The sequence below is a fragment of the Corallibacter sp. genome (genome assembly GCF_048381695.1).
Taxonomy (GTDB): Bacteria; Bacteroidota; Bacteroidia; order Flavobacteriales; family Flavobacteriaceae; genus Corallibacter; species Corallibacter vietnamensis.
Genome location: NZ_JBLXHI010000001.1, coordinates 115,344 through 230,686, shown reverse-complemented (window position 1 = coordinate 230,686; position 115,343 = coordinate 115,344). Strand labels below are relative to the sequence as shown.

110 protein-coding genes and 2 tRNA genes (2 of these 112 cut by a window edge) are annotated in these 115,343 nt (G+C 31.1%); 37 read left to right on the top strand and 75 right to left on the bottom strand.

Annotated elements, in window-relative coordinates; translation table 11 throughout:
• The 5 genes from ACN5J3_RS01095 to ACN5J3_RS01075 form a co-directional block, all read right to left on the bottom strand.
• A protein-coding gene (locus ACN5J3_RS01095; protein ID WP_418510471.1) for a tetratricopeptide repeat protein crosses the window boundary here: on the bottom strand, positions 1-738 show its 5' end (the start). It extends 1,824 nt beyond the left edge of the window; only the first 738 of its 2,562 coding nucleotides appear in the window; the start codon lies at positions 736-738; its stop codon lies off the left edge, out of view.
• Positions 739-844: 106 nt separating this feature from the next.
• A complete protein-coding gene (locus tag ACN5J3_RS01090; RefSeq protein ID WP_418510470.1) occupies positions 845-1,552 on the bottom strand; it encodes an ABC transporter ATP-binding protein in 708 nt (235 codons plus the stop codon).
• Positions 1,553-1,565: 13 nt separating this feature from the next.
• Positions 1,566-3,047, bottom strand: a complete 1,482-nt coding sequence (locus ACN5J3_RS01085; RefSeq protein WP_418510469.1) for a DUF5687 family protein — start codon at positions 3,045-3,047, stop codon at positions 1,566-1,568.
• 45 nt (positions 3,048-3,092) lie between these two features.
• Positions 3,093-3,782, bottom strand: coding sequence for a hypothetical protein (locus ACN5J3_RS01080; protein WP_418508851.1), 690 nt, complete (start codon positions 3,780-3,782; stop codon positions 3,093-3,095).
• A gap of 43 nt (positions 3,783-3,825) precedes the next feature.
• The gene (locus tag ACN5J3_RS01075) at positions 3,826-4,164 is read right to left on the bottom strand and encodes a PadR family transcriptional regulator (RefSeq protein ID WP_417290862.1); all 339 of its coding nucleotides are present in this window, start codon (positions 4,162-4,164) and stop codon (positions 3,826-3,828) included.
• Between the two features lie 112 nt (positions 4,165-4,276).
• On the opposite strand from ACN5J3_RS01075, the gene ACN5J3_RS01070 reads away from it, so the two are divergent.
• Complete coding sequence (locus ACN5J3_RS01070; protein WP_418510468.1) at positions 4,277-5,332, top strand: 2Fe-2S iron-sulfur cluster-binding protein; 1,056 nt, start codon at positions 4,277-4,279, stop codon at positions 5,330-5,332.
• A 106-nt stretch (positions 5,333-5,438) separates the two neighbouring features.
• Here ACN5J3_RS01070 and ACN5J3_RS01065 read toward each other — a convergent pair whose 3' ends face one another.
• Both ACN5J3_RS01065 and ACN5J3_RS01060 read right to left on the bottom strand, forming a co-directional pair.
• The gene (locus tag ACN5J3_RS01065; protein WP_418510467.1) at positions 5,439-6,464 is read right to left on the bottom strand and encodes a glycosyltransferase family 9 protein; all 1,026 of its coding nucleotides are present in this window, start codon (positions 6,462-6,464) and stop codon (positions 5,439-5,441) included.
• 25 nt (positions 6,465-6,489) lie between these two features.
• On the bottom strand, positions 6,490-7,098 hold the full coding sequence (locus ACN5J3_RS01060; protein WP_418510466.1) for a DUF4254 domain-containing protein: 609 nt from the start codon (positions 7,096-7,098) through the stop codon (positions 6,490-6,492).
• Between the two features lie 70 nt (positions 7,099-7,168).
• Here ACN5J3_RS01060 and upp point away from each other — a divergent pair, with 70 nt between their 5' ends.
• Positions 7,169-7,828, top strand: coding sequence for a uracil phosphoribosyltransferase (upp, locus tag ACN5J3_RS01055; RefSeq protein WP_417290837.1), 660 nt, complete (start codon positions 7,169-7,171; stop codon positions 7,826-7,828).
• Here the strand turns inward: upp and ACN5J3_RS01050 are convergent.
• Positions 7,817-8,743, bottom strand: coding sequence for a DUF6427 family protein (locus ACN5J3_RS01050; protein ID WP_418510465.1), 927 nt, complete (start codon positions 8,741-8,743; stop codon positions 7,817-7,819). The two genes, upp and ACN5J3_RS01050, sit on opposite strands and share 12 nt — an antisense overlap.
• A gap of 79 nt (positions 8,744-8,822) precedes the next feature.
• Here ACN5J3_RS01050 and ACN5J3_RS01045 point away from each other — a divergent pair, with 79 nt between their 5' ends.
• Entirely contained in the window at positions 8,823-9,050 is a 228-nt protein-coding gene (locus tag ACN5J3_RS01045) for a DUF6341 family protein (protein WP_417290839.1), read from the top strand.
• On the opposite strand, the gene purD is transcribed toward ACN5J3_RS01045, so the two are convergent.
• The gene (gene purD, locus ACN5J3_RS01040; protein ID WP_418510464.1) at positions 9,045-10,316 is read right to left on the bottom strand and encodes a phosphoribosylamine--glycine ligase; all 1,272 of its coding nucleotides are present in this window, start codon (positions 10,314-10,316) and stop codon (positions 9,045-9,047) included. The two genes, ACN5J3_RS01045 and purD, sit on opposite strands and share 6 nt — an antisense overlap.
• A 56-nt stretch (positions 10,317-10,372) precedes the next feature.
• Between purD and ACN5J3_RS01035 the strand changes: the two genes are divergently transcribed.
• Genes ACN5J3_RS01035 through ACN5J3_RS01025 form a run of 3 tightly spaced genes read left to right on the top strand, consistent with a single transcriptional unit; the run spans position 10,373 to position 13,968 of the window.
• The gene (locus tag ACN5J3_RS01035) at positions 10,373-11,710 is read left to right on the top strand and encodes a hypothetical protein (protein ID WP_418510463.1); all 1,338 of its coding nucleotides are present in this window, start codon (positions 10,373-10,375) and stop codon (positions 11,708-11,710) included.
• Positions 11,711-12,805: a non-hydrolyzing UDP-N-acetylglucosamine 2-epimerase gene (gene wecB / locus ACN5J3_RS01030; protein ID WP_418510462.1), complete on the top strand. Its 1,095-nt coding sequence runs from the start codon at positions 11,711-11,713 to the stop codon at positions 12,803-12,805.
• Complete coding sequence (locus ACN5J3_RS01025) at positions 12,805-13,968, top strand: glycosyltransferase family 4 protein (protein WP_418510461.1); 1,164 nt, start codon at positions 12,805-12,807, stop codon at positions 13,966-13,968. Before wecB ends, ACN5J3_RS01025 begins: the two co-directional genes overlap by 1 nt.
• Here the strand turns inward: ACN5J3_RS01025 and ACN5J3_RS01020 are convergent.
• From ACN5J3_RS01020 to ACN5J3_RS00890, 27 genes are all read right to left on the bottom strand, one after another.
• Positions 13,965-15,323: an undecaprenyl-phosphate glucose phosphotransferase gene (locus tag ACN5J3_RS01020; RefSeq protein ID WP_418510460.1), complete on the bottom strand. Its 1,359-nt coding sequence runs from the start codon at positions 15,321-15,323 to the stop codon at positions 13,965-13,967. The two genes, ACN5J3_RS01025 and ACN5J3_RS01020, sit on opposite strands and share 4 nt — an antisense overlap.
• Positions 15,324-16,310 carry a UDP-glucuronic acid decarboxylase family protein gene (locus tag ACN5J3_RS01015; protein WP_418510459.1) on the bottom strand — a complete coding sequence of 329 codons (987 nt, stop codon included), beginning with the start codon at positions 16,308-16,310 and terminating at the stop codon, positions 15,324-15,326.
• Positions 16,310-17,620, bottom strand: a complete 1,311-nt coding sequence (locus tag ACN5J3_RS01010) for a UDP-glucose dehydrogenase family protein (RefSeq protein ID WP_418510458.1) — start codon at positions 17,618-17,620, stop codon at positions 16,310-16,312. Before ACN5J3_RS01010 ends, ACN5J3_RS01015 begins: the two co-directional genes overlap by 1 nt.
• A gap of 63 nt (positions 17,621-17,683) precedes the next feature.
• Positions 17,684-18,790: a glycosyltransferase gene (locus tag ACN5J3_RS01005; protein WP_418510457.1), complete on the bottom strand. Its 1,107-nt coding sequence runs from the start codon at positions 18,788-18,790 to the stop codon at positions 17,684-17,686.
• Complete coding sequence (locus tag ACN5J3_RS01000; RefSeq protein WP_418510456.1) at positions 18,787-20,001, bottom strand: O-antigen ligase family protein; 1,215 nt, start codon at positions 19,999-20,001, stop codon at positions 18,787-18,789. Before ACN5J3_RS01000 ends, ACN5J3_RS01005 begins: the two co-directional genes overlap by 4 nt.
• A complete protein-coding gene (locus ACN5J3_RS00995) occupies positions 19,998-20,804 on the bottom strand; it encodes a glycosyltransferase (protein ID WP_418510455.1) in 807 nt (268 codons plus the stop codon). Before ACN5J3_RS00995 ends, ACN5J3_RS01000 begins: the two co-directional genes overlap by 4 nt.
• A complete protein-coding gene (locus ACN5J3_RS00990) occupies positions 20,761-21,540 on the bottom strand; it encodes an O-antigen ligase family protein (RefSeq protein ID WP_418510454.1) in 780 nt (259 codons plus the stop codon). Before ACN5J3_RS00990 ends, ACN5J3_RS00995 begins: the two co-directional genes overlap by 44 nt.
• A 645-nt stretch (positions 21,541-22,185) precedes the next feature.
• Positions 22,186-23,100 (bottom strand): sulfotransferase family protein, encoded by a 915-nt coding sequence (locus ACN5J3_RS00985; protein ID WP_418510453.1) that lies wholly within the window; start codon positions 23,098-23,100, stop codon positions 22,186-22,188.
• A complete protein-coding gene (locus ACN5J3_RS00980) occupies positions 23,093-23,530 on the bottom strand; it encodes a serine O-acetyltransferase (protein WP_418510452.1) in 438 nt (145 codons plus the stop codon). Before ACN5J3_RS00980 ends, ACN5J3_RS00985 begins: the two co-directional genes overlap by 8 nt.
• Positions 23,531-23,539: 9 nt before the next feature.
• Positions 23,540-24,787: an oligosaccharide flippase family protein gene (locus ACN5J3_RS00975; protein ID WP_418510451.1), complete on the bottom strand. Its 1,248-nt coding sequence runs from the start codon at positions 24,785-24,787 to the stop codon at positions 23,540-23,542.
• A 17-nt stretch (positions 24,788-24,804) separates the two neighbouring features.
• Entirely contained in the window at positions 24,805-25,818 is a 1,014-nt protein-coding gene (locus tag ACN5J3_RS00970; RefSeq protein ID WP_418510450.1) for an NAD-dependent epimerase/dehydratase family protein, read from the bottom strand.
• 20 nt (positions 25,819-25,838) lie between these two features.
• Positions 25,839-27,092 (bottom strand): sulfate adenylyltransferase subunit 1, encoded by a 1,254-nt coding sequence (locus ACN5J3_RS00965; protein ID WP_418510821.1) that lies wholly within the window; start codon positions 27,090-27,092, stop codon positions 25,839-25,841.
• A gap of 65 nt (positions 27,093-27,157) precedes the next feature.
• A complete protein-coding gene (gene cysD / locus ACN5J3_RS00960) occupies positions 27,158-28,063 on the bottom strand; it encodes a sulfate adenylyltransferase subunit CysD (RefSeq protein ID WP_418510449.1) in 906 nt (301 codons plus the stop codon).
• Positions 28,056-28,556 carry a hypothetical protein gene (locus ACN5J3_RS00955; protein WP_418510448.1) on the bottom strand — a complete coding sequence of 167 codons (501 nt, stop codon included), beginning with the start codon at positions 28,554-28,556 and terminating at the stop codon, positions 28,056-28,058. The genes cysD and ACN5J3_RS00955 overlap by 8 nt, the downstream gene beginning before the upstream one ends.
• 3 nt (positions 28,557-28,559) lie before the next feature.
• Complete coding sequence (cysC, locus tag ACN5J3_RS00950; RefSeq protein WP_418510447.1) at positions 28,560-29,153, bottom strand: adenylyl-sulfate kinase; 594 nt, start codon at positions 29,151-29,153, stop codon at positions 28,560-28,562.
• A 1-nt stretch (position 29,154) separates the two neighbouring features.
• The gene (locus ACN5J3_RS00945) at positions 29,155-29,583 is read right to left on the bottom strand and encodes a DUF2061 domain-containing protein (protein ID WP_418510446.1); all 429 of its coding nucleotides are present in this window, start codon (positions 29,581-29,583) and stop codon (positions 29,155-29,157) included.
• The gene (gene cysQ / locus ACN5J3_RS00940) at positions 29,584-30,384 is read right to left on the bottom strand and encodes a 3'(2'),5'-bisphosphate nucleotidase CysQ (RefSeq protein WP_418510445.1); all 801 of its coding nucleotides are present in this window, start codon (positions 30,382-30,384) and stop codon (positions 29,584-29,586) included.
• Complete coding sequence (locus tag ACN5J3_RS00935; RefSeq protein WP_418510444.1) at positions 30,371-31,417, bottom strand: GDP-L-fucose synthase family protein; 1,047 nt, start codon at positions 31,415-31,417, stop codon at positions 30,371-30,373. Before ACN5J3_RS00935 ends, cysQ begins: the two co-directional genes overlap by 14 nt.
• 9 nt (positions 31,418-31,426) lie before the next feature.
• Positions 31,427-32,545 carry a GDP-mannose 4,6-dehydratase gene (gmd, locus tag ACN5J3_RS00930; protein WP_418510443.1) on the bottom strand — a complete coding sequence of 373 codons (1,119 nt, stop codon included), beginning with the start codon at positions 32,543-32,545 and terminating at the stop codon, positions 31,427-31,429.
• A 94-nt stretch (positions 32,546-32,639) separates the two neighbouring features.
• A complete protein-coding gene (rfbD, locus tag ACN5J3_RS00925; RefSeq protein WP_418510442.1) occupies positions 32,640-33,497 on the bottom strand; it encodes a dTDP-4-dehydrorhamnose reductase in 858 nt (285 codons plus the stop codon).
• On the bottom strand, positions 33,498-34,040 hold the full coding sequence (gene rfbC / locus ACN5J3_RS00920; RefSeq protein WP_418510441.1) for a dTDP-4-dehydrorhamnose 3,5-epimerase: 543 nt from the start codon (positions 34,038-34,040) through the stop codon (positions 33,498-33,500).
• Positions 34,041-34,907 (bottom strand): glucose-1-phosphate thymidylyltransferase RfbA, encoded by an 867-nt coding sequence (rfbA, locus tag ACN5J3_RS00915; protein WP_344727017.1) that lies wholly within the window; start codon positions 34,905-34,907, stop codon positions 34,041-34,043. It lies immediately after the preceding gene.
• The gene (gene rfbB / locus ACN5J3_RS00910) at positions 34,908-35,957 is read right to left on the bottom strand and encodes a dTDP-glucose 4,6-dehydratase (protein WP_418510820.1); all 1,050 of its coding nucleotides are present in this window, start codon (positions 35,955-35,957) and stop codon (positions 34,908-34,910) included.
• Positions 35,950-37,020, bottom strand: coding sequence for a hypothetical protein (locus tag ACN5J3_RS00905; protein ID WP_418510440.1), 1,071 nt, complete (start codon positions 37,018-37,020; stop codon positions 35,950-35,952). Before ACN5J3_RS00905 ends, rfbB begins: the two co-directional genes overlap by 8 nt.
• Positions 37,021-37,033: 13 nt before the next feature.
• Entirely contained in the window at positions 37,034-38,725 is a 1,692-nt protein-coding gene (locus ACN5J3_RS00900; RefSeq protein ID WP_418510439.1) for a DUF6909 family protein, read from the bottom strand.
• 28 nt (positions 38,726-38,753) lie between these two features.
• On the bottom strand, positions 38,754-40,256 hold the full coding sequence (locus ACN5J3_RS00895; protein WP_418510438.1) for a GH3 family domain-containing protein: 1,503 nt from the start codon (positions 40,254-40,256) through the stop codon (positions 38,754-38,756).
• The gene (locus ACN5J3_RS00890) at positions 40,256-41,119 is read right to left on the bottom strand and encodes a M23 family metallopeptidase (RefSeq protein WP_418510437.1); all 864 of its coding nucleotides are present in this window, start codon (positions 41,117-41,119) and stop codon (positions 40,256-40,258) included. Before ACN5J3_RS00890 ends, ACN5J3_RS00895 begins: the two co-directional genes overlap by 1 nt.
• A 291-nt stretch (positions 41,120-41,410) precedes the next feature.
• Here ACN5J3_RS00890 and ACN5J3_RS00885 point away from each other — a divergent pair, with 291 nt between their 5' ends.
• The 4 genes from ACN5J3_RS00885 to ACN5J3_RS00870 are packed head-to-tail and all read left to right on the top strand — an operon-like array spanning position 41,411 to position 49,007.
• Positions 41,411-42,565: an HlyD family secretion protein gene (locus tag ACN5J3_RS00885; protein ID WP_418510436.1), complete on the top strand. Its 1,155-nt coding sequence runs from the start codon at positions 41,411-41,413 to the stop codon at positions 42,563-42,565.
• Positions 42,558-44,717, top strand: a complete 2,160-nt coding sequence (locus ACN5J3_RS00880) for a peptidase domain-containing ABC transporter (protein ID WP_418508817.1) — start codon at positions 42,558-42,560, stop codon at positions 44,715-44,717. Before ACN5J3_RS00885 ends, ACN5J3_RS00880 begins: the two co-directional genes overlap by 8 nt.
• 18 nt (positions 44,718-44,735) lie before the next feature.
• The gene (locus ACN5J3_RS00875) at positions 44,736-47,852 is read left to right on the top strand and encodes a lantibiotic dehydratase (RefSeq protein WP_418510435.1); all 3,117 of its coding nucleotides are present in this window, start codon (positions 44,736-44,738) and stop codon (positions 47,850-47,852) included.
• 60 nt (positions 47,853-47,912) lie between these two features.
• Entirely contained in the window at positions 47,913-49,007 is a 1,095-nt protein-coding gene (locus ACN5J3_RS00870; protein WP_418510434.1) for an alcohol dehydrogenase catalytic domain-containing protein, read from the top strand.
• 399 nt (positions 49,008-49,406) lie between these two features.
• Here the strand turns inward: ACN5J3_RS00870 and ACN5J3_RS00865 are convergent, their stop codons facing one another.
• The 8 genes from ACN5J3_RS00865 to ACN5J3_RS00830 form a co-directional block, all read right to left on the bottom strand.
• Positions 49,407-49,556, bottom strand: coding sequence for a class IIb bacteriocin, lactobin A/cerein 7B family (locus ACN5J3_RS00865; protein WP_417291546.1), 150 nt, complete (start codon positions 49,554-49,556; stop codon positions 49,407-49,409).
• Between the two features lie 45 nt (positions 49,557-49,601).
• Positions 49,602-49,760 carry a class I lanthipeptide gene (locus ACN5J3_RS00860; protein ID WP_417291545.1) on the bottom strand — a complete coding sequence of 53 codons (159 nt, stop codon included), beginning with the start codon at positions 49,758-49,760 and terminating at the stop codon, positions 49,602-49,604.
• A gap of 171 nt (positions 49,761-49,931) precedes the next feature.
• Positions 49,932-50,090, bottom strand: a complete 159-nt coding sequence (locus tag ACN5J3_RS00855; RefSeq protein WP_418510433.1) for a class I lanthipeptide — start codon at positions 50,088-50,090, stop codon at positions 49,932-49,934.
• A 6-nt stretch (positions 50,091-50,096) separates the two neighbouring features.
• Positions 50,097-50,279 carry a class I lanthipeptide gene (locus tag ACN5J3_RS00850; protein ID WP_417291543.1) on the bottom strand — a complete coding sequence of 61 codons (183 nt, stop codon included), beginning with the start codon at positions 50,277-50,279 and terminating at the stop codon, positions 50,097-50,099.
• Between the two features lie 20 nt (positions 50,280-50,299).
• Positions 50,300-50,476 (bottom strand): class I lanthipeptide, encoded by a 177-nt coding sequence (locus ACN5J3_RS00845; protein ID WP_417291542.1) that lies wholly within the window; start codon positions 50,474-50,476, stop codon positions 50,300-50,302.
• Between the two features lie 30 nt (positions 50,477-50,506).
• Positions 50,507-50,680: a hypothetical protein gene (locus ACN5J3_RS00840; RefSeq protein ID WP_417291541.1), complete on the bottom strand. Its 174-nt coding sequence runs from the start codon at positions 50,678-50,680 to the stop codon at positions 50,507-50,509.
• A gap of 29 nt (positions 50,681-50,709) precedes the next feature.
• Positions 50,710-50,883: a class I lanthipeptide gene (locus ACN5J3_RS00835; protein WP_417291540.1), complete on the bottom strand. Its 174-nt coding sequence runs from the start codon at positions 50,881-50,883 to the stop codon at positions 50,710-50,712.
• A 757-nt stretch (positions 50,884-51,640) separates the two neighbouring features.
• A complete protein-coding gene (locus tag ACN5J3_RS00830; RefSeq protein WP_418510432.1) occupies positions 51,641-53,329 on the bottom strand; it encodes a helix-turn-helix domain-containing protein in 1,689 nt (562 codons plus the stop codon).
• Between the two features lie 260 nt (positions 53,330-53,589).
• Here ACN5J3_RS00830 and ACN5J3_RS00825 point away from each other — a divergent pair, with 260 nt between their 5' ends.
• Both ACN5J3_RS00825 and tatA read left to right on the top strand, forming a co-directional pair.
• Positions 53,590-53,754, top strand: a complete 165-nt coding sequence (locus ACN5J3_RS00825) for a class I lanthipeptide (RefSeq protein ID WP_417291538.1) — start codon at positions 53,590-53,592, stop codon at positions 53,752-53,754.
• 52 nt (positions 53,755-53,806) lie between these two features.
• Entirely contained in the window at positions 53,807-53,986 is a 180-nt protein-coding gene (gene tatA, locus ACN5J3_RS00820; RefSeq protein WP_418508813.1) for a twin-arginine translocase TatA/TatE family subunit, read from the top strand.
• A 79-nt stretch (positions 53,987-54,065) separates the two neighbouring features.
• Here tatA and ACN5J3_RS00815 read toward each other — a convergent pair whose 3' ends face one another.
• The 3 genes from ACN5J3_RS00815 to ACN5J3_RS00805 all read right to left on the bottom strand — a co-directional run bounded on the left by ACN5J3_RS00815 (position 54,066) and on the right by ACN5J3_RS00805 (position 57,925).
• Positions 54,066-55,040: a DUF4837 family protein gene (locus ACN5J3_RS00815; protein WP_418510431.1), complete on the bottom strand. Its 975-nt coding sequence runs from the start codon at positions 55,038-55,040 to the stop codon at positions 54,066-54,068.
• A 24-nt stretch (positions 55,041-55,064) separates the two neighbouring features.
• Entirely contained in the window at positions 55,065-56,648 is a 1,584-nt protein-coding gene (locus ACN5J3_RS00810) for a LysM peptidoglycan-binding domain-containing protein (protein WP_418510430.1), read from the bottom strand.
• An 86-nt stretch (positions 56,649-56,734) separates the two neighbouring features.
• Entirely contained in the window at positions 56,735-57,925 is a 1,191-nt protein-coding gene (locus tag ACN5J3_RS00805) for a phosphoglycerate kinase (protein ID WP_418510429.1), read from the bottom strand.
• 167 nt (positions 57,926-58,092) lie between these two features.
• On the opposite strand from ACN5J3_RS00805, the gene ACN5J3_RS00800 reads away from it, so the two are divergent.
• Entirely contained in the window at positions 58,093-59,247 is a 1,155-nt protein-coding gene (locus ACN5J3_RS00800; protein WP_418510428.1) for an ATP-binding protein, read from the top strand.
• Between the two features lie 26 nt (positions 59,248-59,273).
• On the opposite strand, the gene ACN5J3_RS00795 is transcribed toward ACN5J3_RS00800, so the two are convergent.
• The 8 genes from ACN5J3_RS00795 to ACN5J3_RS00760 form a co-directional block, all read right to left on the bottom strand.
• On the bottom strand, positions 59,274-60,119 hold the full coding sequence (locus ACN5J3_RS00795; RefSeq protein WP_418510427.1) for a DUF4249 domain-containing protein: 846 nt from the start codon (positions 60,117-60,119) through the stop codon (positions 59,274-59,276).
• Positions 60,120-60,123: 4 nt separating this feature from the next.
• Positions 60,124-62,499: a TonB-dependent receptor gene (locus tag ACN5J3_RS00790; protein ID WP_418510426.1), complete on the bottom strand. Its 2,376-nt coding sequence runs from the start codon at positions 62,497-62,499 to the stop codon at positions 60,124-60,126.
• Between the two features lie 138 nt (positions 62,500-62,637).
• A complete protein-coding gene (locus ACN5J3_RS00785; protein ID WP_418510425.1) occupies positions 62,638-63,537 on the bottom strand; it encodes a LytTR family transcriptional regulator DNA-binding domain-containing protein in 900 nt (299 codons plus the stop codon).
• 113 nt (positions 63,538-63,650) lie between these two features.
• On the bottom strand, positions 63,651-64,166 hold the full coding sequence (locus ACN5J3_RS00780) for an OmpH family outer membrane protein (RefSeq protein ID WP_344726986.1): 516 nt from the start codon (positions 64,164-64,166) through the stop codon (positions 63,651-63,653).
• A gap of 235 nt (positions 64,167-64,401) precedes the next feature.
• The gene (locus ACN5J3_RS00775) at positions 64,402-65,253 is read right to left on the bottom strand and encodes a class I SAM-dependent methyltransferase (protein ID WP_418510424.1); all 852 of its coding nucleotides are present in this window, start codon (positions 65,251-65,253) and stop codon (positions 64,402-64,404) included.
• Between the two features lie 45 nt (positions 65,254-65,298).
• A complete protein-coding gene (gene mnmG, locus ACN5J3_RS00770; RefSeq protein WP_418510423.1) occupies positions 65,299-67,170 on the bottom strand; it encodes a tRNA uridine-5-carboxymethylaminomethyl(34) synthesis enzyme MnmG in 1,872 nt (623 codons plus the stop codon).
• An 85-nt stretch (positions 67,171-67,255) separates the two neighbouring features.
• Complete coding sequence (gene ybeY, locus ACN5J3_RS00765) at positions 67,256-67,675, bottom strand: rRNA maturation RNase YbeY (RefSeq protein ID WP_418510422.1); 420 nt, start codon at positions 67,673-67,675, stop codon at positions 67,256-67,258.
• A complete protein-coding gene (locus ACN5J3_RS00760) occupies positions 67,668-71,057 on the bottom strand; it encodes a DUF4175 family protein (protein WP_418510421.1) in 3,390 nt (1,129 codons plus the stop codon). Before ACN5J3_RS00760 ends, ybeY begins: the two co-directional genes overlap by 8 nt.
• A 119-nt stretch (positions 71,058-71,176) precedes the next feature.
• Here ACN5J3_RS00760 and ACN5J3_RS00755 point away from each other — a divergent pair, with 119 nt between their 5' ends.
• Positions 71,177-72,220, top strand: coding sequence for an alkane 1-monooxygenase (locus tag ACN5J3_RS00755; RefSeq protein ID WP_418510420.1), 1,044 nt, complete (start codon positions 71,177-71,179; stop codon positions 72,218-72,220).
• 51 nt (positions 72,221-72,271) lie between these two features.
• Complete coding sequence (gltX, locus tag ACN5J3_RS00750) at positions 72,272-73,783, top strand: glutamate--tRNA ligase (RefSeq protein WP_418510419.1); 1,512 nt, start codon at positions 72,272-72,274, stop codon at positions 73,781-73,783.
• A gap of 54 nt (positions 73,784-73,837) precedes the next feature.
• Here the strand turns inward: gltX and ACN5J3_RS00745 are convergent, their stop codons facing one another.
• The gene (locus ACN5J3_RS00745; RefSeq protein ID WP_418510418.1) at positions 73,838-74,521 is read right to left on the bottom strand and encodes a hypothetical protein; all 684 of its coding nucleotides are present in this window, start codon (positions 74,519-74,521) and stop codon (positions 73,838-73,840) included.
• Positions 74,522-74,595: 74 nt separating this feature from the next.
• On the opposite strand from ACN5J3_RS00745, the gene ACN5J3_RS00740 reads away from it, so the two are divergent.
• Together ACN5J3_RS00740 and ACN5J3_RS00735 are read left to right on the top strand one after the other, a co-directional pair.
• A complete protein-coding gene (locus tag ACN5J3_RS00740; RefSeq protein WP_417291522.1) occupies positions 74,596-75,528 on the top strand; it encodes an SPFH domain-containing protein in 933 nt (310 codons plus the stop codon).
• Positions 75,528-75,920, top strand: coding sequence for a hypothetical protein (locus tag ACN5J3_RS00735; RefSeq protein ID WP_418510417.1), 393 nt, complete (start codon positions 75,528-75,530; stop codon positions 75,918-75,920). Before ACN5J3_RS00740 ends, ACN5J3_RS00735 begins: the two co-directional genes overlap by 1 nt.
• A 3-nt stretch (positions 75,921-75,923) precedes the next feature.
• Here the strand turns inward: ACN5J3_RS00735 and ACN5J3_RS00730 are convergent, their stop codons facing one another.
• The 4 genes from ACN5J3_RS00730 to ACN5J3_RS00715 all read right to left on the bottom strand — a co-directional run bounded on the left by ACN5J3_RS00730 (position 75,924) and on the right by ACN5J3_RS00715 (position 79,977).
• Positions 75,924-76,127, bottom strand: a complete 204-nt coding sequence (locus ACN5J3_RS00730; RefSeq protein WP_344726966.1) for a hypothetical protein — start codon at positions 76,125-76,127, stop codon at positions 75,924-75,926.
• A gap of 78 nt (positions 76,128-76,205) precedes the next feature.
• Positions 76,206-77,360: a GNAT family N-acetyltransferase gene (locus tag ACN5J3_RS00725; RefSeq protein ID WP_418510416.1), complete on the bottom strand. Its 1,155-nt coding sequence runs from the start codon at positions 77,358-77,360 to the stop codon at positions 76,206-76,208.
• Between the two features lie 62 nt (positions 77,361-77,422).
• Complete coding sequence (locus tag ACN5J3_RS00720; protein ID WP_129759803.1) at positions 77,423-77,905, bottom strand: DUF1761 domain-containing protein; 483 nt, start codon at positions 77,903-77,905, stop codon at positions 77,423-77,425.
• 68 nt (positions 77,906-77,973) lie between these two features.
• Positions 77,974-79,977, bottom strand: coding sequence for a glutamine--tRNA ligase/YqeY domain fusion protein (locus tag ACN5J3_RS00715; protein WP_418510415.1), 2,004 nt, complete (start codon positions 79,975-79,977; stop codon positions 77,974-77,976).
• A 125-nt stretch (positions 79,978-80,102) separates the two neighbouring features.
• Between ACN5J3_RS00715 and ACN5J3_RS00710 the strand changes: the two genes are divergently transcribed.
• From ACN5J3_RS00710 to ACN5J3_RS00700, 3 genes are all read left to right on the top strand, one after another.
• Positions 80,103-80,312, top strand: coding sequence for a zinc ribbon domain-containing protein (locus ACN5J3_RS00710; RefSeq protein ID WP_344726958.1), 210 nt, complete (start codon positions 80,103-80,105; stop codon positions 80,310-80,312).
• Positions 80,313-80,360: 48 nt separating this feature from the next.
• Positions 80,361-80,747 (top strand): dihydroneopterin aldolase, encoded by a 387-nt coding sequence (gene folB / locus ACN5J3_RS00705; protein WP_417291518.1) that lies wholly within the window; start codon positions 80,361-80,363, stop codon positions 80,745-80,747.
• A gap of 27 nt (positions 80,748-80,774) precedes the next feature.
• Positions 80,775-80,845, top strand: a tRNA-Cys gene (locus ACN5J3_RS00700).
• Between the two features lie 44 nt (positions 80,846-80,889).
• Here ACN5J3_RS00700 and ACN5J3_RS00695 read toward each other — a convergent pair.
• From ACN5J3_RS00695 to rnr, 4 genes are all read right to left on the bottom strand, one after another.
• Entirely contained in the window at positions 80,890-81,570 is a 681-nt protein-coding gene (locus ACN5J3_RS00695) for a LysE family translocator (RefSeq protein WP_344726953.1), read from the bottom strand.
• A 41-nt stretch (positions 81,571-81,611) separates the two neighbouring features.
• Positions 81,612-82,289: a head GIN domain-containing protein gene (locus tag ACN5J3_RS00690; protein ID WP_417291517.1), complete on the bottom strand. Its 678-nt coding sequence runs from the start codon at positions 82,287-82,289 to the stop codon at positions 81,612-81,614.
• A 68-nt stretch (positions 82,290-82,357) separates the two neighbouring features.
• Positions 82,358-82,657: a heavy metal-binding domain-containing protein gene (locus ACN5J3_RS00685; protein WP_418508791.1), complete on the bottom strand. Its 300-nt coding sequence runs from the start codon at positions 82,655-82,657 to the stop codon at positions 82,358-82,360.
• A 1-nt stretch (position 82,658) separates the two neighbouring features.
• Positions 82,659-84,848 carry a ribonuclease R gene (rnr, locus tag ACN5J3_RS00680; RefSeq protein ID WP_134198326.1) on the bottom strand — a complete coding sequence of 730 codons (2,190 nt, stop codon included), beginning with the start codon at positions 84,846-84,848 and terminating at the stop codon, positions 82,659-82,661.
• Positions 84,849-85,735: 887 nt separating this feature from the next.
• On the opposite strand from rnr, the gene rpiB reads away from it, so the two are divergent.
• Genes rpiB through ACN5J3_RS00665 form a run of 3 tightly spaced genes read left to right on the top strand, consistent with a single transcriptional unit; the run spans position 85,736 to position 87,553 of the window.
• A complete protein-coding gene (gene rpiB, locus ACN5J3_RS00675; protein WP_129759810.1) occupies positions 85,736-86,170 on the top strand; it encodes a ribose 5-phosphate isomerase B in 435 nt (144 codons plus the stop codon).
• A gap of 25 nt (positions 86,171-86,195) precedes the next feature.
• On the top strand, positions 86,196-87,107 hold the full coding sequence (locus ACN5J3_RS00670) for a cation diffusion facilitator family transporter (protein WP_335972942.1): 912 nt from the start codon (positions 86,196-86,198) through the stop codon (positions 87,105-87,107).
• A complete protein-coding gene (locus tag ACN5J3_RS00665; protein ID WP_418510414.1) occupies positions 87,107-87,553 on the top strand; it encodes a GNAT family N-acetyltransferase in 447 nt (148 codons plus the stop codon). The genes ACN5J3_RS00670 and ACN5J3_RS00665 overlap by 1 nt, the downstream gene beginning before the upstream one ends.
• Here the strand turns inward: ACN5J3_RS00665 and ACN5J3_RS00660 are convergent, their stop codons facing one another.
• The 8 genes from ACN5J3_RS00660 to ACN5J3_RS00625 all read right to left on the bottom strand — a co-directional run bounded on the left by ACN5J3_RS00660 (position 87,554) and on the right by ACN5J3_RS00625 (position 96,320).
• Positions 87,554-88,399, bottom strand: a complete 846-nt coding sequence (locus ACN5J3_RS00660; RefSeq protein WP_418510413.1) for an OmpA family protein — start codon at positions 88,397-88,399, stop codon at positions 87,554-87,556. It lies immediately after the preceding gene.
• Positions 88,400-88,441: 42 nt separating this feature from the next.
• Positions 88,442-90,076 (bottom strand): S41 family peptidase, encoded by a 1,635-nt coding sequence (locus ACN5J3_RS00655; RefSeq protein ID WP_418510412.1) that lies wholly within the window; start codon positions 90,074-90,076, stop codon positions 88,442-88,444.
• Positions 90,077-90,099: 23 nt separating this feature from the next.
• On the bottom strand, positions 90,100-90,921 hold the full coding sequence (locus ACN5J3_RS00650) for a DUF4349 domain-containing protein (protein ID WP_418510411.1): 822 nt from the start codon (positions 90,919-90,921) through the stop codon (positions 90,100-90,102).
• A gap of 20 nt (positions 90,922-90,941) precedes the next feature.
• Positions 90,942-91,307 carry a ribonuclease P protein component gene (rnpA, locus tag ACN5J3_RS00645; RefSeq protein ID WP_418510410.1) on the bottom strand — a complete coding sequence of 122 codons (366 nt, stop codon included), beginning with the start codon at positions 91,305-91,307 and terminating at the stop codon, positions 90,942-90,944.
• 85 nt (positions 91,308-91,392) lie between these two features.
• Positions 91,393-91,968: a hypothetical protein gene (locus ACN5J3_RS00640; protein WP_418508786.1), complete on the bottom strand. Its 576-nt coding sequence runs from the start codon at positions 91,966-91,968 to the stop codon at positions 91,393-91,395.
• Complete coding sequence (locus ACN5J3_RS00635) at positions 91,968-93,770, bottom strand: M1 family metallopeptidase (protein ID WP_418510409.1); 1,803 nt, start codon at positions 93,768-93,770, stop codon at positions 91,968-91,970. Before ACN5J3_RS00635 ends, ACN5J3_RS00640 begins: the two co-directional genes overlap by 1 nt.
• Before the next feature lie 62 nt (positions 93,771-93,832).
• Positions 93,833-95,443 (bottom strand): S8 family peptidase, encoded by a 1,611-nt coding sequence (locus ACN5J3_RS00630; RefSeq protein ID WP_418510408.1) that lies wholly within the window; start codon positions 95,441-95,443, stop codon positions 93,833-93,835.
• A gap of 16 nt (positions 95,444-95,459) precedes the next feature.
• Complete coding sequence (locus ACN5J3_RS00625) at positions 95,460-96,320, bottom strand: MBL fold metallo-hydrolase (protein ID WP_418510407.1); 861 nt, start codon at positions 96,318-96,320, stop codon at positions 95,460-95,462.
• Positions 96,321-96,509: 189 nt separating this feature from the next.
• Here ACN5J3_RS00625 and ACN5J3_RS00620 point away from each other — a divergent pair, with 189 nt between their 5' ends.
• The 3 genes from ACN5J3_RS00620 (at position 96,510) to ACN5J3_RS00610 (ending at position 100,569) form a co-directional block, all read left to right on the top strand.
• The gene (locus tag ACN5J3_RS00620) at positions 96,510-96,830 is read left to right on the top strand and encodes a DUF202 domain-containing protein (RefSeq protein ID WP_417291507.1); all 321 of its coding nucleotides are present in this window, start codon (positions 96,510-96,512) and stop codon (positions 96,828-96,830) included.
• A 32-nt stretch (positions 96,831-96,862) separates the two neighbouring features.
• Positions 96,863-98,638: an SLC13 family permease gene (locus tag ACN5J3_RS00615; protein ID WP_418510406.1), complete on the top strand. Its 1,776-nt coding sequence runs from the start codon at positions 96,863-96,865 to the stop codon at positions 98,636-98,638.
• Positions 98,639-98,733: 95 nt separating this feature from the next.
• Positions 98,734-100,569 carry a cation:proton antiporter gene (locus tag ACN5J3_RS00610; RefSeq protein WP_417291505.1) on the top strand — a complete coding sequence of 612 codons (1,836 nt, stop codon included), beginning with the start codon at positions 98,734-98,736 and terminating at the stop codon, positions 100,567-100,569.
• 64 nt (positions 100,570-100,633) lie between these two features.
• Here the strand turns inward: ACN5J3_RS00610 and lepA are convergent, their stop codons facing one another.
• Complete coding sequence (gene lepA, locus ACN5J3_RS00605; protein WP_418510405.1) at positions 100,634-102,430, bottom strand: translation elongation factor 4; 1,797 nt, start codon at positions 102,428-102,430, stop codon at positions 100,634-100,636.
• A gap of 147 nt (positions 102,431-102,577) precedes the next feature.
• Here lepA and ACN5J3_RS00600 point away from each other — a divergent pair, with 147 nt between their 5' ends.
• Positions 102,578-105,004 (top strand): TonB-dependent receptor domain-containing protein, encoded by a 2,427-nt coding sequence (locus ACN5J3_RS00600; protein ID WP_418510404.1) that lies wholly within the window; start codon positions 102,578-102,580, stop codon positions 105,002-105,004.
• Between the two features lie 56 nt (positions 105,005-105,060).
• On the top strand, positions 105,061-106,053 hold the full coding sequence (dusB, locus tag ACN5J3_RS00595; RefSeq protein WP_344726914.1) for a tRNA dihydrouridine synthase DusB: 993 nt from the start codon (positions 105,061-105,063) through the stop codon (positions 106,051-106,053).
• Here the strand turns inward: dusB and ACN5J3_RS00590 are convergent.
• Both ACN5J3_RS00590 and rbfA read right to left on the bottom strand, forming a co-directional pair.
• Complete coding sequence (locus ACN5J3_RS00590; RefSeq protein WP_418510403.1) at positions 106,050-107,255, bottom strand: ABC transporter permease; 1,206 nt, start codon at positions 107,253-107,255, stop codon at positions 106,050-106,052. The genes dusB and ACN5J3_RS00590 overlap by 4 nt on opposite strands.
• Positions 107,256-107,651, bottom strand: a complete 396-nt coding sequence (gene rbfA, locus ACN5J3_RS00585; protein ID WP_344726910.1) for a 30S ribosome-binding factor RbfA — start codon at positions 107,649-107,651, stop codon at positions 107,256-107,258.
• Positions 107,652-107,776: 125 nt separating this feature from the next.
• Here rbfA and mce point away from each other — a divergent pair, with 125 nt between their 5' ends.
• The 9 genes from mce to ACN5J3_RS00540 form a co-directional block, all read left to right on the top strand.
• Positions 107,777-108,181 (top strand): methylmalonyl-CoA epimerase, encoded by a 405-nt coding sequence (mce, locus tag ACN5J3_RS00580; protein WP_418510402.1) that lies wholly within the window; start codon positions 107,777-107,779, stop codon positions 108,179-108,181.
• 49 nt (positions 108,182-108,230) lie between these two features.
• Positions 108,231-108,307 (top strand) — tRNA-Ile (locus ACN5J3_RS00575).
• Between the two features lie 91 nt (positions 108,308-108,398).
• Positions 108,399-109,253: a hypothetical protein gene (locus tag ACN5J3_RS00570; protein ID WP_418510401.1), complete on the top strand. Its 855-nt coding sequence runs from the start codon at positions 108,399-108,401 to the stop codon at positions 109,251-109,253.
• Between the two features lie 114 nt (positions 109,254-109,367).
• Positions 109,368-109,655 carry a helix-turn-helix transcriptional regulator gene (locus tag ACN5J3_RS00565; RefSeq protein WP_418510400.1) on the top strand — a complete coding sequence of 96 codons (288 nt, stop codon included), beginning with the start codon at positions 109,368-109,370 and terminating at the stop codon, positions 109,653-109,655.
• Positions 109,656-109,658: 3 nt separating this feature from the next.
• Entirely contained in the window at positions 109,659-110,543 is an 885-nt protein-coding gene (locus ACN5J3_RS00560) for a hypothetical protein (RefSeq protein ID WP_418510399.1), read from the top strand.
• A 70-nt stretch (positions 110,544-110,613) separates the two neighbouring features.
• Positions 110,614-111,849 (top strand): phage integrase SAM-like domain-containing protein, encoded by a 1,236-nt coding sequence (locus ACN5J3_RS00555; RefSeq protein WP_418510398.1) that lies wholly within the window; start codon positions 110,614-110,616, stop codon positions 111,847-111,849.
• A 77-nt stretch (positions 111,850-111,926) separates the two neighbouring features.
• Positions 111,927-112,799: an AAA family ATPase gene (locus tag ACN5J3_RS00550; protein ID WP_418510397.1), complete on the top strand. Its 873-nt coding sequence runs from the start codon at positions 111,927-111,929 to the stop codon at positions 112,797-112,799.
• Entirely contained in the window at positions 112,762-113,790 is a 1,029-nt protein-coding gene (locus ACN5J3_RS00545) for a DUF3871 family protein (protein WP_418510396.1), read from the top strand. The genes ACN5J3_RS00550 and ACN5J3_RS00545 overlap by 38 nt, the downstream gene beginning before the upstream one ends.
• A 101-nt stretch (positions 113,791-113,891) precedes the next feature.
• A protein-coding gene (locus ACN5J3_RS00540) for a hypothetical protein (protein WP_418510395.1) crosses the window boundary here: on the top strand, positions 113,892-115,343 show its 5' portion. It continues 195 nt past the right edge of the window; 1,452 of the gene's 1,647 nt are visible here — the first part of the coding sequence; it begins with the start codon at positions 113,892-113,894; its stop codon lies beyond the right edge, outside the window.

The window sequence follows — 115,343 nt, the reverse complement described above, 5'->3', positions numbered from 1 at the left end:
ATCTCCTAACGCATTGTATAATTGCCCTTGAATAAAACGATATCTACCACGTTCGTCATTGTTTTTTGTACTGCTAGCAGCAATATCTATTTGAGTTAAAGCACTATCAAGAGATTTTGTGTTGATATAGGCTTGTGCTAACATAGATGTTGCATCAGCTAGATCTTGCTTTTCTAGTTCTTCTTGCTCTAAAAGACGCTTAAGGTTTTTAATTGCTAGCTCATCATTTTCTAGCCTTATATTGGTTTTTTCTCTCCAAATTTTTGCTTGATTAATCTTATCACTTGCTGGGTATTTGTAAAGAATGTAGTTAAAGGCTTCTAAAGCTGGTATAAAGCGCTGGTCAAAATAGCGGGCTTTTCCTAATAGCAAATATGCTTCATCAATTTGAGGATTTCGTTCTTTACCATCTATATTCATGCCGTGCTTTTGCACTGCTTTTATGGCTTTTTCTTCTGCTCTCGAAAAACTTTCGTTTTTGCTTTGCCCTGGAAGTGTAATTTCTTCAAAAATCTCCATACGCTCTATTGGTAAGATATCCCAATAGTTGTCTTGATATGAAGCTTTCAAATTAACAACACCTTGATTTAATGCGTTATACCCATTAAACAACGTATTGTCTCTAGCTGATAGTGCGTGATAATTTCTATTTAAAAAAGTATCTTTTTTTCTAGAACAACTTGCTGTGACTAGCACAATACCAGTAAGTAATATAATGATTCTTAAAGATGTCTTCAACGTTGGTGATGTTTGGTTAATACATAACTAAAAACAGCTACATATATTATGTAATGCTGTAAAAATAAGCATCTTTTTGAATTATTATGAAAAAAACGACGGACTTTTAAATAGTTTCTGTCCCAGAAAAATGTGCTTCTAACTCTTTTAGAGTTGCTTCGCTAGTTTGTAAATCTTTAATAATTTCTCCTTTTTCTAATACAACTATACGCTCGCAAACATCAGTTACGTGTAATAAATCATGACTAGAAACAAGCACTGTAACGCCTTTTGTAGCTGCCAAATCTTTAATGATTCCTTTTAAACGAATTTGTGTTGTAGGATCTAAATTTGCAAATGGCTCATCTAGAATTACAACATCAGGGTTGCCTATGAGCGCTGCTACAATTCCAGCTTTTTTCTGATTTCCTTTACTTAAGTCTCTTAAATATTTTTTCTGCCCAAGTATTTCGCCATGAAAAAAGTCAGTGTATTGAGTCACTAAAGCATCAACATCAGCTTTATTTTGACCGCGTAATTCACCTATGAAATAAAAGTACTCTTCAGGAGTTAGGTAGCCTATTAAAAAGCTTTCATCAATAAAGGCTGACGTAAATGGTTTCCAATCTTCACTTTCATCTACTTTAATATTGTTGTTTTTTATATATCCTGTTGTAGGTTGAATTAAATCTAACAACAAGCTAAAGTATGTGGTTTTTCCTGCACCATTATTCCCTACTAATCCAAAACTTTGTCCTTTAGGGATTTGCAAATCTGCTATATTTAAAACCGTTTTTTGGCCATATGCTTTTGAGAGGCTTGATGTGTGTATCATAATACGTTTATAATTAATTATCTTGACTAAATGCACTAATCATTTTATACTTTGAGGCTAAATATTTTTTGGTAATAACATTCATTATTTTTTGATGAAAAACAATGCCTAAAACACCTATAATCACCAATACTAAACACGCTATTTCAAAATTAACTAACCAATAGACAACCCCAAAAATAGCTAGAGGTAAAATCATAAGAGGCAAACCTATTAACCACTGAACTGCGCCTGTTCCTTGATAATTAAAAGCTGCTCTTTGATTTAGGTCAATCTTTTTTCTGTTATAAGAGCCTCCTAATAAAATAACATGTGTGTTTATCCCTATATTATAAATTGCGGCTGCAAAATGAGCTAATAAAATTTTCCACCCAAAGTACACATACGGAATACTCAACACAAACAAGATTACTACACTCAAACTCATTAGTGTAAATTTTGACTTAAGATATTGTTTGTATTTAATATTCTGACTCATTAGCATTTTGTAATATCCGCTATCCCAAGCCGGCACAAACTGACCAAAGTTGATTAAGAAAATTCCTGTAACAAAAATACCTATAAACCCATAAAACCATGGCTTGTCAGCATAATTAGGATTAGGATAAAAAATAAGTCCATACAGCAAACCAAAAATCACCAGAAACACTGTAGATTTAGGACGTTTGTTTCTCCATATTAGTTTTAAATCTAGCTGCATAAAAGGTGCAACATCACCAAATCTTTTTGTCCATTCTAAATTTGATGTTTGTACTTCCTTTATATTGGTTTTTAGCCCACTATCTAAATAGAGTTTTCCTTTTAAACTTTTATAATTTATTATATACAGCACTACTAAAAGAAGTATTGGAACTATTATAAAAATTGGTGTATTGTAAATAGCCGTAACACCTTTAGATATAAGACTTGAAAAAGAAACTATATCAAAATAATTTAAAGCAAAAAGACTTCCCGAAACAACAACGATAGGTAAAAATGACAGTTCACTTTCAGCTAATAAATTTTCTATGATAAAATTTAAAAAGTTACCTATTAATGTTATAGTAAAAAGCGTAATCATCCAGAAAACTACAGATACAGAATCGTAATTGTTTGTTAGCAACATTATTCCAAAAGGAACAATTGCAAATAGTGGTAAAAAATTAATAAAGGACAATACTGATTTTCCTAAAACATAGTTTACAACCTTACTTCGTTTTACAGGCAATGTCAATAAAGGTTTAACACTCATTGTTGGTAGTTTCTGAAAGAAAAACCTAATTAATAAATCTGCAATAATCCAATAAAACAAATAGTTGTTTACTATATGTAATGGATCTTGTGCTGGGTAGTGCTCTTTTAGAATAGGATATAATGCAACTCCTAAAGCTAAAAAAGAAAGCATAAAATATAACCCTACAAATACAAGTAAAATATTAAGCGCTATATTTTTTTGCCAGTAAGATGACCTAAAGTATTGTTTCCATTCTAAATTAATAAAGTGTTTTAAAGTCATTTTTTGTGCTGGTTTTATGTATTAGTAATATTAAAACACTTTTTGTTACAAAGAAAACTCTGGGTATGTTTCGTTTAGTAATTCTTCTGCTTTATCTGGTATTAATTTAAAGCTGATAAAATTCACCAGTGTAAGTAACGTAAATATTAGTGTCAACCCTATTACCGCATAGCTATTATTCACAAATTCTTCGGTAATATTAAAAACATTATAAAACTGTGATAAAAACAAAAACGAAATACCACCTGCTTGTTTAAAAATCATTTCTTCAAGCAACCACTTTTTATTAGATATTTCTTTGCGTCTTCTAAACTGCCTGTTTAATTGCACGCTTTTATAAATACACCACGCAGAAATGATTAAGTAAAAAAACACAGCAAAAACACTTACATGATTTGAAGAAAAAGCTAAATAATACATACAAAACAAACTTATGGTTGTTAGAATTTGTGGCACTTTAAACCATTGTATAAGTTCTTTGAATAGGTAACTCATATAGCGCTTATTCATTGCTTTTTGTTTTTGCTCAATAGCTTCCATAAAGCCAAAAACGCCAAATTTTTTAAACGCTCTATCTCTTGCTGTTTCAAACTCTAACTCTGGCTTTTCTTGCCACATGGATTCAATATCATTTGCTAAATGATCAACCAATTCGGTTTGTAAATCATAATGCTCTACAAAATGTTTTCTGGTAAACGCATAAAGATCCTTTATATGTTGTTCTGAAAGTTTCATTAGGTATTTGATAATTTTTGCACTTCTTTTTGGGTTATGTACTTTATTCTAAACTAAATTTAGGATTAACTAACGCCTGCATTGTTTTAATATACTCTGCTAATTCTTCTAGCTTATTTACTGTTTCTTTAGTACCGTTTTCAGTAAGTTTATAATATTTTCTTAAACGGTTATCTACTTTTACAACCTCAACATCTAGCAAACCTTGAGCCTCTAGTTTATGTAACGCCGGATACAATGCACCTTCGGTGATTTGAAGCTCGCCTTTTGTAAGTGCTTTTACCTTTTGCGTAATCTCATAACCATACATTTTATCGTTCTCGTTTAATAACTTTAAAATGATTGTGTTTAAGCTGCCTTTATATAACTTTGAATTACTCATAACAACACAAATATACATAATTTTCTTATGCATAAGTTTATTATGTATTATTTTAATCTTAAAAACGTAACAAAAACAACCATCCTTTCTTACTTTTGTAAAAAAATAATTCATGGCGCAATTTCATAAACTCACCATAAAAGATATACAAAGAGAAACTGATAAATCTGTAACTATTAGTTTTCATATTCCTGAAACATTAAAAAGCGAATTCTCGTTTACGGCAGGACAATACATTACGTTGAGAACTACCTTAAATGGTAACGAAGTACGTCGTGATTACTCCTTGTGTTCATCGCCTAAAAGTGGTGAGATAAAAGTTGCCGTAAAAGAGATAAAAGACGGTACATTTTCTGCCTATGCAAATAATGTATTAAAAGCAGGAGATACTATAGATGTTGCACCGCCAAAAGGACATTTTACATTTGTTCCTAACGATAAAAAAACCAAAAACATAGCTGCGTTTGCTGCAGGAAGCGGTATTACTCCTATATTAAGTATTATAAAATGTGCACTAGAAGAAGAAGTTCATAGTGAAGTGATTTTGGTTTACGGAAACAAAACCACACAAGACACCATATTTCTAAACGAACTTTTAGAACTACAGCATAAATACAGCGAGCGTTTTTCTATCCAATTTGTGTTTAGTCAAGCTGATGAAGACGATGCTATTTTTGGTAGAATAGAAAAAAGCACAGTGAATTATGTTATGAAAAACAAACATAAAAACATAGATGTTGATGCTGTGTATTTATGTGGTCCAGAAGCTATGATTCACACCGTTAAAGATGTATTAACCGAAAACGGAATAGCAAAAGACCGAATTTTATTTGAACTTTTTAAAGCTGCAAAACCAACCGAAGTTGATAATAGTTCAATTGGTGAAGGACAAACAAAAATCACAGTAATTGTTGATGATGAAGAAGCAACTTTTGAAATGTCTCAAAAACAATCTATTCTTGAAGCAGCTTTAGATGAAGATTTAGACGCACCATATTCTTGCCAAGGCGGAATTTGCAGCAGTTGTTTAGCGCGAATTAAAGAAGGTGAAGCTACTATGCGTCAAAATAATATTTTAACCGATAATGAAGTTGCTGAAGGCTTAATTTTAACGTGTCAAGCGCATCCTACAACACCAGTAATTGTTGTGGATTATGATGATATTTAAAAAATTCCTACGAAAGTAGGAATCTCTTCATTTCTAAAAAACTCATAGTTACTTCGAGTGATTTTGAGGTGCAAAAAATTGTGTCGAAAAGTTTTAGATTCCTTGCCTACGCAGGAATGACTGACTGTATTTTCTCTACAACTGTTTTAACCGGAATACTTCCTGCGGCATTTTTATAGTCTTCTGGGAATTTATTACCGTAAACCGACGTTGGAATTTTTGGGTATTGTGTTCTATCTGCTAATAAGCAAAAATCTTCTGGTTGGTTAAAAGGAGTAAAACCAGCATACGGATGTGTAACACCCCAAATCGTCATGGTTTTTACACCTAGCATAGCAGCAATATGAGAATTACCAGAATCCATAGAGAGCATAACATCTAAATTTGAAACAACATCCAATTCTTCGTCAAGCGATAATTTTCCTGCTAGATTAATAATGCCTTTTTCTTGAGATTCAAAATAGGTAAGTGTTTGTATTTCTTTTTTTCCGCCACCAAATAATAAAACAGTATACTTTTCAGCAAGTTGCTCTATCACTTCTTGCATTAAATCAAGCGGATACATCTTACTTTCGTGAGCAGCAAAAGGCGCAATACCAATGCGTTTTTTTTGTGAATTCCCAATAGTTTCAATTACTTTTTTACTTAATGGCTTCTTTTCAGGAAAGTTAGGATTTGATAAATCTATCGGAAATCCTAGTGTTTTAAAAACGTCAGCATATCGCTGATGTGTTGTTTTTAGTTGCTTGAATTCCTGCCCTGAAACAAGGGCTTTCTTTTCAGCACGACCTTTATCTATTTGTACGGTTTTTATTCCGAAGAGAAACGTTTTTAAAATATTAGAACGCAACACATTATGCAAGTCAGCAACAGCATCTATTTTTAATGCTTTTAACTCTTTAGACAATTTATAGAGCCCTAAAATGCCTTTGTGTTCATGTTTTACGTCAGCATGAAACACGCTAACATTTTTTAAATCTCTAAAAAACGGTTTAAAAAAAGCGCGTGTTAATACAGTAAGTTTTACATCAGGATATTGCTGCGTAAACGCACGTAACACATTTACTGTCATAGCAACATCTCCCATTGCTGAAAGACGAATAACGAGTATGTGTTTAGGCGCGTCTTGCATTAGATTGCTTTACTAGCAATGCTGTTTATTTACTAGCGCGAAGAACTGGGTTTAGCTCATCGTCGTTATACATTTTCATTTGCTTATACACTTTCATGTACTTGTCTCCGTTTTCAATATCTTTTAAAAGCGTATCAATTGCGGTAGAAAGATCTACACGTTGCTCTAAAAGCACGTCTAACTTCTTTTGGCAAGCTGCTCTGTGCGCATCACTAGCGTCAGTTCTTGTTGCCTCTACATTCATGTGATAAATTTTTAATGCTAAAATTGACAATCTATCAATTCCCCAAGCAGGACTTTCGGTATTTATCGTAGCATCTACTTTTGGAGTAACATCTTTATATTTATCTAAGAAGTAGCTGTCAATATATTCAACAGTATCAGTTCTATCTTGGTTTGAGGCATCAATTTTACGTTTTAAAGCTAATGCATCAACAGGGTCGATATTTGGATCTCTAATAATGTCTTCGTAAGCCCATTGTACAGTATCAATCCAACATTTTCTGTATAATAAATGTGCAATGACATCTTCGTTTTTATCATACTTGTTAGTAAATGGTTGATCTACGGTATTTTTAATTTTGTACGTGTTTATAGCATCTTGAAAAATACTATTGGCTTTATCTGAAAACATATCTTTTAATTTTAAAGCTACAAATATAGCTCTATTTCTTAACTTTACCGAAACCAAATACCAATATCAAATGCAGATACATAACCTTACTGAAACGAATTCGGTTTTAAACACCTTTATTACAGAAATGCGTGATATTAATACACAAAAAGATCCGCTTCGTTTCAGGAGAAACATAGAACGCACAGGAGAAATTCTAGGTTATGAATTAAGTAAAGTTTTAAATTATAAAGCAAAATCTACAACAACACCGCTTGGCGTTTCAGAAACCATGCTCATTAATGATGATATTGTGTTATGCTCTATTTTAAGAGCAGGAGTACCATTACATAATGGTTTGTTAAACTATTTTGATAAAGCTGAAAACGCATTTATTTCGGCTTACAGGCATCATAAAGACAATCCTGAAAGTTTTGAAATTATTGTAGAGTATTTAGCATGTCCGGACCTAGAAGGCAAAACACTTATTTTAGCAGATCCTATGCTTGCTACTGGACAATCTATGGTTGCAACTTTTGAAGCTTTAAAGCCTTTTGGAACACCAAAAGATGTACACTTAGTTAGTGTTATTGGTGCGCAAGAAGGTGTTGATTTTGTTTCACAGCATTTTGATGTTAATACACATCTATGGATTGCTACTATTGATAAGAAACTAAACGAAAAAGGTTATATTGTTCCTGGATTAGGAGACGCAGGTGATTTAGCTTTTGGAGCAAAACTACAGCACTAGGCTTATAATGGGCGTGATTATTAATATCCAAATCAATAATTCTTTAAACCATTTTTCAGAAATCATTTCTAAATAGTTTGTCATAATTATTGCTAATGGTGCAAAAAGAAAAATAAATTCAGCTCCTGTTTTTTGAGGAGAAATAATGATGATAACAAGCGCAATTAATGTGGCTATAAAAACCAAATAATAAGCCGGTTTTTTAGTTCTTGATTTTGCATTTATTCCTTTAAAATAATACACCAATGCCCATACAAAATACGAGAACATTATTGTGGAAGAAATTATAATGGACTGCTTGTTTAATTTGCTGAAATCAAAACTAATGTCATAATTAAAGCTTGAAATGTAAGTTTCAATGTCTGTATTTGTAACAATTAAAACGCCAGTTGCAAGTAATGCAACAGCAATAATTCCCAGAAAAGGAATAATCCAGTTTTTTATATCAGCAATGGCATACAATACTAGGGCTACAAAAATGAGAATAAAAAAAAGCGAGGCCCAAAAGTATAAGAGTGTTGCAATACTTAACCAAAATGCTGCATCAAACAGTTTTTTCTTTATCTCTTTTTTACTACGTAAACTAATAATTCTTCTTAACGCTAATAAAACAAACAGATTAGAAACCAGTATTTTAGAATTCAAAAATGTTTGAGGAAGCATAATTAGAAACAAAGTGAAAAACAGGATCTTGTAACTGTTTTTTTTTGTTAAATCGTTTTTTCCTGACAGAAAATCAAACACAAAAATTGAAAATAAACAAACCCCAAAAAGAATTATTTGTTTAAAAATATTTAGAGTTTCTATAGGCTCATTACCAAGAAAAAACTTAACAAATATGTAAACAAACAGCAACACACTACTTGTTACCACAAAATGTATTGGTTTTGCTTTGCTAAAAAAACTTGAAATCATTTATATTGTTTGTATATTTGCCTTGTAAATATATTGATAAACCATTTAAGCTCGTAAAGAGTACCTTAAATTATATACAATGAAAGATTTTTTCTACGCCATTCAAGACTTATTCGTCAATGTTTTATTTTCACCTCTTGATGCTTTAAGAGAACTTGAATTAGAAAATTGGTGGGCAGCCAATGGTCTAAACTGGATTTTTATGATTATCTGTTTTACCGCTTTTGTTTACTGGATGGGACAGCTTAAAAAATACAACGATAACAATGAAGAAGATAAAAGTATATCTTCTCATTCTTACCTATAAATCGAAACCAATATCTTTTCGATAATTCATCTTATCAAAATGTAGTTTATCTATATTTTGATAAGATTTTTTTAGTGCCTCATTATATGTGTTTCCATAGCTAGTTATAGCCATTACACGTCCGCCAGATGTCACTACTTTTCCTTCTTTTACATTTGCCCCAGCATGAAATGGAATAGAACCTTCTACAGCTTCTAATCCTGTAATTTCTTTTCCTTTTTCGTAAGCTTCAGGATAACCACCAGAAACCAACATAACAGTTGTTGCTGCACGCTCGTCAATCTCTATTTGTATGGTATCTAATGTTTGATTTGCTATGGCATTAAATATTTCTACAATGTCGTTTTTAAGTCTTGGTAAAACTACTTCGGTTTCAGGATCTCCCATTCGTACATTATACTCTATAACTTTTGGGTCGTCTCCTACTTTTATTAAACCAATAAACACAAATCCTTTATATGGTAAATTATCTTTTTGAAGTCCGTCAATTGTTGGTTTCACAATACGTTCCTCAATTTTATTTAAAAACTCGGGTGTGGCAAACGGCACAGGAGATACTGCTCCCATTCCACCTGTATTTAAACCTGTATCACCTTCGCCAATGCGCTTGTAATCTTTTGCTGTTGGTAAAATTTTATAGTTTTTTCCATCAGTAAGCACAAAGCAACTCAACTCAATGCCATCAAGAAACTCTTCAATAACAACTTTTGAACTTGCATTACCAAACTTGGCATCAACCAACATGTTTTTAAGCTCTGTTTGGGCTTCTTCCAAATCATTCAAAATCAAAACACCTTTACCAGCAGCTAAACCATCAGCTTTTAATACATACGGCGGATTTAAAGTTTCTAAAAAGGCGTAACCTTCCTCAACATTACTTGCATTAAAACTTTGATATGCAGCAGTAGGAATATTATGACGCATCATAAACTCTTTTGCAAACTCCTTACTACCTTCTAACTCTGCAGCCGCTTTTTCTGGACCAATTACAGACACATGCTTTAAGGCACTATCATTTAAAAAATAATCATGAACACCTTGAACCAATGGATCTTCAGGACCAACAACAACCATATCTATTTGCTTGTCGATTACAAGCTTTTTTATGGCATCAAAATCAGTTACCGAAATATTGATGTTTTCAGCAATACTAGCAGTCCCAGAATTTCCAGGTGCTACAAAAAGGTTATTGCATAAAGGGCTTTGTGCTGTTTTCCAGGCAAAAGTATGTTCTCTTCCTCCTGAACCAAGTATTAAAATATTCATGTTGTGTTATGTTTGCTGCAAAAATAATTGCTTTTACGCTTAAAAAATAATTAGTTTTGAAAAAAGATTTTATGAGTTTTTACAACACTGTCCTTAAAAGCCTTATACTTCCTATCGGAGATAGGTTTTTTGGTGGTACATATTTAAAACATTTAAAATCTTGGCAAAAATTAGATACTAAATCAGAATTTGAGTTAAAAGAAATACAACAACAAAACCTCAAAGAGATTCTTTTATATGCAAAAACGCATGTGCCTTATTACAAAAACATAAGCACGGATAGCCTATCTGATTTCCCTATTCTTACAAAATCGATTTTAAGAGACCATAAAACCGATTTGATTTCTTCTGAATTTGATATCACCACACTAGATAAACATCATAGCAGCGGTAGTTCAGGCGTGCAGTCGTTTACATACATGACCAAGGATCATACATTTTACCTACGTGCTTTACAAACCCATTGGTGGCAATGGAGCGGTTATAAAATGGGTGATAATTTATTACAATTTGGTATTTCGCAAAAGCGTTCTTTTTTAAAAAAATTAAAAGATATTTTTTATAGATGTACGTATGTCAAAGCTTTTGGCTTATCAGAAGAAGAATTAAAACTTACGTTACAAAAAGTATCTAAAAAAAAGCGTTTGTTTATCGCTGGTTATCCTTCAGTAATAAACCAATTAGCTAAAGCAAGTATTGATTTTGGAATTACACCCAATGTTATTGGCGTTATTTGTTTTGGAGATAAGCTATTTGATTCATACAAAGCAACGATTCGTCAGGCTTTTGGAAATAACATAAATCTAGTTGACACATATGGCTGTGCAGAAGGCTTGCTCATGGCTTGTAAAAGTGATTTAGATTTCTATTATGTCATGTCGCCTCATGTATATTTAGAGCTTGTTGATGACGCAGGAAACCCTATTGAAGACGGAGAAATGGGACATGTTTTAGTAACATGTTTAACAAATAAAGCGATGCCTTTAATTAGATATAAGTTAGGTGATTTGGCTATAAAATTACCTAAAGAGAAGCATCCTAAAAATCAATTATTAAATTATCCGTTGTTACAAAAAGTTGTAGGACGAGAAACAGATGTAATAAAAACAACAAAGGGAATCACGCTAAACATTCATAGCTTTACTGGTGTTTTAGAATACTATCAAGCTATTAAACAATATAAAATCATTCAAAACGATTTAGAAAGCATTACAATTGTTTATATTGTTGACACCAAATATGAATTTGATAACGTTATTTTAAACGACATAAAATCTAAACTTGATATTTTAACAAACCATTGTTTAACTATTGTTTTCAAAGAGGTAAATAAAATATCACCTACTAAATCGGGAAAACCTCAAATTATAGAGTCAAACTTGAAACCATCTTAAATGAACATTACCATAGTTGCTGGCGCACGACCTAATTTTATGAAAATAGCTCCAATTCTTGAGGCTATAAAACAAAAACAAACCCAAGGTTTTAATATAAATTTTAGGTTAGTTCATACTGGGCAACATTACGATAAAAACTTAAGCGGAACATTTTTTGAAGAATTAAACATTCCGTTACCAGACACTAATCTTGAGGTAAAAAGCGGCACACAAGCACAACAAACAGCAGGTATCATGATTGGTTTTGAAAAAGAACTTGCAGAAAACCCATGTGATTTAGTGTTGGTTGTTGGTGATGTAACCTCAACCATGGCTTGCACTATTGTGGCAAAAAAAACAGGTATTGATGTGGCTCATGTTGAAGCTGGAATACGCTCTGGTGATATGCGTATGCCTGAAGAAATAAATAGAATTGTAACGGATAGTTTGACAGATTATTTTTTTACAACCTCCAAAAAGGCTAATGAAAACCTGCTAAATTTAGGTGTAAAACCAGAACAAATTTTCTTTGCAGGAAACGTCATGATTGACACATTACGAAAAAATGAACCGCGACTAAAACAGCCTGGCATTTGGCAAACTTTAAATCTAAAACCAAAACAATATTTAGTAATTACGTTACATCGCCCTAGTAATGTTGATGAAGAACAACAACTCAAATCTTTAATTACACAAATTGTAACGTTAGGTAAAGATTTACCTATTATTTTTCCTGTGCATCCGCGTACAAAAAAACTGTTAGAAGGCCTAGATTTAAATTTTGAAAACCTGCATTACACCAATCCGTTAGGATATTTAGAATTTAATTATCTGGTAAAACATGCGCTTGGTGTTCTCACAGATTCTGGAGGCATTACAGAAGAAACCACTGTTATGAATGTGCCATGCATTACACTTCGCGAAAACACAGAGCGCCCAGAAACGTGCGACATTGGTACCAATGTTTTAGTTGGAAGTGATCGTAATAAAATTGAGTCTGCATTTAAAAACTTACTTGATAATAACTGGAAGCAAGGTAAAATTCCAGAGTTATGGGACGGATATGCAGCAGAAAGAATTGTTAATCATCTTATTGAAATATACAAGTTATAGTGAGTGACATCTTAATAATAACCAACTATTTTCCACCTGAAACAGGAGCTGCATCAAACCGTATTTTTCATTTAGCCGAAGGACTACAAAAACAAAATTATTCAGTTTCAGTAATAACACCATTACCTAATTACCCTAAAGGCGAAATTTTTGATGATTATAAAGGTGTTTTTAAAAACACCTCGGCAGAAAATAGCATTACCATACATCGTTTATGGATTTACGCTAGCAATTCTAAAAACAAACTAAAACGCTTAATAGCTATGCTTTCATATAGTTTTAGTTTAGTTTGGTTTTTTATGTGGAATAAACTCCCTAATAAGGTTATTGTACAATCTCCACCGCTTTTAGTCGCTTTTACTTGTATGTTTTTTATACGAAATAAGAAACGTAAACTTATTTTAAACGTTAGTGATTTATGGCCAATTGCAGGCTTGGAATTGGGTGCTTTTAAAAAGAACTTTAGTTACAAACTTTTAGAGCGCATTGAACGTTTCAATTATAAAAAAGCAGATTTAGTTTTAGGTCAAAGTGAAGAGATTTTGGCACATATAACATCTATTTTCCCAGAAAAAAACACCTTTTTATATAGAAACTTCCCAGATTTTGACCCGCCAAAACTTGTAGAAAAACCTACAAACCATGGAAAAATAAAAATGGTTTATGCTGGTTTGCTAGGCATTGCTCAAGGTATTTACAAGCTTTGTACAGAATTAGACTATAGTAACATACAGTTTCATGTTTATGGTGCTGGTGCCGAGAAAGAAAGTATTGAAAACTTGATTGCTACAAACCCTGAATTAGATATTGTTTATCATGGTGAAATTGCTCGTTCAGAACTTCATCAAGCACTCTTACAATACGATTTAACAATAATTCCGCTATTAAATAGAATTTATGGCTCTGTACCTTCAAAAATATTTGAATATGGCAAATTAGGGCTTCCTATGCTTTATTTTGGTGGTGGCGAAGGAGAAACAGTAATAGAAAACCATAAATTAGGTTGGGTAGTTCCTTCATCAGATTATAAAGCGTTAAATCTTCAGCTTTCAAAAATTGCTATTACAGAATTAAATCATTGTTTTAAAAACCAGATACAAAAAACAGCTTTAAAAAACTTTGATTTTGAAAGACAGCTGCACGCATTGGTCAAATCCCTCTAATAAGCTTTTTCTTCTCCTTTTACTGCGTTTATAAAGGTTCTTATTATTATTTTTAAGTCGAGTAGTATTGACCAGTTTTCAATATAAAAAATATCATATTTAACACGGCCTATAATATCTTTATCGGTTTCTACTTCTCCTCTAAAACCACTTATTTGTGCTAAACCTGTTATACCTGGTTTCACAAAATGACGCACCATAAACTTGTCTACTTTTTTTGCGTACATATTTGTATGGCTAACCATGTGTGGTCTTGGACCAACAACAGACATATCACCAAATAACACATTAAAAAACTGTGGTAGCTCATCTATACTAGTCTTTCTGATAAATTTTCCAACTTTAGTAACACGTTGATCTCCTCTTGTTGCTTGATGCAAATGCGCATCTTTGTTTGGAGTCATAGATCTAAATTTATAACAATCAAACTCTTTATAGTTAAACCCGTTTCTTGACTGTTTGAAAAACACAGGTCCTTTTGATTCAAGTTTAATTAATATTGCTATGATTGGCGTAAGCCATGAAAGAATAAAAATAATAACTAAAGATGAAAATAAAATATCAAAAGCTCGCTTTATAAACATGTTTACAGAATCCTCTAATGGAATATCCCTTAAAGAGAGTATAGGAAGGTAGTCGAAATACTCATATTTAAGTTTTTTAGAGTAGATATCTTTATTATCTGGCAAAAACTTAAGAATTTTTAAGTTGTTATCTGCAAAGTCTATAACTTGGTGCATTTGAGAGTTTGAAAGCTCTGAAATAGAACAATAAACTTCGTCTACATGTTCAGATTGAAGAAACTGAAAACAAGACTCTAGACTAAAATTATCTTTATCCTTAACATTAAAGGTTTTTTTATGTATGTAACCATATTCTGGATTTTGGTTAAAAAAACTTTCTAAAGCTAGTGTTTGTTTGTTTTTTCCAAGTATTGCCGTAACCCTATAGTTACCACCAAAAGCTGTTCTATACTTTTGAAGTAAATAGTAAAGAGCAAATTTAAATAGACCTATAAGTATAAAAGCGTATAGGATATACTTAAAGATTGTTTGAGGTCTTATGTTTAACTCATGATTAAACCCAGAGAACGCAAAAACCAATAGCGTAAACAATACCAGCTGCCTAAAAATTAGTGTTAATATTGTTGTTTCTCGGGTATACCTATATACTTCATAAAACTTTGAAAAAATAGATAAAATAATCCATGAAAAAGTAGAAACTATAAGAAATACAATAGGTTCTATACTTTTAAAAAAGTATAGAATAGCCAAACTATTTATAATACTTAAATCTATTAAGTATGATATAGGTCTTAAATATCCTGAATATCTTCCTTGTTTAAATGAACTCACCTATTTTTTTATATGTTTAGTAAAATCTTTATGCTCGCTTTTTCGAAGCTCGTCATAAGAAAGGTTTTTAAAATAGTTGAATGTTTTTTTCATACCTTCTTCTCTGTTCACTTTAGGTTCCCAGTTTAATAGCTTTTTTGCTAAATCAATATTTGGTTGACGCTGAAGAGGGTCGTCTTTTGGAAGTTCTTTGTAAACTATTTTTTGATCAGTTTCAGTTAATTTTATTATTTCTTCAGCAAAATCTTTAATCGTAATTTCATGAGGATTACCAATATTTACCGGATAAGAATAATCACTGAATAGTAGTTTAAATATACCGTCTACTTGATCATCAACATAACAAAAAGATCTTGTTTGAGAGCCATCTCCAAAAACCGTCAAGTCTTCACCTCGTAGTGCTTGCCCCATAAATGCTGGTATGACACGACCATCATTAAGTCGCATTCTTGGACCATATGTGTTAAAAATACGAACTATTCTTGTTTCAAGTCCATGAAACCTATGGTAAGCCATAGTTATAGATTCTTGAAAGCGCTTAGCTTCATCATAAACGCCTCTAGGACCTATAGTGTTTACATTTCCGTAATAGTTTTCGTCTTGCGGATGCACTAATGGATCTCCGTACACTTCTGATGTAGATGCAATTAATATTCTAGCTTTTTTTGCCTTGGCTAAACCTAGTAAATTATGCGTTCCTAAAGATCCTACTTTTAGTGTTTGAATAGGAATTTTTAAATAATCTATTGGACTGGCTGGTGAAGCAAAATGGAGGATGTAATCTAAATCTCCTTCTATTTTTACAAACTCTGTAACATCATGCTCAATAAATTGAAAGTTTTCATTTTGTAATAGGTGTGTAATGTTTTTTTTATCACCTGTGATAAAATTATCCATTCCTAAAACATAAAAACCTTCACTTATAAACTTGTCACATAAATGAGATCCTAAAAAACCAGCTGCTCCTGTTATTAAAACTCTTTTCATTAATGTACTGTCTTTCTACCTATAGAAGCATAATAAAACCCTTCATTTTTGGCATCATTTACATCATATAAATTTCTACCATCAAATATAACAGGGTGCTTCATGTTATTTTTCAACTTTTTAAAATCTGGTGTTCTAAATATACTCCATTCTGTACAAATAATCAATGCATCCACATCTTTTGCTACATCGTACATATCTTGAATATAGTTTAGTTTGTCAGCAAACTTACGCTCTACATTTGACATTGCTTCAGGATCATAGACATTTATTTTTGCTCCTCTGGCTAACAGTTCTTCTATTACATATAATGCAGGAGCTTCTCTAATATCGTCTGTTTCTGGCTTAAAAGCCAAGCCCCAAACAGCAAAAATTTTTCCTTTTAAATCGTTATTAAAATAGCTTTCTATTCTTGGTATAAGAATTTTCTTTTGTGTATCATTTACCTTAATTACGGCGTTTAAAATATCAAAATTGTAGTTGTTGTCTTTTCCTGACTTATGTAATGCTTTTACATCTTTAGGGAAACAAGAACCACCATAACCTATTCCTGGAAAAAGGAATCGCTTACCAATTCTAGAGTCGGTTCCCATACCACGTCTTACCATACCAACATCTGCACCAACTTTTTCACAGAAATTGGCAATTTCGTTCATAAAAGTAATTTTAGTAGCCAAGAATGAGTTAGCAGCATATTTGGTAAGCTCTGCAGACTTTTCGTCCATTACAATAATAGGATTACCTGATCTTACAAAAGGTTTATAGAGCTTTTGCATTAAAGCTGTTGCTCTTTCTGAACTTGATCCAATTACAATACGTTCAGGTTTTAAAAAGTCATCAACTGCAAAGCCTTCTCTTAAAAACTCAGGGTTAGAGACTACATCAAAATCAACATTAGTTTCTTTTGCAATAACATCTGTCACTTTATCAGCTGTACCAACAGGAACTGTGCTTTTGTCTACTATAACCTTATACTCCTTTATAAGTTTTCCTATATCTTTTGCTGCACCTAACACATATGAAAGATCTGCAGAACCGTCTTCGTCTTCAGGAGTTGGTAAAGCTAAAAAGATAATATCACCATGCTCGATACCTTCTTTTAATGAAGTTGAAAACTTGAGTCTTTGGGCTTTTATATTACGGTCAAAAAGTACATCCAAATGCGGTTCATAGATTGGAACTATACCTTCTTGCATTTGTTTTACTTTTTCTTCATTTATGTCTATACATAAAACATTGTTTCCTGTTTCTGCAAGACAAGTTCCTGTAACTAGACCTACGTAACCTGTTCCTATGACTGATATTTTCATTATATTTTCTAATTTATTACTGATTTTATTTTAAAATTATAATTGCTTTGATTTGTTAGCGTTTTATATTTTATCTGTTGTCCCAGTGAATTTTTCTTCAACAAAATCTTTAATTTCTTTCTCAAATCGTTCTGTAGAAAACCTTAAAGCATTTTTTCTTACATCAATATAGTTAAAATTAACCCTTTCAAATTTTTTAATAGCATTAAGTAAGGCTTTACTATTGTGTTGATTAAAAAAAATTCCTGTTTTACTATCTATAATTGTCTCTAAAACCCCTCCAAAACCATAAGCAATAACAGGTGTGCCACATGCTTGGGCCTCTATAGGAGCTATTCCGAAGTCTTCAATTCCTGCGTGGATAAACCCCTTAGCTTCCTTTATATATTCATATACTCTATGAGACTCAACAAAACCTGTAAATTCTATATTTGGGGTGGATTTTCTTTTCAATTCTTTTAATTGAGAGCCATCTCCTATTACTATTAACCTTTTATTTGGCAGTTTGTTAAATGCGTCTATTATAATATCAAACCTCTTATAGGGCTCTATCCTTCCTACGGCTACATAAAAGTCTTTTTTTTGTGAATGTAAAGTAAATAATGATAAATCTACGGGTGGATAAATAACATCTGATTTACGTTTGTATGTGTCATAAACCCACTTTTGCACAAATTTAGAATTTGAGATGATATAATCTGGTTCTTGTGCGCTTTTAACATCTGCTAATCTCATTATTTTTATAAAAGGATATAGAAAATAGCTCGCCCATTTAAAATATAGTTTAAAATCTGACCATATATACTTTAGATTTCTGGCTTGAAAATAAGAAATATGTAGTTGGTTTGGATTAGATTTTTTTATGCCTTTAGCTGAAGCATGTGAAGAAGATATAATAACATCCACCTCTTTGTCTACTTTTAAAGTTTTAATAAGTGTTGGGAATGTTAAGAAAAAATATCTAAAGTGCTTTCCGGATTTTTTTAAGCATGTTTCTTTAATGGGTATGTTGTCATGTGGGAAAATTCTTTTTAAATCCTCCTTTTCCATTACGTTGATAATGGTATAACAACTTTTAAAACAAAAAACATTGTTTAATGATGTGAGAACCCTTTCTGCACCACCATATTTATCTAACCAATCTACTACTAGTGCGATTTTAGTCTTCATTGTTCTAAATTATGCTTCCAGCTTTTATCTATGTTAAGTATTATTACAAATATTAGTGAAAACAAATAACACCCTAATTGCCTGTGAAAAATATTTTCTACAAACATAATTAGAATCAATGCACCCAACAAAGAATTAACTAAGAAAGTGTTTTTGCCTCTTGAAAACAGCAATAAAAATAATACCAGCAATAAAATTAGCCCAATAAAACCATAGCTCAGTAAAAAATCCAAAAACTGATTGTGGGTATTGAACTTTCTTTCAACAAACCAATCTTGTCTTTTTTGTATCTTAATATTGTCCTTATAACACGCAACTAATAATTCTTTAGTATGAGTGTATCCATTTCCTAAAAATAGAGTATTCTCTTCTGAAAGAATTTCTAGAGAGCATTTCCAAATGTCGTAACGAGGCTCGTGTATTTTAATCTTTTTTAATAATCCATTATTATAAACATCATCCAAATGAAAAAACCTTTTGGTTAAGTTTTTGTTAAGAATAAAAAAAAGAGAGGTTAGTGCGAAAAAAAGAATTCCAAAAAAAACTCTTTGTTTCTTGTTTAATTTATAGACAATGAAATACACAAGCACTAAAGCAGAAGACATTATAGCAATTCTAGCGGTAATAAAAAAAAGAAAAGACGTTAGTATTATAACATTGAAAACGAAAAGTTTCTTGAGCTTTGTACTAGACTGTATAAGATCAAGTGAACAAATCAAGCTTATCACACAATAAAAGCCCATGTATAGTCTTTCAGATATTAAAATATCGTTTATAAAATTTCCCTTTGAAAATTTAAAATTCCCTGAATTGATTATGTGATTTATTATATTGAAAAAAGATAATACTACAGCTACGAAAACCGACAGTATGAATATTTTTTTTAAGTTATCAAAGTTTTTAATTGGAAGAGAAATTATTATAAACACTAAGGGTATTAATAATTTACCTAAAAAAATAATGTCCTTTTTAATTTCACCATGAATTAATGAAAATAAAAAAATTATCACCACAATTAAAACATAGCTCAAAAAAACTTTCTCTTTTTTAAACGCACTAACTATATCTTCTTTTTTAATTAAAAAAAGACTTAAAAACCCTAATAAAAACAACAAGATATTGGGTAGCGCACTTACTAAGTTTTCATATGGTAGTGAGACACATAGAAGAATAAAAACATAATTATATATTTTGCTTAAACTTATTGTCATCTATATTTGAGTAGTTTTTTTAATTTGTTCGAGACATCTCTTGAGACAAAATATAAAATAGTGTTTCTCATCAAGCCATAAATTGGATAAAAACCAAAATAAAAATTATCTAAGATTATCATAATTCTGTGCTTTACTTGTAATCTCCTCCTTTTTGAAGAAATTGAATTAGATTCAATGACATAATCTATTAAGGCTTCAGGATAATTCGCTGTTTTATATTTGTTTATTATTCTAAAAAACAAATCATAGTCTTGTGCTGCTCTAGTATATTTTGGATTGTACATTTCTATGGAATCAAATATTTCGACATCCATTAATACAGAAGGGTGAACAAACATACTATTCAAAAACATTCTTTTTTTTATTTCTTGATGCTCTGTCGGGTGTTTTAAAACATATAGCTTTTCGTTGTTTTCACTAACATACCTAGCCCAAGTACCAAGTAATTTTATGTCTGGGTTTTTTATTAGGTATTCAATTTGTTTATAAAATCTGTTTTTTTTACAATAATCGCCACAATCTAACCTTCCTATAAATTGATAACTATTTTCTTGTGCAAACTTTATTCCTTCATTTAAAGCTAAACTTAACCCTTTGTTGAATTCTAATTCTTTTAAAAAGATAGTACCATAGTTATATTTTTTTGAAATTACTTTAATATCAGGCTTAATAGAACTTCCATCATCAATCACTAGAATATCAATTTCGACGCAATCTTCAATTGACAAAATAGATTTTTCTAAACCAATTGGATTATTATAATGAGGAATTAAGATTATTGTTTTTTTCTTCTTTATCATTTGATATGCTTTGTTTTTGGAGTAAAATAATTAATACAATACTAAGCCAAAAAAAATACATTCTAAAAGTATCTACTTTCATCCAGTTAATTGCAAACCCAACCATTGAGATTGTAATAACAAGAGGCATAATTGTTTGTTGTCCTTGCTTTTTAAAAGTTTTATTATAACACCACAAAAATATTATTAATAAAAAAAATATAAATAACACAAACCCTATAATACCTGTTTCAGATAATAAGCGCAAGTATAAATTATAACCTGGAGGGAAACTTTTAACCTCTTCATTTAGGTACTTTAGTCTAAACTCCCAATTATTTTCAACTGCCCATTCAGGGTAAAGATCTTTTGATTCAAACGCCTGCAAACCATAACCAGTCCCTTTTATAGGGTTCTTTAAAAAAACCTGGAACATTGCATACTGAATTCCAAATCTCGATTTATTTGAAAGAGCATGAACATCATCATCTGTTTTAAAAGACACAACCTTAGAATAAGTGTATTGGTATATTGGCTTAGCGAAAAACAAAATTGAGACAGTTATTAATGCGGTTAGTGATAAAAATATTTTAACAAATAGTTTATTGTATTTTTTATCCTTTATTGTGTAAAATATAAACACTATTATTTGTACCAGAATAATAAAAAAACCTGCTCGAGAACCCGATAAAAAGCAAAGAATTATTGTAGAAAATATTGGTGCGTATTTTTTAAAGCCACTTTTTTCTGTTAGCAAATAACTGAACATCCAGCCAGAAATACTTATAAGGTATGTAGCCAATGCAGGGGACTCAAAAGTCACTGAAGACATTCGCTTAGTTGTCCAATCAATATTTACTTTAGTAAAAGGAAAATAATCAAATAAACTTAAAAAATTTATTAGGTTTTTAGCCCCTAATTTTACTATGCAAAACTCAAAAATTGAATAGATTGAAACAACAATCAAAGAAAACAAGATCACTTTTCTTATTTTAAAAAAAACTTTTTTTAAATCTTGGTTTTTTAATATGTTATAGAACAAACAAACACTAAAAACAGAGCAAATAACAAATGAAACATACTGTCTTAAAAACCTAGAAAACCCCGAAACTCCTTTAAATGAATAATTATTAATATCATTTATGTTTAATATACCTGACAATAAAAAATAAAAAAGGATTAATAATAAAGATCTAAAAATCAAGCTGTTTGTTGGAAGTGCTATTTTCCTTTTGGTAAAAACAAAAATGCTGGCCAAAAGAAAGAACAACATACAGGAGTCTCTTTTAAATTCTCCTAAGGCTTCTACACCTTTAAAAGAATTAAAAGGCATAAAAAAAACACCCATTAAAAACAAAAAAAAGGGAACGTTCTTAGTTTTTATCAACGCCTTCATCGTTTGTTAAAAAAAGTTTTTATTCCATAAAGAAACATTGACTCCAAAATTTTTCAGGTTTTGAACATCTTCTTTAAAATATTGAACTAGGTACTCTTCTGTTTTTGGCTCAATTTCAGGTGTTGGAACTCTATATTTACCAACAACTTTATTAATTACATTTTTTACTTGTACAGGTATTGGTATTGTCTTTTTAATTATACTTTTGAATTTAGTTTGTTTAAAAAAAAACCTAGTTGTAAAATTATCTTTAAAGACACCTCCATGGTTATAGCGTTGGTCTATATTATCCGGCACATAACTATCTTCTACTCCTAAAAAAGTAAAAATCTTTTTCATTGTAGCTTTTGTGTCTTTGTTTAGCTCTTCTTGTGTTAAAACAGTTACTTTTTCAAATTTTTTACAAGCTTGTTGTATTTTATCAAAATATGTAGAGTTAAATTTATAATACCAAAAGTCCGAGTATTGTTCATTTACTCTTTCATCTTCATTAAGCAATGCTTCGTAAAAGGACAGGTCTTCCCTGTGCTCTCTTACTAGGTGTAAATAATTAGAATATGCTCTTTTTATTGGATCCCTGAGAATTATTATCACTTTTGGGTTGTTAAGTTCTTCTTTTATAGTATCAAATTGACAAGGGTAATTTATATATGAAGGTGAAGCCTCCCCGATTACTTGTTCAGGTTTTGCGTTTTTAAAACAGTTCTCATAATCGTCTATATTTGACAGTTGCCATATTTTTGTCTCTTTATCCCCTGGTCCATTGTTAAGCTTAGAGAGTATATGACTCGTAAAATAATGTAGTTCTTTTTGCTTGGGCATATAGATTTGCGGATGGTTTTCTAGATAATAATGAAGAGCTGTCGAGCCACATTTAGGGAAACCTGCTATAATAAAGTTTGGTCTTTTCTGTTTATTCATTTTTTCTTGTTTTAACTATTTTAGCAGGGTTTCCTTTTACAATGGAGTTAGAAGGTATATCGTTTAAAACAATAGATCCCGCTCCAATAATCACATTATCTCCTATTTTTATATTTCCTATTACAACACTATTTGGATATATAATTACTTTATTTCCTATTTTGGGATAACGTCCGTTTTTAAAGTCTTGCGTTTCTTTAGTTCCTATTGTCACATTATGGTAAATCTTACACTCTTTACCTATTTTAACTTTGTATCCTATTACAATTCCAAAAGGGTGAGGGAGTATTGTTTTCTTTTTATATAGTTCCCAAATTCCAATATTTAAATGATTGCATAAATATACCTTAATATTTCTATAACAATAAACACTAAGAACTGAATCTTTCAAAAAACAATAAATAGCTCTTCCTATACTTATTCTTTTCATCTTGTTTAATTAAAGTATTTTATATTTTTTACATCTTAGATACCTATAAAAAGTATCAACCATAAATGAGAATACAAATATAGCTCCTAAAAAGTTTAATGACATTTTCTCTTTTAATGTAAAATAAAAAATAAATATTGAAACTAAATAAACAACACTTGAAAAAGCCATACTAAATAATACGTCTTTTTCATAACCGTTGACTATCAAACAGTTTCTTCCTAAGAGCCCTCCTAGAATTTGAAAAGGAACAAAAAACACCACTATTCCCAATAACGGTACAGAGTTTAACATTTCTTTGCCCCCTAAAACTCTCACTAAGAAAGGTGAAAACAGCAAAACCACAACTACAAAAACGATAGAAAGTGTTGAGCTTAAATAAATAACTTTTCTTAAAAACTCTTTGTTTTTATCTCTACTCATTTTAGGAAAAACGGATACACTTATGAGTTCTAGAAAAGATGTTCCTATCCTCGAAATCTTTAAGGCTAAATCAAAATATGCTACCTCTTTGTATGAAAATAAAAACTTAACAATTACAATGTTTAAGTTGGACTTTAAGGTGTTTGAAGCATAAGCCAATGCCATAACAACTGATTTCTTTAAATAATATTTTAAAACATAAGGTTCTTGCCAAGTATATTTTACGCCTTTTTTCAAAACAATGATTTGAGAGATAATACCCGCTATTATGGCTCCCAAGCCATTAATTATTGGGACAAGTAAATAATCGTCAGGGTAATTTACTAGAACAAAAACGAGGAACAAAAATACCACCCTACTAACTAACGTTGTTATAGTGATGTATTTCATTTCTTCAATACCTTGAAAATAATATACAGGAAAGATAAACTCATAAAAACACATCCAAATTGTTAAATAAAATAATGCCCTATGTTCCTGAAAGCTTGGAATAGTAAAAATCAATATTGACAGCAGCATCACAGATATTAAAAATAAAATTCCTTTAATTATTAAAATACTGCTTAGAATTTTATTTAACTTTTTAGTATTATTTCTGTATATACTTACCTCTTTTGTGGCTGTTATATTAAAGCCAAAGTTTATTAAAACCACGAAATAGCCCAGTACGGCTTGAGCATAAATAACCAGTCCGTATATATTACTCCCCAATACCCTTATCAAATATGGAAATATGATTAGAGGGATTAGCATATTTAACAATTGTATTACTGATAAATAAGAAAAGTTTTCAATTATTTTCTTATTTTTCTTCAATACCTCAAAAATTTTCATCGGGAGTTTTATTTTCTTTATAATTTATAAAAGTCTTTGTACCAATCAACAAATTTTTTAACTCCTTCACCAATACCTGTCGTGCTTTCATAACCCATTTTTTCAATTTCAGAAGTGTCAGCCCATGTTTCATAGACATCTCCAGGCTGCATTGGTAAAAAGTTCTTTTTAGCTTTTATCCCTATATTTGTTTCAATAGCATTTATAAAGTCTAACAAAGATTCAGGAGAACCTTTTCCTATATTAAATATTTCATATAAAGACTGGTTATTGTTAATAGTATTGTTGACAATTAAATCAATCCCATTAATAATATCATCAATGTAAGTAAAGTCTCTTTTTAAATTACCGTTATTATATACATCAATTCCCTTTTGTTCTAATATAGATTTAGTAAATTTAAATAACGCCATGTCTGGTCTTCCCCATGGGCCATAAACCGTGAAAAATCTTAAGCCTATTGTATTAATATTATATAAATGAGAATAGGTATAAGCCATTAGCTCATTACTTTTTTTTGTTGCAGCATATAAGCTAACAGGATAATCAACATTATGCTTAGTAGAAAAGGGGAGTTCTTTACTGTTACCATAAACACTTGAACTGCTAGCATAGTAAAAATTTTTAACCTCATTGTTTCTACACTCTTCTAATAGGTTTAAAAATCCATTTATGTTGCTATTTATATATGCTTTGGGGTTTTCTATACTATACCTTACCCCAGCTTGAGCCGCAAGATTAAAAACTATGTCAAACTTTTTTTCTTTAAACAATAAGGCTACTAAGGAATCATCTTCTAGGTTTAATCTTATAAATGAAAAGTTGTCATAAGTCTTACTATAAGACAATTTCCCAAAAACCTTTGCTTCTCTTTCATGTATCCCTAATTCCTTTAATCTAGCAAACTTTAAATTAACATCATAATAATCATTTATATTATCTAACCCAACAACCTCATGTCCTTTACTAAGAAACATTTTTGACAAATAAAACCCAATAAAACCTGCTGATCCTGTTAATAGTATTTTCATTGTAAGAAATTTAAATATGTTTAAACAATCATTCCGGCTGCTACCGTTTCGTTAGTCGTATCATCTACTAAAATAATACTACCTGTGGTGCGATTTTCTCTATAAGCATCTATCATTAATGGCTTTGTAGTACGTATTTTAACTTTAGCAATATCATTCATTGCTAAATCACTATCTTCACTATTACGCTCTAAAGTATTGATATCGTATTTGTAAACCACTTCTTTAATCATCGCTTTTTGATCGTTAGAAGTATGCTTAATAGTATATTTTGCTCTAGGTTTAGCTGCACTATTATTCAACCAACATAACATCACCCCAATGTCTTGAGAAGGCTCTGGTTTATTGTTTGAACGCACAATCATATCACCACGACTAATGTCTATATCGTCTTCTAAAGTTATAGAAACTGACATTGGTGCATAAGCTTCTTCTAATTCTTTATCATGAAGATTGATACTTTTTACTTTTGAAGTAAAGCCTGAAGGCATTACTGTAATCTCATCACCTTTTCTTAAAATGCCACTTGCTACACGACCTGCATAACCTCTATAATCTATAAAACCTTCACGTTGTGGTCTTATTACAGTTTGTACAGGAAAACGCGCATCTACTTTATTAATATCACTACTAATATGCATAGTTTCTAAAGTATGTAGCATTGGTGCTCCTTGATACCAAGGCATATTTTCTGATTTGTTTACAACATTATCTCCTAAAAGCGCTGACATTGGTATAAAACGAACATCTTTTACAAGCATTTTTGAAGACACTTCTTCAAATTCTGAAACAATATTATTAAATACGTCTTCAGAAAAATCAACCAAATCCATTTTGTTCACACAAACAATAATGTGTGGTATTTGTAATAACGACGCTATAAACGCATGACGTTTAGTTTGCTCGATTACACCATGTCTTGCATCAATTAGAATAGTCGCTACGTTAGCTGTTGATGCTCCAGTAACCATATTACGTGTATATTGAATATGTCCTGGTGTATCAGCAATAATAAATTTACGTTTTGGTGTTGTAAAATATCTGTAAGCAACATCAATGGTAATACCTTGCTCTCTTTCGTCTCTTAAACCGTCTGTAAACAGTGCTAAATCTACACCTTCATGACCTTTTTTCTTACTTGTGTTTTCAATAGCTTCTAGTTGGTCTTCAAAAATAGATTTAGAATCGTATAGCAAACGCCCTATTAATGTACTTTTTCCATCATCTACACTTCCTGCAGTTGTAAAACGTAATAATTGATTGTTGTCTAACATGTTATTCTTTATATGAGATGCCAAATTGTATTTGGCATGACAGTTAATTTTTTATTTAATTTTGATTAAAAGTATCCTTGACGCTTACGGTCTTCCATAGCAGATTCTGAACGCTTATCGTCACTTCTGTTTCCACGCTCGGTATTTCTCATACCAGCAACTTCAGCAGCAATTTTCTCTAATGTATCAGCATCAGATTCTACACCACCAGTAATTGTAATATCACCTAATGTTCTAAAACGTATCTTTTTAGTCACCACTTCTTCATGGTCTTCTAGTACTAAAAATTCAGAATTTGGAATCCAAGAATCTTGTCTCCAAACTACTTCGCGCTCGTGTGCAAAGTATAATGATGGAATAGCAATATTCTCGCGTTTTATGTAGTTCCAAACATCCATTTCTGTCCAGTTACTTATTGGGAATGCTCTAAAGTGCTCGCCTTCAAAATGCTTTCCGTTGAAGATATTCCACAGTTCTGGTCGTTGGTTTTTAGGATCCCATTGTCCAAAATCATCTCTATGAGAGAAGAAACGCTCTTTTGCTCTTGCTTTTTCTTCGTCACGACGTCCACCTCCAATAGCACAATCAATCTTATTTGCCTCAATAGCATCAAGAAGTGTTGTAATTTGAAGTGCATTACGCGTAGCATTTTTCCCTTTTTCTTCAGCAACACGACCTTCGTCAATAGATTCTTGTACAGAACCAACAATAAGTTGCGCGCCTAATTCTTTAATAATGTCATCTCTAAACTGAATGGTTTCTGGGAAATTATGACCCGTGTCAACATGCATTAATGGAAATGGGATTTTAGCAGGATAGAATGCTTTTTTTGCTAAATGCGTTACCAAGATGGAATCTTTTCCTCCTGAAAATAAAATTACTGGGTTTTCAAATTGTGCCCAAACTTCACGTAAAACAAAAATTGCTTCACTCTCTAATTCATCTAGATAGTTTAAAAAATACTTACTCATCTTCTAATAGGATATCAAAAATTTTAATTGTACCAAGTTTTCCAGATGCTTTATAGTTTCCTCTTGAGAAAATAAAGGCCTCTAAACTGTCAATATATTTAATGTTTAAAATCTTCTGTTCTAATAAAATATATTTACCTCCTTCTATTTCTTCTATTTCAGGAGAAAAACCTTTATTAATAAATTCAACATCTTTATTTAATTCATAACTATATGCTTTAACCCCTATGCTATGTGATAAAACCTCTTGTTTTGTAATATCATCATTTAACCGAAAGACATAGCTATAAACACTGTCGTTAGATTTTAAAACTCCAAATTTTTTTATTCTATAATTGGGGTTGAAATCAACATTAACATCTCTTACATCCAATAAAGATATCTCAAAACTGTTCATTGTTGACTCTTTTTTATTCTTTTGCGATGTTTTATTTCCATCTTTACAAGAGAAAAAAAACATCACAATAAGAAAATATGTAAAACTATACTTCATTACTTAATTTTTAAGTTTTATATTAATAAAATTTAGTATTCTTTCAGCCGCTGCTTCAACTGATTCGTTCTCTGTTTTTATCTCAATATCAGGATTTTCTGGCGCTTCATAAGGCGCTGAAATTCCTGTCATATTTTTTATTTCTCCAGCTCGAGCTTTTTTATAAAGCCCTTTTACGTCGCGTCTTTCACATTCTTCAACGCTGGTATTAACAAATATTTCGACAAAGTTAACATCTTTAACGATACTTCTGATGTTCTCTCGGTCTTTTTTGTAAGGCGACACAAAAGCCGCAAGTGTCACTAAACCAGCATCAACCATTAAATTGGCCACTTCTGCAATTCTACGAATGTTTTCTGTTCTATCTTGTGGAGAAAAGGTTAAGTCTTTATTAATTCCTTTTCTAATATTGTCACCATCTAAAGTAAAGGTTTTAATACCGTTTTGATGCAATTTTTGTTCAACCACATTAGCGATAGTAGACTTACCTGATCCTGATAATCCTGTAAACCATAATAAAAAAGAGTTATGCCCATTCTGTTTTCGTCTATCTTCAATAGATATTTGATAATCGTGCGGAATAATGTTCTCTTTCATTTTATTCTTTTTTTCTTTTACTTAAACCAAAATTTATTTTGTACCAAGCGCGCTCATGCAAATAATATAATATCATTTTAGTAATCACTTCAGCAAAACCTATTTGTAAAGCAGCAAGTGGGTTACCCGAAATAATCCAAGCTAACGTCATAGTATCTATTGTTCCTATAAACCTCCACGTAATAGTTTTGGCAATATGTCGTTTTCTACTTTCAAGAAGAACACCATCCTTCGATAAATTAATTTTATACCAAACACGTTCGTGTAAGTAGTATAATACTGATTTTGTTGTGACTTCTGCGAATCCTATTTTAAGACCTGCCAAAGGGTCTCCAGTAACTATCCAAGAGAGAATTATTGTGTCTATCGTTCCAACAACTCTCCATGTAATGGTTTTTGCAATATGTCTTTTATAAGAAACGTCTGCCATTTACTTACTGACTAAAAAGTAGCTGTTTAATAAGTTTTCTTTATTATAGGCTAACGGTTTATTTGTTTCTTTTGAAATAACCTGTAACCCAACAGCATTACAAATGGCTTGTCCTGCTGCAGTGTCCCATTCCATTGTAGGTGCATATCGTGGATATACATCGGCATTTCCTTCGGCAACTAAACAAAATTTTAAAGAACTTCCTTTTGATACTATTTCAACCTCTTTACCATCTGCTTTCAAGCTTTCTACAAAATCTAAAGTATCTTGGTTCATATGTGAACGACTGCCAACAACCTCAACTCTATCTGAATTGTTTTTCTTTGGTTTTAATGGTTTTGCTAGCTCAACTATAGTTTCTATTGTAGTATCGTGAGCATCTAAATCTGCTTTAAACGCTTCGTTATTTTCTACATTGGCAAAATAAATAGTTTTCACTGCAGGCACATAAATAACTCCTAAAAAAGGCTTACCATTTGTTACTAGTGCAACGTTTACTGTAAATTCTCCGTTACGTTTTATAAACTCTTTAGTGCCATCTACTGGATCTACAACCCAACAGGTTTCCCAAGTTTTTCTAACAGCGTAATCCGTTTGTTTGTTCTCTTCTGAAATTATTGGGATTTCCGTAGGAATCAAGTACGAATTAATAACATCATTAGCTTTCTTGTCTGCTTCTGTTAAAGGTGATTTGTCGTCTTTTATTTCTACATCAAAAGCTGTATCATATACTTGCATGATTACTTTTCCTGCTTCTAATGATGCTTTGATAGCTGTTTGTAGGTCTTTATTTATTAACATACCAGTTATATACTTTTTTAATTCCGTCTTCTAATTCAACCGAATGTTTCCAACCTAAATTATTCAGTTTAGAAACATCTGTTAGTTTTCTCATGGTTCCATCAGGCTTATCAGTATTAAAGACTAAATCTCCTTTAAACCCTATAGTGTTTTTTATGGTTTCGGCTAGCTCTTTAATAGAAACTTCTTTTCCTGTGCCTATGTTGATATGCGTGTTTCTAATTTCGCTATCATTTTCTGAATATGTATCAGAAAACTCTCTATTTTCCATAATAAACACACAAGCATCTGCCATATCTTTAGACCATAAAAACTCTCGTTTTGGAGCTCCTGTTCCCCAGATTTCTACACTGTTTTCTGATACTCCAAATTTAGAAAGATACGCTTTTGCCTCTTCAATCGTTTCAAAACCAGTGTCACTAATAACAGTATCTAAATTGTTTTCATTTAGCATTTTTGCTAAATATATCTTTCTAATTAACGCTGGTAAAACATGTGATTTTTCTAAATCGAAATTATCGTTAGGTCCATAAAGATTGGTTGGCATAACCGAAATAAAATTTGTACCGTATTGAAGGTTATAACTTTCACAGGTTTTTATTCCAGCTATTTTTGCAATGGCATAAGGCTCATTGGTATATTCTAAAGTATCTGTCAGTAAATACTCCTCTTTCATTGGTTGTGGAGCGTTTTTAGGATATATACATGTGCTTCCTAAAAACAACAATTTTGATACGCCATTAAGATAACTTTGATGAATCACATTGTTTTGAATCATCATGTTTGCGTAAATAAAATCGGCTCTGTATACATTATTTGCAACAATACCTCCTACTTTAGCTGCAGCTAAAAAAACATATTCTGGTTTTTCACTTTTAAAGAAGTCTTCAACAGCGACTTGATTGGTTAAATCTAATTCAGAATGTGTTCTGGTAACTAGATTAGTATAGCCTTTACTTTTTAGGTTTTCAACAATAGCACTACCTACCAAACCACGATGTCCAGCTACATATATTTTAGAATCTTTTTTCATAACTGCTTTCTATTCAAAGTAGTTATTAATTCTGTAACCTCCATCTTGCAAAAATTGTTGTTTTTGCATTAGTTTTAAATCGCTAGACATCATATCATCAACTAAATTTTGAAGATCATATTTAGGAACCCATCCTAATTTTTCTTTAGCTTTTGTCGCGTCTCCTATCAATAAATCAACTTCTGTTGGTCTGTAATATTTTTCGTCTACAGAGACTATTTCTTTACCTATTTCAAGGTTGAAATCAGGGTTACTACAAGATTTAATATAGCCTTTTTCACTAGAACCTTCTCCTTTAAACTCTAGCTCAATGCCTACATGAGCAAAACACATTCTAACAAAGTCTCTTACAGATGTTGTCTTACCAGTAGCAATTACCCAATCTTCTGCTTGATCAGCCTGAAGAATCATCCACATCATTCTAACATAATCTTTGGCATGTCCCCAATCTCTCTTTGCATCTAGGTTTCCTAAATACATTTTATCTTGTAAACCTAATGCTATTCTTGATGTTGCTCTAGTGATTTTTCTAGTAACAAACGTTTCTCCTCGAATAGGAGATTCGTGATTAAATAAAATACCATTGCATGCATACATACCATAAGCTTCACGATAGTTTACCGTAATCCAATAGGCATACATTTTTGCTACTGCATATGGACTTCTTGGGTAGAAAGGTGTAGTTTCTGTTTGAGGAACTTCTTGTACTTTTCCGTATAATTCAGATGTTGATGCTTGATAGATTCTTGTCTTTTTTTCAAGCCCTAGCATTCTAACAGCTTCTAGAATTCTTAATGTTCCTATTCCATCTGCATTGGCTGTATATTCAGGTGTTTCAAAAGATACATGCACATGGCTCATAGCCGCAAGGTTATATATCTCATCTGGTTGTACTTCCTGAATAATTCTGATAAGGTTTGTGCTATCAGTTAAATCACCATAATGAAGAAAAAAGTTTTGGTTTTCAACATGAGGATCTTGGTATAAGTGATCAATTCTATCTGTATTAAACAAAGAAGACCTTCTTTTTATACCGTGTACTATGTAATCTTTTTTTAATAAAAATTCACTTAAATAGGCTCCGTCTTGTCCTGTTACTCCAGTTATTAAAGCTACTTTTTTTTGCATTATATTATAAGCTCTGATATTTTCTTTTTGAAATTTAAGTTACAAAAGTATGTTTTTTGCGCCTTACTTTCAAAGTATCAATACGATATAGTTTTTAGTATAGATTTTTTATTGCGGTTTTTAAACGCTCTCTCCAGTATAAAGTTTCTATATTTAAATTTTCTTTTGTTTTCTGTTTATCTAACACGCTATAGCTTGGCCTTTTAGCGTGTGTTGGAAACTCTTTTGAAGGAATCGGGTTAACTTTTATTTCTATTTCAGAAATATCAAAAATAGCTTTAGCAAAATCGTACCAGCTAGTTACGCCTTCATTACTGTAGTGATAAACACCATACTTATTACTATTTGAGGTAATTATACTAAGTAAAGCTCCAGCCAAATCTTTAGCATAAGTTGGTGTCCCTACTTGATCTGCAACAATATTTAATTCTTTATTGGTTTTTGCTAAACGCAACATCGTTTTCATAAAGTTGTTTCCATGTTCAGAATATAACCAAGAGGTTCTAACAATAAAAAAGGCATTCATTACGTCTTTTATTGCTAATTCTCCTTGTAATTTTGATGCGCCATAAACACCAAGTGGCTTGGTTTGATCTTCTTCATTATAAGGTGAAGATTTTGATCCGTCAAACACAAAATCTGTTGAAACATGTATTAGCTTAACATTGTGTTTATCACAGGCTAAAGCTAAATGTTTTGGACCTTGCTCATTAACTTTAAAAGCATTTTCAGTATCTGTTTCTGCTTTATCCACAGCTGTATATGCTGCACAATTAATACACCAATCAATTTTATTGGTTTCAAAAAACGAATTAATAGCTTCTTGGTTTGTAAGATCTAGCTGTGATGAATTTGTATAAATAAATGAAAGATTTGGGTGTTGCTTTTCCAAATCTTTTATGCATGTAGCTAATTGGCCGTTTGAACCTGTAATAAGGACGTTTAAAGTCATTTAAAAAAGGGTTTCAAAGGTTGGTAATATTTTGTCTTTTTCAGAAAGTAAACATTCGCTTTCTGGTAATTTCCAATCTATATTTAGCGTTTTATCATTAAAGATAATCCCGCCTTCTGATTCTTTGTTGTAAAAGTTATCACATTTGTAAGAAAAAATAGCGGTATCGCTTAAAACAACAAAACCATGAGCAAAGCCTCTTGGAACAAAAAATTGTTTTTTATTTTCTCCTGTTAAAACCACCGATTCATACTTTCCAAAAGATGGTGAATCTGGGCGTAAATCAACTGCAACATCTAATACTTCTCCTTTAATCACCCTTACCAACTTGGCTTGTGCAAATTCTCCTTTTTGAAAATGTAGACCTCGCAACACTCCTTTTGATGAAAATGACTCATTATCTTGGACAAAATTTATATTTTGATCTAAAGCTTTATTGAATTTCTCTTCATTATAGCTCTCAAAAAAATAGCCTCTATCATCAGCAAACACATTAGGTTCTATAACAAAACAGTCTTTAAGCTTTGTTTCTATTAATCTCATTTATTCTTTATTAAGTATTCCTAATAAGTTTTTACCATAGCCACTTTTTAATAGTGATGTTGCAAGAGATTTAAAATCTTCTTTAGAAATATAACCCATCTCATAAGCAGCAGCTTCTATTGAACCTATTTTTAAACCTTGTCTTTCTTCTATAACCTCAACAAATTGAGATGCTTGCATAAGCGATTGAAATGTACCTGTGTCTAACCATGCTGTACCTCTATCTAAAATGCTTACGTTTAATTTTCCTTGCTGTAAATAAGCTTTGTTTATGTCTGTTATTTCTAATTCTCCTCTATGACTTGGTTTAATGTTTTTTGCTACGTCAACAACAGAATTATCGTAAAAATATATTCCAGGAACAGCATAATTTGATTTAGGCTTTTCTGGTTTTTCTTCTATTGATATCGCTTGACCTTCATTATTAAACTCTACAACTCCATAACGTTCAGGGTCATGAACTCTATAAGCATATATAATACCGCCATCTGGATCATTATTACTTTGTAAAAGTGTTGATAAACCTGAACCATAAAAAATGTTATCACCTAAAATAAGTGCTACTTTATCATCACCTATAAAATCTTCTCCAATTATAAATGCTTCAGCTAATCCGTTAGGCGCTTCTTGAACAGCATATTGAAAATTACATCCATATTTTTTACCATCTCCTAATAAGTCTTTAAAAAGAGGTAAATCTTTAGGTGTAGAAATGATTAGTATATCCTTAATACCTGAATACATTAATGTAGAAAGTGGATAATATATCATAGGTTTATCATAAACAGGCATTAACTGCTTACTTATTGATAATGTTAGAGGGTGTAGTCTTGTTCCAGATCCTCCTGCTAGAATTATTCCTTTCATTTAATTATACTGTTTTTGGTAGTAAGATTGATATTCTCCACTGGTTACGTTATTTAACCACTCACTGTTATTTAAGTACCAATCTATTGTGATGGCAAGACCTTCTTCAAAAGTTACCGATGGCTGCCAGTCTAATTCATCTTTTATTTTTGAGGCATCAATGGCATATCTTAAATCATGACCTGGTCTATCTTTTACATATGTAATTAATGCTTCTGAAGTACCAGCTTCACGATTCAGTTTTTTATCCATTTGATTACAAAGAAGCTTTACTAAGTCTATGTTTTTCCATTCATTGAAACCTCCTATGTTGTAAGTCTCAGCATTATCTCCTTTATGAAAAACTAAATCTATTGCTCTAGCATGATCTACAACATATAACCAATCTCTCGTGTAGTTTCCATCTCCATAAACAGGTAGTGCTTTATTGTTTAAAATATTATTTATAAACAAAGGTATAAGCTTTTCAGGAAATTGGTTTTGTCCATAATTATTAGAGCAATTAGTAATTACATAAGGTATTTTATATGTTTCGCCATATGCTCTTACAAAGTGATCTGAACTTGCTTTTGATGCTGAATATGGCGAATTTGGATCGTAAGGTGTGGTTTCTGTAAAAAGTCCAGTTTCTCCTAATGTACCATAAACTTCATCTGTACTAATATGATAAAAACGTTTACCAGAAAAATCATCTTTCCAAATGTTTTTAAATGCATTTAATAAGTTCATGGTACCAATAACGTTTGTTTTCACAAAAGCCAAAGGGTCTTTTATTGATCTATCTACATGAGATTCGGCCGCTAAATGAATGACTCCATCAAATTTATGCTCTTCAAAAAGCGCATTAATAACATTTTCATCAACAATATCAGCTTTTATAAAGGTGTAGTTTGGTTTGTCTTCAACATCTTTTAGGTTTTCTAAATTTCCTGCATATGTTAAAGCATCTAAATTGAATATATGATAGTTAGCGTATTTTTCAACGAATAACCTTACAACATGAGACCCTATAAATCCAGCACCGCCAGTTATTAATATTTTTTTATTCATCATAATTTTTTACAAACTTAATTATCTTACTTGTTAAGTAAGCTAAACAAAGTAAAAGGAAAGCTAAAACAGGAAATATAAACATTAAATAGTTTTTCCAACTTGAATACTCGTTTCCAACTTCCTGAAAACCAGAAACAACATCAAAAAATGTGTTTTCTTCAGTTTGTAGCTCGTCTAACTCCTTAAGTTCATTCTGTAATTTAATTTTCTCCTTTAATAAGTCGTATTCTCGTGTTTGAGATTTTTCATTAACCATAGGGAAAGCGCTCTCTCCCATATTGAGTTTTGCTTTTGTCGTTTTTGACTCTTCTTGTAATACACTAATATAAACTTTTTGTAACGAGTCTATAACCCCTATTTGCTCCTTTAAAGTGTTTCTTTGTATATTAATTAATGAATCTCTCTTTAACATTTTCTTTTTAGAATATGTGTTCTCAAAAGAAGAATTTAGTCCTTTTTCTAAACTTTTAAAAATATTCTTCTTTTTAGAGAAAACATGTATTTCATAAAGTACAGAACCTGAATAGATACTTCTGTTTTCTACATATTCTTCAAAACTAATGTCTTGTGCTCTTATACTATCTATTTGTTTTAAAAATTCATCATATTGTATAATTCTCTCATTTTCAGTTTCAGGACCTGGGTAAATTTCAAAACGAGATATTTTACGAGCTTCATCTTCAGATATCTCAAAAACAGAAGATAATGTTTCATAGTCTTGTGTTGAGATTAAAGCATTGAAATAACCAATATTTGTTATCAATTGATATTTAGAGTCAAAATAAGGCTTTACTAACATAAACGTAGTGTATACACTTGGTAAGGTTTTTTGAACTCCATAACCTAAAATTCCAGCAACAACAACTGAGATAATAATTATTTTTAAGTTTAGAATTATAGCTTTTAAAGCATAAACTATTGTTGAGAATATTGCCTTAAATATTCCACCTATAAAACCAAAAAGTCTAGAAAAGGCATTACCTATTAAATTAAAAAAAAGAACCAAGTCTATTTCGTCAGATTGGTTTCTATTATTTTGTTCTGGTAAATTGTTGCTCATACTATGAATTAAATTAATTAAATATTTGCTGTAATATTTTTCTTGTTATTAAATAAGTTGGTTTAACACCTGAAGTCCCTAATCCTCCTGAAGCCAATGTACTACCTGTTTCTAAAGGATTATCACTTGCATAATAAGCATAACGCACTTTAACGTTTTCATTAATGCTTCCTCGTACTTTTGATGCTGCTTGTATTGCTTTTTGATAATGCGCACCTTCCATTTCTAAACCAATAACATTCCACGTAGAATTATGAAAAAACTTTAAAATATCTTTATTCTGTAATGATGTTCCTAAAACAGTGATCATAGAGCCTTCGTAAATTGCTAGTCCATGACCATCTAGATCGGCTTTGTTTAGTTCATTTTTAAATGGGTAGTTATCAGCTGTTCCTTCAAAAATATGTGCTGAAGGAATCATTATATCTCCTTTTCCTCCTTCTAAAATACCTGCTTTCCCCATAATTGAGATAGACTCAACATTTAAGTGGATTTTGTTTCCATCTACTTTTATAGGTTTTAATAGCTCGTCTATGGTCTCATATGCTTGTTCGCCAAAAGCATAATCCATGACAAAAATAACAGGCTTATCTTCTAAATTGTTAAAGGTGTTATTTACTTCAATATCAGTTTTGGTAAAATCAATTTTTGATGTATCAAATATTTGTACATCTATGTTAGTTCCTGAAGTATCTTTAATATAAATCATTCCTCTCTGCAACGCTTCTTTAGAAACTTTATTGCGCAAGGTATCATTTTCTTTTAAACCTAAAGACTCATACATCTCTAAAGTACTTTTTTTAGTCTTTAGACTTTTTAGTGCTTCTGGAGCAAACAGCGTGTTCATAACACTGTGCATATTGGCACTAATAACATGTATTGGGCGTGATAATAAATTATGCTTATTTAAAGTTTCTTTTATTTTATTTGCCCATATTTCTCCATGGATATGATGCCCTAATCGCTCTCTTAAAACTGGGCTAAAAGTCACTGTTCGCTTGTTATTGTTTACAACTTCTTCTATAGCAAGTTTACCTAACCAATAAACTATATGAAGGAATCTTTCTGGTTGTACTGCAGATGAAAACTGGCTATAAACTTCAGTTATTTCATTAAATGTTCTGCCTAAAATATTTGCAGTATGTGTTATAGCTATTTCTCTTTCTTGCTGTGTTAGCTTTTTTGATGATAATACTGCTTTTTCTAATTTAACCCAATCTCTTGTGGTGCTTCCTTGATCATCAATTAAAACACGTCTGCTTATTTTGTGAGATTCAACAAAAAGAAATGTTAAGTGTGTTAATATATCGTAAATCTCTGATCGACCTCTAGTGATTTCAATATTCATTTGCTCACTATCAATACGGTAACAGTTTCTTCTTCTTTTTGGTGGGATTATGGCTTTAAAATGAGAGTTTCCGTAACCTTCATCACTTGTTAGGTTTATAAAAGTACATTCTTCAATACCTATTGGCAACCTATCAATAACATATAAAAGCCCTTCTAATTCTGCTTTTTCTTCTCCAATAGATCCATAAATTTCAGGTCTTAAAAGCAATAATGCTTCTCTTAATGTTTCTCCAGAGACGCCCATAGGCTTATAAAAACCTCTATTAAACAAGTGACGCATGGTAATATACATTCTCTCAATAGCATTTGAGCTCTCTTGAGCTCTCGTTCTAGCATGATGTTTTTTATTACTCATATAATTTGTTTAGCGAGCAAATATAACACTATTTACTCAAACTAAAAGGTTTAAGAGCATCTGCTATCTTTCTGTCATTTGACAACCTAGGTAATTTGTTTTGTCCTCCTAGTTTCCCTATGGATTTCATGTAATTTTGAAAGCCGTCTTTTTGTATTCTACTGATTTTTAATGTCTTTAAAACACTTCCTTGTATTAAATCAAAATAATAACTATTTTGTTTTTGAAGAGATTTATCTAATGTTTTTGCAAACTCTAGTATATTATTAGGCTCTGTTTCAAACTCAACAAACCATTCATGATAAGGCAACCCGCTTATTGGGTTTATTTGGGGAGCTACTGTAAATTCTGAAACCTGAACGCCGGTTCCGCTAATAGCTTCTTGCATAGCCTGTTCTACTTCTTTACCAATAACATGTTCACCAAAAGCAGAGATAAAGTGTTTTATTCTACCAGAAACAACAACACGATAAGGTTTTATTGATGTAAACATAACAGTGTCACCTAAATTGTAAGCCCAAAGCCCTGCGTTTGTTGATATTATCATAACATAATTAACATCAACTTCAACATCTTTTATTGTGATTCGTTTTGGATTTTCTTCAAAAAATTCATCTGCTTTTATAAACTCATAAAAAATCCCTGAATTTAACTGCAAAAGCATGCCTTTTTCATCTTGCTTGTCTTGATATGCAAAAAAACCTTCACTAGCAGGATAAAGCTCTATGCTATCAACTTTTCGTCCTATTAAGCTTTCAAATTTTGCTCTGTAAGGCTCGTAGTTAACACCTCCAAAAATGAATAGATTGAAGTTTTTAAAAACATCCCCTACTTTTTTATTTGTTCGTTCTTGAATCTTTTCAAAATACATTTGTACCCATGATGGAATACCTGAAATTACAGTCATGTTTTCAGGCAAGGTTTCATCTACAATCGCATTTACTTTAACCTCCCAATCTTCTATACAGTTTGTGTCCCATGAAGGCATTCTGTTTTTTTGAAGATATTTTGGGACATAATGTGCTACAATGCCAGACAATCGACCTAATTGCACACCATTTTTTTTATCTAAAACAGGACTTCCCTGAAGAAAAATCATTTTTCCATTTACAAACTTGGCGTTTCCTGTTTCATGAATATACATTAATATTGCGTTTCTAGCTGCCTCTATATGAGTTGGCATACTTTCTTTTGTTATGGGTATATATTTGGCACCAGATGTTGTTCCTGATGTTTTTGCAAAATAAATAGGCAACCCTTTCCAAAGGATATCTTTTTCTCCAGAGACTACGCGCTCTACATAGGGTTTTAATGCTTCATAATCTCTTATAGGTACTCGTTTTGTAAAATCTTTATGATTATTTATACTTATAAAATCATGATCTTTACCAAACTGTGTTTGTGCGGCATCACTAATTAAGTTCTGGAATATTTTGTTTTGTGTCTCTATAGGGTTTTTAGCCCATTTTTGAACTTTTTTATAAATACGTTTTGCAAATGGTTTTGCTAAAGCTGATTTGATTGATAACATTAATTAAAATCTATAAAGTTTGTTGGGTTAATAGGATAACCATCGCTCCATAACTCAAAATGCAAGTGTGGTCCTGTAGTTAATTCTCCCGTATTACCTATCGTTGCTATTACTTCTCCTGATTTTACTAACTCGCCTTGGGTTTTAGTCAGCATAGCATTATGTTTATAAACCGATATTAATCCGTGGCTATGTTCAATGATAATCACATAACCTGCTTCTGTAGTCCATTCAGAAAAAATAACCGTTCCATCATCTGTTGCTTTTACAGGTGTATTTTCCTTAACAACAATATCAACAGCATAATGCTTTTCCTTTGCATTGTACTCTTGGGTTATTGTTCCTTTTACCGGCGGAAACAACACAAAGCTTGCATTAGATTTTGCTGACTCAAATAAGTTATATTTATCTTCTTTCTCAACCTTTTCTCTTAATAATGAGTCTTCCTTACTTGGTTTTAAATCTACTTCATCAACATCTTGTTTTGCTGCTTCAATGATAGAGTCTCTATTAAAATTTGCTGTACTAACCTCTCCATGAAGCACTTGCTTTATTGATTCAAAATAACGCTCATTAACCGCAATAACTTGTTGAAGCGAATCTGTTTTATAATTAAGCTCTGTTGCTTTTTTCTTTAAAGCCGTAGATGAGTAACCAGGAATGTATTCTCGTAATGGTGTAAAGGCTATTAAAAGGGTTGTTCCTGCAATTAGTAAAATAGTAGAAATAGATAGCAGTACAAACACGTTTAACCTTGTAAGTTTAAATGAAAGTCGTTCCTCAAAAGTGTCTTCGTTTAAAATCACTAAACGGTACTTATGAAGTAACTTTCTCGTGAATTTTTTAGGCTGTTTTTTATTCATGAAATAGATTCTCTTACAAATATAATTAATAGAATGTTATCTTAATGACTTATACGTAGCGACTTGCAAAACCCAAACCCTAAAAACCACATAAAAAACTAAAAAACAACACTTTAAAACAACATAAACGTCCTCATTTTTATAAAATACGGTAGTCTTCTTTTGCCTATTATGTATAGAATGTTTTAGTTTGGGTTAAACTCAAGCACATGTTCAAAACTAATACTGACATCTATTATTGTCACCGTTCTTCTTTTTTAACAATTGCTTGGTTAAAAAAAGATAAAACAAATGACTGAAAATAATATTTTTCCTGAAGATATTCTAAACAATACTGTAGAGTATCACATTGCAAAACACAGCAGAAAAAGTAATCTAATATTTTGGTTAATCTTTTTAGCAATTGCAGCTATTTTAATAGCACTACCTTTTATTTATGTAGATGTTTATTCAACAAGTAGAGGCTTAATTATTTCTGAAGAGAACCCAGTTACATTATATGCTCCAACTAGCGGTAGAGTTACTTACTACAACTTAAAAGAAAACGAATATGTCTCTAAAGGCGATACTCTTTTAATTGTTAACCAAAAAATACTAGATGAAAAAAGAGACCTAATCGATATTCAAGCGGAAGATGCCCAAGAATTCATTAATGATTTAGGTTTTATGCTGGATAAAAAGTTCTCAAAAATAAAGACTAAACAATTTAAAAAAGAATACATACAGCATAGCCAAGAAATATTTAACATAAACACACTAATAAAAAACTCAAAAACTCAATTTGAAAGAGCTGATCTTTTATTTAAGAAAAATGTTATTGCTAGAACAGAGTTTGAAAAAGCACTATTAGACTTAAATAAATTAAAAAACGACAAAATAAATATTATCAATCAAGCACAATTAAGGTGGCAAAAACAACTAACAGAATATGAAGAAAAGCTTGATAACTTAAACTCAAATAAAATTCAACTTTTAGAAGAAAAAAACACCTATGTTTTAACATCTCCAATTGATGGGGAACTTATAAATGTACAGGGTTTTAACAAGGGTAGTATTGTAAACCCTAGCAATAACATAGCTAATATTTCCCCTGTAAAAAACTTAATTATAGAATCATATGTATCTCCTTCAGACATTGGGTACATCAAAGAAGGCGTTGACGCTAAATATCAAATAGACTCATACAACTCAAATCAATGGGGATTTGCAACTGGAGAAATTATTGAAGTAGGAAAAGATATCATAACCTTAAACGACGCTGCTATTTTTAAGGTTAGAAGCTCTTTAAATGAATCTAAACTATCTCTCAAAAACGGTGCTGAAGGCAACTTAAAAAAAGGAATGACTGTTACTAGCAGGTTCTTTTTAACTCGCAGAAGTTTATTCCAGTTATTATTTGATAGCATAGACGATTGGTTTAACCCATATAACAACAAAAATGAGTAAAATAGAAATAAAACAACATGACTTAAGTGATTGTGGAGCTACTTGTTTAGCATCAATTTCAGAGCACTATAACTTAAGTATTCCTATAGCTAGAATTCGTCAGTATGCCAATACAAATCAAAAAGGCACAACGCTACTTGGGTTAAGAGAAGCTGCTAACAAACTTGATTTTATTGCAAAAGGCGTAAAAGCATCTATTGAAAGCATAGAAGAAATTCCTCTTCCAGCCATTGCTCATGTTATTATAAAGCATGAAGAACATGAGTTTCCTCACTACATGGTGATATACAAAGTTACCAAAGACTATGTAAAGGTTATGGACCCTGGAACAGGTAAACTAGAGAAAAAAACAAGAGAAGCATTTGAAGCAATCTTTACGGGATATATGCTAATATTAATACCTGATGAAGATATTTTTAAAGAACGAAATGAAAAATTTTCGAATTTAAAAAGAATGTCTTTTTTACTAAAACCTCATAAACACATATTAGTTCAAGCTATTATTGGTTCTATTCTTTACACTGTTTTAGGTTTTTCAATCTCAATCTACATAGAAAAAATCACAGATTTTGTTTTAGTAAGCGGCAATAAGAGTCTTTTAAATCTTATGAGTGTTATTGTTATAGGCTGTATTATTTTACAACTCATTTTTGGTGCACTAAAAGATGTATTCATGCTTAAAACCAGTCAACAAATAGACTCAAGGCTTATCCTTGGATACTACAAACACTTATTTACTATGCCTCAAAAATTCTTTGACACTATGAGAATAGGCGAGATTATGTCAAGAATTGGAGATGCTGTTAAAATTAGATTGCTAATAAACGAAACCGCATTAAGTATTATAGTAAATGTATTCATTGTTTTATTTTCATTCATATTCATGTACACTTACTACTGGAAGCTGGCTGCAATAATCACCCTGATCATTCCAGTTTATATCATCATATACTTTATTGTAAATAGATTGAACAAAAAAGTAGAGAGAAAAGTGATGGAAAAAAATGCACTTTTAGAATCACAACTTGTAGAGTCTATAAAAAACATAGGTACTGTAAAACGCCTTTCTCTTGAAGATTTTTCAAAAAATAAAACAGAACTAAAGTTTATTGACTTGTTAAAAAGCATATACAGTTCAGGAATGAACAACATATTCTCTACCGCCTCAACAGATTTTATTTCAAGAATCTTTACTGTTATTCTCCTTTGGGCAGGAACATACTATGTCATTGATGGAGATATCACTCCAGGAGAATTATTCTCGTTTTATTCAATTATAGGCTATTTTACTGGCCCAGCTTCTCAATTAATAGGAACTAATAAATCTATACAAAATGCTCTTATTGCTGCAGACAGACTCTTTGGAATCATGGATTTAGAAACAGAAGTAAGTGAAGCCAACATTAATCTTTCAAAAAAATCTCTGGGAGATATTCATTTTGACAAAATAACTTTTCATTATGAACTAGGAAGAGACATCTTTAAAGACATTTCGTTTACAATTCCTAAAGGAAAATTTACAGCACTTGTTGGAGAAAGTGGAAGTGGAAAAAGTACTGTTGCCTCTCTTATTCAAAACATCTATCAACCTTCTAACGGTAAAATTAATATAGGTGATTATGATTTAAAATATATTACAAAAGATAGCTTAAACAACCTTATTACATCTGTTCCTCAAAGTGTTGAACTCTTTGACGGTTCAATTATTTCTAACATCGCTATTGGAGAATACAGCCCAAACATGGAAAAGGTTATTGATGTTTGCAAAAAAGTAGGAGCTTATGACTTTATTGAGTCTCTGCCTAATGGTTTTGAAACCTATTTAGGTGAATTTGGAGCTAATCTATCTGGAGGCGAACGTCAACGAATTGCTTTTGCTAGAGCTCTATATAAAAACCCTGAAGTTCTTATCCTTGATGAAGCCACTTCTGCTCTCGATTCTGAATCTGAATTAGTTATTAAAGAACTTATAAATGAATTATCTAGCCAGGGAAAAACCATTATTATAATTGCTCACAAACTTCAATCTATTGTTAAAGCAGATAAAATTATAGCCCTAAAAAAAGGAGAGGTTGTAGAAACTGGAACACACCAAGAACTATTAAAAAACAAAAACTACTACTATAAAATGTGGGAAAATTTAAATGTCTAACCTTAAAAGTCTTAACTTATGAAAAATCATTCTTTTGCAAATAAAGCCATAATTAGAACTCCGTTAAGTATAAAAAAAACAGATATTACATGGGAGCAAATTCAAGAAATTTTTAAAGAACCTAAACACAGAGAAGCACTTTTTTTAGGCTCACCAAACATTTATAAAGCAATGGAAATGTGGGAAAAAGGCGAGGCTTTTCAGACTGAAGACGAATTAAAAAACCTTAAAGGATCTTTATACAAATACACTTCAAGGCTATCAAATAGATGTACGCCTTTTGGCTTATGGGCTTCTGTTGGCACTATAAACCTAGGAAAGGAAAGTCATATAAATGTAGAAGAAGCTACTCTTGATAGAACTACAAAGTTTGATATGTACTTTTTAGGAAAAGTACTTCCAGAAATTACTAGCAACCTACCTTTTAGAAATGCTTTAAAATATTATCCTAACAACTCTATGTACAAGGTAATGGACAAGTATAGATATGTAGAATACTACTTTAAAGACAATATAAGGTGCCATAAAATATCAGAAGTAGACATTAACAAGTATCTAGAAAAAATAATTGAGATAGCCAGAGATGGCGCTCACATTAAAGATTTAATTAAACCTATTACTGACGATAATATTTCTGAAGAAGACGCTCTTAACTATATACATGAAATTATAAATAGCCAATTCATTAATAGCGAACTAGAGTTTACCTTAACAGGAAATGATTACCTAGAAAGCCTTCTTGAAAAATTATCAGAAAAACGCTTTGACTTTTATGAAGCAAAGGTTATAAAAAACCTATTAACTCGTTTAAAAGAAAAAATCTCTAACATTGATAGCGCTGTTTTTAACGACCCTGAAAAATACAGAGAGATACACGAGCTTATTGAAAAAGAAATTCAAGAAACAGACATTACAAAGCTTTTTCAAGTAGACAGTTATAGACATATAAATGACGCAACATTAAGCTACTCTACCATAAAAAAATTAAGAAATGCTATTGTAATACTTAACAAACTTCAAAACAATAGATCTAACCCCACTTTAGAAACATTTAAAAAACGTTTTTTAGAACGATACGAAGAGTATGAGCAACCTTTAATAAACGTATTAGACCCTGATTTAGGTATTGGTTATGGTAATAGTTCAGGAGCAAAAACACCTTTAGTTGATAAACTTTCTATTTTTAGAATCGCTACTAACGACAGAAAAATATCTTGGAGCAACAAAACTACTTTTCTATTTAAAAAAGTTTTAAATGCTTATAAAAACAATGAAAATGAAATAAAATTAACAGATGAAGAGATAAACAGTTTTGATGAAAACCAAAAATTGTACCCTGATAGTTTTTCTACATTTTTTAGCGTCTTTAATGAGCATGAAGAAGAGAAAATACACTTAAAATCTGTTTGGGGACCATCTGCTAATGGATTAATAGGCCGATTCGGACACCTAAACAGCTCCATTCAAGACATATGTGATGACACTCACAAAAAAGAAAAAGATTTATATAAAGACAAAGTTTTAGCTGAAATTATCCATTTACCTCAAGCTAGAACAGGAAACATCTTATACAGAAAGTTTCAAAGAGATTACGAGATTCCTTATTTAGGAAACTCATCTTTAGAAAAAGAAAAACAAATTGATGTATCTGATTTATATGTCTCTGTAAAACGAGGCAAAGTTATTCTTCGCTCAAAAAAACTTAATAAAGAAGTAATTCCTCGTTTAGGAAACGCTCATAATTACAGCGCTAATGCACTACCTATTTATCATTTTCTATGCGATTTACAAGATCAAGATCAGGCAGGTTTATCATTTAGTTGGGGTAGTATTCAAAACGAATTTGAATTTTTACCTCGCGTAAGCTATAAAGACATTGTTTTTTCTAGAGCAACATGGATTTTAAATGAAGAAACAATCAACAAAATTTTAAAATCTGATGAAGAAAACGCAGTACATACCGTTAGAGCTTTTCAAAAAGAACACAACATACCTAATATAATTTCATTTACCAGAGGCGACAATGAGGTTGTTGTTAACTTTGAAAACGAGTTAAGCTGCAAAGTCTTTTATTATATGCTTAAAGGAGAGCGTTTAATTAAGCTTAAAGAATTTTTATTTAAAGAAAATAGCATAACCGGCAACTACTGTAATGAGTTTGTTTTACCTGCATATAAAAACGCAGAAAAAACAAAGGAAAAAACAAAACTTACAAAAAAGAAAGAAGATATCACTTTACAAAAAGCGTCATACTCTACCGGAGATGAATGGCTATATTATAAGTTTTACTGTGGTGAGCGCGTTGGCGAAAAACTATTAAACAAAGCATTAAAACCAATTGTAGATGAGTTGCAATCTCAAGATTTAATCAAAAAATGGTTTTTTATTAGATATGTTGACTCTTTAGGACACCATTTAAGATTTAGAATTCATTTAAAAGACATAACCAAACTATCACTTTGCACATCTATTATAAAAAAGCACATCGATCCATTTGAAAACAACCTGTTAATCTGGAAAACACAAACCGACACATATTTAAGAGAATTACAGCGTTATGGCTTTGACGCAATAGAAGCAACCGAAAAGCTATTCAATAATGACAGCGAAGCAACACTAGCTTTCGCTGACATGATTGAAGGCGATGCAGGTGAATCAGTAAGATGGTTATTCTCTTTACTTTCAATGGATCATCTCCTTAATGATCTTGGCTTTAGCTTAAAAGAAAAAATGCAAATGCTTAACATTGCTAAAACTAGTTTTGGAAAAGAGTTCAACAAAAAAGGCGCATTAAACAAGCAGGTTAACGAACTCTATAGTGATAACATTACAAACATTGAAGCTTTTTTAAACTACAATAGCAAACCTGCTATTTACGAACCTTTATGGGACGTTTTAAAAGAACGTTCACAAAAGAATAAGCCTATAGCAGAAAAAATTCGTTTGCTACATAATGAAAATAAACTACCAGGAGGAATACACAATGTTGCTTTAAGCTACTTACACATGGTTTGTAATCGAATATTTTTAGCAAAACAACGCATTCATGAAATGGTTGTGTATGACATGCTTTTTAAATACTACAGCAAACAACTGCATACACAAAAAAAACCTCAACAAGAAGTTGCAATCTAATAGAAACTAACCAAAAAAAGGAGAGACACAATCTCTCCTTTTTAAATAAAAAACAAAGAAATGAGAGCACTAGCCGTTTTAAGTCCTGCTTTATCAAAAAAAATTAAAGCCAAAGAAAAATACATATTAGAAATTGATTCATTAAAAATTCCACTAGCTTTAATACACGTTCCTGATACAGAGTTTGATGAAAACAATCCTCAACTTGATAACGCTGTTTTAGTGAAGAAAGTAGGTTTTTCTTTAAACTATCGAGACCAAGGCGTTATAGAAAGCGCTTGGTATAAATTAAGTAAAGACAACCAAGAAGCTTATTATCCTATTGGGTCTGAATTTTGTGGAAAAGTTGTTAAAGTAGGAAAAAAAGTCACAAATTTAAATATTGGAGATCATGTAATAGCTAATTGTTCGTACCCATATGCACCAGATAATGTTGCACCAGGCATACCAAGCAACCATGCTAGTAAAGAGCTTGAAATATTTCATAAAGGAAAACTAATAAAAATTCCTAACACTATTCCTGCTGATCAAGCTTGTGGTATGAGTATTGGTGTTCAAACAGCTTTTTCAATGATACGAAAAGCTGATATAAAACCAGGACAAAATGTTTTAGTTACATCTATTACCTCAAACACGTCATTAATTACCTTAAACTTTTTAAAAAACATAGGTTGTAATGTCTATGGTATGTCATATTCAACTAAAGGTATTAATCTTGTAAAAGAACACTTTCCATTTGTTAAAGATATTTTTGAATTTAAAAATCTTGAACTGCCTCAAAACCTCTTTTTTGATGCTGTTATTGATCCTTTTGCAGACACTCATTTAAAAAAACTACAAAACCACCTTAATTTTGGCGCTAATTACGTTACATGTGGAATGTATAACCAATCAAAAGAAAAGTTTAATTCTGAAGCTTCTTTAGAAAACTTACCAGGCCTATTAAGTGGCTTAATAAGCAGAAATGTTAGTTTAATAGGAAACTGCCTAGGAACGACAGAAGATTTAGAAACAGGTGTTAATATTCTTGCAAAGGATTCAGATAGCAACATTGTTATTGACTCAGTATTCAATGAAAATGATATAAATACATTTATTGAAAAATCATTTAACAAATCTTCATACAAAGTAGGAAAGGTAATCCTTCTATATTAGAAAAAATAAGAAAATGCCGTTATGGGTTTACTACAAAAACTCTTAACGGTTTTTTTATAAAATGTCACAATTAGCCCTTTATTACTTTAATACAATCCTTTTTTGAAGTGATAATATTACAATGGTTATAGCTTTACTTTATTTCTTCAAGAGGTGTTTTTAAGAACCTCTTTTTCATGATCTTTATTTATTTTTAATTCTGTTATCACTACTTATTGCCTTCTATAAAATGATTAGTTAGAACTAATTGGTTTACGTATCTATAATTATATCTAGTATTATTTTAACCTCGGTTCTCTAGTTTTAAGTCTTTGTTTTTAATAAACGGAAACCATTTTAAAGCAAAAAAGTTGTGATCAAAAACTTTAATCACAACTTTTTTATAAGTATTTATATTTACTACTCTCTTACAGCAGTATAAATAGAAAGACCAATAATAACACCAACACATACTGGTGTTGTCCCTCCGTCTACTTCTAATAATTGAGAATCATTTAATTCTGTTACTGAACTTTTGTTAAATGCTAATTTGTTGTTTTGCGTTTTCATAATTTTGTGTTTTATAGTTATTAATTTTGTTTGTAATTGTTTTTATTAGTCCATTGCGTTATCTATAGTAATACTCATAGTAATTCCTATGATAACTCCTACACATACTGGTGTTGTTCCACCATCTACTTCTAATAATTGTGCGTCGTTTAATTCTGTTACTGAACTTTTGTTAAATGCTAATTTGTTGTTTTGCGTTTTCATAATTTTGTGTTTTATAGTTATTAATGTCTAGACTGATTACTTTTAAGGATGCAGTCTAATTTCATCCTTAAGCATAAACTTCTATTCTTACTATATTGGCTCTCTTTTTGTTTTATTCGATAAAGTCGAAGGCTATAAACCTTATATAGTATATAATTTCAATTCTGCTTGTTAGTTTTGGTCTTTTAGGATGGTAAAAACAATAATCGTACTGGTTGTCCCAATAGTCATTGTAGTGGTTCCTCCTTTTACTTCGTTTAGCGCTTGGTTATCTAACTCTGTTACAGAGCTTTTTACAAACACTAATTTGTTGTTGTTTTTAGTTTTCATAAATACTTAATCCATTATTTCTTTTACAACTTCTTTCGTTCCTGTTTCATAATATGTATAAACAGATACTGCTACAGAAACGGCTATTGATAATGGAGATGTACCTCCGTTAACTTCTAAAAGTTTTTGGTCATTAAGCTCTACAATAGAACTCTTGTTGAATGCTAATTTGTTGTTTTGCGTTTTCATAATTTTGTGTTTTATAGTTGTTAATTTATTTCGAATTTTAGCGTATGAGAGATACAGTTACTACATACATAACCTGTCGGGTCATCACCTCCAATAATGGTTGTTGTGCCGCCTCCTTGTATGCTAAAAACCTCTTGGTCATTAAGCTCGGTTATTGCGCTTTTTTTAAAATTCAATTTTGATTTATTAGTTTTCATTTTTTTTAGATTTTTAGATTTAAAGACTTCTTATAGCGGTCCATGATCAATCCATGTTCCATAAGTTTTTGTTCTTATAATGGTTTCTACTACAATCGTAAACGTACTTGTTCCTCCTTGTACATTTAGTTGTTCTTTGTTGCTTAATTCTGCAATAGATGTCTTATTAAATAAAAGTGCTATTTGCTTTTCTTGAGTTTTCATAATTAATACTCTTTTAAGGTTTTTTACTTTTATTTAGTAAGCTGTCTTATAGTTGTTGGCACCAGAATACAATCTCCACAAACTAGTGTTGTTTGCTCATTATTTGTTGTGTCTGTTCCTCCATTTACTTTTAATAATTCGCTGTTTTGAAGTTCAACGATAGAGCTCTTGTTAAAATTTAATTCTTTGCTTTGCGTTTTCATAATTATTTGGTTTTAAAGGTTTTATTGTTTATAACTGATTTTAATTTATTAATGAGTTTTCTGTACCAACTTTGTTTTTTAGTAATCTCAACAATGGTATTTCTACCCAATATTTTCTTTTGATGTTTTTTCACAGGCATTAATTTACACCTCAAAAAAGGTGGTTAATAGTTAATTAACACTTGATCATCATCTAGAAGCACATTAAAAAAGTCTTCTTTTAACTCATTAGTAATAATGTCCAGTTCCTGGGTACTTAAATGTTCTTGTGGTGCCATAATATTTCTATTTTAAAACAAGTTTATACACTACTTGTAAAGAGGAGGCTAATAGTCAATAGCTTTTGATTTTCACCATCCTCTTCAACTCAAGCAAATCATTAGCGCTTAAGCTGCTTTTTGTAATTATGTTCCAAGAATTTTATTTGAGAAGTATCTTAAGATTTTCTTTTATCGTTTTAATAAAACAATAAAAGTATTATCTTTGTAGAGTACTTCATGTTGTCGGACATGGAATACATAATTTTGTGTTTTCACAATTAACAGGGCTTTTTAGCTCTGTTTTTTTTTACCTTATCATATACTTTACTTGTTATTTGTTTTTGCTTGAGATTTACAAAGTATATTATAAAGCCTTCATTTAATTTTGCTCTTCAAAGCAAGAAAATAAAAACAAACAAAACAAGTTATCTATCCTTGTTTTTATAAAAAAAAGAAACGATTTCAAAAGGTAAAAACCTAAAAAACAGTGTTTTAAACTATTTTACGTTTTTTATTTTATCAAGGTATACAGATGGTGTTATTCCGGTGGCAGATTTGAAATAACGAGAAAAAGAGTCAGCATTTTTATACCCCATTTCTTCGGCAATTCCTTTTACAGAATATGCTTGTAATTTTTTATTGCTTTTTAGTTCTAATATGGCATAATTAATTCGCAGTTCATTAATATAAGTACTAAAAGACTTATCTAAATGCGTGTTTATTATTTTAGAAAGGTAAGAAGTATTTGTTTTAAGCTTTTTTGCCATATTATGTAATGTACAATCTTGTCGTAAAAAATACATTTTATCTTCAAGTGTTTGTATTTTTTTTAATATTTCGTCTACTTTTTCATCGTCTATAGAGAATGTTGTGTCTTCTTGCTCTTTTTCTATTTCTTCAAGATCTTTTTCTTGGTTATTTTTATCTTTCTTGTCAACATGAATTATAGATGGCGTTGCTTCAGGTTTTGTTAATGGAACTTGTTTTTCTTGTTCTTTTGAAGCTTCTAAATCTTGATCTGCCTTAACCTTATTGGAGTTTTCATAAGCAGTAATTTTATCCATCAACGCATCAAATCGTTTTTGATTTCTAGCTTTTATTCTAAAATATCTTGCAATAAAAATTATTATTAATGCTAACAATACTAACGACGTAACGATCCAGTAGCTCTTCTTTTTTGCTTGTATTTCTTTTTTACTAACCTCTTCATTTAAAGAGATATCGTGTATTTTTTCTAACGCGTATAATCTTTTGCTAGAAACTTTGTCTTTCTCTTCAATATATCTTTGTAAATAGTTATTTGAAATATTCATACTATCTAACTCTTTATAGGCTTCTGCCATCAGTTTATAGTATTTAGATAATTGTTCAGATGATTTTGTTTTATCGCTGGTGTTTGTTTTTTTTAATGCTTCAATAGCATTTGAATAACTCTTACTTTGTAGGTAAATTTCTGCCTGTAAAAAATACGATTCATCAATAAACTCTTGATTTTTAAGATATTTAGCAATTTCAAGTGTTAAGTTTATACTTTGCATTGCTTCATTAGGTCTTGCTTGAAATAAATAAGATTTAGCTAAAAGACTGTTCATATAAAACAAAAACTCTTTATTATTGTCTGCTTTCGCTTCTGTTATTCCTTCATTTATTAAGCTTTCAGATTCTTTAAAGTTTTTGTTTTTTAAATACGCTTCTATTAAGTCTTTACGTATAAACTTTAGATCAACGTCATTGGCTGATTTACTATCTAAATAAATCTCTTTTAATAACCTAACTGCTTCTCCTACTTGACCTATTTCATTTCTTATTATTGCTATTTTTCTATTTATCTTGTTTACAGCCTCTTGAGAATTTGATTGTTTTGCTAGAAGCAGTGATTGATTATAAAGCTCTAATGCATCTTGATAAGATTTTTCTCTTAAAAATATTCCTGCAATACTATATTTAAATTGAATGACTTGATTAGGCTCTTCAACAAGATTAAGAGCCTTATAGTAGTAGTATAATGTGCTGTCAATGTTATTCTTTATTTCATGGGCAACTCCTAATGCTGAATAGGCGTCTACTATATCTTTTTTATTACTAAAATCTGCTTCTAAAAGAAACTTTTTAGATAGTTTAATAACATCATCTGGGTAACTATATATTTTAGTTCGAATAGAGTCGTTAAACTCCTTATTTGTCATTTGACAAAATGATGTTGTAGCAAACAAAAGAAGGAATACAATGTTAAATAAATTTTTATTGAGGCTCATTTATTTTAAATATTGGATTTTAAAAATACGCTTTTTTAAAATGTTTTCATAATCCTAAAGTGGTATATATTACAAGCTTTTGCAAATGAAAAACCAACCTTTTTTTTATAAAATACGGTTTACATTATTTGGAACAAAAGAACTAATAAAATAGTTTTATGATAAATTAATAACCAAAAACCCATATTATTATGAAAACTCAAGCAAAAAAATTAGACTTTACAAAATCTAGTATTGTAGAATTAAATGATCAAAACCTAAACAAAGTAACAGGAGGAACTGGTTCTATTCAAGTGGCTGTGACCTCTTTTGTTCCAACAGAAAGACCTATTACTTATTGTCTTATTGAAAATTAATTTATATCATACACTTTAAATTATTAACTTTGCTGTCATAAAATAAGATATAATGATTTCATTAAGTATATTTTTAGCTCCAGGGCCATGGCAAATAGTTTTAGTTGTTGTGGTTGTATTATTGTTATTTGGCGGTAAAAAAATTCCAGAATTAATGCGCGGTTTAGGAAGCGGTATTAAAGAATTTAAAGACGCTAGTAAAGACGAAAATAATACAGATAAAAAAGAGTAAGTTTTTAATTTAAAAAAATAAAAAAACCAGTGATTTTTTAAGTCACTGGTTTTTTTGTTTATATAGTTTTTTTTAAAATCTAGTCTATCTTTATAGATTTTATAATTGCCTCTAATTCAAACATGTAATCTCTTTTTTGAACAGATGGAGCAAAGGCAAAACCTTCAACTACTAAAAGCCTGTTATTTTTTTCATCTTTTATAATATAATTTACAAAAGGCCCTGACATAAAAGCTCCTTTAACATCCCAAATTCCTTTGGTTTCTATTGCAGGTTTATTATTTATTGTTGTTTTTAATAAAAATGGTGAGTATGAGTTGTCTGTCACCATAAAACTTCCATCAAGAGGTCCAGGAATATGAACCTTTCCTATTGAGTCTCTCATTTTTATAACTTGATTTACTAGACTATCATTTTCCTTTATGTAATCAAAAGGCAATTCGTATAACATCAAATCTGTAGTTCCTGTAGAAATATCTTTTCTAATCCAGTAAAATTTATCCGATTCTTTTGCAATCCTATAGGCAGAAGGAAAGTTGATTGTTAACCCTAAATTTTCCTTGATTCTATTGTTTTTATGAAGCGACAGCTTGATTCTACGTTGCTTTTCTTTTATCTCTTCTTCCTTAAAAGCATTAAGGATACTGTCAGAATTATCTGAAATAAGTTTTACAATATCAGCATCTGAATTTCCCGTAATCAAAACTACTTTTTGTGGCCTTGCAAACACGTCATTTAAAATTTTAATTTCAGATGTTTGGTTTTTTTCTACTTTAAAAACTGTTCTGTTTTGGGTTGCAAAGCCAGAAAATACAGACGGAGGAATCTGATTCATAGAAAACATAGGCTCATCTTGAGGTAACCCATGAACATAGGTTGCCAGTGTATTTCTAATAGCTTCTCCAACTGGTCCATCCCACTGATCGTTATCTACAACAACAGAAATATTGTTTATTTTTCCTGATGATTCTGGTAAAATTTTTTGATTTTTTGACTTACCATTATTACATGCCATAAGCATGATCAATGGTAAAACAAGTAATAGTTTTCGCATGGTTTAGTTTTGTTTTTTTGAAATTTAACCTTTAGCTATTTTTAGCTTCATTCCTGGTTTCAAATTATTACCACTAATATCGTTCCAATCTCGAATATTTTGAACAGAAACTCCTGGAAATTTTCTTGAAATGCTCCATAAGGAGTCTCCTTGCTTTACTGTATAGGTTTTTGAGCTTGATGAAGAAGCTTGAGAAGCATTGCTATTACTAGCTACAGACGTATTTACAACAGGTCGCCTTGGGTAAATAGTTAGTCGTTGTCCTATTCTTAAATTATTACTACGCAACCCATTCCATTGTTTAATTTGGCTAACTCTTACACCGTATTTTCTCGCTATCTTTCCTAAATAATCACCGCTTCTTACACGGTATCTTACTCTTGATTCTGCTTCAAAGAACTGCGGTAAAGGTTTTTCTCGCTTATCAAACTCGGTTTTAGCAAAGGCATAAATTTGCTCTTCATTGTTAACAAATGTGCCTATTGCTGTTCTAGGTAATCTTAAATAATAAGCCTTATCTTCAATATATGGAATAATATCTAATTTATAAGACGGATTCAAAAACTGAAGCTCTTCTATTGGAATATTTGTTGTTTCAGCTACCTGATCTAGCGTAATCATTTGCTTTACTCTAATTGTATCTGTTTCTACATAATGAAATTGTGGTTTTTCAGGTTTAAAACCATGTTCTTTAGCAAATTCAAAAATATACATCGTAGCTAAAAAAGCAGGAACATAACCTGCTGTTTCACGTGGAAGGTTATGCCTAATATTCCAATAATTTTGGTAGCCACCAGATCGTCTTATCGCTTTGGTTACATTTCCTGGACCAGAATTGTATGCAGCTAAAGCTAAATCCCAATCTCCAAAAATTTCATAAAGCTTTGATAAGTATACCGCTGCTATTTTTGTGGACTTTATAGGATCGCTTCGCTCATCTACATAACTGCTTACATCAAGCCCATATTGTTTTCCTGTGGCAAACATAAACTGCCATAAACCAGTAGCTCCTACTCTAGACTTTGCTCTTGGTTTTAATGCAGATTCAACTATAGATAAATACTTCATCTCCAACGGAATATTGAAGTTATCAAACTCACTTTCAAACATAGGAAAGTAATAGTGGCTTAACCCCATTAAACGCTCCATTGAGGTACGTCTGTTTTTTAAGAAGTTTTTTATAACATTCTCTAATGATGGATTGTACTCAACATTAAAAGGTGTTCTTGCGTTAAGTTTTGCAAGTCTTGCTTTTAAAGTATCTGTTGGTAACTCTGGATAAACTACAGGTTTATAATCTAGTTCTGAAACTGTTTTATAAATGGTGTCAAAAAGGGTATTACTATATAACTCCTCTAACCATTTTTCATCTATTTGTAAAGCCAATTCATGATCCTGAAGTGACTTTATTTGAGTAGAGTCTATAACAGCTTGAATTGATGTTGATTGTAATTTCTTTCCATCAACAATAGAGTCAGTCGTTTTAGATACCGATATATTTACCTCTTTTTTATTGTTGTTTTTGATAGGTTGAATTGTGTCTTGAGCAAAAAGCTGAAGAAAACAAACACTAAAACAAAAACAAATAAAAGCGAATTGGGATTTCATGCTTATTGTTTTTTACAATACAACGTATTAAACTATAAAATCTTGTTTTATAGCTTTTAAAGATACGAAATTAGAATATTAGCGCTTTATGCCTCTAAAATAGCTGCAATTCCTGGCAGTGTTTTACCTTCAAGGCTTTCTAACATAGCACCACCACCTGTGCTCACGTAGCTTACTTTATCTTCAAAACCAAATTGTTTAACAGCTGCAACCGAATCGCCTCCGCCAACTAATGAAAAAGCTCCTTTTTTTGTAGAATCGGCAATGGCATTACCTAAAGCAATTGTTCCTTTGGCATAGCTTTCCATTTCAAAAACACCTAATGGACCATTCCATAAAATAGTTTTGCTCTGCATTACCACATCTTTAAAGTTTTCTAAAGATTTTGGTCCTGCATCAAGACCTTGCCACCCATCTGGGATTGCATTTACATCTACTATTTGAGTTTCAGCAGTGTTACTAAAAGCATTTGCAGCAACAACATCAACAGGTAAATGAATTTGTACACCTTTTTCTTTTGCTTGTTTTAAAATATCTAATGCAAGTGGCATTTTATCATCTTCACATATAGAGTCTCCTACCTTTCCGCCTTGTGCTTTAATAAAAGTAAAAGTCATTCCACCACCAATAATCATGTGGTCTACTTTGTCTAAAATATTTTCAATAACTGTAATTTTTGAAGACACTTTAGCACCTCCTAAAACAGCTAAAACTGGTTTTTCGCTAGTGTTTAAAACTTTATCTATACTTTCTATTTCTTTTGCTAGTAAGGTTCCAAAACATTTAGCTTCAGGGAAAAACTGCGCCACAATAGTTGTTGATGCATGCGCTCTATGTGCTGTACCAAAAGCATCATTTACATAAATGTCTCCTAACTTTGAAAGTGATTGAGCAAAATTTTCATCACCTGCTGTTTCTTCAGGGTGAAAACGTAGGTTTTCTAATAGTAATATTTCTCCTGGTTCTAAATTATTTGCGGCCTCTTCGGCTTCAGCTCCAACGCAACTTGATACAAACTTAACTCCAACACCTAATATATCTTCTACTTTTTCAACAATGTGCTTTAAAGAAAACGTTTCATCAACACCTTTTGGTCTTCCTAAATGCGACATTAAAATACAGCTTCCTCCATCTTCTAAAATTTTTATAATCGTTGGTTTTGCAGATAAGATTCTTGTAGCATCTGTTACTTGAAAATCATCATTTAATGGCACGTTAAAATCTACGCGTATTAATGCTTTTTTATCTTTAAAATCAAAGTCGTTTAGAGTTTTCATCTGTTGTTTTTTTAGTTGTTTATATCAATAATCAGATGGAATGCCTAAAAAATCATCATTTTTCTATGATAAATCAGTGAATAGGCATTTCATGATTTCTATTTTAGAAAGACAAATATAATTTTTTCAATTTATAAAAAAGATAGTATTTCTGTTATCTTTGTTTTATGCTATTTGAAGACGTTTTAGGACAAGAACATATAAAAAATCACTTAACTCAAAGTGTAGAAAATGGCCGTATTCCTCATGCTCAATTATTTGTAGGTCCTGAAGGATCCGGAACATTACCAATGGCTATTGCTTATGCGCAGTATATTTTGTGCGGTAATAAAGGTGGCGAAAATTCAAATGGAAATGAAGCGTGTAATTTAAAGTTTAAAAACTATTCGCATCCTGATTTGCATTTTGCTTTTCCTGTTGCAACAAACGATAGGATAAAAAAACATCCTGTTTCTAGTTTGTTTCTAGAAGAATGGCGTGAGCTTTTAAAAGAGCAACCTTATGGTAATTTGTTTGACTGGTACAGAAAACTAGGTGTTGAAAATAAACAAGGCCAAATAGGTGTTGATGAAGCTCAAGAAGTTGTAAAATCATTGGCTTTAAAATCTTATGAAGGAGGTTATAAAGTTATGCTTATTTGGATGGCTGAAAAAATGAACACTTCTGCAGCCAACAAGTTGCTGAAACTTATTGAGGAACCGCCAAACAAAACCATTTTTATACTCATTGCTGAAGATGAAGAACAAATAATTAATACTATTCGTTCTCGATGTCAGGTATTACATTTTCCGCCTTTGGCAGAGAATATTATAAAAAATGCTATTGTAAAAAATTACGATTTACAAGAAACCGAGGCTATTAAAATTGCGCATCAAGCTAATGGGAATTACAATAAGGCTTGTGATTTAGTTTTTCACGATAGTGAAGACACGCAGTTTGAATCGTGGTTTATTTTCTGGATTAGAAGTGCTTTTAAAGCCAAAGGAAATAAGGCTGCTATTCATGATTTAATTTCATGGAGTGAAGATATTGCTAAAACAGGAAGAGAAACTCAAAAACAGTTTTTGCATTTTTGTTTATCTTTTTTTAGACAAGCGCTTTTAACAAACTATAATGCTCAAAGCTTGGTTTACATTGAAACAAAAACGGAAGGCTTTGACATTAGAAAATTTGCACCTTTTGTACACGGTAACAATATTTTAGAAATTTCTAACGAATTACAAGATGCTTTGTATCATATTGAAAGAAATGGAAACTCTAAAATTATACTCACTGATTTATCTATAAAACTAACACGCTTGTTACATAAAAAAGCCGATTAAAAAATTAATCGGCTTTTTCCTTTTTGTTATTGAAAGGTATAGGTTTCTTTTACTACTTGAGTTACTCTAAAATAACCAAAAGCATAATTACTAGGGTTACTAGGGTTTATACAATTTCCTCTTATTTCCGCAGCTGTTGATGAAAAAGGATTGCCGCCACCATCATACTGCTCTATAAGCAAACGTATGTAATTGTAATATTGTTCTGAAATGCCGTATAAACTAACGTCTACAACATCACCTGGTAAAAATGGCTGCTCATTGTTGTCTTCATCATCTTCTTTCTCCCAAAAATCGTGTATTTCATTTCCGTTTGTAAACTCATCTGATACATCTTCTAGAGAAGCAAATAAATCACCTGTTTCGTAATAACGAATTAAATAATAGTTTTCTTCATCTACAGGATCATCAAAATATAAATTAAGCTCTAATAATTCATCATCAAAACCTCCTTCTATAGATTGCGTAACGCTATTTATATCAGATACGGTCATTAATGTTTCTGAAGCGGTGTATGTTTGTCCGTTATAAATAACTTCAAGACTATAAGTATCTCCTGCTATTGGAACAAAGGTTGTCGTAGTATAAGTTCCGTCGTTTTCATCAGTAAAATTAAATATTTCGCTTGTATTCTCATTAACTACAGTTACTGATGCTCCTGTAACTTCTGTACTGGATACATTACCAAAATATGGTGTTGATGTGCTTAATTTTATTTGTTGTTCGTTTCCTGCTGTTCCTTTTTCCCAATCTAAAGAGGCTTCAATAACGAGACGTGTTTGACCGGTAGGAACTTCAATATCTACAACATCTTCACAGGATATTATTGTTATAGTAAAAAGAAATATTAGTGATTTTATATATGTTTTCATGATGCTAAAATTTAAAGTTATAAGTAACAGATGGTATAATTCCAAAAATAGAGAGTCTTGTCGCTTCGTTTAACCCTGTTTGGTTATTTTGATTGAACGTTATTGCTGCTGCATTTTTTCTGTTATATAAATTATAAATACCAAATACCCATTCGCCTTTCCAGCGTTTATCTGGTTTATTGTTTGGCTTATAAATTGCCGAAACATCTAATCTGTGGTATGCTGGTAATCTATCTTCATTTCTATTAGAATAGGTTGCAATAGAAAGTCCTTCGTAAGTATATTGCCCATTAGGATATGTTACAGGTCGACCTGTTTGAAAAACAAGGTTTGAACTAAAGCTCCATTTGTCATTTAGCTTATATGTTGCTGTAGCTGAAACATCGTGGGTTCTATCGTAAGGTGTTTTATACCAATCGCCATTATTTATTCCAGGACCTCCAGCAAGACCTCCAAGAGTGCGCTGTTCTGATCTAGACAAGGTATAAGCTAGCCATCCTGTAAGACGCCCTTTGTTTTTTCTGAATAAAATTTCTAATCCGTAAGCTCTTGCTTCGCCGTTTAATATTTCTGTTTCTATGGTATTATTTCCTATTAAATCAGAGCCGTCTATGTAATCTATACGGTTATCTATTGTTTTATAGTATGTTTCTAATTCTAATGAAAATAGGTTGTCTTTAAAACTACGGTAATACCCTAAAGCATATTGATTTGATTTTTGTGGTTTGATGTATTTTCCACTTGGTGTCCAAACATCTAACGGAGTAACTGAAGACGTATTAGACAGCAAATGTAAATACTGTGTAGACTTTGTATAGCTGGCCTTAACAGAAGATGCATCGTTTATTTGATAAGCCATACCTAAACGAGGCTCAAAATTATCAAATGTTTCAATACTTTCGTTTTTTTCGTAATAGGTTTCAAAAGCTTCTTCTCCTCGCTCATAAATTCCTAATTCACTATTATAAACTACCGGCTGATTGTTTACATAACTAGTCATGCTTTGACCGCCAAGTCTGAAAAAATTACTGTATCGCAGTCCATATTGTGCTGTTAATTTATCTGTTATTTTATGCTCTGCACTTATGTAAGCACCTCCTTCAAAAGCTCTTTTTTCGTCTAACTTTAAATAATTTACTGGCGATGTTGGTGAAGAAGGTTTTACTTCTCCTGGATTTAAATTATAAGTTATTCCACTAACACCAAAGTCTAACTTTATTTTATCGTTTAAATAGTATTTAAAATCATATTTTAAGTTGTAGTTTTTTATATCAGCAACCCAATCTAACTCAATAAAATCTAATATAATTTGGTAATCATATTTACTGTATATAAGTGATAAATTAGAAAACAACTTATCATTAAAAATGTGGTTCCATCTTATATTTCCAGTAATGTTTCCATAATTATTTTCTATAACCTTATCAAAATTGAAAACGTCTCGACCATAGTATCCTGATAGGTAAATTTTATTGTTATGATTTATTTCGTAATTGGTTTTAAAGTTTAAATCATAGAATGATATTTTATCATCTTTAAAATCTTCGGTCATTTTTAAAAAAAGATGCGCATAAGATGTTCTACCTGCTAGTAAAAAGGAGCCTTTTTCTTTAAAAACCGGACCTTCTACGGTTAGTCTACTAGAAATTAAACCTAAACCACCAGTAACATCATAGTTTTTACTGTTACCATCTTTTTGTCTGACATCTAAAACAGAAGAAATACGGCCTCCAAATTTTGCAGGAATATCTCCTTTGTACAGTTTTATGTCTTTAATTGCATCTGCATTAAATACAGAGAAAAACCCAAAAAAGTGTGATGTATTGTATATAATGGCTTCGTCTAGCAACACTAAATTTTGATCTGCTGCTCCACCTCTCACATTAAAACCTGAAGATCCTTCACCATTATTTGTAACACCAGGAAGCATTTGTATAGATTTAATAACATCTACTTCTCCTAACACAGCAGGCATTTTTTTTATGGTGCCTGATTTTAATTTTGAGACACCCATTTGAGGTGTTTTTATATTGACTTGTTCAGACTCTTCAGCGACTATAACAACTTCTTCTAAAGATGTAGAAGCCTCTGTAAGTTCAAAATTAATCGATATATCTTTTTGAATATCAATGTTTTGAGATAAATTTTCATATCCCATATAAGATACTATAAGCGTATATGATCCTTTTGGTGCTTGAAGCGAGAAAAAACCGTATTCGTTGGTAATGGCACCAATGTTAGTATCTTTTAAAAAAACCGTTGCTCCTAATAGTGTTTCACCATTATTAGCGTCTTTTATAGAGCCTCTAATGCTATATGTTTCTTGAGCAAAGGTTAAATAACTAAAAACTAGGCATAAGCCTAAAAAAAAGTGTTTCATTTTGGTTGTTCGTATTTATGATTGATTGTTATGATGACGATTAGCTTTTGCTAATGTTACAGAAGCTTGAACGCAAATTACTTTTAAATATTTAAAATAACTCCTCAAAACATCAGCTTTTGGAGTGAATTAACGGGATTATGGAGTGAATTGATTTATTTCATCTTTAATAGCTTTTAGGTATGATTTAGATATTGGTATTTTAATTTTTGGATCTGTTTCTAAAATCAAAAAATCTTTATTGTTTATTCGTGAAATGTGTTTCACGTTTAGCAAGTTTACAGCAAATGATCTATGGCTTTGCTTTATAGGCATAAACTCATTTTGATTTAAAAAATTCTTTAATCGGTTTCTTAAAATATGCTTTTTCACGCTGCCTGATTTCATATAATGCACTACGACATATTGATTGCTAGATTCTGCAAAGAGAAAATCATTTAATGCTATAGAAAGATTTAAATTATTGTTTTCGTCTTTAAGGAGTAACTCTGTTTGTTTATCAGAAGTGTTAAAAGTATTGTGATACTTTTTTATTTGCTCTCCAAGCTCATTTACCTCAAGAGTTAAATCCTGAATTAAAGCATAAATAATAGTTCCAAAAAATGGAAATAATAAGATGATAAAGGCTCTAAAATAGTTTTTTACTTGGAAGGCTATATTTAGTTCTTTTTCAAAATCGTTTCCTAAATCTGGTATCAAAAATGAAAAACCAAAACTAACAAGTGTGAGAATTAAAGTTTCTATAAAAAACCAAGTAATATATTTTTTGTTTGTAACCTTTTCAAAACTAAACATTGGTCTAAAAACAAATTGAGATAATGATAAACCTACAAGCGTACTCACTGCAATTGTAAAAAAGAATAAAAACTTGCTAAAATTGGCATTAGCAGGATTATCCATTTCTTCTGAAATGCCATAAGGCTGGAAAATAATTAAAAAAAAGTGGGCAAAAAGAGCAGCACTAATTATGTATATCCATTTTCGTTTTGGGCTATTGAAGTAATAAAACGGTTGGTCTAAAAGTTGTTTTACTTTCATTAATTGGTTGGGCGGTTAGTTACTTTGTATAACTTACATTTTGGTTTCTTATTATAAAAAAAGCCAGTTAATTTCTTAACTGGCTTTAAATTTTTAAAAACTCTTTACTTTAGCTACTCTTTTTTATAATCTGCATTAAGAGCATCTAGTATGGTTTGTGTTAAGTCATTTGCTTCGTTACCGTATAAAACACTTCCACCTTCATTGCTACCTAAAATATAGTCATAGCCATTTTTCTTGCCATAATCTCCAACATAATCTTTTACTTTAGCTATTAAAGAATCTATCTCTGTTTGACTAGCTTGCTGAATTTGTTGCTCTTCAAATTGAACTTTTTGTTGTAACATTTGTTGTTTTTGACTTAAAGCTTGGTATTCTTCCTGTGCTTTAGCTTGTGATAATTTTTTAGCTTTTAATTGAAACTCTTGAGCTTCTAATTGAAATGCTTTACCAATACTATCCGTTCTTTTTTGAAAAGCGTCAATTTTAGATTGAAATTTTGCTTCAATGTCTTTTTTCTCTTGATAGTCGTTAATTAATGTTCCGTTGTCAACAAATCCAATTTTTTTTGGTTGTGTACAAGAAGTAACTGCTACTATAGCAAAAGCTATTAAAAATATGTTTTTCATTATTTATGTTATTTATTTAATCGAGACAAATGTAATAAAGTAAATAGTTTGATTTTACACAAAAATCACATCAACACCAAATAATAAGAATTTTTTATCGCAAAAACAAAAACAATAATTTACAGTTATTAAAAAACACCCCGAAACAAGATGATTTAAGGCGGATTCAAAATTAAGCCTTGTGATTCGTTATTAAAAAACAAAAAAACGCCTTAAAAAGGCTTAAAATGGATTTTTAGGTGTTTTTTATGATATAAATGTGTGAAGAGTACTCTTTTGATTGTTTTGCTTTAAGATTTGAACGAAAACCAATATAAAATGCCTTTAACGGATTTTTAGAGCCAGACTTATAACCTTCAGAAAGTAAACTCACATAATAAGCATCAAACATCATTGGTAATGTTTTTACAACTTTCATATTGTTTTTTGAAACTAATTTTGAAATTGCAGTTCTAGAAAAATGCCATAAATGTCTTGGCACATCATAAGCAGCCCAAAACTCTTTATAATATGTAGCATCAAAACTTTTGAAGTTAGGAACCGCAATAATAAGTGTCCCTTCTTTTTTTAATAAAGATTTGTAAAGCGCTAATTGTTCTTCAAGATTTGGTAAATGTTCTAGCACATGCCAAAGCGTAATTACATCAAAACTTTCTTTTTTAAATTCAGAAATCTTATCAGCATCATAAACGACATTGTTAGTTTTTTTATTCGCAATATTTCTTGCTTGAGGATTTGGTTCAACACCACAAACATTCCAATTATTCTTTAATGCTGTTTGTAAAAAATCTCCTGTGCCACAACCAACATCTAAAAGTGTTTTTCCAGAAACCGACTGTTTATTTATTAATTTCAATTTTTGTTTTAACGAATAAGAGCGAACCAAATGATAAACACTTTCAAACAAATTTCGTTTAGCATCGGTATGAGAAATATAATCTTCGCTTTCGTAATAGCTTGGTAAATTTTGTAATGAAGGTTGCGGATATGTCTCTAACATATCTAAAGATTCATTATAGCGTAATTCAAATTTTTCTCCAGAAACCGAATGATCTTTTACTACTAAATGAGGTGTTTTTTTATGCATTTATTATCGTTTTAAAAAATATGTTCCACGTGGAACGATTAAAAACTATCTCCCCATATAAACTAAAAGCACCGAAATATCACTTGGCGAAACACCACTAATTCTTGAAGCTTGTGATATAGTTACAGGTTGAATTTTACTCAACTTTTCACGTGCTTCAAAACTCATAGATTTTAGTTTTGAATAATCAAAGTTCTGTGGTATTTTAATATTCTCTAACCTGTTTAATTTATCTGCATTGTTCTTTTCTTTCTCTATATATCCAGAATATTTAACTTGAATTTCTGCTTGCTCAATAACCTCGTTATCTAAATTATGATCTTGAATATATGTTTCAACAGAAGAAACTTTACGCATATCATCTATAGTAATATTAGGCCTAGCAAATATCTTAAACATCTTATCAGATTGTTTCATTAAGGAAGAATCTTTAGATTCTAAAACAGGATTAATCTCTTCTGGTTTCACACTTGTGTCTTTGAAAAAAGACACGAAATTCTCTGCTTTAGATTGCTTTTCTTCCATACGTTTTAATCGTTTTTCAGAAGCTAATCCAATATAAAAAGATTTAGGCGTTAATCTAAAATCGGCATTATCTTGTCTTAATAACGTTCTATATTCTGCTCTAGAAGTAAACATTCGGTATGGCTCTTCAGTGCCTTTCGTTATTAAATCATCAATCAAAACACCTATATAAGCTTCACTTCTACTTAAAATAAATGGGTCTTTTTCTTGAACTTTTAAACTGGCATTTATACCTGCCATTAAACCTTGTGAACCTGCTTCCTCATATCCTGTTGTTCCATTTATTTGACCAGCAAAATACAAACCATCAACTAGCTTAGTTTCTAAAGTATGTTTAAGCTGTGTTGGCGGAAAATAATCATATTCTATAGCATAACCAGGACGGAAAAACTTAACGTTTTCAAATCCTGCGACTGAACGCAAAGCTTTAAACTGAACATCTTCTGGTAGCGACGTAGAGAATCCATTAATATAATATTCAACCGTATTCCATCCTTCTGGTTCAACAAATAGTTGATGCCTATCTTTATCAGCAAAACGATTAATCTTATCTTCAATAGAAGGACAATAACGCGGACCTAAACTTTTAATTCTACCATTAAACATAGGCGATCTATCAAAACCTTCTCTTAACAAATCATGTACTTCAGGACTTGTATAAGACATGTGACAAGAACGCTGATTTGTTAATGGTTTGGTTATATCTAAATAAGAAAATTTTTCAGGGTTTTCATCTCCTGGTTGTTCAATCATTTTAGAAAAATCTAATGAACGACCATCAACTCTAGGTGGTGTTCCTGTTTTCATTCTACCAGAATCAAAACCTAATTCTACAAGCTGTTCTGTAATTCCTGTAGCAGCTCTTTCTCCTGCACGACCACCTCCAAAATTTTTATCACCAATATGAATTAACCCATTAAGAAATGTACCGTTTGTAAGCACAACGGTTTTTCCTTTTACTTCTACTCCAAGAGATGTTTTTACACCAACTACTTTATGATTTTCTACCAGAAGTCCAGAAACCATCTCTTGATAAAAATCTAAATTTGGTGTGTTTTCAAGCAACATTCTCCAGTCTTCAGCAAATCTCATACGATCACTTTGAACACGCGGACTCCACATAGCTGGACCTTTTGACTTGTTCAGCATTTTAAATTGAATAGCAGACGTATCTGACACAATACCACTATAACCACCTAACGCATCAATTTCGCGAACAATTTGACCTTTAGCAATACCTCCCATTGCTGGATTACATGACATTTGCGCAATGTTTTGCAAGTTCATAGTAATCAACAACGTTTTACTTCCCATGTTGGCTGCGGCTGCGGCGGCTTCACTACCTGCATGTCCAGCTCCAACAACAATAACATCATATTCGGTATTAAACATAGCTTGATATTTGATTTAAATAAATTGTTCCACGTGAAACAATTTGATAATTTGTAAAAATAAAAGTTTGCAAATATACGATGAATTACTCAATTTGAGCTAATTGCGACAAATAGTAATCTTCTTTAGACCTCATCATTTTGGCTTCGTCATCGGTTTTATCTTTATAACCACAGTAATGAAGAATACCATGAACTAAAACTCGTTGAAGTTCATTATCAAAAGAAACCTTAAAATCATTAGCGTTATCTTCAACTCTTTCAGTTGAAATATAAACATCTCCTTGTATGATTTTTCCCACAGTATAATCAAAGCTAATAATGTCTGTTAACGTATCATGATTAAGAAACTCTACATTGATTTTATGTAAATAATCATCATCACAAAAAATATAGTTAACCTCACCTAGTTTAAATCCTTCAGATGAAATAACAGTTTGAATCCACTTGCTTAATAGTGACTCATTGCTTAATGAAAATTTGTTTTCGTAATTGAAACTAATCATTTTCTTTTTTGAAATAATCTTGAACTTTCTTTTTGTAAACTGGTTGCAAAGGTAGGGTTTGTCTGTTTAATATTTCAGTGGTATTAAAATATTCTTTAGCTGTAGGAATCTTATTGTTTGTGTTGTTATTGAAACTGTTTTTATTGGTGTCAGATTTACGTTTAGTATCTTGTCCTTGTTGAAAAGTAGCATTTTCAAGTTTTAATAATTGATGTTGTAACTCCATCATTTTTTGTAAAGTTTGATTAGTAAAACCCTTATTTAAAAGGTCTAATTCAACATCTTCCATAGATTTTACTAAACCATCACCAACACCTTTATTTCCATCTTTAGATAACCTATCTTGTAAAGCTTGTCTTATTTGTTGTTGCTGCTGATAGATTTTAAATAGTTCCCCATTTAAATCTTCTGAAGAACCTTCTCCTTCTCCTTGTTGATTACCATTATTTCCTTGTTTTCCTTGTCCTTGTTCCTGACCTTCTTTATCACCTTCTTTACCACCATCACCATCATTTGGTTTTCCGGAATCACTTTTTTTCATTCCTTCCTGCATTTGCTTATTTAACTGCTCTTGGCTCATAATAATATCAGGAAGTCCTTGCTCTGGTTGCCCTTGACCGCCTTGACCTTGCCCAGAAGCATTCATTTGCATCTGCATATTATTCATAATATTACTTAAGAAATCTGCAAGATTATTAGCTGAAGTTATTGTGTATTTCTGGTTTCCAATTCCTTGATATAATCTGTTTTCTGAAAAATGATCTAGAGATTTATCTATGTTATAAAATACATTAGAGATTTCTTTATTAACCATTTCAGAGAGTTTAGGCTGCCTTAAAGACAAAGCAAACAAGCTGTCATCTATGTGAGAGAAATGTTCTTTTAAATCGTTTTGTTTCACTAAATAAGAAGCATACTTATTGTGATTAACTTCGATACTGTTGAATTGATACATTAAAGCTTCTTGATCTAAAGAAAACAAAATAAGATTATCTAGAATTTGACGGAGCATATCAATATCTTCTTGCATTTGATCGCCACCACTCATTTGCATAGCTTGTTGCATTTGTTGGCTCATTTGCATCATTTTTTCAGCAGCTTGCTTTTGTTTTTTTTGAGCGTTTTTTTGATTTTGTTCAGATTGTTGCTCGTTGCCGTTCTCCTGATTTTGTTCTTGTTTTTCTAAATTGTCTGTTGCTTCTTGCTGATCTTGCTTAATAGATTCTTCAGCTTTTTTATCTTGAGGCACATCCATAGGATCAATTAAAGACTCATTCTCTTTTTGAAGTTCATTCATTTGCTTTTGAAAATCTTCAAACTTTTTATTGATATCCTCTTGATCTTTTTTGGTGTTATTTTCTTTAGTTTCCTTTGAAAGCTTTTCTTGCTCTTTAGCTAAATTCTCTAAATCCTTTTGAAGTTTTTCTGCTTTTTTAGAAACATAATAACGTTTTGTTAGTTCTAAAAGCTGTTCTAAACTTCGTTTTTGATTTTTATTTTGTTTTGAAAGCTTATCTAGTTTATCTGAAAACTCCTCTTTACTAATTTTGTCTTGAAGCTTTTCAAGTTCTTCTAATAATTGTTCATCTTCTTTAAGCTGTTGCTCATTTTCTTTGAGACGCTCTTGCAAATCTTCCTTAAAAGGGTCTTCTTCTTCACTTTCTTTTTGAAATTCTTTTAAATTATCTTCAAGCTTTTTATTGAAATTTTGCATCATTTCTTTTTGCTGCTTTTGGCGCTTTAAGAAGTTTTCAAATTTCTTTTTATCATTAAAATTAAGCACTGATTTTTCCTTTTGAGTTTTTGAAAACTCTTCTAATTCCTTGTTTTGCTCCTCAAATTTATCTAGTGATTTATTAAGGTCTTGAATCGTTTCGTTTTGCTGTTGAAGTTGTTTATCTGCTTCTTCTTGTGTTGTTAATTTTCTGAAAGAAAAAACACGGCTTTTTGTGCTTTTAAATTTATTAACTAAATCATTATCAAACACTTGAAAATACAATTCATAACTTACACCTTCTTGTAAATTGAGATTATTGGGAAACACACTTATAAATTCATCTATGTTAGATTTGGATACTGGTAAAGACTGAATTTGAATATCTTGATTATTGTTTGTAGGATAATAAACAAGTTGTAATTTACTTAAACCATAATCATCGCTTACTTGTCCATGAAAATACATCGTTTGTTGATCTAAACTATCTATTTTCATGTCTAGCTTTAATTCAGGATATTCATCTCTAATTACATCAATATTAAACGATAATCTCTCGTAATCTTTTAATGCATCATTGCTTGTGCTTAAACTATACTGAAAGTTATTGTAAAGCGTATTAGATAGCTCAAAAGTATTGGCTTTTAAAGCCTTAAATTGCATCGTGTCTTTTGCATATAGTAATACATTTTTTGTTGCTTTTGTATTAAGTCTCCAAGTAACTTGAGTTCCTTGAGGAACAATAGCATTTCCTGTGCTTTTTAAAACCTCATCTTGCTTTTTTGTATAAGATGGATAATCTAAAATCATTTCAAAACTTAATAAGCTTGGTACTTGAATGATTTGTAATGTATAAGGTTTTGAGGTAACATTATTTGCTGTAAGTTGAAAAGTGATGTCTTTTTTAGGTTTTTCAAATACATACTCAAAGCTTCCGTTTCCTGTGTTTTGAAGGAAATATGATTCGTCTTCAAAAATGATTTTAGCATTCTCTGGAATTACTGAACCAGCTGTATTAACAACAAGTTTGAAATCTTTGTTTTCAATAGCTTGTAAGTTATCGTTTGTAACAAAAAACTGAAATGGCGCTGGTGGTTCATAAGCTGTTTTATAGTTTACTACACGTTCATAACTATCACTAAACCAATTGAAATGTCCGGTTAGAAATGTTAAAAACAGAATAACTACAGGAATGGCAGCATATTTTAAATACTTTAAGTTAGACTTAAAATTTACAGCCAACTTAAAAGGAATTGGATGTAGTTGCGCTGATTTTTGCTCAATACTAGCTAAAAGCAATTCAGATTCTGTTTGGTTAGCTTTTAGTTGTAAAATATTAAGAAGCTTATCGTTGACTTCAGGAAAATGGTTTCCTATAATTTTTGAAGCATCTTCATAGTTAATGCCTTTTTGTAACTTAAATAATTTCGCCAAAGGCATAACAATAAATCTAGCAAACAAGCCAACCTCAACAACTACAAACACCCAAAATAAAATAGTACGTGCTGTAGTATTAAGCCATAATACATATTCAACAAAAAGGGTGAACAAAAAATACAACAACCCAATAGCAAAAAACAAAATAATACCCTTAAGCAATTCATTGGTGTAAAAACGCCTAATAAATTGCTCTAATTTGGATTGTATTTCTTGAAAATGACTTGCCATATAACTTAAATAACCCACTAATATAAAATTTATTTCTGTCTGTAATTACTTTAGCTTGGTAAGATTCTGTTAATTTCGAGAAGATGTCTTAAATTTAAGACCACGTTTTGTTCTTAATTATGAAAGATTTAAAATATTTAGCAGCTTTTTCAATTCCTATAGTTGCATGTATTAGCATCTATTTTAAAGGCTATTTTGCTTACCTCACGCCTATTTTTGCTTTTGTAATAATTCCTGTTTTAGAACTAATTTTTCCAATTAACACATACAATTTATCTCCTAACGAAGTTTCTAGTAAGTTAAAAATTAAGCTCTTTGATTGGTTGTTATATCTAAACTTACCTATTGTTTATGGTATTTTATTGTTTGGTGTTTATGAAGCTTCAAATTCAACAGTTGAAACTTTTGAGTTTATTGGTTTAATCCTTTCTGTAGGTATTGTTTTAGGTGTAAACGGCATAAATGTGGGTCATGAACTTGGTCATAGGCAATCTACAAACGAGCGCTTTTTAGGAAAAGCATTGCTGCTTCCCTCTTTATACATGCATTTTTATATTGAACATAATTTTGGGCATCATTTACATGCAGCAACACCACAAGATCCTGCAACAGCAAGATACAATCAAAGCGTGTATTCGTTTTGGATTACTTCAGTATTTAGACAATATGGCAATGCATGGAACATTCAACTAAAATTGCTAAAAAACGGAAAAAAAGGGTTCTTTTCGGCAAAAAATGACATGTTTTGGTACATTTTGTTTCAAATAGGCTATTTAATTACTATGTTTTTCTTTTTCGGAATTTTAGGTTTAATCTTTGTTCTTTCAGCAGCTATTATAGGTTTTATTCTTCTTGAAACAGTTAACTATATTGAACATTATGGTTTATTAAGATTAAAAACAAAATCTGGTAGATATGAGCGCGTAAAAGAAATTCATTCTTGGAACTCCAACCATGTAATTGGAAGAATTGTGCTTTATGAACTCACAAGGCATAGTGATCATCATTTTAAGTCTTCAAAAAAGTATCAAGTTTTAGATTGCCATGATGAAAGTCCGCAAATGCCTTATGGTTATCCAACTTCAATGGTTTTAGCTATGTTTCCGCCATTGTGGTTTAAAATTATGAATAAACGTGTTCCTCGTGAAATGATTTTAACTTAACTATTTCTATTCCTAAATATCGTTTTATCTTTGCGGCATAAATAATAAGCCATGAAAAAAGATGTTCGCGTGCGATTTGCACCAAGCCCAACAGGACCGCTACATATTGGTGGTGTTCGTACTGCATTATTTAATTACTTATTTGCAAAAAAACATAACGGTACTTTTGTATTGCGTATTGAAGATACAGACCAAAATCGTTATGTTGAAGGTGCTGAAAACTACATAATAGAATCGCTAAAATGGTGCGGAATTCCTTTTGATGAAGGCGTAGGAACTAACGAAAAATACGGCCCATACAGACAAAGTGAGCGCAAGCATTTATACAAACAATATGCCGATCAATTAATTGCTTCTGGTAATGCGTACTATGCTTTTGACACTGCTGAAGAACTAGATGCTCATAGAAAAAATCATGAAGCTGAAGGAAAAACATTTATATACAACTGGCATAATAGATTAAAACTAAATAACTCATTATCTCTTTCTGAAGCTGATGTAAAAGCAAAGCTTGATGCAGGTGAAGACTATGTTATCAGGTTTTTATCGCCTCATGATGAAACTTTGCATCTTACTGATATTATACGTGGTAATATCACGATAGATACTAACATATTAGATGATAAAGTATTATTTAAAGCAGATGGTATGCCAACTTATCACTTGGCAAATATTGTTGATGACTACCTAATGAAAATTACTCATGTAATTCGTGGTGAAGAATGGTTACCTTCTTTAGCATTACATTATCAACTATATAAAGTCTTTGGTTGGGAAGCACCAGAATTTGCTCATTTACCTTTAATATTAAAACCTACAGGAAAAGGTAAATTAAGTAAGCGTGATGGAGATAAATTAGGTTTTCCTGTATTTCCATTAGCTTATAAAGATGAGAAAACAGGTGATATTTCTAGAGGATACAGAGAAGATGGTTATTTTTCTGAAGCTGTTGTTAACTTTTTAGCCTTTTTAGGATGGAACCCAGGAACAGAACAAGAAATTTTTAGTTTAGATGAACTTATTCAAGCTTTTGATTTAAGCCGAGTAAATAAATCTGGAGCGCGTTTTGATCCAGACAAAATAAAGTGGTTTAATCATCACTACATGCAAGAACAAAATAACGATACACTTGCAGAACAGTTTAAACTTTTATACCCTGAACTAAAAGATATTGATGTAAATTACATTGCGTTAGTTATTAATCTTATAAAAGAACGTGCAACATTTGTAGATGATTTCTGGAATTTAGGACACTTCTTTTTTGAAACACCATCAGATTTAGATGAAAAATCTGTGAAAAAAGCCTGGAAAGAAGGTTCTGCAGAGCTAATGACAGAACTTATAGGTATAATTTCAAGTATTGAAGATTTTACAGTAGATACCATTCAAACAACTGTTAAAGGTTGGATTACTTCAAAAGAAATTGGTTTTGGAAAAGTTATGATGCCATTACGATTAGCACTTGTGGGCGCCTTACAAGGTCCCGATGTTTTTGATATTATGTATCTTATTGGAAAAGATGAAAGTTTACGCCGAATAGAAAACACCATAAACACCTTATAAACAAAAAAGCACGTTAAAAAACGTGCTTTTTTATTCTTATAATATTTTCTATAATTAAAAAGAAACCATCGCTGTAAATACTAGCATAGATTGATTTCCTTTAAACGAATTAGGGTTTCCTGTTCTATCAAGGTTTGCATCATTTAGTTTATTAAAACTATTTAAAAAACCATAAATATATTGTGCTTTGAGTCTAAAATGACTTATTCCGGCAGATATTCCAACAGCACCATCAACATTAAATTTAGATATTTCAGAAATATCTTTAGCCATTAAATTGGCGTAGGAATTAATTATATAGTTTTCTTTATTATCATCTTTTAGTTCTAAATCGCCATTATATTGCAACATTGGTCCAACATCTAATGTCACATAAGGTCCAATTAATTTTACATGCATTAACAAGGCTATTTGAGCTGTAAAAAGTTTATAATCTAAAAATTCTTCAGATAAAACAGTCGCGTTTGGCCTAGCAACAATACCAATTTTATTTTCGGCTAACTGAATGCTATAACTCATGTTATACCACTTATGAGGAATATCAACCGTAGCAGATGCACCAACCAACCAGCCTTGTTCGGCTTTTGTCGTAAAGTTTTTAGTAGAAAAATCAAATTGGGTAATACCACCATAAATACCTATACCATTTTGAATACGATATCGTTGATGTTGTGAAAAACTTGTTGTAACAAAACCTATGGTTAATGCTACTAATAAAATAAGCCTATGTATTCTCATGCAATTTTTATATGAATTGCAACAAATATAGCTTAAATTAGTGAACCTTATTTTCAACATATAAAACAACTATTATGGGTCAATTTATTTTCATTCCAATTATTTTCTTCGGATTAATCATCTTAATATCATCTTTTTTTGTTGTAAAACAACAAACAGCTGTAATTATAGAACGTTTCGGAAAATTTCATAGTATAAGACAATCTGGTCTTCATTTAAAAATTCCTTTAATAGATAAGATAGCAGGTCGATTAAGCTTAAAAATTCAGCAATTAGACGTTATTGTTGAGACTAAAACATTAGACGATGTTTTTGTAAGACTTAAAGTATCTGTACAATACCGTGTGTTAAGTCAAAAAGTTTACGATGCCTTTTATAAGTTAGATTATCCGCACGAGCAAATTACAAGTTATGTATTTGATGTAGTGCGTGCAGAAGTACCAAAAATGAAATTAGACGACGTTTTTGTGAAAAAAGATGATATTGCTTTAGCAGTAAAAGCCGAGCTTAATGATGCCATGTTAGAATATGGTTTCGATATCATTAAAACCCTTGTAACAGATATTGATCCTGATGCACAAGTAAAAGCTGCAATGAATCGTATTAACGCTGCCGAACGTGAAAAAACAGCTGCTCAATACGAAGGAGATGCCGCACGTATTTTAATTGTTGAAAAAGCTAAAGCTGAAGCTGAAAGTAAGCGTTTACAAGGTCAAGGTATTGCCGATCAAAGACGTGAGATTGCTCGTGGTTTAGAAGAATCCGTTGAAGTTCTAAATCGCGTTGGTATTAACTCACAAGAAGCCTCTGCATTAATAGTTGTAACACAACATTACGACACTTTACAATCGTTAGGAGAAGAAACTAATAGTAACTTAATTTTATTACCAAACGCACCTCAAGCAGGAAGCAATATGCTTAATGAAATGGTGGCTAGCTTTACTGCAAGTAACCAAATTGGTGAAGCAATGAAAGAGGCTAAAAACAAGAAGAAAGAAGATAAATAGTGGTTTTAATTAAATATAAACGTAAGCGTTTAATTTTTAATTTATGCCTTGGTTTAGCTTGGTTAAGTCTTGGAATTGTTGGAATACTTTATGGTGAAGTAAAATGGAATGATTACTTCACCATCTTTTTAGGTCTTTTTTATCTCTTTATATATCTGTATGAACAGAAAAAACAATACATAACACTTACCAAAGATGCTATAAAAGAAAATGCATTGTTTGGAAAAAGTATTTTGATAAAAGACATTAATAAAATAATTACGCTTCCCGAAAGCATAAAAATTAAAACTAAAAACAATAAGGAACTAACTATTAATAAACAGCTTATTGATATTAGTTCCAAAGTTAAACTGGACTCTGAAATAGAAAGATTAAAACAATCTTTAAATTAGTATTTAGTGTTTTTCTTTATGATTTTTTACTAATTCTTTTAAGCTATTTAGATATGATTCTAGTTCTTTAGCATCTACTTTAGGAGATTCCATACTAGGAATCGTCATTGGGTTTTCATCCAAATGTTCATAAATTTCAGGATAATTGGTTTCAATTTCTCTTGTTAATGCTGTTATTTCTGAAAGTAAGGTTTTAACTGTTTTCATATCATTAATATTTTCTTGTTTGACCTAAAAAGTATTACAGATAATTTACAAAAAAAATATGTGAGCCTATATTAATGTTTAGTTAAAAGGATGGCGTTCTTCCCAATCTCTTGTTGGATTCATTAGGCTAAAAATCAAATTTAAAGCGGTATTTAACAACACGTTTGTATGCCTTAAGTATATGAACATGTTTTTAGGCTTTGCACCAACTGAACTCTTTATTTCCATAGCTGTTCTGGCATAAACAGTATGTTCAAATTTGTTGTTTATAGCAAATTCAGCCATATCGTACAGCATATTCAAATACAATTGATGGTTGTATTGATGTGCACTATCATACCCAAGAAAATAGGTTTCAAGTACCTTATCATTAAGAATTAATGTATAAAAACCTACAATAGTACCATCAAGATAATACGCAAAGACTTTAAATTGGTCTTTAAGTTCTTTTTTAAGCGTATAGAAATGGTTTTTAGGAAGTATAAAAGTATTTATCCTTGCATTATCAGAAACGTTCTTATAAAGCCTAAATAACAATTCAGAATGAGCTTCAATAGCATCAAGGTCTAATTCTTTCTTTTGAATAGCACCAGCTTTTTTACGAGCTGTTTTTAAACGTCTTCGGTATTTTTTATTTAAACTGGTTTGATAATCATTAAAGGTATTCCAGTTTTTATGCGTTGGCATAATCATATTGGGTTGAACCGAGACTTTTCTGAATGTATTTGTTTTAAACAATTCTGAATACGAATGAATAGAATCATCTTCAAAATAGTCTTTAAAAATTAAGGTCCTTATGGTTTTTCCTTTTGATGATTTTATGTCTTTTTTTAATTGATAAACAGCATCGAAAATACAGGAAAGAAAATCACGTTCTGATATGGCTTCATAATTAAAATAGAAACCGTGTTGTCCTGTATGCATAAGGTTTCCAACAACCAAAACATTTCCTTTAAGCACTTTAGAAACATAATGTTTTACGCGTTCTTGAAAACAAGAATCTTTATGATTTCTAAAAATATCTTCAACATACAATTGCACACGCTGAATGATAGCAATACCCACTAAATTTTCAGCATTAAAAACACCTACATAATACCATGATATATTATCTGGTGAGGCGTTTTCAATAGCAGTTAAATAGGGTTTTTGGAGAAATAGATCATGCGTGGTTAGTGCTTGCCACGAATCAGGTAAATCGTTTTGAGAATTGTATATTTTAAAGTGTATCAATGTAAAAAGAAAAAGACTGAACGGTTATATCAGTCTTTTTATGTTATAATTCATTACAAAATTTATTGCCATCCGCAAACAATGCCTCCCATGATTGCCATAGTAACAATCCAATAGCCAGCATTAATAAAAATGTATTTGGCACCTTTTCTTTCAAACAACGCATTGGTTCCAAGAATTGGTAATGCAATAAAGATTCCTGCAATTGTGCCATGTAAAGCACCATGTTTAAAAGTTCTAAAAGCAGTACCATAATCTGCCATAAATGCTTCAAAAGATGGTTTTGCAAGACTAGGATCGCCACCAACCATACCTAAAGCACCAGTTTGATGAATGGTTAAAAACTGTAAAGCAAAGGCTAATAAGAACGCAAAAATAAATGCAAGAATAAAAATTTTAGCCATATTGGCGCCTTGCATTTTTTCTTCGGTCATGTCAGCAGCTTTCATCCAAGCTGTACCAAATACTTTTGGATTGTACCAAATTGCACCAATTATCAATGCAGAAACTGCAGCTGCTAAAAGTGCTAAAAAATTGATTTCCATAATGTCATGTTTTAGTTAGTGTACTAAAGATAGTAATTATTGAAATACAATTTCTGTTTTATTATCTATTAAAGCGCTTTAGCTTCTTCTACCAACAATGCATTTTTATCTTCTAAAGCTTTTTCTATAAACTCATTAATAGCATCGTTTTTTTCTAAACCATTTGCTAATAATACTCTTAAAGTAAGCATAGCAGCAATACGTGTTCCAACCTTTTTTACAGCAGTTCCAAATAAAGGCTCTAACTCGTCATAACTAACCTCATTAGCTAATTCAATAATTTCAGCCTTTACTTTAGCCTGTTTATCTTCTGGGTAATTCGTGTACTTTTTTCCTAATTGCTGAATAACATTAATAGCTTTACGCTGTTGTTGCGGTTTAGGTTTGTTTTGTTGTTGCGGCTTTTCTTGTGGTTTTTGTTTTTCCCAAGTATCACGCAATCCAACTGTTTTATTAAATACTAAAGCATTAGATGTAGAATCGTTATCAACATTAAAATATCCTAAACGTTGAAATTGGAACCTATCTCCTACTTTGGCTTCTTTTAAACTTGGTTCAACAAATGCTTTGGTAATGTTTAACGAATTAGGATTTAAGAATTCCATAAAGTCTTTGTCTTGATGACTATCTGGTGCTTCATCCATAAACAAACGATCGTATTCTCTAACTTCGGCTTCAACAGCATGCTTAATTGATACCCAATGTAGTGTTCCTTTTACTTTTTTAGACGTATCAGTATCGTAAGTACAATGTACTTCGGTAATATCTCCGTTAGCATCTTTTACAACCTCATTTGCTTGAATGATGTAAGCGTTTTTTAAACGAACTTCACCACCAAGTTTTAACCTGAAAAACTTGCTTCCTGCTTCTTCTTTAAAATCGGCTTTTTCAATATATATTTCTTTTGAAAAAGGAACTTCTCTAAAACCTGCTTGTTCGTCTTCAGGATTATTTTCAGCCTCTAACCATTCTACTTTATCATTTGGATAATTTGTGATCACCACTTTTAATGGATCTAAAACTGCCATAACACGTGGCGCAGTTTTGTTTAAGTGATCACGAACACAAAATTCTAATAAAGACACATCAATAACATTTTCGCGTTTAGCAACACCAACACGTTCAATGAAATTTCGGATAGATTCTGGTGTATAACCACGACGTCTTAAACCAGAAATAGTAGGCATTCTAGGATCATCCCAACCGTTTACAATATCATCTTCAACCAATTTAAGTAGCTTACGCTTACTCATAATGGTATAACTTAAATTTAAACGTGCAAACTCACGCTGTTTAGGAAGCATTGGATAGGTGTTTTTTGAATACTCATACACTTGCTCCTTAAACCAGTCGTAAAGCTCTCTATGAGGCTTAAATTCAAGCGAACATAAACTGTGAGATATTTGCTCAATATAATCGCTTTCACCATGTGTCCAATCGTACATTGGGTAAATACACCAATCGTTTCCTGTTCTATGATGTGCTTTTTTAAGAATACGATACATAATTGGGTCACGCATTAACATATTAGGATGTTGCATGTCAATTTTTGCACGTAAAATATGATCGCCTTCGTTGAATTCGCCTGCTTTCATACGTTCAAACAATTCTAGGTTTTCTTCAACCGAACGATTGCGATAAGGACCATCAACTCCTGGTTGTGTTGGTGTTCCTTTTTGTTCTGCCATAGCTTCGCTAGATTGCGAATCGACATAAGCTTTACCTTGTTTTATTAATAAAACAGCCCAATCATATAATTGCTGAAAATAATCTGATGAGTATAATTCATTTTCCCATTGATACCCTAACCACGCTACATCTTTCTTAATAGCATCTACATATTCTTGCTCTTCTTTAGCTGGATTGGTATCATCAAAACGAAGATTTACAGGTGCGTTATACTTTTCACCCAAACCAAAACTAATACCTATGGCTTTAGTGTGCCCAATGTGTAAATAACCGTTTGGTTCTGGTGGAAAACGAAAACGTAATTTAGAAGCTTCTAATCCGTTTGTTAAATCTTCTTCTATAATATGCTCAATAAAATTGAGTGATTTTGTTTCTTCTGACATAATCTATTTTACCTTCAAAATGAGAAGTACAAAATTAGATAAATTTATATGAATTTAATGTTGTAATAACTTATAAAATGTAACATATCAATTGTTTTTACTACCTATAAATAAAACCAAAAACCATGCAACATAGAAATTACGAATGCCCAAAATGTCACAACAGAACATATAAAGTAGGACAAATGCGTGCTACTGGAGGTACTTTATCAAAAATATTTGATATTCAAAATCAGAAATTTACAGCGGTAACATGTGAACGCTGTACGTATACAGAATTTTATAAAACCAAAACTAGCGCGATAAGCAACGTATTTGATTTCTTTACGAATTAATTTTTTAGTTTTTATTTGCCATACCAATCTGTGTCGTATTTTTGCTTTATGGGAATTATAAAAGTTGAAAACATTCGTGTGTTTGCGCATCACGGTTGTTTAAAAGAAGAAACAAAAATAGGTAGTGATTACCGTGTAGATTTAGAGATTAAGGCAAATTTACAAACATCGGCTGTAACAGATCAACTCCAGGATACTGTTGATTATGTGTTATTAAACCGAATTGTTAGAGAGGAAATGCAACAACCTTCTCACCTACTTGAAACCGTTGCAAAACGTATTTTAACACGTATTTTTAAAGAAGATGCTTTAGTAAGTAAAGCGACTGTTTGGGTACGTAAATTAAACCCGCCAATAGGTGGTGACGTAGAAATGGTTACGATAAAAATGACAGAAAAGAAGAAAAATCAAAAAGGATATGGTGTAAAACCGTAATTTTTTTTACATTTGCTGTCCTTTAATGGCGTCGTGGCCGAGTGGCTAGGCAGAGGTCTGCAAAACCTTGTACAGCGGTTCGAATCCGCTCGACGCCTCAAAAAAAACCTCCAAAGTATTTTTGGAGGTTTTTTTATATATTTTATTTAATAGGATTAATTTGCTCCAGTTTATCTTTAAGTAGTTCTTTTTCTTTAGGGAAAAAACCTTGTACCAAAAGTAAAATTCCGAAGCCCATAATAACGAGCGCTACAATTTTTTTAGTTTTAAAAATACGTTTTGGCGTAAGCTTATTTTTAAGGGTTTTAGCAACAGCCATTTTTATTAAATCAACTAAAAAATAGACGATTAAAATGGTAGCTAAAAAGATATAAAGTCCTTCATTTGTCTCTGTTAAGGAATTCCCTATTACAATAAAACCTAACCAACCTAATAAAACACCAATATTTATAAAGTTAAGTAGAAACCCTTTTAAAAATAGCTTTCCGAAGTTTTTCTTTATTTCTATTTTATGATATTCCCTTACAATTTCACGAAATGATTTTGAAGTTTTTATAAAAGAAATAAACCCATATACTGCTAATAAAACACCACCAAAAATTAAAAAATTTGGATCGTCTTTTATTTTATCAAGTAGTTTACTTGTACTGTAAAAAGCTACAACTATAAAGAAAATATCTGCTAGGATAACTCCTAAATCAAAAATAAGTGCGCTTTTAAAACCTTTGGTTGCGCTAGTTTCTAATAAAACAAAAAAAACAGGACCAATGGTAAAAGAGAGAATGATACCAAAAGGTATTGCCGCTAAAATATCATCAAGCATATTAGGATTTGTGTTTCCACAAATTTAACAAAAGAAATTTACTATTCTTCTATGTAAGTAATATGACCTCCAAATACTTTGTTTTCATCTATGGTTTCTGGCTTACCATAAACAAAAATATTTCCGCCAGCACGTATTTTTGCTTCAAAAAGTTTTGTTGCTACTACATGAGCATCTCCTGCGGCTCTGATAATTATTTTAGTGTTTTCGGTTTGTAATTCTTTGTTTTTAACAACACCACCAGTAGATATAGCTATATCTTGATTTGTTGCTGTTCCAGAAGTTCTTACAATACCTCCTGTATTTGCATCTATATTAAGAAATCTTACTTCGGTGTTTACTTTTATTTCGCCACCTTCTTGAGCGTTTAAATCTAATTCAAATTGTTTTATAGTATCATTTGAAGCTACAAAAGCACCTTCGTTAACGTCTATAATATCAATGTTTGTGTAATAAACTTTTACAGTAGTTTCATCTCCTTTAAACACTTTATCTAGTGTCATTCTAACTTTTAGTTTCCCGTTTCTGTTTATAAATACAACATCTTCGGCATAATTTCCTGAAACAACAACTTTATCAACATCTGATTTGATAAGCTCTACTTCTATTAAATCGTAAACTTTTAATTCTTTAAACTCTCCAACAGTTTTTTCTATTGGTGTTTGAGCCATTAAAATTGTTGTTAATAAACAGAAAAAAGCAGTTATTTTAATATTCATGGTGTATAATTTTATGTAAAAATAAAACAACGCTTTCATTTGAGAAAAAACTTAATATTTCATTAAGATTATTTCACATTTACTGCGGTTCCTGTTACTGAAACTATTATGGCTGTTGTGTTAGGAAATGTTTCTATGTCTAAATGTATTCCAACTACAGCATTTGCTTTTAAATTGATTGCATTTTGTTGTAATTTTTGAAAAGCATCTTCTTTAACTTCGTTAATACTTTGCTCTAACGAGTTATAAAATTTATCCATACTAAACGTAAATGATACTTTTTTACTGTTTACGCCTACGCCAGTTACCAAACCTAAATAATCTATAATTTGATGTCCTTCAATGGTATTTGTGGTTGTTAAAATCATATTACTCGTGTTTTCCTATTAATGTAAAATCTAAATGTTTTTTAACTAAATCGGTTTCTTTTACTTTTACAATCACTTCATCTCCTAATTGGTACATGTTTTTGGTTTCGCGACCTATAATTGCGTATTGGCTTTCGTCAAACTCGTAATAATCATCTTTTATATCACGAATACGAACCATACCTTCGCATTTGTTATCAATAATTTCTACATAAATTCCCCAATCTGTCACTCCTGAAATAACGCCTACAAATTCTTCGTCTTTATGATCTTGCATAAATTTAATTTGCATGTATTTGATACTATCGCGTTCAGCTTTTGTGGCTAAATATTCCATATTACTGGAATGTTTACATTTATCTTCATAAATAGCTTCATTAGCGCTTTTTCCGCCATCTAAATAATGTTGTAATAAACGATGTGCCATAACATCAGGATAACGACGTATAGGCGACGTAAAATGGCTGTAATAGTCAAATGCTAATCCGTAATGACCTATGTTGTGCGTGGTATACTCCGCTTTACTCATACTGCGTATCGCAAGTGTATCAACCAGGTTTTGTTCTTTTTTACCAGCAACGTCTTTTAATAAATTGTTTAATGAAGCTGTTGTACTTTTTCGGTCTTTAAAATTGAGTTTATAACCAAAACGTCCAACAATATTTTGTAAAGCTGCCAATTTACTATCGTCTGGTTCATCGTGCACACGATATATAAAGGTTTTTTCTGGCTTTTGCTTTCCTATAAATTCGGCTACTTTTTTATTTGCTAACAACATAAATTCTTCAATTAACTTGTTAGCATCTTTTGAAGTTTTAAAGAACACACCAACCGGATTATTGGTTTCATCTAGGTTGAACTTCACTTCTACTTTATCAAAAGAAATAGCACCAGAACGCATACGTTTAGAACGCATTTTTTTAGCCAATTCATCAAGTTTTAATGTAGCATCGGCTATTTTTTGATCAGTTTTATAAGCTTTTCCTGTTAAAGATACTTCGGCAGGAATTTCGTTTGTTTTAGATTCTATAATGGCTTGCGCTTCTTCGTATGCAAAACGTGCATCACTATAAGTGACTGTTCTACCAAACCATTGATCTTTAACTTCAGCTTTATCATTAATTTTAAAAACGGCTGAAAAGGTATATTTTTCTTCATGTGGTCGTAGTGAACACGCATTGTTAGATAGAATTTCGGGTAGCATTGGTACCACGCGATCTACTAAATATACTGAAGTTGCACGCTCGTAAGCTTCGTCATCTAAAACTGTATCTGGTTTTACGTAATGTGATACATCGGCAATATGAATACCAACTTCGTATAAACCATCATCTAATACTTGAAATGAAAGCGCATCATCAAAATCTTTAGCATCTTTAGGATCGATAGTAAACGTCAGTACATCTCGCATATCACGACGTTTAGCAATTTCTTCTTTCGTGATTGAAGTATCTATATTATTGGCATAATTTTCTACCTCATACGGGAATTCGTAAGGCAAACCATATTCAGCTAAAATGGCATGAATTTCGGTATTATGATCTCCTGGTTTTCCTAAAACTTTTATCACTTTTCCGTAAGGAGAATCGGCTTTTTCAGGCCAATCTTCAAGAGACACTAGTACTTTGTCACCATCTTCAGCTTTAAAGGTTTTATTAATTGGTACAAAAATATCTTTGTACATTTTATTGCTATCTGGTACTACAAAAGCATAGTTGCTATGTAACTGAATGACACCAACATATTCGCTTTTTGCACGTTTTATAATTTCGGTAATTTCACCTTCAAACTTACCTCGTTTACGACGTTTATAAACATAGAATTCTACTTCGTCTCCATCTAACGCTTTATTTATATTGTTTGAAGCAATGTAAACATCTTCATCAAAATCGTCACATATAACGTAACCTGAACCTTTAGCGTTTAAGTCTAGAATACCTGTGTGATATTCTGCAGTAACAATGGCTTTAAATTTACCACGATCTACTTCTTCTATTTCTTGTTTCGCTTTAAGTTGCTGAAGTTTTTTTATAATTTGATTTCTGCTACTGGCATCATTTACACCAAGTTTAGCAGCTATTTGTTTGTAGTTAAACGTTTTATTTTTCTCTTTTTTTAAAATACTTAAGATTGTATTAGTAAGGTTGGAAATCTTGTTATGTGAAGGTTTCCTTTTTTTCTTTCTTGCCATGTATTATGTAATCATTTTCATTTCCTAATTAAAGATAGGAATCTGTTATTTTATAACCTAATAAAAGTGAAGTACTGGTTATAAGTTTACTCGATAATCGAGATTTAAATCTTCCTAGGCTCGCTTCGACATTAAAACTCTTTTCTTATTCATGCCTTAAGTGCTTGCACCAAGTTATTTGATACAAAGCTACGATTTAAATATTAAATGAATTATCAGCCTAGATTAATTAATAGTTTTATAACACAATGAAATAATAAAAAGAAGACTACTATTTGATAAAATGAAGAGAAAGCAGTTATTCACATTTATATATATAATATCTTTTCTTTTTAAAAATTTAAAAAAAATAATACTGATTATTATTGTTTGTTAATAGCTGGAATAACTTTTTTAAATTTTATTTTGAAAACACGTAGTTTACATTCTATTGATATTTAGTTAACATTAGAAACGCATCTAATATATTCATTTTTAGAACTATTTTAAAAGCTATTAACAGCTGTTAATAACTCATGTTAATAACCAAATATTGATAATATTTTCAATTTTCTATGTTTATAAACGTAAAAAAGATGGCTTAAAAGTCAGCTAAAAAAAGCGAAGTTATTTTTTGGTTTATTGGTTTCAATTTTTGTTTGTAAATAAAATTGAGATTTAAAAATATTTCTTTCAGAAAGAAGTAAACAGTTATTAACAAGTTATGAGCTACTATTTGATAAACTATTAACAATGCTAATTAATTGTTAACTATTACCTACATAACATAAGTGTTTATAAGGACATTTTGTACCTTTACTCCATAATTAAGATAGTAATGTTTTGAAGTTTATTTCAACATTAAAATCTTATGTCTTTTACAACAACAACAACAACACAACAAAAACATGAAATTATCAATTGGTAACGACCACGCAGGTCCAGATTACAAAAAAGCTATTGTAAACCATTTAGAATCTAAAGGATATTCTATTACAAACTATGGTACAGATACTGAAGATAGTGTAGATTATCCAGATTTTGTACATCCTGTAGCTAAAGATGTTAATAATAAAGAGGTAGATTTTGGAATTCTTATTTGTGGTAGCGCAAATGGTGTAGCTATGACAGCTAATAAATATCAAAATGTTAGAGCTGGCGTCTGCTGGACAAGCGAAATTACTGAACTCACACGATTACATAATAATGCTAATATTATCTGTATTCCTGCGCGTTTTACATCAATACCACAAGCTATAAAAATGGTAGATGTATTTTTAAATACAGCTTTTGAAGGTGGTCGTCATCAAAACCGTATTGATAAGATTCCTTTATCTTGTTAATTACCAATTTTTAAGTTGGTAAACTATGAGTCATTCGCATGCACATAACCACGATCATAAAGATTTAAAAGGCCGAAAGCTTTTAATTACCATATTACTTAATACTGTAATTACAGTTGCTCAAGTAATAGGTGGTTTGGTTTCTGGTAGTTTATCGTTGTTAAGTGATGCGCTGCATAATTTTAGTGATGTACTGTCTTTAATTGTAAGTTATATAGCTTCAAAATTATCAAAGCAAAAAGCATCAATAAATAGAACTTTTGGTTATAAACGTGCCGAAATTTTAGCAGCTTTTGTAAATGCTGCAACTTTAATAATTGTTGCAGTAATACTTATAAAAGAAGCTGTTGAGCGTTTTCAAGATCCGCAAAATATAGAATCAAACCTTGTTATTTGGTTGTCTCTTATTGCAATAGCTGGTAATGGTTATAGTGTGTTACTGCTAAAAAAAGATTCTGATAATAATATTAATATAAAATCGGCTTACTTACACTTATTAACAGATATGTTAGCAAGTGTTGCAGTATTGATAGGTGGCTTATTAATGAAGTATTTTCAGTTGTTTTGGGTAGATAGTTTGCTTACCTTTTTAATAGCTGTGTATTTAATTTTTGTTGGCTATCATTTATTAAAAACATCAACTAAAATGCTGATGCTTTTTACACCAGAACATATAGATATTAAAGCTGTGGTTCGTGTTGTTAATAAGCTTCCAAAAGTGAATAAACTACACCATGTGCATATATGGAATTTAAGTGATGACGAACTGCATTTAGAAGCGCATTTAGATTTAAAAGAAGATATTTCAACATCAGAATTTAATGACCTATTATTAGAAATAGAAAACTTATTACATGACGAGTTTAATATAAATCATGTAACCATACAACCAGAGTTTAATAAAGAAGATCCTAAAGAAGTTATAGTACAAGACTAATGCTAGATATTACAACCAAAACATTTCAGGAATTAACTACTCAAGAATTATATGATATACTACAATTACGAAGTGAAGTTTTTGTTGTAGAACAAGATTGTGTATACCAAGATATTGATGGAAAAGACCAAAAAGCACTTCATGTTTTAGGTTATAAAAACAATGTTGTAGTAGCTTACACACGTATTTTTAAACCAGGAGATTATTTTGAAAAAGCCAGTATTGGTAGAGTTGTAGTTGCTAAAAATGAACGCCAGCATAAATATGGTTATGATATTATGGAGGCTTCTATACAAGCTATAAAAGAACATTACAACGAAACCGACATAAAAATATCAGCGCAATGTTACTTAAATAAGTTTTATAATAATTTAGGGTTTAAAGCAATAGGAGAAGACTATCTTGAAGATGGTATTCCTCATATAGCAATGGTTTACAAAGCGTAACTAGTTATCTTGACCACCAACGTAGGTTACCAAAATTTCCACACGTCTATCATATTTTGGTTCGCCACCAAGCGGAAATTTACGACGCATACCAACATATTTCATGCGGTGTTTATCTACTCCTTTTTTAGCTAAATAGTCATAAATATATTTTGCTCTAGTAACAGATAAATTACGTTTTTTTGTTTTTCTATCTATGGCATCTCTACTGTATTTTGTGCAGCATACATGACCTTGAATAGTAAAATAAATATCGTTACGTTCTACAAGTACTTTAGCTATTTCTTCAAGTGTTTTTTTAGATTCTGGAAGCAATACGCTATAACCAGTTTTAAATAAAATATTTTCTAAAGTAAACTTATCACCAGCCTTAATATCGCCTTTTAAAATTTCTTTTAATTCGGGTTTCTTTTCAACAACTTTTTCTTTTCTAGGTGGTGAATAAGGTTGTACAATTATTTCAACTTTTCTATTTAAACCACGAATTTTATTTACGTTACTTTCTTTTATTAATTTCAATAAAATTTTTCCTTTACCATCTACATTGGTAATTATAGATTCATCAAATTCGTTATTTGAGAAAATGGTTTTTATGGCATTAGCTCTATTTTGAGATAGTTCTAAATTATAGGAATCGCTACCACGATCATCAGTAAAGCCGTAAATAGATATTTTTTCAATATCTAAACTTTCTATTTCTGATAAAAATAATAAAAGTCTGTTGTGCTCTGTTGGAGGAACTTCGTATTTATCTGTTTCAAAATATACTTCATGAATGCGCTCAGTATGATTTTGAGCCCAAAATACATGTGATGTTAATAGTATAAATAAAAACAGATTTTTCATTGAGTAAGCTTATAAAATTAGCTAATTTTCAAAATAGTAAAATTATTTTAAATAGCTATTATATTTACTTGTATTTGATAAAATATCAGCAGCTTTTTTTATTTCAATATTATGCAGCTTGTAGTAATCATATAATCCTTCTCTGTAGGCGTAACGTTTTACAATTTCATCAGTAAGAAGCGATAAAATTTCATCCCTATTTTCATCTATAGCTAATGCTTTAGAGCTATTTAAATTAGATATTAAGGTGTTATAATCTTTTTGAATATTATCATCTAAATCTTCTTTTACGGCATTTTCTAATACTTTAGAAAGCGATTTTTCGGTTTCAGTAACAAATGTGAAATTGTTACTTTTAAGATAGTTTTTAAAGTCGGTAAAATCTGAAGCTGATAACTCAAAATTATTAATATCTTTTACTGAATGATTGTAGTAATAGTCTGTAGCATAATCAAAGATTAAAAAGTCGTTTGAAATAGCTTTTGTAATAGGTGAGTTTTCTGTAATTTCTAATGCTTCATCAGGAAAAACGCCACCACCATCAAATACTTTTCTACCATTTTTGGTTTTAAATTCGTTATAATTTTCTTGAGCTACTCTTACCGCATTACCATTTTCATCTCTATGCCAATAATCTAATGCTTGTATACAACGGCCAGAAGGTGTGTAATATCTAGAAATAGTAATTTTTAATTGCGTACCATAAGTAAGTGGTTTAGGGCGTTGTACCAATCCTTTACCAAAACTTCTGGAACCAACAATAACTGCACGATCTAGATCTTGTAATGATCCTGAAACAATTTCACTTGCAGAGGCACTTTTACCATTGATAAGTACAACTAGTGGTATTTGGGTATCTAAAGGCTCGTTTTGTGTGTAATATGACCTGTTAAACTTTTTTACTTTAGATTTTGTAGTTACTACAATTTGACCTTTAGGAACAAATAGATTAACAATTTTTACTGCTTCAAGGAGTAATCCGCCAGGATTTCCGCGTAAATCTAAAATAATACTTTTTGCACCTTGCGCTTTTAAGTCTCTTACAGCATAAGCTGTTTGTGAAGCTGCTTTGTTATTAAACTTACTTAAAACAATATATCCAGTTTTATCATTTATCATAGAAAAATATGGTACAGCATTTATTTCTATTTCAGAGCGCTTTATTGTGGTAGTGTATTCTTTTCCCTGACGCAAATAGGTCACGTTTACAGACGAGTTTGGAGTTCCTTTAAGTAAATCTCCAGCTTCTTCTTTATATGTTGAAATAAGCGTGTTATTTACTTTTATAATTTCATCACCAGCTTTTAAGCCTGCTTCATCGGCAGGATATCCTTTATAAGGTTCTATAATTACTAGTTTATCTTGAAGTGTTCTTACATTGGCACCAATACCTGTGTAATCTCCTGTACGTCTTATTTTTTCAGCTTCAACATCTTGCTCATTGTAAAATTGGGTATACGGATCTAGTTCTTGCAGCATGCTTTTTATAGCCGTATCCATTAAATCTGCAGGGTTTGTCTCATCAACATAGTTCATATTTACTTCTTTGTAAAGTGTTGTAAATATTTCTATTTGTTTAGCTATTTCAAAAAAGTCATTTTGAAATGCAGACCCTGTAATAAATATAATTCCTGCTGATATTGGTATTAAAATTCTTTTTTTAAGTAATTTTTTCATCTGTTTATAATTTCAAACTATGACTATTTGTTTCTTTTTTTAAGCCATCTTCTAAACATAAAGATACTAAAGCCTATTATAATAATTGCTGGCCAAATGGTTAACAGTCCTAATACAAAATAGGATAAGCCATTAAATCCAGATTTTAAGGCGTTCCACATTTTTTGAGCATAAGAAACGGTTACGCCGCTTTCTGTTGCTATTGTTTTATAAAATTCAATATGAATTGTGCTTAATGACACTTTGTTTTGAAGGTATTGTAAACGTCCTTGTTTAGCTTCAATATCTTCTCTTATTTGAGATAACTCTTTTTCTACTTCAAGAATTTCTTTTACATTTTTTGCTTTAGCAAGTAATTCTAAATAGCGGTTTTCTAGTTCTCGTTTGGCTTTTAATCTGGCTTCTAAATCAATAAATTCTTCGGTAACATCTTTTGAACTGATGTTTTTTCTATCAAAATGTTTTACAGATTGACTTATAGAATCTATGGTTGGTTGAAAATTTTGAGTAGGAATACGGACAGTAATTTGACGACTAACTCTGTTGTAAGATTTACTAGAATTATCATTTTGAATATAACCTTTATTATTGTTTATGAAGGTTACTACTTGACTAAAGGTTTTATCTAAATCTTGGGTTTCAAAAACTAAAAAAGCTTCTTTTATGAGTTTCTGCTCAAGGTTATTTTGTGTATCTGACTGAATGTTTTGTGACTCTAAAGTTTTTGATAAAACAACTGGAGTATCAGCCTCTGGAGAATTATAAGTGTTTTTAGAGTTTTCAGCATTATTTGAACATGCTAATGGTATAAAAAGTAATAAAAATGCTGTTAAAATCGTTTTCATAAACATGTAGTTTAATAGGGTTATTTCTCTAATAACTTTTTAAAAAGTTTATTCACAGAAACTTCTAGTTGAGATAAGCTGGGTTTATCTTTTCCAATGTACAAAAACATAAACGCATATTGTGTTGAAATGTTGTTAAAAAGCGATGTTTTATTAAGGCGATATGCTTCTCGCATTAAACGTTTAATACGGTTTCTATCAACGGCGTTTTTAAAGTTACGTTTTGAAACAGATACACTTGCTTTTGCATTTACAGCATCATCAAAAGTGGTTTCTAAAAAAACAAGACGCAAAGGGTATGCCGAAACAGATTGTCCTTCAGAAAATAATTGATCTATAATCTTTTTGCTTTTTAGTTTTTCGGTGTTTTTAAAGCTATTTTTCATTGAAAATCAAAGGTAACAATGTCTTTATAATAAAAAAACCACTTAATCAAATTAAGTGGTTTTTTTATAGATATTTAATAATTGTTTATATAGGTTTTATGGCATATTTTTTCAAATCCATTAGCTCTTGATTTATACGGCTTTGCCACTCTTCAACTTTTTTAGGGGATCCCCAACCACTGTTTGTATCATTATTAAATTCTTGTTGATACTCTAGGCAGGCTTTCCATAGTTGTCTATATTCATTATTGTACATTGCAAATCGTTTTTCTTCCTTTTGTTTTAGCTCTTCAAAACGTTTTCTAATTTTTCTTGCAAATAGTTCTGCAATGTCAAAGGTAATTTGCTCGTGTTTTAAAAGATCTTTTTCATAGCCTGCCTCAAAATGAGATTTATCCATATGAAATTCTGCAACAACGGTTAATGATTCGTACCCCTGGATATAATCGTTCATATCTACAATGACTTCAGACGGATAGAATTCAATTTTATACGCCGTAAAGGCATAGCTATCATTAGGTAGGCGTTTCTTTTTAAAATCAGAAACTTCAATCCTATAAGCTTCTTGCCATTGAATTACGTTTTCACTATTAACATTTCTATCTTGAGCAGAAACAGAATGAATAATAACTAAAAAACAAATCAAAAAAAGTTTTTGCATTACTTTTCCAAGGTATTATTTTCTCTGTTTACATCAGCCATAAAACCGCTAGGATCAATTTCTACAGATTTTACTGTTTTTGATGTTTCTAAAGTATAGGTTGGATATGCCCAAGCCCAATCAGGTTTTATTGTAGCTGTAGTTGGTTTTCCGCCAAGCATCATACGTAAAGGAATATAGAAATTTTCGGTAGTTCCATCAGTATAAGTAACAGATAAGTCTATAGGCATAGGCATAAGTCCGATACGCTCTAAAGTAATAGTTTTATCTTCTACACTTTTTACGCCATAATCTATAGTGTTAGTTGTTTGAGCAAAGTCTATTAAATACCAATCAAGTTCTAAATCTGTTAACTTTTCAGCAGTTCTGATTATATCTAAAGGACGTGGATGTTTAAAAGAGAAGTCATCATAATACTTTTTGATTGTTTTTTTAAGGTTTTCTTCTCCAATAACATAGCCTAATTGCGCTAAAAACACTTCACCTTTGCTATAAGCAGCAATACCATAAGCCATATTTATGGCATAACGATCAGAATGTGTAGTTAGTGGTTGTTCTTTACCTGAATTAGCTAAATAGATATAATTTCTGTAGGCTCCTTGAGTTGGGTTTTTCTTGTTTTGGTTCATAATAGCATCCATAGCATAGTCGCTAATGTAGCTTGTAAAACCTTCATCCATCCACTCGTGTTTAGACTCGTTTGAAGCTAGTAAAAATTGAAACCACGTATGTGCTAATTCATGAGCAGTAACACCTACAAGACTTCCAAATTTACGTTTACCAGTAATAAGCGTACACATAGCATATTCCATGCCGCCATCACCACCTTGAATTACAGAGTATTGATCGTAAGGATATTTACCAATATGCTCACTAAAATACTGCATAAGTTCAACTGTTTTTGGTTGTAGTTTTTTCCAGTTTTCTTTTGCTTCATCACTTAATGTGCTTTTGTAATAAAAGTTTAAAAGTGGTCCGTTAGGAACTTGCATAGTATCATGAATGTAATCAGGATCTGCAGCCCAAGTAAAGTCATGCACATTTGGAGCTAAAAAATGTAATGTTTTTTTGTTACCAGCAATTTTAGGTTCTCCTTGTAGATAACCTGTTCCGCCAACAACATAATTTTTATCTATAGTAAGAGCCACGTCAAAATTACCCCAAACACCATGAAATTCACGGCCTATGTAAGGATCTGCATGCCAACCTTCAAAATCATACTCGGCTAGTTTTGGGTACCATTGTGTCATTGAAAGCGCTACATCTTCTGCATTATTACGACCAGAACGACGTATTTGTACAGGAACTTGCGCATTAAACTGCATATCAAAGGTTACTTTTTCTCCTGGTTGAATAGGTTTTGCTAAATCAACACGCAGTATAGTTCCTACTGTTTTGTAATTGATAGCTTGACCATTTTGTTTTAGCGATGTTACGTTAATATATCCTATTTCGTTAGGCTTAAGCTTACTTATTCTATCTCCTACACGACCATCAGGATCTGCAATGGTTCTAGAGCGTACATCCATTTCGCTACCAGGTTGAAAGGCATTAAAAAACAAATGATAATACACGTGATTTAATACATCAGGAGAGTTGTTTGTATAAACTAGGTTTTGTGTTCCTTGATATTGGTAGTTGTTTACATCCATATCAATAGTCATTTTATAATCAACATGTTGTTGCCAATAGGTTGAAGATACTGATTTTGATGAGGTTGTTTGAGTTTTTACAGTTTCTGAAGAACTACCACAAGATGCTAGAATAATTAAACTAAAAACAGAAAAAAATAATCGTTTCATTACTAAAGGTTTTAAAATAAAAAAGCCTCTTCAATCTTTGAAGAGGCTTTGTAAAAATTTACTTATTTAGAAAGTTGAGAAGCCATAATTAAAGCATTATAAGCATTTACCATTTTACTTGATTTTGTTAAATCAGCAAAAGGTCTTACATCGCTTGCATTACCGCCAACAACAACTTGTTGATTTACAGCTAAACCAGAGTCTAAAATAACTTGCTTTACTTGTGCAGCAGTTAATTTAGGGTAGTAAGAGCGTACTAAAGCTGCAACACCAGCTACAGCAGGAGCTGCCATAGAAGTACCTCCTTTTGTTTGGTAATCATTTTCTGGAGTTGTAGAGTATACTTTTGCTCCTGGAGCAAAAACATCTACATTTATTTTTCCGTAGTTAGAAAAACTAGCAATCATATTTGATCCATATTTAGGTGCTAAAGCTCCAACAGTAATAAACGTTTCTGATACTTCAGGGCCATTGTTTACAGCATCATTAGGATATACAGCTTTGCTATCAATATCTATACCTTCGTTACCAGCAGCATTGATGAATAATACATCATTATCACTAGCATAAGCAATAGCATCTCTTACCCAATCACTATGAGGAGAATAATATTTTCCAAAACTTCCGTTGATAATTTTTGCACCATTATCTACAGCATAACGAATGGCTAATGCTATGTCTTTATCGTATTCATCACCATTAGGAACAGCACGTAGGCTCATAATTTCTACATTGTTTGCTACACCGTTTGCACCAAGACCATTATTACGCTCTGCTGCAATAATTCCAGCAACGTGCGTACCATGACTTTCTCCTATTTCTGTAGGTAATACATTACCGTTACCGTAACCAACATCGTTTAAATCGTCTGGGTTATCTCCAGTTGTTCTTCCGTTAAAATCTTTGTTTAAGTTATAGTTTAATTTATCAGTAAAGTAATCTACACCTTCTTTAATAGCTGTTAAAGCTTCTTGAGTTGTTCCTAAACCATTAGCATAAATAAAGTTTAAAACACCAACTGCTTCAGTTACTTTTTCATCTTCAGTGCTTATTGCTTTTACTTCTTCAGTAGTATATGTGTCCTTTTTTAGGTATGCAGAGATAACTTCATCAGCATTTTTAAGGCGTTGGTATATTTGATCGTATTGTTGTTTTCTTGCAGCTGTTTCTTGGTATTCTTTATCGTATTCAGCTTTAGCTCTAGCGAATTCAGGGTTGCTAGTATCTCCTTTTGCAAGGATACGCACATATTCTAATTGCTCATCATAGGCATCTCCTAAAAAGTTCCAGCCATGTACATCGTCTATATATCCGTTTTTATCATCGTCTATTCCGTTTCCTGCAATTTCTTTTTTGTTAGTCCAAACAACACCATCTAAATCTTCATGTTCTATATCTATTCCTGAATCAATAACTGCAACAATTACAGTTTTTCCTTTTTTGTCTTTAATAATTTCAGAGTAAGCCTTGTCAACACTCATTCCTGGAATGGTATCTTTAACAATATCAAGATGTCCCCAAGTTTGCTTTTCGTTTTCTGTTAATTCTGATACTTTAAGAGCTACTGTATCAATATTTTCAACAGGAGTTGATAAAATTTCAGCTCCACTTCCACAACTTGATAATATAGTTGCTGCTAAAGCTGAAAACAAAACAGGTTTAATTAATTTCATTTTTTCTTTTTTATATTTAGTTAAAAATTTCATTACAGGTAAAAACTTGGTTTAATCGCACGCCTTTTTCTGTGTGTTTTACTGTAATAATTTCATTGTGTGCATCGTGTTCCAAAAATAGATAATAATTATTATCTGCTGCTAGATTTAAGAACTTTTCTTTTTCGTTTAATGTTAGTAAAGGCCTCGTGTCATAGCCCATTACAAAAGGTAATGGTAAGTGACCAACAGTTGGTAATAAATCTGCCATAAAACAAATGGTTTTTCCTTTGTAATGTATCATAGGAATCATTTGTTTATCGGTATGCCCATCTGCAAAGAAAATATCAAAACCTAATTCAGAATTTTTTAAGATTTCAGAATTTGGAAGTGAGGTGAATTTTAATTGACCACTTTCTTCCATTGGGAGAATATTTTCTTTCAAAAATGATGCTTTTTCTCTATTGTTAGGGTTTGTTGCCCATTGCCAGTGATCTTTGTTGCTCCAAAAGTGCGCATTTTTAAAAGCAGGTTCATAACCGGTTTTATTTTTGTTCCATTGTATACTGCCGCCACAGTGGTCAAAGTGTAAATGCGTCATAAATACATCAGTAATATCATCGCGATGAAACCCTATTTTTTTTAGCGAAGCATCTATAGAGTCATCGCCCCATAAATAGTAGTATCCAAAAAACTTATCACTTTGTTTGTTTCCCATACCTGTATCTATGAGTGTAAGCTTATTACCGTCTTCTATAAGTAAACAGCGAGCAGCAATATCAATCATATTGTTGGCATCGGCAGGATTGGTTTTTTGCCACAAAGATTTTGGTACAACGCCAAACATAGCGCCGCCATCTAATTTAAAATTTCCAGATTCAATAGGATGTAGTTTCATAAGTCTTGCAAATTAAGAAATGTGCAGAACATTTTATATTTTAAATGATGTTATTGAGATTTTTTTAACAAATAAGAGGTTTTATTTTGAAATACTTAAAAGTTTGTATGTACAAAAATTTGATTTATTTTTATATAAAAAGCAATATTTATGAAACCTATCGTGAAACCTCAATTAAAGATTAAGAAAATGAAACTTTTAAGGTTTGGACGCGATTTTAAACCTGATGAAGAAATTATATTGCGAGATTATCTTGCTATTGAAAGAACGCGTCTAGCAAATGAACGCACTTTATTATCTTACATTAGGTCTTCATTATATTTACTTTTAGGAGGCATTGCTTTTTTTCAGCTTAAAAATTTTCCGGATTTTAAGTATTTAGCTTTTTTATCATTAGTGTTTAGTGCCATTTTTTTTGTGATAGGTATTTATAGGTTTATGCTACTTAAAAAAAGCTTAAAAAAATTGTATTATTTATCAGGAGAAAAAGAAGAAGAAACAACGGAGTAGTGCTAACATTTTAATCTATAATCTCGTGGTATATGAGCGCAGAATTAATTATCACATTTTCTATAATAGCCTTTGGAATACTGCTATTTGTTAGAGATTATTTTACAATAGATACAACGTCTATTATCATCATGGCTTTGTTTATTGTAACAGGTGTTTTATCTCCAGAAGATGGATTTTCGGGATTTAATCATCCGGCTACAATTACTTTGGGCTGCATATTTGTAATTAGTGGAGGTATTTTTAATTCAGGAATTTTAGATGGCTTAAGTTATAAAATAATAAAACTAGCCAAAATACATTATTTAATTGCGTTAGTAATGTTTTGTGCTATTTCCAGCTTGTTTTCTGCTTTTATTAATGATACCGCTGTTGTTGCATTATTATTACCAATAGCATTAACCGTTTGTAGAGAAACTAACATTAAACCTAGCATGTTGTTAATGCCTATTTCTTTTGCGGCTCTGTTTGGAGGAACTTGTACGCTTATAGGAACATCAACAAATATTTTGATAAGTAGTTATGCTAAAAAATATGGTGTTGAAGAGTTTGGTATGTTTGAGTTTAGTGGAGCAGCGGTATGTTTACTAGCTGTTGGCTTTATTTATATTTTTTTAATAGCTCCTTTTTTATTACCAAAACAAAAAGAGAGGTCAAATGAACTTATTAATACGGCAGAAAAATATATTACTGAAATAGAAGTTGAAGCAACGTGTAAAGATTTAGAGAAAGCATTACACAGCACAAAACTAGTAAGCGATCATAATATTAATGTGCTTTCTGTACTTCGTGATGGTGTTTTGAAACATAATTTTTCACCTGAAATTCAACTTAAAGAAGGAGATATTTTAAAAGTACTTACTCCACCAGAAACCTTACAAAGACTTTTAGATTTAAAAGGCTATAAAATAAGCGGAAGTAAACGCATGAAGGCTGCAGAGTCTCAAGAAACCGATTATCAAATACATGAAGTTATAGTTCCTTTTGGTTCTGCATTAGCAGGCAGTTCTTTAAAGCAACTCAATTTTAGAAGGCAATATAAAAGCTCGGTTATAGCCATCAGGCAACGCGAAGAGGTTAAATATGACAAGCTTTCTTCTATTAAACTAAAAGAAGGCGACATGCTTTTAATTTTAGGTCAAAAAGAAGAACTTGAGACTTTAGAAATTCAAAATCTTGTAGTAAAGCTTTCAGAATACAAAAAGAAAAAAACAAACTATAAAAAAGCGATTCCGTCAGTATTAATAGGAATAGGAGTGGTTTTATCTGCAACATTCAATGTAACATCAATATTAATAAGCGCTATGATTGGTGCTTTATTAATGATTATTACAGGCGCATTAAAACCTGTTGAAGCTTATAAAGCCGTTGAGTGGAAAGTTATTTTTATGATGGCAGGCGTATTATCAATGGGAACAGCACTAGAAAAAACAGGAGGCGCAACGCTTATAGCGAATTTTATACAAAGCAGTTTAGGACAGTATGAAGCTAATATAACATTAAGCATCTTATTTTTAGCCACCTTTATTTCTACAAATCTTATTTCTAGCAAAGCAACAGCAGCATTAATGACGCCTATTGTTATTAATTTAGCACATATGATGGATGTAAGCTCTAGACCTTTTTTGGTTGCAGTAATGTTTGCTTGCTCACTCACATTTATGACACCTATGAGCTATCCTACCAACACAATGGTTTATGCTCCTGGAAATTATAAATTTGGAGATTTTCTAAAAGTAGGAACACCTTTAAATATTTTAATATGGATTGCAGCAACCTTTATCATACCTTATTTTTTCCCTTTTTAATTGTAAAATAACATCAAAAGATATAATCATAAATAGCACTTAAATAAGTGTCTTTTTAAATTTAAAATTCCTATTTTTCCCTAAAACTTAAAAATATGATTGAATTAGCAGGTATTGTTATATTAGGAATACTGGCTCAATGGGTTGCTTGGAAGTTAAAAATCCCTGCAATTTTACCATTAATACTTATAGGTTTATTGGTTGGTCCTATTGCCCAAGAGTTTCTAACAGATGATGGCTCTAAATGGATTTCTCCTAGATGGAATGGCACAGAAGGTCTTTTTCCAGGGGAAAGTTTGTTTTACTTTGTTTCTTTAGCAATAAGTATCATTCTTTTTGAAGGAGGATTAACCTTACGAATGGGCGAAATAAAAAACGTTGGTCCAGCAATAACAAAACTAATAACTGTTGGCTCTGTTGTTACGTTTTTTGGTGCAGCAGTTGCTGCCCATTATATCTTTTATTTAAGTTGGGAAATATCGTTTTTATTTTCAGCTTTAATAATTGTTACAGGACCAACAGTGATTACACCCATATTAAGAAATATTCCTTTAAAGAAAGATATTTCTACAGTATTAAAATGGGAAGGTATTTTAATAGATCCTATAGGAGCTTTAGTTGCTGTATTGGTGTTTGAGTTTATTAGTGTTGATGCGGGTGGAGAATACACGATTACAGCTTTTATTGAGTTTGGAAAAATTGTTCTTTTTGGTTCTACGTTTGGATTTACTTTTGCACATGCGCTTAATTTCATTATAAACAAAAAACTTGTTCCTCATTATTTAATGAATGTGTTTGCATTAGCAGCTGTTTTGGGCGTTTTTGTTCTCTCTGATGTTTTTGCTCATGAGTCAGGTTTATTATCTGTAGTAGTTATGGGAATGGTTTTAGGTAACTCAAAATCCCCTTATCTAAAAGAGCTTTTATATTTTAAAGAGTCATTAAGTGTATTGCTTATTTCTATTTTATTCATTCTTCTTGCGGCAAACATAAACTTTGAAGATTTATTACTTATTTATAATTGGAATACAGCCATATTATTTGCTGTTGTAGTTTTTATTTTAAGACCGCTTGGAGTATTTTTAAGTACACAAGGGTCTAACTTAAAGCTTAATGAAAAACTATTTATTAGTTGGGTAGGACCTAGAGGTATTGTTGCTGCTGGTATTGCATCACTATTTGGGTTGAAACTAGCAAAAGATGGCGTTGCAGGCGCAGAATATATTACACCTTTAGTTTTTATGATTGTGCTTGGCACTGTTTTACTAAACGCGACAACAGCCAGGATTTTTGCAAAAACAGTAGGTGTATTTTTAACAAAATCTGATGGAATTTTAATTATTGGTGCTTCAAAAATATCACGTTTATTAGGACATTATTTAGAGTCTAATAATAGACACGTTGTGTTAATAGATAGTAATCAAAATAATATTAATAAAGCTAGAGAATTAGGATTAGAAGCTATAGTCGCAAACATTTATTCTGATAATTTATTAGACAATATAGAGCTTAATGATGTAGGATACTTAATGGCTCTTACTCCAAGCTCTGATATAAACAAGTATGCTATAAATAAGTTTAGCAAACAGTTTGGAGAAAATGGGTCGTTTAGGCTTATGACATCTCAAGAAATAGAAAATGGTTCTAGTAACATTAAAGAAGGTTTATTTTCTTTTACTGACGATTATAATTCTTTGAACGCCGCTATAAGAAAACATCCATCTATTCAAGAAATAGAACTAGATAACAAGGAACACTATGAGTCTTTAATTGAAATAACAGATAACGACAAAGATTCTATTCCGTTGTTTATTAAAGATGACAAAGGAGAGCTAAATATTATACCTTCAAACAATAAAGAAGGGATAACTATAAAAGAAGGCTCTAAACTTGTCTATTTAGGAAAGCCAATAGATGTAGAAAAAGTATAAAACAGGTAATTTTATAAATAAAAAAAGCTCACTTTTAAGTGAGCTTTTTTGTTATTTGAAGGTTTTAATCATTTAGCTTTAAAACAGCCATAAATGCTTGTTGAGGTATTTCAACATTACCTACTTGACGCATTTTCTTTTTACCTTTTTTCTGTTTCTCTAAAAGTTTACGTTTTCTAGAAATATCACCACCATAACATTTTGCAGTAACATCTTTACGAAGCGCTTTAATGGTTTCACGAGCAATGATTTTTGCTCCAATAGCTGCCTGAATAGGAATGTCAAATTGTTGTCTTGGTATTAACTCTCGTAATTTTTCAGTAATTTTTTTACCAATAGTATATGCATTATCAGCATGAATTAGAGCAGAAAGCGCATCAACAGGCTGTGCGTTTAGTAATATATCAACACGAACTAATTTTGAAGCTCGCATACCTATTGGAGAATAGTCAAACGAGGCATATCCTTTAGAAACTGTTTTAAGTCTGTCGTAAAAATCAAAAACAATCTCTGCAAGAGGCATATCAAAAGATAATTCTACACGTTCGGTTGTTAAATAAGTTTGGTTTGTAATAATACCACGTTTATCAATACAAAGCGACATAACATTACCTACAAAGTCGGCTTTGGTAATAATAGTAGCTTTAATATAAGGCTCTTCAACACGATTTAATGTTGAAGGTTCTGGTAAATCTGATGGGTTATTTACTATAATAATTTCATCAGGATGTTTGTTTGTAAATGCGTGATAAGACACGTTAGGAACAGTTGTAATTACGGTCATATCAAATTCGCGCTCCAAGCGTTCTTGAATAATTTCCATGTGTAGCATTCCTAAAAACCCACAACGGAAACCAAAACCAAGAGCAGCAGAACTTTCAGGTGTAAATACAAGAGAAGCATCATTAAGTTGAAGCTTTTCCATAGAGGCTCTTAAGTCTTCATAATCTTCAGTATCTACAGGATAAATACCAGCAAATACCATAGGTTTTACGTCTTCAAAACCCGCAATAGCATTTTGCGTTGGCTTTGCTGAATCAGTAATTGTATCTCCTACTTTTACTTCTTTAGCTTCTTTAATTCCAGTAATTAAATATCCAACATCACCTGCTTTTATTTCGTTTTTTATAACTTGTTTAAGCTTTAAAGTACCAACTTCATCAGCACCATAAGTTTTACCTGTAGCTATAAATTTTATTTGTTGGTTTTTTCTAATAGAACCGTTAATAACTCTAAAGTATGTTTCTACACCACGAAAAGGGTTATAAACAGAATCAAAAATCAACGCTTGTAAAGGCTCATCAACATTTCCTTTTGGTGCTGGGATACGGTTTATAATAGCTTCAAGAATATTTTCTACTCCAAAACCTGTTTTACCACTAGCGTGTATTACATCTTCAGGGTCACAGCCTAAAAGATCAACAATATCATCAGTAACTTCTTCAGGGTTGGCACTTGGTAAGTCTACTTTATTTAGTACAGGAATGATTTCTAAATCATTCTCTAAAGCCAAGTATAGATTTGATATAGTTTGAGCTTGAATACTTTGAGCAGCATCAACGATAAGTAAAGCTCCTTCACATGCTGCAATAGATCGTGAAACTTCGTATGAAAAATCAACGTGACCAGGCGTATCAATTAAGTTCAATACGTATTGTTCTCCGTTGTAAATATAATCCATTTGAATGGCGTGCGACTTAATGGTAATACCACGTTCTCGCTCTAAATCCATATTGTCTAATAACTGGTTTTGCTTTTCGCGTTCAGTTACAGAGCCTGTAAAATCTAACAGTCTATCTGCTAATGTACTCTTACCGTGATCAATATGTGCGATAATGCAAAAATTTCTAATGTGCTTCATAAGGTATATGCTATACTAATTTGCAAATATAATTCTTTTCTTGTGCTTTAAATTATTTAGAGGAACAATAATGAATTTATTTTAATTATGGTAAAACCGTAAAAAAATGTTAAAAACAATCTTTATATTGCAGAACTTAATCGTTTTATGAAATTTAATATCAGTATTTTTTGTTTTCTTTTAGCCGCAATACCTATGGTTGGTGTTTGCCAGGAAATATCAATATCAGGTACTGTAAAAACTGAAGAAAACATCCCTGTTTCTTTTGCAAATGCAGTGTTATTATCTGAATCTGATTCTACGGTTGTAAGTGGAGCTTCAACAAATGACCAAGGTTACTTTATCATTGATAATATAGAAGAAGGAGATTATAAGCTAAAAATTACTTTTATAGGTTATAATGACTATACAAAATCACTAACAGAACTTACAAAACATATTGATTTAGGGACTATTGTACTTCAAGAAAATTCCGAAACCTTAAGCGAAGTTAGTATAACAGCTAAAAAGCCCACGGTAAAAAAAGAAGCAGATCGATTAGTATTTAATGTTGCAGAAACAGCATTATCAGAAGGTAGTTTATTAGATGTAGTAAAAAGCACACCAGGAGTTTTAGTCTTTGACGGAAAAATTTTGATAAAAAACACTGTTCCTACAGTTTATATAAATGATAGAAAAGCACAATTAACCTCTAGCGAGCTTCTTCAACTTTTAGAAAGTTCACCAGCAAATACTATTCAATCTATTGAAGTAATCACCAATCCACCTGCAAACTATGATGCAGAAAGTGGTGCTGTTTTAAATATTAAAATGACTAAAAACCTAGCTACAGGTTATAGAGGTAGTGTTTATGGTAATTATACTCAAGGTGTGTTTCCTAGGTATAATGGAGGCTTAAATCAGTATTTTAAAACAGATAAAATAAATGTTTTTGCCAACTATAGCTATACGCACAATAAGATTAATAGAGAAAATGACGATACGGTATTTTACCTTGACCAAAACAATGAAATAGACGAGGCTTGGCAATCAAACATAAAAAGAAACACTTGGACAAAAACGCATAATGTAAACTTTAATATTGATGTGTTTTTTAATGAAAAAAATAAAATGAATGTTTCATCAAATATATTGTTAACACCTTATTTTAAATACAACGTTAACAACAACACAAATATTTATGATGAAAACAATCTCTTTTTATCTCGATTTGATACCCAATCAACATTTAAGGATAAAAAACACAATCTAGATTTTGATTTAGGATATACTCATACCTTTAATGAAGGCTCTGGAAGCTTATATTACAATGGTCATTTTACAACGTACAAGTATGATAGAACACAAGAAGCTTTAAGTCAGTATTACGACCAAAATAATGTTTTTATCAACCCAACAGCCTTTGATACTGATGCTAATCAAAGAACAAATATTTTCACCTCTCAAATAGATTATAACTTACCGCTTAAAAACTCGGGATCTCTTGATTTAGGAGTTAAATTTTCAAATGTTAAAACCGAGAGTGATATAGAAAAAAATGATTTTGATTTTAATACAAATCAAACAGTCTTCAACTACACATATTCTAACGCATTTAACTATGACGAATCTGTTTTTGCTGCTTATGCTAATTTTAATAAAGATTGGACAAAGTGGAGCCTAAATGCAGGCTTAAGAGTTGAACAAACTGACATTGAAGGCGAATCTCTTACTACAAACCAAACAAACACCCAAAGTTACTTTGAGTGGTTTCCAACAGTTAGCCTTAAATTTCAAGCATCAGATAATTTTAGTGTTTATACAAACTACAAACGAAGCATAACAAGACCTGATTTTAAAGACTTAAACCCATTTACGTTTTTCCTAAATGATAATACATTTGTAGTAGGGAATCCAAACTTAAAACCTGTTTTTACTGACCATTATACGTTTGGAACAAACATTACAGAGTATTTTACCTTTGAAGCTTATTACAAACGAAGTCAAGGTAATATTTATCAATTGGCAAGGCAGAATAACGCCACAAATCAGATTACCTATTCGCCAATTAATATTAACGAAACCAGAGAATACGGTTTTGATTTTGTAACATATTTTAACGTAACACCTTCCTGGTTTTTATATGCAGTAACCTCATTTTATAACATTCAAGACCAAACCCAATTCGGACAAGAGTTAGTAACTTTAGACGAGTGGTCAAATTATAGTGTTTTAAACAATACCTTTTCTTTTTTAAAGGATAAAAGTCTATCTGTAAACGCTGCAATAACATATCTGTCATCTTATTTATATGGCTTTTCAGTGGTAGAAGACCGTTTTCTTTCAGACTTATCAGTTACCAAATCAGTATTTAATAGTAGAGGTGTTTTATCTTTAAGTATTAGCGATGCTCTAAACAAAGCCGATTTTAAAACATCTACACAATATGACAATCAGTATAGCCACTACAATACAGACCAAGATACGCGCTATATAAAATTAGGCTTTAGGTATAAATTTGGAAATATTAAACTTCAAACCAATGAGCGCCATAAATCTATACAAGAAGTAGATAGAATAAAAGATTTAGATTAGCATAAATAATCACATAAAAAGATTATTGATTAATTTTGCCTCAAATAAAAATTATTGTGATTAAAATAGGCAACATAGAACTTCCAGACTTTCCATTACTTTTAGCACCAATGGAAGACGTTAGTGATCCTCCATTTAGAGCGCTTTGTAAAGAACAAGGAGCTGATGTGGTTTATACCGAATTTATTTCAAGTGAAGGCTTAATTCGTGATGCAGCAAAAAGCACCATGAAACTCGATATTTACGAAAAAGAGCGTCCTGTTGGTATTCAAATATTCGGAGCCAATTTAGACAGCATGCTAAAAACAATAGATATTGTTGAAAAATCTAACCCTGATATTATAGATATTAATTTTGGATGCCCTGTAAAAAAGGTAGTAAGTAAAGGTGCTGGAGCAGGAATACTAAAAGATGTTTGCCTAATGGAAAGCTTAACAGCCGAAATGGTTAAGCGAACCAATATTCCTATTACGGTAAAAACACGTTTAGGATGGGATCATGATTCTATAAGAATAGTAGAAGTTGCAGAACGCTTACAAGACGTAGGTATAAAAGCTATATCTATTCATGGCCGTACACGTGCTCAAATGTACAAAGGCAATGCAGATTGGAAACCTATTGCGCAAGTAAAAAACAACCCTAGAATGCATATTCCGGTATTTGGTAATGGTGATGTAGACTCACCAGAACGCGCTATGGAAATGCGAGATGATTACGGTCTAGATGGATGTATGATAGGGCGTGCCACTATAGGAAATCCTTGGTTTTTTAAACAAGTAAAGCACTTTTTTAACACCGGAGAACATTTACCTCCTATTTCTCTTCAAGAGCGTGTAGAAGCCGCGAGAAGGCATTTACAAATGTCTATAGATTGGAAAGGTGAGAAGCTAGGTGTTTTTGAAACCAGACGTCATTATACAAATTACTTTAAGGGAATTCCAAATTTTAAAGAGTATAGAATGAAAATGGTAACTAGTGACGAGTCAAAAGATGTCTTTGCTGCTTTTGATGAGGTTTTAGATGTTTTTTCAGACTATCAGTTTGCTTAAACAGATACTAGTGGTTTTGTAATTCTTACCGATGCAATTTTTGCAGCAATAACGCCCAAAACAGAAATTGTTACAAAAACAATTATAGCATTATCAAACCTTAAAGTTACTGGGTAAGGTAGTGATGCTGTAAGCATAATTAATGAAAATTGTTGTTGAAGAAATATAATAATATACCCAATAATTAATCCAACAATACCACCTAAAATAGCCATTAAACTTCCTTGAAAAAAGAAAATTCTACGAATATCTTTTATAGTTGCTCCTAGATTATATAAGGTGTTTAAGGTTTTTTTCTTATCTAAAATCATCATAATTATAGACCCAATAACGTTAAAAAGCGCAATAATTAAAACCAAGGTAAAAATAAGATAAACCGCAAGGTTTTCTGTATTAAGCATTTTATAAAGCGCGTCGTTTAATTGTGCTTTGTTTTTTAAAACTATAGTATCTCCAAATATAGTATGTAGCTCTTGTCTTGCTTTATCCTCGGTAACACCATCTTTTAGTTTAAATTCTATGCTAGATAATTGATTGTCTTCATAGCTTAAAAGCGCTTTAGCCATTGCTATAGGTGCATAAATGTATTTGTCATTAATTGTTTCGTTAACATCAAAAACACCAATATTAGCAGCATTAAAAGAATTATAAATTTGATCTAATGAAGTAATCTGACCTTTTCCTGGTTTTATGACATATAGGTTTACAGTTTTACCATAATCTAAAACGCTAAACGACAGATTGTTTGATATACCCCAACCAGAAACTATTTGATTAGTGCCTTGAGAAAGCCAGCTACCTAATGATATAACATCGTCTATTTTATTTACAACATTATAATTTTCATCAACACCCTTTATATATGCATTAGGATAGTTTTTTCCTTCAAAAGAAACAAAAACACGCTCTTCAATAACTTTTGAGTATGATGCAATACTTTGTAAACTATCTAACTGTGATAATGTTTCGTTTGTTACTATAAATGTTTTTCCAGTTGCAGGTTCAGCCTTTAAGTCAGGATCAATAATAGATGTAAATTGAAGGGTAAAATCTTTAAGCCCAGAGAACCCAGAAAGTACTATAAACAATGACATAGCACCTAAAACAACTCCAATAGCAGCAATAACAGTAATAAAATTAATAGCGTTATTTGTGCTTTTAGAGCGCAGGTATCTTTTTGCTATATAAAAAGAAAAGTTCAATTAGGACTTTTTACGTTTGTCTAATAGGTTAGGATCATTAAGCGGGTTATCTTTCCCTTTTAAGGATTGCTCAATTTTATCAATATATTCTAAAGAGTCATCAATAAAAAACTCCAGCTGCGGCATACGTCTTAATTGATGTCTTGTACGTTGTGCTAGTTCATGTCTAATTAATGGCGCATTAGACCGAATACCTTTAATTAACTCTTGACCTTTGTCATTAGGAAAAATACTTAAATATACTTTTGCTACAGATAAATCTACAGTAACCTTAACTTTAGAAACTGATATTAAAATACCTTGCATACCACCTTGTGTCGCTGCATTTTGAAGTACTTCAACTAAATCTCGTTGTAGTACAGATCCTATCTTTTTTTGTCTTTGACTTTCTTCCACGCGGTTGTTTTTTTAAGTTTTGTAAAAACAATAAAGTGTTTTTCAATATGCAAAAATAACGGATATTTAAAGATTATCTTACTTTTGATATTAAAATTAGTACCTTAATTTACAAATAAAGATTGATGAAAAAAATTGAACACATAGGAATTGCGGTAAAAAGCCTAGAAACATCAAATACATTGTTTTCTAAATTATTTGGAAAACCACATTATAAAATAGAAGACGTTGTTAGTGAAGGCGTTAAAACATCTTTTTTTCAAGTAGGAGAAAATAAAATAGAACTCCTTGAGGCAACAAATCCCAACAGTCCAATAGCAAAATTTATAGAAAAAAAAGGAGAAGGTATTCATCATATCGCTTTTGATGTTGCTGATATTCAGTTAGAAATAGCGCGCCTTAAAGAAGAAGGTTTTGTTGTTTTAAATACCGAACCTAAAAGAGGAGCAGATAATAAATTGGTTGCATTTTTGCATCCAAAATCAACAAACGGAGTACTTATTGAACTTTGTCAAGAGATAATTGAATAAATTACTTGTAAGGTTTTAAAATAAGTAGTAATATTGCACTCCAATTTCGGGTCCTATAACTCAGTTGGTTAGAGTATCTGACTCATAATCAGAAAGTCCCTGGTTCGAGCCCAGGTGGGACCACCAGTAAAATCAAGCCTTACAGAAATGTAGGGCTTTTTTTGTGCTTTCAGGTTAAACATAGGTTAAACATTTTAGATTTTCTTATGTTTGATATATGAAAAGTACAGCAGAAAATCCATTTGCTTTTTTAGAATGGTATTTTGAAAAGCAAATAGAAAAAGACCTCAAAGAATTTTATATAAATATAACAGAAGAGCTATACTTCAACAATATAGATGAAGTTGATAAAAACACTCATAGCGTTAAAGTCTTAAATATTCATCATAAAGATGAAATTGATTCTGAATACTTAACCTTTACGTTTGAAGGTTCTATTAAAAGTAAGCTCAATGCTGAAATTCAAAATACCATTAACTTAATAGAACAAGAGCTTCAAAAACGATTTTCTGACAAAAAAGAAGTAAAAGCCTATGCAGATTTTTTAAGAATTAAGATTAGGCATATAGAATCTTTTAAAACAATTAAAGAGTTTTCTTTTTTAGAAAAGTATTTAGCCCAAATAAAAGACACTGTTAACAGGTATTCAGCCGAAGTAAAATTTTATGGCTTTACACCATCATTTACATTATTGGCTGAAAATGAAAAAGACCAACAGGAAAAAATAGAAAAATTATACAACTTATTAATAGAACCTCCTTCCTTAATAAATTCGACAAAAGAAGAATTTTTTAATGCATTTACAGGTAATGAAGTAGTGGAAGGAATCCATTGGTTAGTTGTTGGAAAAAGTAAAAGCATCTCTAAATCATCATTATTTTACTTTATAAATGAGCTTATTAATGAGAAACATTTAAGCCCAAGTATTATTAATGACCTTAATAAATATGTTCTATTTACTTTCAGAGATAATAGTGGTAAAGAATTAAAAAATTTAAAACAATCCAAAGCGACTATATCTAATAATCCTGCTCAAAAAGAGAGGATAGACACCATAATTTCTTCACTTTAAAAAATAGCTTTACCATACAGTCAAGGTATAGTAAAAGTATGTAAGGCTATATTGCCCATTTCTTTGTTTCAATATTAACAAGGATATGCGCATATCCATAATTCATTTGAAATTATGGAATTTATCCAGAAGCAATTAAAGGAGATAATAGCTTTACTTACAAAGCAAAACTTATTAGAAAAAGAATTTTTCACACTTGAAGAGGCTGCTCTTTATTTAGGGCAATCAAAAAGTAGTTTATACAAACTTACAAGTAAAAAGGAGATTCCTTTTTATGTGCCTGGTGGCAAAATGATTTACTTCAGAAGAAGTGAACTTGAATCATGGATTGTTGACAGCAAAGTTGATACTGTTGACGAGCTTGAAGCAAGTATAGACAATTATCTATCTCAAAAAGTATAGGCTATGATAGATTATTCGAGGTCATGTTATCATAGAAAAGGAATGTTTGAATTTTGGGTTTTAAACCATGAGGATTTCAACCCTGAATATTTTACGGATAAAAAGACAAATAGAATGATTTATCCAATTAGAGCCAAAGAAAATGGGTTTTATATTGAGATAGACAAATACAAGGGCTTTTTCATGGCAAATTATAAAGAAATTCACAATAGTTATAATTCTAAATTCATTAAAGCATGTAGAAATATGACTTATTCAAAGTTTAAAGATAGTTTAAGTATACAGCTTTCAAATATGTTTAAACCTTTAGATACTAATATAACAAAGCTTAAAATAGGTTTTTGGGTTGATTTAAAAATGGATGTAAGAACATTCCTCAACACTCATTTGATATTACACAACTTTAGTTATTACAATTTGAATAAGTTACCTGGCAAAAAGAAGGATTTTATAGAATTTAAATATGATGAATATTCTATTGAATTATCAACATGTACCAGTAAATCAAGTTCTAAAAATAAAAGAGGGAAAATGAAAATCATTTGGAATATTGAAGATAAAAACCAGTTTAAACTTTCAAATCCCCTAAACATTTCTGAACTATTTAATGAAGAAGTATTAAGAGTATTGTTTGATGGTTACATTAAAAAATTTAATGAGCTTATAATAATAGATAAGTCCAAGATTGTCCTAATTCCTGATTTAAAAGAAAAAGAATTAATGTTAGAGTATAGAGCCTATGGTTATTGGAAGTCATTAAATAAATATAAAAGATACCGTAATAAAAAGAAATTCTTGGAACTAGTCAAAAAATATGAGTTAGATAGCATAAATGTAAATATTAAAAACTCTCTGATTAAGGAATTCTCAAACTTTATTAATAACTGAACAACCTTTTCCTGACTATTATATATATAATTATAAAAGTAAGGAAAAGGTTGCGAAAAACCAGAAACAAATGTCAAGCGTCAAAATATTATTAAGAAACAAAGAAAACAAACAAGGACTTTATCCTGTAATTCTTAAAATAATCAAGGATAGAAAAGTAAAGATTATTTCACTTGGATTGGAATGTGAGTTAAATGAATGGGATAGTGAAAACAGTTGTTTTAAAAAGAACCATAAAAACCATATTCAAAGAAACAGGTTGTTGTTAAAACTTGAAGACAGGGCTTTAAAGATAATTGATGATTACAGAATAGATGATGTTGATTATAGCTTAAAACAATTTGAGCAAAAGTTTAGAGGAAAATCATCAAGCAATACTAAAGTATTTGATTTCTGGAAAGAGCAAATTGAAGATAAGATGCTCACAGGTAGGACTGGTAGTGCAAGAGTTAGTAAAGATACTTTAAGAACACTTTCAAAGTACTATAAAAAATCAGATTTAGAGTTCAAGGATATTACACCTTATTTCTTGAATAAGTTTGAAACCTATTTAAGAAGAAGAGGTTATACAGATGGTGGTTTAGGTGTTAGAATGAGAGAATTAAGAGCCTTATTTAACAAAGCTATTGAGAATGGAATTGTTGATGAGAAATACTATCCTTTTAAAAAGTATAAGGTTTCAAAATTTAAAAGTGGGAATGTAAAAAAAGCACTAACCAGAGAACAGGTTAAGAAAATTGAAGAATTAAATGTTTCTAATTATCCTCATTTAGTAAATGCCAAGAACTATTTTATGTTCAGTTATTATACAAGGGGAATGAACTTTTATGACATGATGTTTTTAAAATGGAGCAACATAAGCAATGACAGAATCCATTATAAAAGGTCAAAAACAAAAGGTAATTTTTCAATAAAAATTATTGAGCCTGTAAAGGAAATTTTAGAGTACTATAAGAGCCAAAACAGACCAACTGATTATGTGTTTCCAATTTTATTAAAAAACAAGATGACTCCTCAACAAATAGAAAACAGAAAAAATAAGGTGTTAAGGAGATATAATAAAAGACTATCAGAAATGGGAAATCTTCTTGAGATACCTATGAAAGTTACATCATATACAGCAAGACATAGTTTTGCTACTAACTTGAAATATGCAGGAATATCAACTGATATTATAAGCGAGCTTTTAGGGCATACTGATGTTAAAATTACCCAGTCTTATCTCAAGGATTTTGAAGATGATATTATTGATAGTGCAGTAGACAAACTACTTGAAGAACCAAGACCTCATTTAGCAGTAGCATAAAGATAAAGCCTCAAAGTAGAGGCTTTTTTAATACCCATATTTAAAATAATTAAGAAAAACCTTAAAACGTATTCATTATGAAATTAAGAAAATCAGAAAGAAAACAAGCCAAGATTAAAATGGCTTTACAAGGTTCAGCAGGTTCAGGAAAGACTATGAGTGCTTTACTACTTGCTAAAGGATTGACTAATGACAATCTTTCCAAAGTAGCTGTCATAGATACAGAGAATGGCAGTTCAGACCTCTATGCCCATTTGGGTAATTATAGTGTACTTAATATGCAACCACCATATACACCAGAGAAGTACATTCAGGCAATAAATATATGTCTTGAAGCAGGAATGGAATGTATAATAATTGACAGCATTTCCCACTGTTGGGATGAATTGTTGGACTTCCATAGTAAGTTGCCAGGTAACAGTTTTACAAATTGGAATAAGGTGACACCAAGGCAAAAAGCATTTGTAGATAAGATTCTTCAATCACCAGCTCATTTTATTGCAACCATGAGAACAAAACAGGATTATGTTCTAAATCAAAAGAATGGCAAATATGTTCCTGAAAAGGTTGGATTGAAAGCAGTACAGAGAGATGGAGTAGAATATGAGTTCACATTGGTTTTTGATATTGACAGCAAACATTTTGCAACAGCCAGTAAGGACAGAACAAACTTATTCAATGGCAAACCAGAGTTTATGATAAGCACAGCCACAGGCAAAAGAATCTTGGAATGGTGTAATGCTCCAAGTTCACAAGAAGATGTCTTAAAACGCATTAATGAGTGTTTGTCCATAAGTGAATTGATGAAACTTTATAAAGAGTTTCCACAATTTCAACAGCCTTTGAATGCTCAATATCAGAGTAAGAAACAACAATTAGAGAATTTAGTTAAACCAGAAAATTTTAGTTCAAATGGAATTAGTAAAAGTACACCACAGTCAGGAGAGTAGCATACTTCCTCCTTCTGATGGTATAAAACAATCTTCCTCAATTCTGGAAGTACCATCAGCAAAAAATAAGCAGAAAATCAATCCATTTATAGAGGCTAACACAAAAGAGGTTAGCCTTAATTGTTTAAAGGATGAATGTATTATTCCTGTGTTTGCCAAGGACAATGAAAGAACCATAGCCCACCAAGAGTTTATTGAGATTGCCCAGGAATGTGTTGAGAGTGTCTTTGACCATCAGCAAATAAACAAACCTGAAATAAGAGTAAGTCATCAGATTAAGGGTAGGACAAGTGATGCCATACACAAATCAGCTAATGAATTATTGGAGCATGAGAAAACCCAATATTTTGAGAGAATGGCATTTGTTATCAGGATACCATCAATCACAGAAACTATTAATGGTAATACTCTTTCCCTGATGGTAGGTGGAGTAAGGAGTTATAACCATGAGAACCTATACAGTAAGAGGACTTATGAAAAGTTCAAATTCTTTATAGGATTTCAGAATATGGTTTGTTGCAATTTGTGTATTTCTTCTGATGGTTTTGCTTCAGAAATGAGAGTAGGTGGTTATGAAGAATTACAAACCAAAATTCTTGAAACCATACAAGGCTATGAAGCAGAAACCCATATCAAGGCAATGCGTGAACTGACTCAACAGAGTTTGACAGAACATCAATTTGCTCAACTTATTGGGAAAACAAGATTGTACAATTATTTGCCTAAAGACCAAAGAAAGGAATTACCTCAAATGGACTTTGCAGATAGACAATTAAACTCAATTGCAAAGGATTATTATGAGGATAAGAGCTTTTGTAGAGATGAAAATGGGAACATCAACTTGTGGAATGTTTTCAACCTTTTTACATCAGCTAATAAGGGTTCTTATATAGATTCTTTTCTGGATAGAAATGTCAATGCCTTTGATTTTACAAATGGATTGGCACAAACTCTCAATGGGGATTCCAAGTATTCTTGGTTTTTGAATTGAGTTGAAAAAAACCCTTATATATTTTGTATGAGGGTTTTATATTTCATCTAGGTTCTTTTAATATATTTAATTATCTTTCAACCAATTAAATAGAATCATTTTTGAAAAATAATAACTCTGCTTCCAGTAATTCTGATAGAAACAACTCGACTGATAAAGGTAGTTTGAAATATGCAGTTTATGACATAGCTACTGTTAAACAACTAAAAAAGGAATACAAAGAAAGTACCAAATCATATGTTCCAGAGAAAACAATATTGGATGAGTTTATTAGTAGATATAATATTGTTGGATTTGATGAGAGTCAATCGAGATATATTGACTCATTACAATCTTATTTAAATCATTTAAGACCTGACTTAAAACTTTTAATTGAATACCCTTACACAGATAAATTATATAGGGATGCTTATTATTCTTACTATTCAACCTTGAATAGAACTATAAACAAAAACTGTATAAGAATATCTATATATGATTATGATTTAACTTTAGATGATTTTACTAAAAAAGAGTCTAGAGAAAAAATACAAGAGGAAAATGTTTATTTAGGATTTTTTGTGCTGAGACCTACTGACAGAAAAAGAGTTGGTAGAAGTTTTATAAACCCCAAAGCGCTAATATACCCAAATTGTATAATTACTAAGCTGAAAAGTAGCTCTTTAATAAAAGGTGTAAGTCTAACCACAGAGGGATTTCCTCATTCTGCACAAGATGGTAAAGTACATACCTGCTCAGAAACATCTATTTGGAGTCTCATGGAATACTTCGGAGGCAAGTATAGTTATTATAGGCAGGTGTTGCCATCTACAATACTAAGCGTTTTAAAAAAGGTTTCTTATGAAAGACAAGTTCCATCAAAAGGTTTATCACCAAGACAAATAGGATATACTCTAAGAAAATTTGGATTTGGTTCAAAATATTATAGCATTAATAAGTTTAAAAATAAGTTACCTTATATTATAAACGATTATGTAGAATCTGGTATTCCTGTTCTTACAATTGTAAGAAGAGAGTCAAACAATGATTTCCATGCTGTATTAATGATTGGTCATGAAAAGTTAGATTCAAATAAAATTGACTATTGTAATAAGCCTTATGAGATTTCAATAAATCATAAATATAAAGAAGCTAAAATCAGTGTTTCTGACAGTTTAGATATTACTACAAAGAAGTTTATTGTTATAGATGATAATCAGCCACCATATCAAAAGAGTACTCTAGATAAACCATGTTCTTATTCTAAGAAAATGAATGATGCCAAAATACATGGTTGTATTGTCCCTCTGTATCCTAAAATATATTTAGATATAGTTAGAGCTAGGCAGTTAGTTTATGAATTACTCGAAAACGAAATATATGGCTATAGACAAGGCCCTGACAAAATAATTTTAAGACTTTTTTTAACATCTTCAAGGTCATTTAAGAGAGAAATTATGAATGATGAAGCATTGCCTGAAAGCTATAGAGAAGCAATAGTTGATTATATTATGCCTAAATTTATATATGTAGCTGAAATTTCATCTAGTGAATTATATAAACAAAATAAAGGT

Bases quoted from the DNA above. Each gene is read 5' to 3' on its own strand.
- ACN5J3_RS00835 (WP_417291540.1), bottom strand. From the start codon at position 50,883: ATGAAAACGCAAAGCAAAGAATTAAATTTTAACAAGAGCTCTATCGTT.
- rfbD (WP_418510442.1), bottom strand. From the start codon at position 33,497: ATGACTTTAAACGTCCTTATTACAGGTTCAAACGGCCAATTAGCTACA.
- wecB (WP_418510462.1), top strand. From the start codon at position 11,711: ATGAACATTACCATAGTTGCTGGCGCACGACCTAATTTTATGAAAATA.
- ACN5J3_RS00695 (WP_344726953.1), bottom strand. From the start codon at position 81,570: ATGCTTGATGATATTTTAGCGGCAATACCTTTTGGTATCATTCTCTCT.
- ACN5J3_RS00980 (WP_418510452.1), bottom strand. From the start codon at position 23,530: ATGAAAAGAATAAGTATAGGAAGAGCTATTTATTGTTTTTTGAAAGAT.
- ACN5J3_RS00955 (WP_418510448.1), bottom strand. From the start codon at position 28,556: ATGAAGTATAGTTTTACATATTTTCTTATTGTGATGTTTTTTTTCTCT.
- ACN5J3_RS00745 (WP_418510418.1), bottom strand. From the start codon at position 74,521: ATGAGAATACATAGGCTTATTTTATTAGTAGCATTAACCATAGGTTTT.
- ACN5J3_RS00710 (WP_344726958.1), top strand. From the start codon at position 80,103: ATGCAACATAGAAATTACGAATGCCCAAAATGTCACAACAGAACATAT.
- ACN5J3_RS00560 (WP_418510399.1), top strand. From the start codon at position 109,659: ATGATAGATTATTCGAGGTCATGTTATCATAGAAAAGGAATGTTTGAA.
- ACN5J3_RS00655 (WP_418510412.1), bottom strand. From the start codon at position 90,076: ATGAAAAAATTACTTAAAAAAAGAATTTTAATACCAATATCAGCAGGA.
- ACN5J3_RS00550 (WP_418510397.1), top strand. From the start codon at position 111,927: ATGAAATTAAGAAAATCAGAAAGAAAACAAGCCAAGATTAAAATGGCT.
- ACN5J3_RS00855 (WP_418510433.1), bottom strand. From the start codon at position 50,090: ATGAAAACTAAAAACAACAACAAATTAGTGTTTGTAAAAAGCTCTGTA.
- ACN5J3_RS01050 (WP_418510465.1), bottom strand. From the start codon at position 8,743: ATGATTTCAAGTTTTTTTAGCAAAGCAAAACCAATACATTTTGTGGTA.
- ACN5J3_RS01010 (WP_418510458.1), bottom strand. From the start codon at position 17,620: ATGAAAATATCAGTCATAGGAACAGGTTACGTAGGTCTAGTTACAGGA.
- cysD (WP_418510449.1), bottom strand. From the start codon at position 28,063: ATGAGTAAGTATTTTTTAAACTATCTAGATGAATTAGAGAGTGAAGCA.
- ACN5J3_RS00970 (WP_418510450.1), bottom strand. From the start codon at position 25,818: ATGAAAATACTATTAACAGGATCAGCAGGTTTTATTGGGTTTTATTTG.
- ACN5J3_RS00630 (WP_418510408.1), bottom strand. From the start codon at position 95,443: ATGAAATTAATTAAACCTGTTTTGTTTTCAGCTTTAGCAGCAACTATA.
- ACN5J3_RS00875 (WP_418510435.1), top strand. From the start codon at position 44,736: ATGAAAAATCATTCTTTTGCAAATAAAGCCATAATTAGAACTCCGTTA.
- ACN5J3_RS01015 (WP_418510459.1), bottom strand. From the start codon at position 16,310: ATGAAAAGAGTTTTAATAACAGGAGCAGCTGGTTTTTTAGGATCTCAT.
- rfbB (WP_418510820.1), bottom strand. From the start codon at position 35,957: ATGAATAAAAAAATATTAATAACTGGCGGTGCTGGATTTATAGGGTCT.
- purD (WP_418510464.1), bottom strand. From the start codon at position 10,316: ATGAATATTTTAATACTTGGTTCAGGAGGAAGAGAACATACTTTTGCC.
- ACN5J3_RS00620 (WP_417291507.1), top strand. From the start codon at position 96,510: ATGAAACTTTTAAGGTTTGGACGCGATTTTAAACCTGATGAAGAAATT.
- ACN5J3_RS00690 (WP_417291517.1), bottom strand. From the start codon at position 82,289: ATGAATATTAAAATAACTGCTTTTTTCTGTTTATTAACAACAATTTTA.
- ACN5J3_RS01000 (WP_418510456.1), bottom strand. From the start codon at position 20,001: ATGACAATAAGTTTAAGCAAAATATATAATTATGTTTTTATTCTTCTA.
- ACN5J3_RS00900 (WP_418510439.1), bottom strand. From the start codon at position 38,725: ATGAGTAATAAAAAACATCATGCTAGAACGAGAGCTCAAGAGAGCTCA.
- ACN5J3_RS00570 (WP_418510401.1), top strand. From the start codon at position 108,399: ATGAAAAGTACAGCAGAAAATCCATTTGCTTTTTTAGAATGGTATTTT.
- ACN5J3_RS01090 (WP_418510470.1), bottom strand. From the start codon at position 1,552: ATGATACACACATCAAGCCTCTCAAAAGCATATGGCCAAAAAACGGTT.
- ACN5J3_RS00905 (WP_418510440.1), bottom strand. From the start codon at position 37,020: ATGAGCAACAATTTACCAGAACAAAATAATAGAAACCAATCTGACGAA.
- ACN5J3_RS00985 (WP_418510453.1), bottom strand. From the start codon at position 23,100: ATGAATAAACAGAAAAGACCAAACTTTATTATAGCAGGTTTCCCTAAA.
- ACN5J3_RS01075 (WP_417290862.1), bottom strand. From the start codon at position 4,164: ATGAGTAATTCAAAGTTATATAAAGGCAGCTTAAACACAATCATTTTA.
- ACN5J3_RS01070 (WP_418510468.1), top strand. From the start codon at position 4,277: ATGGCGCAATTTCATAAACTCACCATAAAAGATATACAAAGAGAAACT.
- ACN5J3_RS00660 (WP_418510413.1), bottom strand. From the start codon at position 88,399: ATGAAAAATCTGTTTTTATTTATACTATTAACATCACATGTATTTTGG.
- ACN5J3_RS01045 (WP_417290839.1), top strand. From the start codon at position 8,823: ATGAAAGATTTTTTCTACGCCATTCAAGACTTATTCGTCAATGTTTTA.
- ACN5J3_RS00615 (WP_418510406.1), top strand. From the start codon at position 96,863: ATGAGCGCAGAATTAATTATCACATTTTCTATAATAGCCTTTGGAATA.
- ACN5J3_RS00760 (WP_418510421.1), bottom strand. From the start codon at position 71,057: ATGGCAAGTCATTTTCAAGAAATACAATCCAAATTAGAGCAATTTATT.
- ACN5J3_RS00685 (WP_418508791.1), bottom strand. From the start codon at position 82,657: ATGATTTTAACAACCACAAATACCATTGAAGGACATCAAATTATAGAT.
- ACN5J3_RS00740 (WP_417291522.1), top strand. From the start codon at position 74,596: ATGGGTCAATTTATTTTCATTCCAATTATTTTCTTCGGATTAATCATC.
- ACN5J3_RS00885 (WP_418510436.1), top strand. From the start codon at position 41,411: ATGACTGAAAATAATATTTTTCCTGAAGATATTCTAAACAATACTGTA.
- rnpA (WP_418510410.1), bottom strand. From the start codon at position 91,307: ATGAAAAATAGCTTTAAAAACACCGAAAAACTAAAAAGCAAAAAGATT.
- ACN5J3_RS00730 (WP_344726966.1), bottom strand. From the start codon at position 76,127: ATGAAAACAGTTAAAACCTTACTTTCAGAAATAACAGCATTAACAAGA.
- ACN5J3_RS00600 (WP_418510404.1), top strand. From the start codon at position 102,578: ATGAAATTTAATATCAGTATTTTTTGTTTTCTTTTAGCCGCAATACCT.
- cysQ (WP_418510445.1), bottom strand. From the start codon at position 30,384: ATGTTAATAAATAAAGACCTACAAACAGCTATCAAAGCATCATTAGAA.
- rfbA (WP_344727017.1), bottom strand. From the start codon at position 34,907: ATGAAAGGAATAATTCTAGCAGGAGGATCTGGAACAAGACTACACCCT.
- ACN5J3_RS00850 (WP_417291543.1), bottom strand. From the start codon at position 50,279: ATGAAAACGCAAAACAACAAATTAGCATTCAACAAGAGTTCTATTGTA.
- gmd (WP_418510443.1), bottom strand. From the start codon at position 32,545: ATGCAAAAAAAAGTAGCTTTAATAACTGGAGTAACAGGACAAGACGGA.
- rfbC (WP_418510441.1), bottom strand. From the start codon at position 34,040: ATGAGATTAATAGAAACAAAGCTTAAAGACTGTTTTGTTATAGAACCT.
- ACN5J3_RS01085 (WP_418510469.1), bottom strand. From the start codon at position 3,047: ATGACTTTAAAACACTTTATTAATTTAGAATGGAAACAATACTTTAGG.
- ACN5J3_RS00945 (WP_418510446.1), bottom strand. From the start codon at position 29,583: ATGGCAGACGTTTCTTATAAAAGACATATTGCAAAAACCATTACATGG.
- ACN5J3_RS00935 (WP_418510444.1), bottom strand. From the start codon at position 31,417: ATGAAAAAAGATTCTAAAATATATGTAGCTGGACATCGTGGTTTGGTA.
- ACN5J3_RS00975 (WP_418510451.1), bottom strand. From the start codon at position 24,787: ATGAAAATTTTTGAGGTATTGAAGAAAAATAAGAAAATAATTGAAAAC.
- ACN5J3_RS00790 (WP_418510426.1), bottom strand. From the start codon at position 62,499: ATGAAACACTTTTTTTTAGGCTTATGCCTAGTTTTTAGTTATTTAACC.
- ACN5J3_RS00665 (WP_418510414.1), top strand. From the start codon at position 87,107: ATGCTAGATATTACAACCAAAACATTTCAGGAATTAACTACTCAAGAA.
- ACN5J3_RS01005 (WP_418510457.1), bottom strand. From the start codon at position 18,790: ATGAAGACTAAAATCGCACTAGTAGTAGATTGGTTAGATAAATATGGT.
- ACN5J3_RS00800 (WP_418510428.1), top strand. From the start codon at position 58,093: ATGCTATTTGAAGACGTTTTAGGACAAGAACATATAAAAAATCACTTA.
- ACN5J3_RS00965 (WP_418510821.1), bottom strand. From the start codon at position 27,092: ATGTTAGACAACAATCAATTATTACGTTTTACAACTGCAGGAAGTGTA.
- ACN5J3_RS00815 (WP_418510431.1), bottom strand. From the start codon at position 55,040: ATGCGAAAACTATTACTTGTTTTACCATTGATCATGCTTATGGCATGT.
- ACN5J3_RS01080 (WP_418508851.1), bottom strand. From the start codon at position 3,782: ATGAAACTTTCAGAACAACATATAAAGGATCTTTATGCGTTTACCAGA.
- ACN5J3_RS00805 (WP_418510429.1), bottom strand. From the start codon at position 57,925: ATGAAAACTCTAAACGACTTTGATTTTAAAGATAAAAAAGCATTAATA.
- ACN5J3_RS00775 (WP_418510424.1), bottom strand. From the start codon at position 65,253: ATGCATAAAAAAACACCTCATTTAGTAGTAAAAGATCATTCGGTTTCT.
- ACN5J3_RS00755 (WP_418510420.1), top strand. From the start codon at position 71,177: ATGAAAGATTTAAAATATTTAGCAGCTTTTTCAATTCCTATAGTTGCA.
- ACN5J3_RS01065 (WP_418510467.1), bottom strand. From the start codon at position 6,464: ATGCAAGACGCGCCTAAACACATACTCGTTATTCGTCTTTCAGCAATG.
- ACN5J3_RS00795 (WP_418510427.1), bottom strand. From the start codon at position 60,119: ATGAAAACATATATAAAATCACTAATATTTCTTTTTACTATAACAATA.
- ACN5J3_RS00640 (WP_418508786.1), bottom strand. From the start codon at position 91,968: ATGCAAAAACTTTTTTTGATTTGTTTTTTAGTTATTATTCATTCTGTT.
- gltX (WP_418510419.1), top strand. From the start codon at position 72,272: ATGAAAAAAGATGTTCGCGTGCGATTTGCACCAAGCCCAACAGGACCG.
- ACN5J3_RS00720 (WP_129759803.1), bottom strand. From the start codon at position 77,905: ATGGAAATCAATTTTTTAGCACTTTTAGCAGCTGCAGTTTCTGCATTG.
- ACN5J3_RS00670 (WP_335972942.1), top strand. From the start codon at position 86,196: ATGAGTCATTCGCATGCACATAACCACGATCATAAAGATTTAAAAGGC.
- ACN5J3_RS00635 (WP_418510409.1), bottom strand. From the start codon at position 93,770: ATGAAACGATTATTTTTTTCTGTTTTTAGTTTAATTATTCTAGCATCT.
- rpiB (WP_129759810.1), top strand. From the start codon at position 85,736: ATGAAATTATCAATTGGTAACGACCACGCAGGTCCAGATTACAAAAAA.
- upp (WP_417290837.1), top strand. From the start codon at position 7,169: ATGCAGATACATAACCTTACTGAAACGAATTCGGTTTTAAACACCTTT.
- ACN5J3_RS00565 (WP_418510400.1), top strand. From the start codon at position 109,368: ATGGAATTTATCCAGAAGCAATTAAAGGAGATAATAGCTTTACTTACA.
- ACN5J3_RS00650 (WP_418510411.1), bottom strand. From the start codon at position 90,921: ATGAAAACGATTTTAACAGCATTTTTATTACTTTTTATACCATTAGCA.
- tatA (WP_418508813.1), top strand. From the start codon at position 53,807: ATGATTTCATTAAGTATATTTTTAGCTCCAGGGCCATGGCAAATAGTT.
- ACN5J3_RS00555 (WP_418510398.1), top strand. From the start codon at position 110,614: ATGTCAAGCGTCAAAATATTATTAAGAAACAAAGAAAACAAACAAGGA.
- cysC (WP_418510447.1), bottom strand. From the start codon at position 29,153: ATGAAAGAGAACATTATTCCGCACGATTATCAAATATCTATTGAAGAT.
- ACN5J3_RS00890 (WP_418510437.1), bottom strand. From the start codon at position 41,119: ATGAATAAAAAACAGCCTAAAAAATTCACGAGAAAGTTACTTCATAAG.
- ACN5J3_RS00825 (WP_417291538.1), top strand. From the start codon at position 53,590: ATGAAAACTCAAGCAAAAAAATTAGACTTTACAAAATCTAGTATTGTA.
- ACN5J3_RS00870 (WP_418510434.1), top strand. From the start codon at position 47,913: ATGAGAGCACTAGCCGTTTTAAGTCCTGCTTTATCAAAAAAAATTAAA.
- ACN5J3_RS00545 (WP_418510396.1), top strand. From the start codon at position 112,762: ATGGAATTAGTAAAAGTACACCACAGTCAGGAGAGTAGCATACTTCCT.
- ACN5J3_RS00995 (WP_418510455.1), bottom strand. From the start codon at position 20,804: ATGATAAAGAAGAAAAAAACAATAATCTTAATTCCTCATTATAATAAT.
- folB (WP_417291518.1), top strand. From the start codon at position 80,361: ATGGGAATTATAAAAGTTGAAAACATTCGTGTGTTTGCGCATCACGGT.
- ACN5J3_RS00860 (WP_417291545.1), bottom strand. From the start codon at position 49,760: ATGAAAACGCAAAACAACAAATTAGCATTTAACAAAAGTTCAGTAACA.
- ACN5J3_RS00780 (WP_344726986.1), bottom strand. From the start codon at position 64,166: ATGAAAAACATATTTTTAATAGCTTTTGCTATAGTAGCAGTTACTTCT.
- mnmG (WP_418510423.1), bottom strand. From the start codon at position 67,170: ATGTTTAATACCGAATATGATGTTATTGTTGTTGGAGCTGGACATGCA.
- ACN5J3_RS01060 (WP_418510466.1), bottom strand. From the start codon at position 7,098: ATGTTTTCAGATAAAGCCAATAGTATTTTTCAAGATGCTATAAACACG.
- ACN5J3_RS00785 (WP_418510425.1), bottom strand. From the start codon at position 63,537: ATGAAAGTAAAACAACTTTTAGACCAACCGTTTTATTACTTCAATAGC.
- ACN5J3_RS00625 (WP_418510407.1), bottom strand. From the start codon at position 96,320: ATGAAACTACATCCTATTGAATCTGGAAATTTTAAATTAGATGGCGGC.
- ACN5J3_RS00895 (WP_418510438.1), bottom strand. From the start codon at position 40,256: ATGTTATCAATCAAATCAGCTTTAGCAAAACCATTTGCAAAACGTATT.
- ACN5J3_RS00830 (WP_418510432.1), bottom strand. From the start codon at position 53,329: ATGACAAATAAGGAGTTTAACGACTCTATTCGAACTAAAATATATAGT.
- ACN5J3_RS00865 (WP_417291546.1), bottom strand. From the start codon at position 49,556: ATGAAAACGCAAAACAACAAATTAGCATTTAACAAAAGTTCAGTAACA.
- rnr (WP_134198326.1), bottom strand. From the start codon at position 84,848: ATGGCAAGAAAGAAAAAAAGGAAACCTTCACATAACAAGATTTCCAAC.
- ACN5J3_RS00840 (WP_417291541.1), bottom strand. From the start codon at position 50,680: ATGAAAACTCAAGAAAAGCAAATAGCACTTTTATTTAATAAGACATCT.
- ybeY (WP_418510422.1), bottom strand. From the start codon at position 67,675: ATGATTAGTTTCAATTACGAAAACAAATTTTCATTAAGCAATGAGTCA.
- ACN5J3_RS00715 (WP_418510415.1), bottom strand. From the start codon at position 79,977: ATGTCAGAAGAAACAAAATCACTCAATTTTATTGAGCATATTATAGAA.
- ACN5J3_RS00610 (WP_417291505.1), top strand. From the start codon at position 98,734: ATGATTGAATTAGCAGGTATTGTTATATTAGGAATACTGGCTCAATGG.
- ACN5J3_RS00845 (WP_417291542.1), bottom strand. From the start codon at position 50,476: ATGAAAACTAATAAATCAAAATTGAATTTTAAAAAAAGCGCAATAACC.
- ACN5J3_RS00810 (WP_418510430.1), bottom strand. From the start codon at position 56,648: ATGAAATCCCAATTCGCTTTTATTTGTTTTTGTTTTAGTGTTTGTTTT.
- lepA (WP_418510405.1), bottom strand. From the start codon at position 102,430: ATGAAGCACATTAGAAATTTTTGCATTATCGCACATATTGATCACGGT.
- ACN5J3_RS00880 (WP_418508817.1), top strand. From the start codon at position 42,558: ATGAGTAAAATAGAAATAAAACAACATGACTTAAGTGATTGTGGAGCT.
- mce (WP_418510402.1), top strand. From the start codon at position 107,777: ATGAAAAAAATTGAACACATAGGAATTGCGGTAAAAAGCCTAGAAACA.